The organism is Ramlibacter sp. G4-7 (assembly GCF_057784995.1).
The window spans coordinates 1-110,597 of the sequence record NZ_JBYNTT010000006.1 but is presented as its reverse complement, the minus strand read 5'-3'; the positions used below and the strand labels follow the sequence as shown (position 1 = coordinate 110,597).

The following is a 110,597-nucleotide window of genomic DNA, read 5'->3' as shown; positions in this document are numbered from 1 at the left end:
CGATCGCCACGCCGCCGTTCTGGTAGTGGAGCGTGGGATAGACGAGGAACGGCTCCAGCGCCGGGTCGTGGCCGCACTTGTGGGCCAGGTGGCGCAGCGTCACCAGGCGCTTTTCCAGGATGCCGGGGTTCTCCAGTTCCAGCGTCGGCGTGTCGAGGAAGACGCCGACCTGCCCGCCGCGCTCGATGCCGCGCCCCTCGGCGCACTCGCGCAGGATCGCCGACGCGACGACGTCGCGCGGCTTGAGTTCGTCGACGAAGCGCTCGCCTTCGCCGTTGATCAACTTGGCGCCCGCCGAGCGCGCCGCCTCCGAGACGAGCCCGCCCGACACGTGCGGCGGATGGGCGATGCCGGTCGGGTGGTACTGGAACGAGTCGAGTTCGCGCAGCCGCGCACCGATGCGGTAGGCCAGGACCAGGCCGTCGGCCGTGGCGCCGTAGTGGTTCGAGGTCGGAAAGCCGTTCAGGTGCAGCCGGCCGGCGCCGCCGGTGGCGAGGATCACCGCCCGCGCGCGCACCAGCACGAAGCAGCGCCATTCGAGGTCGTAGACCACCGCCCCGACGCAGCGGCCACGGTCGTCCGAGAGCACCTCCACCACGGGGCAGCGGTTCCAGACGGCGACGTTCGCGTCCAGGTCCACGGCCTCTCGCAGCACCCGCATCATCTCCAGGCCGGTGTAGTCGCGGTAGGACAGGATGCGCGGGGCCGAGGCGCCGCCCGCTTTCTTGCGCAGCAGGTTGCCGCCGATCGGCCGGTCGTCCTCCAGGTCGAACTGCATCCCGAGCTTGATCAGCCAGCGGATCACGTCGGGCCCGTCGGTCACCATCTGCGCGACCAGTTCGGGATCGCCGCACCAGTGGCCGGCGCGCAGCGTGTCCTCGAAATGCATCTGCAGGCTGTCGTCGGCGCCGACCGCGGCCTGGATGCCGCCCTCGGCCATGACGGTGTTGCTGTCTCCCAGGCGCAGCTTCGTCGCGAGGGTCACCTGCGCGCCAGCTTGCGCAGCGGCCAGCGCAGCCGCGCAGCCGGCGCCGCCGCCGCCGACCACCAGCACGTCGGTGGTCGTCATCTGGGCGCCGGCGAGGTCGACGTCGTCGATCAACGCGTTCGCCTGCAGGCGGCGCGCGAGTTCGGGCTGGCAGGGGTCGCCGCGGTTCACCCCGACGGCCAGGGTGGTGCGTCCGTTCGGCCCGTGGTCCGGGTGGTAAGCCTTCAGCAGCGCGTCGATCGTGATGTCGTCCGCACGCAGGGCCGGCGTCGCGCCGCTCCGGTAGCGCGCACGCGCCTCGGTGTACGGAATGCCGGTCGCCATGGCCGCCTCCCTGGGTCAGTGCGGCGGCCGCGCCCCGGGCGCCTGCAGGTCGACGCGCATCTCGCCGCTTTCGATCTGCTGCAGGCGGCGCATCAGGTTCGCCGGCCGCAGCGTGTGCGTCGCCAGCATCCGGCGCACGAACAGCCCGAGGTGGTTCGGGCGGATGTGCTCGGGGCAGGCGAGGGTGCAGAGATTGCACATCACGCACTCGTCGAAGACCTTGCTGGCGGTGGCGAATTCGCCCTCGACGGCCAGGTTGACGCCGCGCTGCACCTCCAGCCCCTTGGGGCAGGCGCTGTCGCAGCCGCCGCAATGGCGGCAGTGCGGCGCTTCAGGGAAAGTCCGCGCGGTCACGCGCAGCGCGTCCCAGCTGTCGCCGAGGTCCTCCATGCGGTACACGTGGCGCACGGAGGGCGTGAAGTACTCGAGGAAGGCCACCTGCATGCCCTCCTCCACGACGGTTTCGCAGGCGAGCGCGGTCGTCACCTCCTGCGCGCCGGCGCGCCGCACCATCACCCGACAGGAGCCGCAAACGCCTTGTCCCATGCACCCGACACCTTCGACCAGCGTCTCGCCGGCGTTCGCGAAGGCCTGGAGGATCGAGCTGCTGGAAGGCGCCTCGATGGCGCGGCCCGCGACGCTCAGACGCACGACGCTCATGGTCCCTCCTGCCCCTGTTGCGGTGTTCCCGTGGGGTGACGAGAATGCGGCAGAGAATAGCACCGAGGAGGTTCGAATGAACGTCACCGCGGACTCCCTCCTGGCAGTGCGGATGAACGTGCCGTGGAAGGCACTCGCACCGGTCGTCGTCACCATCCTCCTGTGCCTCCTGCCTGCTCCAGCCGGCCTGGCGCAGCACGCCTGGTACTACTTCGCCATCTTTGCCGGCGTCGTCGTGGGGCTGATGCTGGAACCGATTCCCGGCGCGGCGATCGGCCTCATCGCGGTGACCCTCGTGACCGTGCTCGCCGAGTGGGTACTGTTCGGCCCGGCGGAACTGGCGAAACCCGGTTTCAAGCCGGCGAACGCCGCGCTCTCGTGGGCGCTCTCGGGGTTTGCCAACAGCACCGTCTGGTTGATCTTCGGCGCCTTCATGTTCGCGCTCGGCTACGAGAAGACGGGCCTGGGCAAGCGCATCGCGCTGCTGCTCGTGCGCTCGATGGGTCGGCGCACCTTGACGCTGGGTTACGCGGTGGCCGTCGCCGACGCGGTGCTGGCGCCCTTCACGCCGTCGAACACGGCGCGCAGCGGCGGCACCGTGTACCCGGTGATCCGCAACCTGCCCCTGCTGTACGACTCCAAGCCGAACGACCCGTCGGCGCGCCGGATCGGCTCGTACCTGATGTGGACGGCGATCGCGACGACCTGCGTCACGAGCTCGATGTTCCTGACCGCCCTGGCGCCCAACCTGCTGGCGCTCGAGTTGATCCGCAAGACGGCCAACGTGGAGCTTGGCTGGATGCAGTGGTTCCTCGCCTTCGCACCCGCGGGCATCGTGCTGCTGATCGCGGTGCCGTTCCTCGCGTACGTGCTCTACCCGCCGGAGGTGAAGGAAGGAATGGAGGTCCCGGCCTGGGCCGCTGCCGAACTGCACAAGATGGGCGGGCTGACCGGTCGCGAGATGCTGCTGGCGGTTCTCGTGCTCCTCGCGCTGGCGCTGTGGATCTTCGGCGACGAGCTGATGAACGCCACCACCGCGGCGCTGGTCGTGATCTCCTTGATGCTGCTCACGCGCGTGATCACCTGGGAGGACATGCTGGCGAACAAGCAGGCGTGGAACACGCTCGCCTGGTTCGCGACGCTGGTGGCGCTGGCCGACGGCCTGAGCCGCACCGGCTTCGTGAAGTGGTTCGCCGACACGATCGCCGCCCACATGGGCGGCTTCCCGCCGACCGCGGCGGCGATCGTGCTCGTGCTCGTCTTCTTCTTCACCCACTACCTGTTCGCCAGCGTCACGGCCCACGTCACCGCGATGCTGCCGGTGATGCTGGCGGTCGGCTCGACGGTCCAGGGCATGCCGATGGAGCCGTTCGCGCTGATGCTCGCCGTCACGCTGGGCATCATGGGCATCCTGACGCCCTACGGAACGGGGCCGAGCCCGGTCTACTTCGGCAGCGGCTACCTGCCGGCGGCGGACTACTGGCGGCTCGGGGCGATCTTCGGCGTCATCTACGTCGCCGTCTTCCTCCTCGTCGCCGTGCTGCCGCGGGTGCTGTGAGGACGAGGCGGACGCGAAAAAACAAAGGCCTTCCGAAGAAGGCCTTTGAGTTCAGCATGGATGCCACGTGTTGGGTGGCTCCCCGACCTGGGCTCGAACCAGGGACCTACGGATTAACAGTCCGGCGCTCTACCGACTGAGCTATCGGGGAACAAGCCTCAGATTATAGCGTCGTTTGGCAGCTGTTCCGGATGCTCGACCATATTCAGCAAGACGTCAGTCGAACACCGGCGTCTCGACGCCCAGCACCTTGTGCAGCTTCGGGCTGGTGGTCGTGTACTGCAGGTTGATCTTGCCCTTCTCGGGGAAGATGATGGGCGCGGCGCCGAAGGCGGCCAGCGCGCACTCGTGGAAGCCGGACAGGATCAGCTTCTTCTTGCCCGGATAGGTGTTGATGTCGCCCACCGCGAAGATGCCCGGCACGTTGGTCGAGAACTTCTCGGTGTCCACCTTGAGCTGCTTGCGCTCGATGTCCAGGCCCCAGTCGGCGATCGGCCCCAGCTTGGGCGACAGGCCGAAGAACACCAGCAGCGTGTCGGTCGGGACCACGCGCGTCACGCCGTCGGCCCCGGTCACCTTCGCGCCGGTGAGCTGGCCGTCTTTTTCTTCGTAGCCGGTGACCTGGCCGACGAGGAACTGCATCTCCAGCTGCTCGCACAGCTCGTGCATGCGGGCCACGGACGCAGGCGCCGCACGGAAGCCGTCGCGGCGGTGGACCAGGATGACGCTCTCGGCCTTGTGCGCGTTGCCGTCGGCATTGCCGGCGCAGAAGTTCAGCGACCAGTCCAGGGCGGAGTCGCCGCCGCCGACCACCAGCAGGTTCTTGCCCGCGAAGTCGGCCGGGTTCTTCACGCGGTAGTGCAGCTGCGTGCCGTTGAACTTGTCCAGGCCGTCGACCTTGAGCAGGCGCGGCTCGAAGGCGCCCACGCCGGCGGCGATGAAGATGGTCTTGGTCAGGAAGCGGGTGCCCTTGGACGTTTCCACGAAGAAACGCCCGTCGTCCTGCTTCTGCACCACGGACACGGTCTGGCCCAGGTGGAAGGTGGCGCCGAAGGGCTCGATCTGCTTGAGGAGCGCGTCCGTCAGTTCCTTGCCCGTGCACACGGGGATGGCCGGGATGTCGTAGATCGGCTTGTCCGGGTAGAGCTCGATGGGCTGCCCGCCCGGATAAGCGAGCGAGTCGATCACGTGGGCCTTGATCTCCAGCAGGCCCAGCTCGAACACCTGGAACAGGCCCACCGGTCCCGCGCCGATGATCACGGCGTCGGTTTCGATCGGGCCGTCATGCGCGGCTGCGGTCTTGATCACTTCTTGATTGGTTTGAGGTTCCATCGGGATACTAGCTTGCTCCGTTCTCACCCTCTCGCCGTGGGAGAAGGCCGGGACGAGGGCCCCTTACTTGACCAGCTCGGACAGCTTGTCCGGCTTGTCTTTCCAGTCTTCGGCATCGGACAGCGCCGGCTTGCGCTTGGTGATGCTCTTCCAGCCGGGCGCGTGCGACAGCTCCACGTTCAGCTTGATGAAGGACACCTGGTCGGCGGGCACGTCCTCCTCCGCGAAGATCGCGTTGACCGGGCACTCCGGGATGCAGACCGCGCAGTCGATGCACTCGTCGGGGTCGATCACCAGCATGTTGGGACCTTCCCGGAAGCAGTCCACCGGGCAGACGTCAACGCAGTCTGTGTACTTGCAGCGGATACATTGTTCGGTGACGACGTGGGTCATTGCGGTGGCGGGCGTGGGGGGGAAACCCTCGATTTTATTTGGTTTTGGATCAACGCATTCCTGCGAGGCCTGTGGAGCGCTGCCGATTTCGCTCCCGCTCAGCGAACGAGCACGGCTCCGGCGGTCTTGTGGCTGGCGGTGTCGACGAGCACCAGGGCCCCCAGGGCGCGCGAACGCGCATGGGGCAGGGTGGCCAGCGGCTCCTGCAGGACCAGTTCGACGTGGCCGATGCTGTTCGGCTCCAGGTGGTCGGCGTCCTCTTCGGCGAGGGTGTTCACGTCGAGCTTGTGCACGATGCGCTTGACCTTCGCCTTGACCCAGCGGTGGCCGTGCAGCGCCCAGTAGGTGCGGCCGGCCACCAGCGGCTCGTCGTCGAGCCAGGCGATGGTGGCGGAGATCTCGCGCGAGGGCGTGAAGGTGCCGGGCGCCAGCAGCCAGTCGCCGCGGGAGACGTCCACTTCGCGGTCCAGGATGATGCCGGCGCTGTGGTGCGCCGACACCGGCCCCGGCTCGCGCACGTGATCGAGGACCTGGGCGACCCGCGCGGCCTGTCCGCTGGGCAGCACCGTCACTTCGTCGCCGGGCTGCACGCTGCCCGTGGCCACGCGGCCCCAGAAGACGCGCCGGCCCTGCGAAGTGTCGGCGGAGGAGGAGAACTTCTCCACCCATTGCACCGGGAAGGCAAAGGCCTCGTCGGTCTCGGCGGGGGTGACATCGAGCTGTTCCAGCAGGGCCAGCAGGGACGGGCCCTGGTAGCCGGCCCACCCCGGCTTCGCATCGACGACGTTGAAGCCCTTGAGCGCGGAGATCGGAACGACCGCATGGGCGTGGATGCCGCCCGCTTCCGTGAAATCCTCCAGCGCGCTGCGGATGTTGTTGAAAGCGACGGTGGGGTCGTCCACCGCGTCCAGCTTGTTGATCGCGAAGACGATGGCGGGGACGCGCAGCAGCTTGGCCAGCAGCGTGTGCCGGCGCGTCTGCGGCAGCAGTTCGAGGCCGGGCTGCTGCCACTTGAGCTTGGTCGCATCCACCAGCACCACGGCGGCGTCGGCGCTGGAGGCCGCGGTCACCATGTTGCGCGTGTACTGCTCGTGGCCCGGGGCGTCGCCGATGATGAACTTGCGCGCCGGCGTCGCGAAGTAGCGATAAGCCACGTCGATCGTGATGCCTTGTTCGCGCTCGGCCGACAGGCCGTCGGTCAGCAGCGCCAGGTCGGTTTCACCGGAGCGCGAGACCGATGCCAGCTGGTCCTGCAGCACGGCGCGGCTGTCCACCAGCAGGCGCCCGATCAGCGTGCTCTTGCCGTCGTCGACCGAGCCGCAGGTGATGAAGCGCAGGGCGGCGTCGTGTCCGGTGTGGATGGCGGTCGTCATCAGAAATATCCGTCCTTCTTGCGCTTCTCCATGGAAGCGTCCGAGGTCTTGTCGTCCATGCGCGTCGCGCCCCGTTCGCTCACCTCGGCCAGCAGGGTCTCGGCGACCACTTCCGCCGCGTTCGCCGCGGGGCTCGCCACCGGGCAGGTGCAGGTGATGTCGCCGACGGTGCGAAAGCGCACGGTGCGGGTTACGACCTCTTCGCCCGCCTTGGGCGGCGTGATCTCGGTGACGGGAACCAGCAGGCCGCGGCGTTCCACCACGTCGCGCTGGTGCGCGTAGTACAGCGAGGGCAGGGCGATCTGCTCGCGCTCGATGTACTGCCACACGTCCATCTCGGTCCAGTTGGAGATCGGAAAGACGCGGAAATGCTCTCCGGGCGCCAGGCGCGTGTTGAACAGCGTCCAGAGTTCCGGGCGCTGCGCCTTGGGCTGCCACTGGCCGAAGCTGTCGCGGTGGGAAAAGATGCGCTCCTTGGCGCGGGCCTTCTCCTCGTCGCGCCGGGCGCCGGCGATCAGCGCGTCGAAGCGGAATTCCTCGATCGCCTCCAGCAGCGTCACCGACTGGTGCGCGTTGCGGCTCTCGTCCGGTCGCGCCAGGCGCACGGTGCCGCGCTTCATGGAGTCTTCCACGCTGCGCACGATCAGCTCGGCGCCGAGCTCCTTCGCGCGGAAGTCGCGGAAGTCCGTCACTTCCTTGAAGTTGTGGCCGGTGTCGATCATCAGCAGCGGATAGGGGATGCGGCCGCTGCCGAAGGCCTTCTCGGCGCACTTGAGCAGCACCAGCGAGTCCTTGCCGCCGGAAAACAGCAGGGTGGGGCGCTCGAAGGCGCCGGCCACTTCGCGCAGGATGAAGATCGCTTCTTCTTCCAGCGCGTCGAGGTGGCGGTTGCTGATGCGACCGAGCAGCTGCGGTTCGGCACGTGCGTTCATGCGGCGACCTTCTCTTCCTTCTTCACGTGAAGCCCGCATTCCTTGGCGGCTTCGTCCTCCCACCACCACCGCCCGGAGCGGAAGTCCTCGCCCAGGCTGATGGCGCGCGTGCAGGGTGCGCAGCCGATGCTGGGGAAGAACTGGTCATGCAGCGGGTTGTAGTCGACCTGGTTGGCGCTGATGTAGTGCCAGACGTCGCCCCAGGTCCAGTCGGCCAGGGGGTTGATCTTGGCTCGCGCTTCCGTCGTGTCGATCGCGGGCACGTCGGCGCGGGCGGCGGACTGCTCCTTGCGCAGGCCCGTGATCCAGGCCTTCTGGCCTTCCAGCGCGCGCGCCAGGGGCTCCAGTTTGCGGATGGAGCAGCATTCCTTGCGCAGCGCGATGCTGCGGTACATCGCATCCTTGCCTTCGCGGCCGACGAAATGCACCACCGACTCCTGCACGGGCTGGTAGACCTCCACCGGCGCGCGCGAGGCAGCCTGCGTGCGCTCCAGCAGGTCCAGCGTCTCCCGGTGCAGCGCGCCCGTCTCGAGCACGAACACCGGGATGTCCAGCTCCAGGCTGTTGATCAGGTGCGTGATCACCACGTCTTCGGCGCCCAGGCTGGACGCCTGCTTCAGCGGCGCGTACTCCGACGCGGCCTGGATCAGCAGCTTCTGCGTGGCAGCCAGCTTGGCCTCGAAGTCCTTCGAGGGCCGCGCGTGCAGGTCGATCGCGCCCATCTCAGCCCCGCACGAAATGCGGCTGGCGCACCACGGCGTCGGCCTGGTAGAAGTCGGCGAAGCGCTCGAACTGGCGCTGGACGTCGGCCGGGTCCTTGCCTTCCTTGAGCACCGCGCTGGAGAAGCCCGCACGCTGCATCTGCACCAGCTGGTCGACCAGCACGTCGCCGGTGGCGCGGATGTCGCCCTGGAACTTGCGGCGGCGGCGCAGCAGGTAGGCCTGGGTATACGCACGGCCATCGGTGAACTTGGGGAAGTTCAGCTCCACGCGGTCCACGCCGTCGAGGGACGCTTCCTGCACGTCGGCGTCGTTGGCGAGCACGAGGACGTTGAGGTTCTCGTCGGGCTGGACGTCGCCGGCCTGCAGGATCCTGATCACGGTGTCGGTCACGCGGTTTCCTTTTCCACGAAGCGGGCCGCGTTGGCGGCGGCCTTGAACGGGTCGTGGCCGACCCGGCGCAGCGTGGCGATGAAGGGCTCGTACTTGCCGTCGGCGGCCGGCTGGCGCAGCTGGCGGTAGGTGTCGACGAGGGCCTCGATCACGCCCGGCACTTCCTCCTTGGCGAAGGAGGGACCGACGATCTTGCCCGGGCCCGCGGGGCCCGACAGGTCGGAGCCGTTGGAGCCGCCCAGGGTGATCTGGTACCACTCCTTGCCGTCCTTGTCGACGCCGAGGATGCCGATGTGGCCGGCGTGGTGGTGGCCGCAGGAGTTGATGCAACCGGAGAAATTCAGGTCGATCTCGCCGATGTCGTATTCCTCGTCGAGGTCCTGGAAGCGCTCGGTGATCGCCTCGGCGATCGGCAGGGAGCGCGCATTCGCCAGCGAGCAGAAGTCGCCGCCGGGGCAGGCGATCATGTCGGTGATGAGGCCGATGTTGGGACGGGCCAGGCCCAGCTTGCGGGCGGCGGCCCACAGCTCCGGCAGATCGTCGCGGTGCACCCAGGGCAGCAGCAGGTTCTGTTCGTGCGTCACGCGCGCTTCCCCCGCGGAGAAGCGGTCGGCCAGGTCGGCGCAGGCGTCGAACTGGTCGGCCGTGCAGTCCCCGGGGTTCTGGCCCAGGCGCTTGAAGGACAGGACCACGGCGCGCAGTTCCGGGTTGCGGTGCGGCAGCACGTTGCGCTGCAGCCAGCGGTCGTACAGCGGGTCGGCCTCGGCGTCCGCGCGGATGATCTCGTGCACCCGCTCGCCGGCGGCGTCGCGCGGCTGGCGCTTGAGTTCCGGCGCGACGAACTGCGCCGCGACGCGGTCGTACTCGGCCTGCGTGATGGTGTGCGGGGCGCCGTCGATCTCCAGGATCTGGCGGAATTCCTCTTCCACCTTGTCGATGTAGCGCTGGCCCTCGGACTTCACGAGGATCTTGATGCGCGCCTTCCACACGTTGTCGCGGCGGCCGTACTGGTTGTAGACGCGGATGCAGGCCTCGAGATAGCTCAGGACGTGCTGCCACTCGATGAACTGGCGCACCACGGTGCCGATCACCGGCGTGCGGCCCATGCCACCGCCCACCAGCACCTTGAAGCCCAGGTCGCCCGCCTCGTTCCTGGCGACCTGCAGGCTGATGTCGTACCAGCCCAACGCCGCCCGGTCTTCCTTGGCACCATTGAGCGCAATCTTGAACTTGCGCGGCAGGAAGGCGAACTCGGGGTGGAGCGCGGCCCACTGGCGGATGATTTCCGCGAAGGGGCGCGGGTCGGCGATCTCGTCGACGGCGATGCCCGAGAGCGCCTCGGTGGTGATGTTGCGGATCGCGTTGCCGCTGGTCTGGATGCCGTGCATGTTCACGTCCGCGAGCAGCTCCATGACGTCGGCCGCGCGCGTGATGGGGATCCAGTTGAACTGCACGTTGGTGCGGGTCGAGAAGTGCCCGTAGCCATAGGTCAGCTTCGTGACCACCTGGCGGTCGGTGCCGGGCACGGGCACGGGGCCCAGCGCCAGCTGCTTTTCCTGCGCATCCTTCAGCAGCTCGGCGTCCGGACGGTCGTATTCGCGGGCGACCTTGCCCAGCGCGCGCAGCTGCGTGCTGGAGAGCTCGCCGTAGGGCACGGAGATGCGGGCCATGGGCGCATAACGCTGGATGTACCAGCCGTTCTGCAGGCGCAGCGGCCGCAGTTCCTCGTCGCTGAGCTTGCCCGCCTGCCAGCGCTCGAGCTGGTCGCGAAACTGGGCTGCGCGTGCGCGGACGAACTGCCTGTCGAATTCTGTGTATTGGTACATGGAACGTGGAAAGCGCCTCCCGGAACGAGGCGAAGCGGGGACTTTAGGGACCTTCCATATGGGGCCAAACTATTTTTTTATTCGAGCCTTATGCGGATAAGCTTATGCAGCAGGGTTCATGCGGGTCGGCGGGGCGTTTTTCGCGGGGTCCGGATATGGCCGCGACGGGGCGTGGGCGAAGCCGTCCAGCTCAGGCATAGTTGGGAGTCCATGGCGCAAAGGGTCTACATCAAGGTGGTCGGCTTCTCCGATGAGGAGCGCCACATGCTCAACACGGTGTTCCGGCTGTCGGAGCAGTGCCGCACCATGTACCAGTTGTGGACGCCCCAGGCGGCCGAGCCGGCCCGCGGCGCGCTGCTGGACGGGCAAAGCTGGGAGGCGCGCGTGGAAGCGGAGTCGCCGCTGCATACCGGCATCCGCCTGTTGTGGGTAGGAGCCAATCCGCCTGCCACCGTCTGGCGCAGCTTCCCGCGGCCCATCGTCTGGCCCGACGTGATCGAGGGGCTGGACGCCGTGTTCAACCCGGATGTCGCGGCCGCGGCGCCGCCGCTGGCCGAACCGGAATCCGCCATGGCGCACAAGCACGCCCTGATCGTCGGTGCCGACCGCGGCGAACGCCTCTACCTGCGGGCGCGCCTGGCCCTCGCGCGGCTGACGCAGGCGGACGAGGCCGAGACCGGGGCGCATGCCATGGAACTGGCCCGCGGCAAGCAATATGACGTGGCCCTGGTGGACGCCGGCCTGGGCGACATGGACGCCTGGGCGCTGCTGGCCCAGCTGCGGAGTGGCCGCCGGCCCATCCCCCACCTGGCACTCACCAAGGCGGCGCGCTCGATGGGCGAGCGCCTGAAGGCCTGGCAGGGCAGCACCGCGCTGCTGGAGGACCCGCCCGATCCCGAACGCCTCGATGCCTGGCTCAGCCGGATCGAGGTGGGGCCTGCCGGCTGAAGTCCAGCGCCAGGGCCAGCCGGTTTTCCAGGGGCAAGGGTTCGCCGTGCAGGCGGGCCGCCGTCAATTCGCCGCACAGCGCGGCAAACGTCAGGCCACGGGAACCCATCGCCGTGCTGATCCACAACCCCGGCGCCACCTCGCCCACGAGCGGACGGCGGTCCACGGAGGTGCACCGGACGCCGCTCCAGCTGCGAACTTCGCCGCGTTCGGCGGCCGCCTGCATCGCTGCGGCAGCCTGCGGGAGGATCTCGGCCACGCGGCGCAGGTTCTCGGCGTCATCGGCGCTGCGCAAATCCGTGTCCGTGTCACCGCGGCCGTAGGTGGAACCGGTGATCCAGGCGCCGCGTTCCACCAGCGGCACGCGCGGCAGGAAGTGGCCGTTCCCATGGACGGGAAAGGGCGGCAGCGCGTCCGCATCCTGCGCGTGCGGTGCCCAGCTCACCTGGCCCCGTACGGCGTTGAGGGTGACGGGCACCGGCAGCATGGCGGCACTGCCCAGTGCCGCGGCAACCACGACCAACGTCGCATCGCCCACGCGCGTGCCCGCCGCATCCTGCAGGGTCCAGCGACCGTCGCCCGCTACCAGGCGTGCGACCCGGCGGCCGCCTTCGAAGCGAACGCCAGGCTCGCGCAGCCAGCTGCGCACCAGCGCCGCCGGCTCGATCCAGGCCGCGTTGGCGTGCCACCAGGCCGCGGCGGATGCATCCATGCCCGCGGTGCGCTTCTGGGCGGGGGACGCTTCGCGTGTCCAGGGGGCGAGGGCTTCGCCCAGATCGGGCAGCGCGCGCAGGTCATCGCCGCGCCACTCGAGCACCCCGGTGGGCTCCCACTCCAGCCCGCGCGCGAGGCGCTGCTGCGCCTGCTGCAGCGTGATGCGCACGCCCGCCCGCGACACGCGCGAGAGCAGGTTGTCGTCGGGCGACTGGTGCGGCGCGAGCAGTCCCGCGGGCAATGCGGAGGCGCCGCTCGCCGGAACATCCGCGGCATCGAGCACGTGCACCGACCAGCCCCGGCGCGCCAGGCTCGCGGCAATGGCGGCGCCTGAGAGTCCCGCACCCACCACGATGGCGTCCGCCGCGGCCCGGGGCGCGTCCTCCTGCAGTCCCTTGACCGCCCAGGCGGGCTCGTAGCGTCCGGAAAGGCACTCGCGCTTGGGCGGCAGGCCCGCGCGCTTGTCGACCTGCCAGCCGCAGGATTGCAGGTCGCGCCGCACCTGCCCCACCACCGTCCAGGTGGCCAGGCGCGTGCCGCGGAGGCACAGGCGCGTGAGCGCCTTGAGCGTGCCCAGGCTCCACATCTGCGCATTGCGCGCGGGGTCGAAGCCGTCCAGGAACACCGCATCGGCGCGGAAGTCCTGCTCGCGCAGCATGGCCGCCACGTCACCCACGCACAGCGTGAGCAGCACGCGTCCGCCTTCGAAGGCGAGCCGGTGGAAGCCGGCGACCAGGCCCTGCCACTGCGCGGCGAGCTCCTCGGCCAGGGGTTGCAGCGCGGGATAGGTGGCGACCGCGCGCAGGAGGTCGTCGAGCGCCACGGGCCAGGCCTCGACCGAGGCGAAATGCAGCAGCCGCGGCCGTTGCGGGTCGCTGCGCCACGCATGCCAGGTCGCGAGGAAGTTCAGGCCCAGCCCGAAGCCCGTCTCCAGCACGCGCCACTGCGCGCGGCCCGCCCACGCGCCGGGCAGGCCCGTGCCTTGCAGGAAGACGTGTTGCGCCTGTTCCAGTCCGCCCGTGGCCGAGCGGTAGATGTCGTCGAAGCGCGCGCTGCGCGGTGTACCGTCGTCGCGCCAGTCGACGGCCTCGCTCATGGGCGCGCTACGCCGTCGGCGGGACGTATCCCGCAGCGGTGTCCGCGCCACCGCCGAAGAAATGGCTTTCCATCTGCCGCTTCAGGTACTCGCGGGCGCGCTGGTCGGCCAGGTTCAGGCGGTTCTCGTTGACCAGCATCGTCTGCTGCTTGAGCCACTGTTGCCAGGCTTCCTTGCTGACGGTGTCGTAGATGCGCTTGCCGAGTTCGCCGGGGTAGGGCGGGAAGTCGAGACCCTCGGCTTCGCGACCGAGCTTGATGCAGTTGACCGTGCGTGGCATTCACGCGCTCCTGTGGGAATGGGTGGGATTAGCTTATGCGGATATGGAACTGAAAACTCTGTCCTTCGTTTTCACTCCGCCGGCTTCCAGAATGCGCCCCATCACAACGGGACCTTCCATGAGCCTTCGCCGCGACTTTATCAAGATTCCCCTGACCCTCGCCGCTGCGGCCGCGCTGGGCCTCACGGGGCTGCCCTCGATCGCCCAGCCGCTGCAGCTGCTCAACGTCTCGTACGACCCGACGCGCGAGCTGTACGTCGAGTTCAACCAGGCCTTCGCGAAGTACTGGAAGGCCAAGACCGGACAGGACATAGCCATCAAGCAGTCGCACGGCGGCTCGGGCAAGCAGGCGCGCTCCATCATCGACGGCCTGGACGCCGACGTCGCCACGCTGGCGCTGGCCGGCGACACCGACGCGCTGGTCAAGCACGGCGGCTGGCTCGCCGCCGACTGGCAGAAGCGCCTGCCGCACAATGCCTCGCCCTACACCTCCACCATCGTGCTGGTGGTGCGCGAGGGCAATCCCAAGGGCATCAAGGACTGGGACGACCTGGTCAAGCCCGGCATCAGCGTCATCACGCCCAACCCCAAGACCTCGGGTGGCGCGCGCTGGAACTACCTGGCGGCCTGGGAGTTCGGCAAGCGCAAGTTCGGCAGCGAGGCCAAGGCGAAGGAGTTCGTGGCCAGGCTGTTCGGAAACGTCCCGGTGCTGGACACCGGCGCGCGCGGCTCGACGATCACCTTCGCGCAGCGCAACCAGGGCGACGTGCTGATCGCCTGGGAGAACGAGGCCTACCTGCTGGAAAAGGAGTTCGGCGCCAAGTTCGACGTGGTGGTCCCGTCGATCAGCATCCTGGCCGAGCCAGCCGTGGCGGTGGTGGACAAGAACGTGGACCGCAAGGGCACGCGCGCGGTCGCCGAGGAGTACCTCAAGTACCTGTACACAGAGGAAGGCCAGGACATCATCGGCCGGAACTTCTACCGTCCCGCCGTTTCGCAGAAGGCGCAGGCGAAGTACGCCAAGCAGTTTCCCAAGCTGAACCTGTTCACCATCGACCAGGCCTTCGGCGGCTGGACCAGGGCGGACAAGGAGCACTTCGCCGACGGCGGCAGCTTCGACCAGATCTACACGCGCAAGTAAGCCGTTCCGGACTCCCACGCGAAAAGGCCCGCGCAGCGCTGCGCGGGCCTTTTTCCTTGGTGTGGCCGATCAGGCGCGGATTGCGGCCTTCGCCTCGTTCGCCGCTTCCGCGGTGTGCGCCTGGATCTCGGCGTCCGCGGCAGCGAGCGCCTTGGCCTTGGCGGCATCGCCCATCGCCACGCCCTCGGCACGCACGAAGCGTACGTCGGTGATGCCCAGGAAGCCGAACACGGCGCTCAGGTAGCTTTCCTGGTGGTCCAGGAAGGCCAGGGCCGGATTGCCGGCATAGGCGCCGCCGCGCGTCGACGCGACGATCACGGTCTTGCCGCCGGCCAGGCCGACGGGACCCTGCTCGGTGTACTTGAAGGTGCGGCCGGCCTGCGCGATGCGGTCGATCCAGGCCTTCAGCTGGCTGGGGACCGAGAAGTTGTACATGGGCGCGCCCACGACGATCACGTCCGCCGCCAGGAACTGGTTCAGCAGCCGTTCGGTGATGGCGTTCTCGCGCTTCTGCGCGTCGGTCAGGCTGTCCGTGGCGAGTCCCAGCCGGGAGCCCAGCGAGTCGATGTCCAGGTGGCTGGGCGCGTCGGCGGCCAGGTCCAGGTGTTCGACGATCGTGCCCGGGTGGCTGTCCTGCCACTGGGCGACGGTGCGGCGGGTGAGCTCGCGGGAAACGGACTGGCCGGCCAGCGGGCTGGAATCGATGTGCAGCAGCTTCATTCTCTTCTCCGGTGTGGGCCCCTGTGGGGCCGATGGATGTATTGTGGAATTGCATCGATCTCTTGATAAGCCGCCAAATCCGGGATAGATTGTTCCATCCATAGGACGATCCATGCAGGACCTCAACGACATGCTCTTCTTTGCCGAGGTGGTGGATCGCGGCGGGTTCGCGGCTGCGGGCCGGGCGCTGAACCTGCCCAAGTCCAGGCTTTCCCGCCGGGTGGCCGACCTCGAGGCCCGCCTGGGCGTGCGCCTGCTGCAGCGGACCACGCGGCGGCTGTCCCTGACGCAGGCCGGCGAGGTCTACCACCGGCATTGCGTTGCGATGCGCGAGCAGGCCGAAGCGGCCGACGAGGCGGTGGCACGCGTGCACAACGAGCCGCGCGGCACGGTGCGCGTGACCTGTCCGGTGACCCTGGCGCAGACCACCATCGGCCCGCTGCTGCCGCGCTTCCTCGCCGCGCATCCGCAGGTGCGCGTGGACATGCAGGTGAGCAACCGGGTCGTGGACCTCGTGCAGGAAGGCGTGGACGTGGCCCTTCGCGTGCGCGGCAGCCTCGACGACAGCGGCACCCTGGTGGTCAAGAACCTGGGGCCCACGCACGGCGTGCTGGTCGCCAGCCCGCAGTTGCTGCAGCGCTTCGGCGCGCCGCAGGACGCCGAAGGATTGCGCAGCCTGCCGACGGTGGCGATGTCCGCCGCGGATGGCCGCGCGACCTGGCACCTGCACGGCCCGCGCGGCGCGCAGCACGAGCTGCAGCACCACCCCGTCTTCACCGCCGACGACCTGCTCACGCTGAAGTACGCCGTGCTGCAAGGCACGGGCATGTGCGTGCTGCCGGATTACCTGTGCGCGGACGAACTGCGCCGTGGCGAGCTGGTGCCGGTGCTGCCAGGGTGGGAGCCGCCCGAAGCCAGGGTGCTGGCGGTGTTCCCGTCCCGGCGCGGCATGGTCCCCGCCGTGCGGCGCCTGCTCGATTTCCTGGGCGAGAACATCGCCGGGACGCGCATCGTCGGCCCGGCGGCCGCGGCCTTACCGTGAGGGACCGGGAGGGACCGGGTCGGCAACGGCCGGCCCGCGCGCGTCCAGAATCGCGCGTGCGTAGACTTCCACGTACTGCTTCGCGCTGTCTTCCCAGCCGAAGTGCCGCTCCATGCCGTTGGCCTGGATGCGGCGCCAGCGGGGCGGATCGCCCCACAGGCGCGTCGCCCGCGCGATCGCGTCGTCCAGGCCGGCCGCGTCGACGCCGGTCATGATGAAGCCGGTGCCGTTCTGCGCATCGGCATTCGCATCGGTCACGGAGTCCAGCAGGCCGCCCACGGCCCCCACGATGGGGGGCGTGCCGTAGGCCTGGCTGTACATCTGGTTCAGCCCGCAGGGCTCGAAGCGGGAAGGCATGAGGAACACGTCCGCGCCGGCTTCGATCAGGTGCGCCAGGCCCTCGTCGAAGCCCAGTTGCACCGCGACCTGTTTCGGGTGCTTCTGCGCGGCATCCTTCAATGCCTGCTGCAAGCCCGGTTCTCCCTGGCCCAGCACCACGAGCTGTGCGCCGGAGGCGAGCAGGCGGGGGAGCGCGCCCAGCACGAGGTCGATGCCTTTTTGCGGCGTGAGCCGGCTCACCACCGCGAACAGCATGGCCTTGGCGTCCGCGGGCAGGCCCATGCGCGCCTGCAGCGCCGCCTTGCACTTCGCCTTGCCCTGCAGGTCGCCGGGTCCGTAGTGGAAGGGCAGGAGCGGGTCCGACCTGGGGTTCCAGACCTGCGTGTCGATGCCGTTGAGGATGCCGTGCAGGCGCGACGCGCGGGCGCGCAGGGCGCCGTCGAAGCCGACGCCGTTGGCCGGCGTCTGGATCTCGCGTGCATAGGTCGGGCTGACCGTCGTGATCGCATCGGCGAACTGCACACCGGCCTTGAGCATCGACAGCTGGCCCCAGAACTCCACGCCGTCCATGCCGCGCCAGTGGTGCGGCACGCCCAGCACGTCGGCGCTGCCCATGGGGAAGACGCCCTGGAACGCGAGGTTGTGGATGGTGATCACGCCGGCGGCCGTGGCCTCGTGCGGCGACACCATGCGTTGCTGGGCGAGGTACAGCATCGCCATGCCGCAGGGCCAGTCGTTGGCGTGCACCACGTCGGCCGTCCAGCCCCGCAAGGGGGAGTGCACGGTTCCGATCTGCGCGGCCACCCAGGACAGCAGCCCGAAACGGATGGCGTTGTCGTGGTAGTCGCGCCCGCTGGCATCGACGTACGGCCCACCGGAGCGCTGGTACAGGCCGGGACAGGCAAGCAGCAGCATCGTGACCCCGTTGGGCAGCTTGACCGGCACGAGCTGCGCCGCCGGCCACGGGCCCCAGGGCGGCAGGTCCACGCCGTCTCCGATCTCGCCGCTCACCTTCATGCCCTTGTACGCCGGCATCAGGATGTGCACGTCGTGGCCCAGGGATGCGAGCGTCGCGGGCAGGGCGGCGCTGACGTCCCCCAGCCCGCCGGTCTTCACGTAGGGCGCGCACTCCGGGGTCGCGAACAGGATCTTCATGCGGTCTCCGCCTCCGCCACCAGCACCACGAAGGGTAGCCCACCGGCGCCCGCGAAGAGCGCCTGCAGGTCGATCGCGGCATCGTCGTCGTTGCCCAGGACGGTCGTCGCGCCGGTGAGCCAGTTGCGCCAGCGGCGGAAGCGCCGCACGCCGGCCCCTTCCGCGCCGCAGCCCACCGAGGTGCCTTGCCACAGGGCAGGGCCCCAGTCCGCGTCCTCGCCGCGGCACAGCGTCCAGGTCAGCCGCGCCGTGACCACGAGGACGGCTTCGCGCTCGTGGATGCGCGCGAACGCGACGGCGTGTTCCTCGGCCGGCCCGTCCACCGACAGCGCGACGTAGTTCGCGTTGCGGAACAAGGTGCTGCGCTCGCGCCGCAGGCGCAGCAGGCGCCAGGTGACGAGCTGCTTGATGCGGCCGTCGGCCGCGGCTGCGTGCAGCGCGGCCCACTCCTGCGCAGCGGGCCAGCGCTGCCGGTACAGGGACTCCACGACTTCCAGCTCGCGCGCGAGCGCCGGGTAGTCGACGGGCCGGCGGTTGTCGGGATCGACCAGGCTGAAGTTCCACTGCTCGCAGCCCTGGTACACGTCGGGCACGCCCGGCGCGGTGAGCTTGAGCGCCAGCTGCGCCAGGCTGTTGCGGAAGCCGAACGGCGCCACCCGCGCGGTCATCTTCTGCAGTTCGTCCGCGAACGGGTTGGCGCCGGCGCGCAGCACGCCATCGACATAGCGTTCGACCGCCTCTTCGTACGCGCTGTCCGGGCAGACCCAGGTGGTATTGAGCTTGGCCTCGCGCACCGCCTTGCGCATGTAGGCCTGCATGCGCTGGCGCAGGTCCTCGCGCTGGTCTTCGTCCGGCGCCTGCGCCGGCCAGATGCCCACGAGCGTCTGGAACAGCAGCCAGATGTCGTTGTTGCTCGGCCAGGTCTGGTCCCCCGCGTTCGTGAGGTACAGGTGCGCCCAGCCCGAGAGGCGCAGCAGGCAGTCCTCCCACTGCGCCGGCAGTTCGGACAGCACGTTGAGGCGCGCGCGCAGGTCCTCGCCGCGCTTGCTGTCGTGCGTCGACGTGCCCAGCAGGCAGTGCGGCCGGTGCCGTTGCCGCGTCTGGTTGGCGAAGTGGAAAGCGGCGACCGACACGCCGAAGTTGCGCGGATCGCCCCCGACCTCGTTGAGCGAGAGCAGCGGCAGGTAGCGGTAGAAGGCCGTGTCTTCCATGGCCTTGGCGGTCACCGGCGCGGTGAACTGCTGCCAGCGCGCCAGGAAGCGCTGCCGCACGTCCTGCGGCATCCCGGCGGCCTCGCCTTCGCCGAGCAGCACTTCCTTGAGGTGCTGCAGCACCGTCTCTTCCGACTTGCCGAGCCGGCGCTCCGCCGCGGCGATGGCCCAGTCGATGTGGCGCCGGTCCATGGCGCTGGCCGGCTCGTCCACGCGCAGGTAGGTGCGGTACACCGGGAAGGCCGCGGCGACTTCCGCCATCGCCCAGCGCAGGCGGTTGCGCGTGAAGTCGCAGCGCCGCCGGTTGCCGCGCGTGAGGCGGTGCAAGGTGTGCGCCAGCCAGTTCAGCTCGGAGTACAGCGAGGTCTCGATGATCAGCTTCTTGCACTGGTACAGGACCTCGTCGAAGCTGGTGGTCGTGCCGGTGAAGGCCTGGTAGGCGGCGACCAGCGCCTCCTCGGTGCCCGGCTCGACGAACAGGCCGTTGACCAGCGTGCCGAAGCGGTAGCCGGTGTCGCCGTGCACGGGCCAGTCCTCGGGCAGCGATTCGTGTTCGGCGAGGATCTTCTCCACCACGAGGTACAGGGCGCGCGGCGGGTGCCCGCCGACCTCCGCCTGGCCCGCGTAGTGCGACTGCAGCTGCTCGAAGTAGGCCTGCGGATCGCTCAGGCCGTCGGGGTGGTCGATGCGCAGGCCCGACAGCAGCCCGTCCTGCAGCCAGTGCAGCACCTTGCGGTGCGTGGCCTCGAACACCTCGGGCCGCTCCATGCGCAGGCCGGCCAGCGTGTTCACGTCGAAGAAGCGCCGGTAGTTGACGTCGTCGCTCGCCACGCGCCAGTCGGCCAGGCGGTAGGCCTGCGCGGCGATGAGGCGCTCCAGCGCGTCGAAGCTCTCCGGCTCGCCGGCCTGGCCGTTGAGGCGCTGCACGCAGGCCTCGATCCAGCGTGCCAGCCACTCGTGGTGCGAAGCGAGCCGGGCGAGCTGCCGCTTGTAGACCGCGCTGTCGCGTACGCGCGCCCGGCGCTCGTCCTCGTCGGGGTCGTCGCGCGCGGGCAGCCGGCCGAAGGCATCCAGCAGGGAGGCCACCACGGCGTGGCTGTCGCCTTCGCTGTCATCGCGCGCGGGCGGCGCCGGCAGGGCCGAGAGGATCCCGGGGTAGCTGCTCGGATCGATGGGAAAACGGTGGTCCCAGTAGCGCAGCACGAACTCTCCGGCCTCCGCGACGTACTGCAGCTGGATCTCGCCGGCTTCGAGCACCTTGCCGAAGTGGTCGCCGAGTACAGGCAGCAGCACCCGGCCGGCCATTTCGGGCTGGGCCGGATTCCATTCGATGTCGAAGGTCTGCGCATGGCTGGAAGCACGCCCGTGTTCCAGCACGTCCAGCCACCAGTGGTTGTCGGCCTCCAGCACGCCCATGTGGTTCGGCACGATGTCCAGAATCTGGCCCATGCCGTTGCGGCGCAGCGCCTGGCACATGCGGGCATGGGCCAGCGCGTCGCCCACCTCGGGGTTGAGCTGGGTGTGGTCGATGATGTCGTAGCCGTGCGTGCTGCCCGGGCGCGCGCGCAGGTAGGGCGAGCTGTACAGATGGCTCACGCCCAGCGCCTTCAGGTAGGGCAGTGCCTGGGTGACGTGCTCGAAGGTGCAGCCCTTGTGGAACTGCACCCGGTAGGTCCCGCAAGGCACGTTGGCCGTGTCCAGCGCCGGCAGGTCCTGGGGCGAGGTCGCCATCGCCGAGGGGCCGCTGCGTTCCGCCCGCAGCACGGTGGCCAGCGAGGCCCAGCGTGGATCGCTTCCCAGACCTTCGACGGTGACCGACAGCTTGCGCCGCCAGTTGGGGAAGCGGTCCTCGGTGGTGCCGGGCACGTTCACCTGCAGCAGCTGCCCGGTGATGTCCTCGAGCTGCACGCCCACCAGCCAGCAAGGCGTGCGCGCCAGGAAGGCATAGACGGCGTCCACGAAGGCCGGCGTGGCGTCGGCCACCGACGTCGGCTGCACGCTGGCGCCCTCGGGCAGCAGGTCTTCGCGCTGCAGCGCCAGCAGCAGGCGGGCACGGTCCTGCGCGCGGCTGAGGACCTGGTTCTCGTGCGCGGCGGCATCGGGGTACAGGTTCAGGCGGGCGGACAGCTCGATGTCCTCGCCGAGCCAGAAGCCGCGCAGCGTCGGCAGGTCGTGCGTGCTGACCACGGCAAGCGCCTTGGGCTGCCAATGCGAGGGACGCTTGAAGCCTCCGTCGTCCTCGCGCTCGAACAGCAGCGGACGGTAGGACAGCAGGTTGCGCGCCTGCATGGCTTCGCGCATGCGCGGTGCCACGTTGCCCAGGTCCTCGCCGATCACCATGCACTGGTGGCGCTGGCTTTCCAGCGCCAGCACGGCCAGCAGGTCGTCCAGTGGGTACTCGACGTAGGTGCCGCCGTCCGGCCCGGTCCAGAACAGGCGCATGAGCGCCATGACGTGGTCCAGGCGCAGCGCGCCGTTGTGGCGCATGTTGGCCCGCAGCGTCGCGATGAAAGGCTGGTAGCGCGCCTGCTTCAGGCGCTGCGGGCTCCACGGCGGCAGCCCCCAGTCCTGGCCCTTGGGGGCGAGCGGGTCGGGCGGGGCGCCGGCGTGCATGCCCAGCGCGAAGAGCTCGTGCTCGACCCAGGTCTCCGCGCCGCCGCCGTTCACGCCGACGGCCAGGTCGCAGTACAGGCCGATGCCCATGCCGCGGGTGCGCGCGTAGCGCTGGCAGGACTCCAGCTGCACCTCGGCCAGCCACTGCAGCCAGAAGCGGAAGCGCACGTCCGACGCGTGCTGCTGTGCGAACGCGCGGACCGCCGCGCCGGCCGGGTCCCGGTACTCCTCGGGCCACGCGGGCCAGCCCCACACGTCCGGATCCTGCGCATGCAGGTGTTCCTGCAGCGCCTCGAACAGCGCGTGCCGTCCGATCGTGGCCTCGCGCTCGCGCATGTAGGCCAGGAAGTGCGCGCCGCGGGAGCGATCCTTGTCCAGCTCGTGGCGCTCGAAATGCCGCCACAGGACGCGCAGCACTTCCTCCTTGGCGAGCGCCACGCCCACGTAGTCGACCATCTCCGCTTCGCGCAGTGCATGCAGGCGCTCCTGGAACGGCTCGGACTGCACCTTCTGCTGCGCCTCGTCGCAGCCGCTCAGGTCCACCAGCGCCTGGACGTCCAGGTAGATCGGGTTCAGCGCCTTGCGGCTCGAGGGGCTGTAGGGACTGGCCACCGCGGGGTTGTGCGGAAAGAGCGCGTGCAGCGGGTTCAGGCCGATGAAGGACGCGCCCTGGTGCGCGGCCGCATCGCACATGCGCCGCAGGTCGCCGAAATCGCCGATGCCCCAGTTGCGCGAGGAGCGCAGCGCATAGAGCTGGATGGTGCAGCCCCACCAGCGTTCGCCCTGCTGCAGGCCGGCCGGCACGTACGACTGCAGCGGCGCGACGATCAGGCGGCAGTGTTCGCCGGCGGGGGCGCCTTCCAGCTGCAGGCGGTAGTAGCCGGCGGCGAGCCCCTCGGGCAGGGCGACGCTGGCCTGCTGGAAGCTGCGCTGCAACTCGCCGGCCGCGATGCCGGCCCCGGTGTCTTCGGCCAGCAGCGTCCAGCGCGCCGGCACGTCCTCGTGGCTGGTCCAGCGCAGTTCGCAGCGCTCGCCTTCGCGCACGACGTGCACGGGCGGCAGGCCCAGGTGCTGCGCGGCCGGTGCCCGGCCGTCGCCCGCCATGGCGGCGACCGCCTGCTGCAGGACGGCTTCGGGAACGAGTTCCTCCTCGCCCCAGAAGCCGTGGTAACGGTCGGCCACGCCGAGCCGGCGCGCGCGCTCCGCAAGCGAGATCGACGTGTGGTCCGCCGGTGAATTCACAACGTGATCTCCTCGCCCAGGGTCCAGCGGGCACTGTACGGCGGCCAGGTGCCGCGCGGCGTGTCCGGCGGGTACCGGTGGCTGAAGACCTGCTGCGCCTCCACCGGGCCCAGGTGCTGCGGCTCCACCTGCAGCGGCTCGGCACCGAAGTTCAGTTCGAGGCAGAGCATCCTGCCGTCCTCGTAGCGCCATTGCACGGACAGCCCGCGCTCGCCGACCCGCTGCGCGCTGTGGCGCCCGGTGAGCAGCTGCGCGTGGCGCGGCGTGATCCACGCGCGGCGCGCGGCGAGGGCGGCCTGGACCTCGGCGTGCCAGATGGCGTGTTCCTTCGCGGTGGCACGCGTCGCATCCGGGCGGCTGGCGGCAAAGGTCTCGTCGCTGCACGGGTCCGGCAGGTCGTGCGCGTCGACGTGGCCGAACTCGCGCTTGCGCCCGGCGCGCACCGCTTCCCGCAGTTCGCCTTGCCAGTCCGCGAAGTACAGGAAAGGCTCGGGCGCGCCCCATTCCTCGCCGAAGAACAGCATGGGGATGGCCGGCGTCAGCAGCGCGAGCAGCGTGGGCAGGCGCGCGGCGTCCGGCGGCACGAGGGCAACCAGCCGCTCGCCGCGGGCGCGGTTGCCGACCTGGTCGTGGTTGTGGGCGAAGTTGACCAGCGCGCCCAGCCGCTGCGCCGGCGCCGGCGCGACGCGCTCGCGGGCGCCGCCCGGCCTGCGTTTCGAGCCCTCGAACACCATGCCGTGGGTCAGGCAGCGTGCCAGCAGGTCCATCGTCGCAACACCGTAGTCGTGGTAGTAGCGCTGCGTCTCCCCGGTCAGGGCGACGTGCACGACGTGGTGGAAATCGTCGTTCCACTGGCCGTCGTAGAAGCCCGGCATGGGCGTGGGGGCGAGGTGCTGGTAGCCGTTGTCCTCGTTCTCCAGCACGAGGTGCACGTGGCGTCCAGGGGCCGCCTGGCGCACGCGCTCGGACAGTTCCTGCAGCAGGTGCACGGGGCTGTCGTCGGCTATGGCGTGGACCGCGTCCAGGCGCAGGCCGTCGAAGCGGTACTCCTGGATCCAGTACACGGCGTTGTGGATGAAGAATTCGCGGACGGGGCCGCTGCCGGCCCCGTCGAAGTTGATCGCCGCCCCCCAGGGGCTGCTCTTGGTCTTGGAGAAGAACTGCGGCGCGTAGGCGTGCAGGTAATTGCCCTCCGGCCCGAAGTGGTTGTAGACCACGTCGAGGAACACCATGAGTCCCAGCCGGTGCGCCTGCTGCACGAAGCGCTTGAGGTCGTCGGGCGTGCCGTAGGCGTGGTGCGGCGCGTACGGCAGCACGCCGTCGTAGCCCCAGCCGAAGCGGCCGGCGAAGTCCGCCACCGGCATGAGTTCCACCGCGGTGACGCCCGTGTCCGCCAGTTCCTGCAGGCGCGCGGCGGCGGCCGCGAAGGTGCCTTCGCGGGTGAAGGTGCCGACGTGCAGCTCGTACAGCACCGCCTCCGGCCAGGGCCGGCCGCTCCAGGCCGGGTCCCACTCGAACTGGCGCGGATCCACCACCGCGCTGGGCCCGTGCGGCCCATGCGGGTTGTGGCGCGACGCGGGGTCCGGCACCAGCTGCCGGCCGTCGATCCGCCAGCGATAGAGCGTGCCGGCGCCAGCGTGGTCCACGACGCACTCCCACATCCCTTGCGCGTCAGCCTGCGCCGGATGCAGTTCGGGCTGGGGTCCTGCCGTCTCGATCGCGAGCTCCACCTGGCGGGCGGCGGGCGCCCACAGGCGGAAGACGGCGCCTTCGCGCTCGCGCAGGCGCGCGCCGAAAGGCATGTCGTGCTGACAGCGCACTTGATTACTCCTCGGGTGCCTGCGTCAGCAGGGCCATCGAATGGGAAAGCAGTTCGAGCTTGGCCGGGGCCGCGTAGCTGGGCCCCTGCGACTCCTCGAAGTAGCCTTCCGGGGTGTAGATGCGCAAGGCCCACTCGCCGGGGTGGCCGGCGACCACGGGCAGCGTGAAGGTGGCAGGTTCGGCGGTCGCGTTGAAGACCAGCAGCACCGAGCGGTTGACGCCTTCGTCGGCATCGGCGGGCGCGAAGCGCGCGTCCAGCACCGCGGCAACACAGCGTACCGCCGGGTTCGTCCATTCCTCGGAAGTCATCTCCAGGCCCCAGACGCTGTACCAGACGATGTCGCGCCGGCTGTCCTCGTCCGGCTGGCCGGTGAGCCAGGCGTTGTGCCGCAGCACGGGGAGCTCCCGCCGCAGCCGGGTCAGGGCCTGCGTGAAGGACAGGAGAGGGTCGTCGCGGCGTTCCTGCGACCAGTCGAACCAGCTGACCTCGTTGTCCTGGCAGTAGGCATTGTTGTTGCCGCCCTGCGTGCGGCCCATCTCGTCGCCTCCCAGCAGCAGCGGCACGCCGCGCGAGCAGAAGAGGGTGGTGAGGAAGTTGCGCTTCTGCCGCTCGCGGAAGGCGAGGATGCGGGCATCGTCCGTGGGCCCTTCGACGCCGCAGTTCCAGCTGCGGTTGTGGCTTTCGCCGTCGCGGTTGTCCTCCGCGTTGGCCTCGTTGTGCTTGTCGTTGTAGCTCACGAGGTCGTGCAGCGTGAAGCCGTCGTGCACGGTCACCAGGTTCACGCTCGCCCGCGGGCCCCGCCGCGAGTGGCCGTAGATGTCCGCCGAGCCGCACAGGGCGGCCGCAAAGTCGCCCAGGCTGCCCTCGATGCCGCGCCAGTAGTCGCGCACGCGGTCGCGGTACTGGCCGTTCCACTCGCTCCAGCCCTGCGGGAAGCCGCCGACCTGGTAGCCGTGGTCACCCAGGTCCCAGGGTTCCGCGATCATCTTGACGCGCTTGAGCACCGGGTCCTGGGCGACGGCGGACAGGAAGGGGCTGCGGTGGTCGAAGGCGCCGTTGCCGTTGCGGGAGATGGCCGGGGCGAGGTCGAAGCGGAAGCCGTCGACATGCATCTCCTCGACCCAGTAGCGCAGGCTGTCCATCACGAGGCGCAGCATGGCCGGGTGGCTGGTGTCCAGCGTGTTGCCGGTGCCGGTGAAATCGACGTAGTGCCGGTGGTCCTCGGTGAGCCGGTAGTAGCTGCGGTTGTCGATGCCCTTGAAGCACAGCGTGGGGCCGAGGTGGTTGCCCTCGCAGCTGTGGTTGTAGACGACGTCGAGGATGACTTCCAGCCCGTGGGCATGGAGCTTCTTCACCATCTGCCGGAACTCGTTGGGGTCGCCGCCGCAGAGGTAGCGCGGGTCCGGAGCGAAGAAGGCGATGGAGTTGTAGCCCCAGTAGTTGGCCAGGCCCAGGTCGATCAGGCGGCGTTCGTCGTTGAAGGCCTGGACCGGCAGCAGTTCGACGGCTGTCACGCCGAGGTTCTTGAGGTGGGCGATCGCCGCATCGCTGGCCAGCCCGGCGAAGGTTCCGCGCTGTGCCTCCGGCACCTCCGGCATCGTGCGGGTGAAGCCGCGCACGTGCACTTCGTAGAGGACGCTGTGCTCCAGCGGGATCGCCGGATGGGCGTCCTCGCCCCAGTCGAACCGCGGGTCGACGACCACGCATTTGGCGGCCTGCGCGCCGTTGTCCTGCGCGTCCATGTGCAGGTCGCGCCGCTCGTGGCCCAGGGGGTAGGCGTACTGCCAGGCCGCGCCGCGCAGCGGCCGGTCCAGGGCGCGGGCATAAGGGTCCAGCAGCAGCTTGTGCGGATTGCAGCGCCAGCCGTGCTGGGGGTCGTAGGGGCCGTGCACGCGCAGGCCATAACGCGTGCCTGCGGCCAGACCCGGCACGAAGCCGTGCCAGACGTCGTCGGTGCGCGCGGGCAGGGCGATGCGGCGCTCCTCGTGCTCGCCGCCGGCGTCGAAGATGCAGACCTCCACCTTCTGCGCGCCGCTGGAGTACACGGCGAAGTTCACGCCCCCCGCCTGGAGGGTGGCTCCGAGAGGCCAGGGCCTGCCGGCGGCGCAGGCCCCGGGGGAACCGGCGGGCGCCGGAGGACTGCTGGGGCGATGCGCGGGGGAGTCGTCGACGGCTTGCGCCGTCATGCAAGCGCCTCCATGCGTGGCGCCGCCTCGCCCAGGCAGGCCTCCTCGTCCATCGGAGCGAGGAAAGGCGAGCTCGCGTTCTTGCGCGCCGGGAAGTAGCCGGCGGGCACCACCACGATGCCGGAGGGCGTGACGTGGAAGCGCCTGCGGTCCTGCTCGAGGTCGAAGCCGATGCGCACGTCCGGCGGGATGTCGTTGTCCTGGTCGATGATGCAGCGGCGCACCTGGGCGCCGCGGCCGATGCGCGAGCGCTCCATGACGATGCAGCGCTCCAGCCGGGCGCCGCGTTCGACCAGCACCGAGCGGCGCAGCATCGCGTGGTCCAGCTCGGCGCCGTCCACGATGCTGCCCGAGCCCACCACGGAGCGGTTGATCACGCCGTTCTCGATCTGCGCCGACTCGGCCTGGTCCGGGCTGGCGTAGATGGGCCACTGCCGGTTGGTCATGCGGAACCGGGGTTGCGCGCCCAGCGTGTCGAAGTGCGCCTGGTAGTACGCGTCGATGGTGCCGACGTCGCGCCAGTACGCATGCTCCTCGTAAGGCTCCGTGCCCGGGATGGTGTTGGTCGCGAAGTCGTAGGCCACGAGCTTGTGGCTCTTCACCATGGACGGCAGGATGTGCTTGCCGAAGTCGGTCTCGCCACTCTCGTGCATGCGCTTGAGCTGCTGCAGCAGCACATCGGCGTTGAAGATGTAGTTGCCCATGGAGGCGAGCGCCTGGGTGCGGCTGCCCGGCATGGGCCGCGTGGCCTTGGGCTTCTCCTTGAAGTCCACGATGCGGTGGTTGGCGTCGACCTCCACGATCCCGAACTGGTCGCAATCGCGCAGTTCCACCGGGATCGTCGCGACGCTCGCGTGAGCGCGGCTCTTGACGTGGAAGTCGATCATCTGCCGCACGTCCATGCGGTAGACGTGATCGCCGCCGAACACCGCGACGATGTCCGGCTGCATGCTCTCGATCAGGTGGATGTTCTGGTACACCGCGTCCGCGGTCCCCTGGAACCACGCCGGGCCGTGCCGCATCTGCGGCGGCACCACCGTGATGAAGTGCTGCGGCATGAAGCGGGCCATCGTCCAGGTCTGGCGCACATGCTCGATCAGCGATTGCGATTTGTACTGCACCAGCAGGTAGGTCGAATAGATCTCCGAATTGACCAGGTTGGAGAGCACGAAATCCACGATGCGGTGCTTGCCGTTGAACGGCACCGCGGGCTTGCAGCGGTTGGCGGTCAGCGGGTGCAGGCGCGAGCCTTCGCCACCGGCCATCACGAAGGCGAGGACGTTCTTATTGCCGGGCATGAGGAGCTCCCTGAGTCGTTGGAATTGGTGTGGTGGACAGGATCACGGTGCCCAGGGGGGGCACGGTGACCAGGGCGCTTGCCGGCCACCCACCCACGCCGTGGGCGGTGGCCTGGACGGCCCCCAGGTTGCCGACGCCGCTGCCACCGTAGTAGGCGGCGTCGCTGTTGAGGATTTCGTGCCAGGTGCCGGTTTCCGGCATCGCCACGCGCAGCCCGGTGCGCGGCTCGGGCGTCATGTTCACGATCGCCACGACCGGCGCGTCGCCCGGCCCGCCGCGGCGCACGAAGCTGAGGATCGTGGGCTCGTGGTGTTCGCAGGGCAGCCAGCCGAAGCCTTCGGCCCGGAAGTCGTTCGCGTGCAGGGCCGGCAGGCGGCGGTAGGCGGCGTTCAGGTCGGCGACCCAGCGGGCCACGCCGGCATGCAAGGGACGGGCCCAGAGGTGCCAGTCCAGCGTGCGCTCGTGGTGCCACTCCTCGATCTGCCCGAATTCGCCGCCCATGAACAGCAGCTTCTTGCCCGGGTGGGTCCACATGTAGCCATACAGGTTGCGCAGGCCCGCGAAGCGCTGCCAGTCGTCCCCGGGCTGGCGCTTGAGCAGGCTGCCCTTGCCGTAGACGACCTCGTCGTGCGACAGCGGCAGGATGAAGTTCTCGTGGAAGGCATACACGGCGGAAAAGCGCACGTCGTCACCGTGCCAGTGCCGGTAGAAGTGCGGCCGCGACGTGTAGCGCAGCGTGTCGTTCATCCAGCCCATGTTCCACTTCATGCCGAACCCCAGGCCGCCCCACTCCACCGGCCGGGAGACGGCCGGCCATGCGGTGGACTCCTCCGCGATCATGTGCACGTCGGGGAAGGCGGCGTACACCGAGGTGTTCAGGTCCCTCAGGAAACCGACGGCCTCGTGGTTCTGGTTGCCGCCCTGCGCATTCGGGATCCACTCGCCCTGCCGCCTTGCGTAATCCAGGTACAGCATCGATGCGACGGCATCCACGCGCAGGCCGTCGAAGTGGTACTTCTCCAGCCAGAAGATGGCGTTGCTGATCAGGAAGTCCCGGACCTCGTAGCGCCCGTAGTTGAAGATCAGGCTGTTCCACTCCGGGTGGAAGCCCAGGCGCGGGTCGTCGTGCTCGTACAGCGCCGTGCCGTCGAACCGGGCGAGGGCGTGCGGGTCGGCCGGGAAGTGCGAGGGCACCCAGTCGAGGAACACGCCGATGCCCTGCTGGTGCAGGGTGTCGACGAAGACCATCAGGTCCTGCGGCGTGCCATAGCGCGAGGTCGGCGCGAAGTAGCCGGTGGTCTGGTAGCCCCAGGATCCGTAGAAGGGGTGTTCGCAGATCGGCATCAGCTCCACGTGCGTGAAGCCCATGTTGTGGCAGTGCGTGGCCAGGCGAAGCGCCATGTCGCGGTAGTTGAGGAAGCGGCCGTCCTCCTCGCGCTGCCAGGACCCCAGGTGCACTTCGTAGATGGAGATCGCCGCTTCGTGTGCCTGCCGCTGCCAGCGCGAACGCATCCACTCGCCGTCGCCCCACTCGTGCGACAGGTCCCAGATCTGCGACGCGGTGCCGGGCGGATGCTCCATGCGGAAGGCATACGGGTCCGCCTTGTCCATCCAGTGTCCGGAGGCGTCCTGGACCCGGTACTTGTAGCACTGGCCGGGGAGGGCGCCCTCGATGAAGCCGGCCCAGCGCCCGCTGCCGTCGTCGATGCGGTACAGCGGCTCGCAGTGCCAGTTGTTGAAGCTGCCGATCACGCCGACGGCGCGCGCGTTCGGCGCCCACACGGTGAACCAGGTGCCGCGCTCGGTGGGATGCGCACCCATGACCTCGAACTGGCGGTGATGGTGGCTCGCGCGGCGCGCGGTGGTCGTCTCCATCCGCGGCGCTGCCGGAGCGCTCTTCTCCTCTGGGGGCAAGTGGGGCTTCATGGCCGTCGTCGTTGTAGCGCGCCATTCTGTTGGCGCGGCGCCGGCGGCGGTGAAGGATGCGCAGATCAAGCTGCGTAGGCGGGAACCTACATCCACACTGGATGCGGGCGCTCAGGCAACCGTCTGGCGTTCCTTACAAGCCAAGGGCGGTTGTCAGACGCCGAGCAAGGCTCAGACGCCGAGGTACTGCTCGAGCAGTTCCGGCTGCTGCCGCAGCTCGGCAGAAGGTGCCTCGTGTACCACTTCCCCCTTCACCAGGATGACGTTGCGGTCCGTGACCTGCGTCACCTGGCGCCACGCCTTGTCGACGATGACGCTGGAAATCCCGCTGGCGCGAACCAGCGCACAGATGCGCCAGATCTCGCGCGCGATCAGGGGCGCCAGGCCTTCCGTGGCCTCGTCGAGGATGAGCACGTCGGGGTTGGTCATCAGCGCCCGGCCGATCGTGAGCATCTGCTGCTCGCCGCCGGAGAGCTGCTGGCCGCCGTGGCCCAGCCGCTCCTTCAGGCGCGGGAAGGTGTCCAGCACGCGCTCGTAGGTCCAGTCGCGCTGCCCACCGGTGCCGGCACGCGCGGCCATCACCAGGTTTTCCTTGACGCTGAGGTTGCCGAAAATGCCGCGGCCTTCCGGCACGTACGCTATGCCCATCTGCGCCGCTTCGTACGCCGGCCGGCCGGTCATGGCGCGGCCCTTGATCTCGACGGTGCCGGCCCGCGGCCGCACGATGCCCATGAGCGACTTGAGCAGGGTGCTCTTGCCCATGCCGTTGCGGCCCATGAGGCCGATGGTCTCGCCGCGGTCCACATGGAAGTCGATGCCGCGCAGGATGTGGCTCGCCCCGTAGTAAGTGTGCAGGCCGCGCGCGGCGAGGAGGCGTTCAGCCATGCGCTTCCTCCCCGAGATACGCCGATTGCACGGCGGCGTCCCCACGCACCGCGGCGGGCGTGCCGCTGGCGATCACCTGGCCGTTGACCATCACCGTGAGGTGGTCCGCCAGCGTGAACACCGCGTCCATGTCGTGTTCCACCAGCATCATCGCGTGCTGCGACTTCAGGCGCAGCAGCAGTTCGACCATGCGCTGCGCTTCGGCGGTGCCCATGCCGGCCAGCGGCTCGTCCAGCAGCAGCACCTGTGGGTCGGTGGCCAGCGTCATGGCGATCTCCAGCTGCCGCTGTTCGCCGTGGCTGGCGGCGCCGGCGGGCTGGTCGCGCCGTGCCTGCAGGCCGGCCAGTTCGAGTGCCCGCTCCGCGCGCTCGTTGGCCGCGCGCACGCTGCCGGCGCGAGCGAGCCAGCGCGCTGCGTGCGGTGTGCGCGATTGCGCGGCGAGCCGCACGTTCTCCCAGACGGTGAACGGCAGGAAGATGTTCGTCTTCTGGTAGCTGCGGCCCAGGCCGGCGCGCGAGATGCGTTCCGGGCTCCAGCCGGTCACGTCGCGCCCGGCGAGCGTCACGGTGCCGGTGGTGGGAACGAGATCGCCCGAGAGCAGGTTGGTCAGCGTCGACTTGCCGGCGCCGTTGGGGCCGATGACGGCGTGGATGCGGTCGCGCCAGAGGTCCAGTGTCACCTCGCTGACCGCGGCCAGGCCGCCGAAGCGCTTGGTGAGGCCGCGGGCGGAGAGCAGCGGCTGCAATGCGGCGGCGCTCATGGCTGCCCCTTCGTGCGCAGGACGCGTGCCAGCAGCCCGAGCAGGCCGCGCGGGGCGAAGGTCACCAGCAGCACGATGAACAGGCCCATCCACAGCTGCCAGTGCTTGCCCGCGTTGAAGGAGCCCACCGCGGGCAGGTCCTTGAACGCGTGCAGCAGCCACTCGAAGGCGAAGGCGCCGACGATGGCGCCGGCGAAATTGCCGGTGCCGCCCAGGATCACCATCATGATGGCGTGCGCGCTCATGTGGAAACCCATGAGTTCCGGGTTGACGTAGCCGGTCTGCGCGCCCCACAGGTAGCCCGCCAGGCCGGCGAGCGCGCCGGCGAGCGTGAAGGCGGCCAGCTTGTAGCCGAAGGTGCCGAAGCCCATGGCGCGCATGCGGTGCTCGTTCACGCGGATGCCGGCGAGGGCGCGCCCGAACGGGCTGAACAGCAGCCGGCGCAGGAACAGGTAGACCAGCACCAGCGTGGCGAGCGTGAAGAAGTAGAAGACGCGCTTGTTTTCCAGGTCGAACAGGCCGGCGGCGGGCTTGAAGTTGATGTAGATGCCGTCGGAGCCGCCCAGCGCCTTGTTGTCGAAGAACAGGTAGAACACCATCTGGGCGAAGGCCATGGTGACCATGATGAAGTAGATGCCCTTGGTGCGCACCACGAAGAAGCCGATCACCAGCGCGGCCAGCCCGGACGCGGCGACGGATGCCGGCAGCGTCCACCACAGGCTCGCGGGACTGTCGGCCGGCGTCAGGAACGCGAGCGCGTAACCGGCCAGGCCGAAGAAGGCCGCGTGCCCCAGCGAAACCAGGCCCGTGACGCCCTGCAGCAGGTCCAGGCTCATGGCGAAGATCGCCAGGATCATCATCCGCGCCACCATCTGGGTGTAGAAGTCCGTCCCGAAGAAGGGAAACGCCAGCAGAGCGGCCAGCGCCAGCAGGAGCGCGAGCTGCAGGCCGCGCGGCAGCGTCTCCAGATGGGCCTGGACCATGCTCATTGCTTGAACAGGCCTTCGGGCCGCCACAGCAGCACGGCCGCCATCAACATGTAGACCAGCATGCCGGCCACCTGCGGCAGCAGCACCTTGCCGAAGGTGTCCACCAGGCCGACCAGGAGGGCGGAGATCAGCGCCCCGCGCACCGAGCCGATGCCGCCGATGACCACCACCACGAAGCACATGATCAGCACCTGCGAGCCCATGTTCGGGTAGACGCTGGAGATCGGCGAGGCGACCATGCCGGCGATGCTTGCCAGGCCCACGCCGAGCGCGAAGACCACGGCGTGGATCAGCTTGACGTTCACGCCCAGCGCCTCGGTCATCTGGTGGTTGAAGGCGCCCGCGCGGATCTTCATGCCCAGGCGCGTCCTGGAGATCAGCAGGTACAGGCCGAGCGCGAGCAGCACGCACACGCCGGACATGAAGAGGCGGTACACGGGATAGGACAAGGTGTCCGTCAAGGGCAGCGAAGAGGAGAGCGCCTCGGGAATGGTCACGCCGTGCACGTCGTCGCCCCACAGGATGGAGCGCATCTCCTCGAAGATGTAGATCAGCCCGAAGGTCAGCAGCACCTGGTCCAGGTGGTCGCGGTGGTAGAAGTGCCGGAACAGGATGCGCTCCAGCACCAGGCCGAAGGCCACGGAGAGCACGGTGCCGAGCACGATCGCGAGGACCAGGCTGCCCGTCTTCGCGGCGAGCGACCAGGCGAGATAGGCACCCAGCATGTAGAAGCTGCCGTGGGCCAGGTTGACCACGCCCATGATCCCGAAGATCAGCGTCAGGCCGGCAGCCAGCATGAACAGCAGCAGGCCGTACTGGACGCTGTTGAGGAGCTGGATCAGGAAGTTGGCGAAATCCATCGGGAAGGGGCGCGTGGCGCGTGCAAGGCAGGCGTCATGACGGGCCTGGCCCGGCATCCATGGGGCGGTTCATCCGGCGCCGCATGGATTGCGGATCCAGCCCGCAATGACACCCTCGGGAGCCGCAGGCTCAGGCCAGCTTGCAGCCCGCGCCGGAATCCGACAGCGCCTTGGCGGCGACGCCGATCACCTTGTTGTCGCCCTTTTCGACGCGGCGCAGGTAGATGTCCTGCACCGGGTTGTGGGCCTTGCTCATCGTCCACTTGCCGCGCGGGCTGTCGATGGTCTGGGTCTCGAGCGACCGGTACAGGGCGGCCTTGTTGCCGATGTCGCCCTTGACCACGGCAAGGCCCTGCGCCAGCAGCAGGCCCGTGTCGTAGCCTTGCACGGCGTACACGTCCGGCTGCATCCTGAATTCCTTGGCGTACGCCAGGCGGAACTGGTTGTTGCGCGGCGTGTCGAGCGAGTCCGCGTAGTGCATCGTGGTCATGATGCCTTCGGCGGCAGGGCCCGCGGCCTGCAGCACGCCCTCGGTCAGGAAGCCCGAGCCCCACAGCGGGATCTTGTCCTTCAGGCCGGCCGCGGCATAGTCGCGGATGAACTTGGCCGCGCCGCCGCCCGCGAAGAAGCAGGCCACCGCATCGGGACGCAGCGACGCGATCTCCGTCAGCAGCGCCTGGAACTCCACGTTGGGGAAGGGCAGGCCGAGCTCCTTGACGATGGTGCCGCCGGCCTTGGTGTAGCTGTCGCGGAAGCCCTCGAAGGCCTCGTCGCCCGCGGCGTACTTCCAGGTGATCCACACGGTGCGCTTGAGGCCCTTGTCCATCATGGGCTTGCCCAGCGCCAGCGTGGGCTGGCTGTTGGTGAAGGAGGTGCGGAACACGTTGGGGGCGCACAGCCCGCGCGTGGCCGCATGCACGCCGGCATTGGGGATCAGGTTCAGCACGCCGGACTCGCGCGCGACGCGCTGTATGCCCATCTGCACACCGGAGTGCACGGTGCCGATCAGCACGTCCACCTTGTCGCGTTGCACGAGGCGGTTGGCGTTCTCGACACCCTTCGCCGGCTCGGACTCGTCGTCCACCTTGAACCACTCGATGTCGCGGCCCCCGAGCTTGCCGCCCTTTTCGGCGATCGCCATGCGCACGCCGTTCTCGATGGCGACACCGAGCTGCGCGAAGGTGCCGGTGTACGGCAGCATGAAGCCCACGCGGATCTTGTTGGACTGGGCACGCACGATCCCGGGCAGCAGCAGGCCGGTGGAGGCCGCTCCGACGAGGGCGGCGCTGCGGGAGAGGACAAGGCGGCGGGTGGTCATGGTCTTCCTTCGTTCTGGTTCGTAGCGGCCGGATTGTCGTTGCACATGGCGCACGCGCGCCACATGGCTTTCCCTCAGGCTGCGGCGGCGCGCAGCTTGAAGCGCTGGATCTTGCCGGTGGCCGTCTTGGGCAGCTCGGGCACGAAGGCGATCCAGCGTGGGTACTTGTAGGGCGCCAGGCGCGTCTTCACGTGGCCTTGCAGGTCCTCAGCGCTCGCCTGTTGCCCCGCCTTGAGCACCACGTAGGCCTTGGGCTTGACCAGGCCGTCCTGGTCGGCGACGCCGATGACGGCGGCCTCCAGCACCGAGGCGTGCGTCATGAGGCAGGCCTCCACCTCGAAAGGCGAGACGTAGATGCCGCCCACCTTGAGCATGTCGTCGCTGCGGCCGCCATAGGTGTAGTAGCCGTCCGCATCGCGCGTGTACTTGTCGCCGCTGCGCGTCCATTCGCCGGCGAAGGTCGCCTTGGTCTTGTTGCGGCTGTTCCAGTACATGAGGGCCGCGCTGGGGCCGCTGATCTGCAATTCGCCGATCTCGCCGTCGGCGCATTCGCGGCCGTCGTCACCGATGATGCGCAGCTCGTAGCCCGGCACCGGCTGGCCCGTGGTGCCGTAGCGCACCTGGCCCGGCCGGTTGGACAGGAAGATGTGCAGCATCTCGGTGGAACCGATGCCGTCGAGGATCTCGCAACCATACTCACGCGTCCAGCGCTCGCCGATCTCCGCCGGCAGCGCTTCGCCGGCGCTGGTGCACACGCGCAGCGCCACCTCGCTTTTCTTCGGCCGGCCGGGGTCCGCCAGCAGCGCCGCGTACAAGGTGGGAACGCCGTAGAAGATCGAGGGCTTGTGGTCCTTGAGGATGCGGAACACGTCGGCGGGCGCCGGCCGCGAAGGCAGCAGGATGGTCGTGGCGCCGACGGCCAGCGGGAAGGTCAGGGCGTTGCCCAGGCCGTAGGCGAAGAACAGCTTGGCGGCGGAATACACGACGTCGTCCTCGCGGATGCCGAGGACCGCGCGGCCATAGAGTTCCGCCGTCTGCACGAGATGGCTGTGCAGGTGCACCGTGCCCTTTGGCGTGCCGGTGGACCCGCTCGAATAGAGCCAGAAGCAGGCGTCGTCGCTGCAGGTCCCCGCGATTTCCCCGGTGGGCTTGCCCGACGCGACGAGGCCGGCGACCGAACGCTCGCCGGTGTCGTCGGCCACGAAGATGTGCTTGAGCGTCCCCACCTGGCCCACCAGCGGCTCGAACGTGGGCAGCAAGGGCCGTGAGACGAACAGGGCCTGCGCGCGCGAGTCGCGCAGCATGAAGTCGAAGTCCTTGCTGGTCAGCAGCGTGTTGGCGGCGATCGGCACCACGCCGGCGAGGATGCAGCCCAGGAAGACGACGGGCCACTCCAGCGTGTCCAGCATCGCCAGCATCACGCGGGTTTCCGGTGTGAAGCCTTGCGTGCGCAACGCGTCGGCGAAGCGGTGAGCCTGCTCTTCCAGTTGCGCGAAGGTGAGGGTGTCGCCGCTGGCCGCATCGATGTAGGCCACCTTGCCCGGACGCGCCGCATTGCGTCGCAGGAGGTCATGCGCTGCGTTGTAGTCGCGCGGGATCTCGACCCGCGGCGGGCGGCTGCCGTGGTCGGCATGGCTCAGGTGCATCTCTTGTCTCCTCGTGCCCCTTGATCGTTGTCGTTGCGGGCGCGACCCGCAATCCTGGGCTCCCGGGTCAAGGCCGGGAGGAAGTCGTCAAGCCGCGGTCCTTTCGCCAACCGATTGCATCGCGGGAAGCGCCTCGCGCTCCAGCCATTCCCGGCACCAGGCCGTGCCCACTTCCTCGGGCATCGTGCCGGCGGTGGCGTCGTGGCACCAGACCTCGCCGATGCGCTGCGCGCCCAGGCCCTGCAGGCGCTCGTCGAACTTCTTGCCGCCGAAGCAGAAGGTCTGGGAGTACGTGCGATCCCCCAGCGCAATCACGCCATACCGGACGTGGCCGAGGAACTTCGGCTGGGTGTCGAGGGAGTCGTACAGTGCCCGGGCGTTGTCCGGGACGTCGCCCGAGCCGTAGGTGGACGAGCAGACGAGATAGAGGGCCTCTTCGTCGAAGGCCGAGATGTCCAGGTTGTCCATCATCACGACCTCGATCTCGTCGACCAGGTCGGCGCAATCCATCTGGATGGCCTGGGCGACGTAGTCGGCCGTGCTGGTCATGGTGCCGACGAGGATCTTGAGCTTCATGGCGTTCCGATCGTATGCAGTAAACTGCTTGACAGGTGGTGTGTCGGAAGTATACTGCAATCTTGATGGAACGCAAGGTTTGCGCGGCAAGCGCCCCCCACATGCAGCCGATCACCGACAACGACAGCCGCACGACGCTGCCCGAACTGGGCGCCAGGGTGCGTGCGTGGCGCGCTCGCCGCGGCATGACGCGCAAGCAGCTGGCAGCCGATTCGGGCCTGTCCGAGCGCTTCCTGGCCGACGTCGAAACCGGCAAGGGCAACGTGTCCATCAACTCGCTGGAAGCCGCCGCCCGCGCCCTGAACATCACCCTCCTCGACCTGCTGCAGGATGCCCCCCGTCCCGCCCTGGCGCGCGTGCACGGCCTGCTGGCACGCCTGGACGATGCGCAGCTGGACCAGGCCCATTCCCTGCTGGGCACCACCTTCAACCTGGCCGATGCGCAGGGGCGCGAGCAGCGCATCGCGCTGGTGGGCCTGCGCGGTGCCGGCAAGACCACCCTGGGTGCGCAGCTGGCCGCCCAGCGCGGCGTGCCCTTCATCGAGCTGGACCGCGAGATCGAACGCGAGGCCGGCACCAGCATGAACGAGATCCTGCTGCTGCACGGGCAGGCCGGCTACCGCCGCTTCGAGCGCCGCGCCCTGTTGCGCATCGCCGAGGAACATGGCGAGGGCGTGGTGATGACCACCGGGGGCAGCATCGTCAGCGAGCGCGAGACCTTTGACCTGCTGCAAAGCCACTTCTATTGTGTGTGGGTGAAAGCCAGCCCCGAGGAGCACGTGAGCCGCGTGGTCGCCCAGGGCGACATGCGGCCCTTCAACGCCGGCGACGGCGCCGAAGCTCCACGCGGCGCGATGACGGAGGCGCTGGAAGACATCCGCCGCATCCTGGCCAGCCGCGAGCCCCTGTATGCGCGCGCCGACGCGGTGGTCGACACCGCCGCGCGCAGCGTCAAGCAGTCCCTGAAAGACCTGGAGCGGGCCGTGCCCGCGCCGCAAGCCACGACCCTGGAGACCCGATGAACGCCATGACCGAACCCCTGCTGTTCAAGCAGGTGCTGGGCGGGGAGGAACGCGAGCTGGTGAGCTTCGCGACCGACCCTTCGCGCTACCGCCACTGGGCGCTCGCCGTCGAGGGCGACGTCGCCCGCCTGAAGCTCGACATCGACGAGGACGGCGGCATCAAGCCCGGCTACAAGCTGAAGCTGAACTCCTACGACCTGGGCGTCGACATCGAACTGCACGACGCACTGAACCGCATCCGCTTCGAGCACCCCGGCGTCAAGGTGGTCGTGTTCGAAAGCGGCAAGGAGCGCATCTGGTGCTCCGGCGCCAACATCTACATGCTGGGCCTGTCCACGCACGCGTGGAAGGTGAACTTCTGCAAGTTCACCAACGAGACGCGCAACGGGCTGGAAGACTCGTCGCGCCATGAAGGCCTGAAGTCCATCGCCGCGGTGACCGGCGCCTGCGCCGGCGGCGGCTACGAGCTGGCCCTGGCCTGCGACCGCATCGTCATGGTGGACGACCGCTCCTCCACCGTCAGCCTGCCCGAGGTGCCGCTGCTGGGGGTGCTGCCCGGCACCGGCGGCCTCACGCGCGTGACCGACAAGCGCAAGGTGCGCCGCGACCTCGCCGACATCTTCTGCACCACCAGCGAAGGCGTGCGCGCGGACCGCGCCAAGGACTGGAAGCTGATCGACGAACACGCCAAGCCGCAGGCCTTCGGTGCGCTGCTGGAAAAGGAAGTCTCCGTGCTGCGCGGCCAGTCCACGCGCAAGGGCCCGGACAGCGGCATTGCCTGGACGCCCCTGCAGCTGAAGATCGACGAGCAGGGCTACCACTACGGGCTGGTGGACGCGCAGGTCGATCGCAGCGCGCGCATCGCGACCCTCACCGTGCAGGCGCCCACCGCCGCGATCGCATCGACGCCCGAGACCATCGTCGCCGCCGGCGCGAACTGGTGGCCCTTGCAGCTCGCCCGCGAACTGGACGACGCCATCCTGAACCTGCGCGCCAACGAACTGGAGATCGGCACCTGGGTGCTCAAGACCCGGGGCGACGCGAACCTGGTGATGCTGGCCGACGCGGTGCTCGACAAGCACAAGGAACACTGGCTGGTGCGCGAGACGGTCGCCGCGCTGCGCCGCGCGCTGGCCCGCCTGGACGTGACCAGCCGCTCGCTGATCGCGCTGGTGGACGAAGGCTCCGCTTTCGCCGGCACGCTGTACGAGCTGGCGCTTGCCTGCGACCGCATCTACATGCTGGACCTGCCCGATGCACCGGACGCGGCGCCGGCACTGCGCCTGAACGCCGCCAACTTCGGCCGCTACCCTGAAGTGAACGGGCTGACGCGGCTGCAGACGCGGTTCAACGAGGACGCGACGACCATCGCGCAGCTGCAGGGCCTGCAGGACAGCCCGCTGCGCGCCGACCAGGCGCTGGAGCTGGGCCTGGTGACGCTCACGCCGGACGACATCGACTGGGATGACGAGATCCGCCTGATGCTGGAAGAGCGCGCATCCCTCTCGCCCGATGCGCTCACCGGCATGGAAGCGTCGCTGCGCTTCCCCGGCAGGGAGACGATGGAGACCCGCGTGTTCGGGCGCCTGTCGGCCTGGCAGAACTGGATCTTCATCCGGCCGAATGCGGTGGGCGAAGACGGCGCGCTGAAGCTGTTCGGCACCGGCAAGAAGGCGAAATTCGACTGGAAACGCGTCTGACGCGAACCCCCGAGGACAAGACATGAGCACGATCGACCTGCAGGCCAAGATCCCCAACAACGTGAACCTGGCGGACAACCGCCAGCTGCAGCGCGCGCTGGAGCACTGGCAGCCCGCCTTCCTGCGCTGGTGGGACGAGATGGGCCCGAGCGACTTCAAGGCCAGGGACGTCTACCTGCGCACCGCCGTGGGCGTGGACGCGTCGGGCTGGGCGCAGTACGGCTACACGCCGATGCCGGACTACCGCTGGGGCATCTTCCTCGCCGACCAGCAGCCGGACCGCAAGATCGGCTTCGGTGACTTCATGGGCCAGGACGCCTGGCAGGAGGTGCCGGGCGAGTTCCGTTCCACGTTCCGCCGCCTCATCGTCACGCAGGGCGACACCGAGCCCGCCTCGGTGGAGCAGCAGCGCCTGCTGGGGCACACCGCGCCTTCGCTCTATGACCTGCGCAACCTGTTCCAGGTGAACGTGGAAGAGGGCCGCCACCTCTGGGCGATGGTCTACCTGCTGCACGCCTACTTCGGCCGCGACGGCCGCGAGGAGGCCGAGGAACTGCTGGAGCGCCACTCCGGCGATCCGGACAAGCCGCGCATCCTGGGCACCTTCAACGAGCCCATGGACAACTGGCTGTCCTTCTTCATGTTCACCTACTTCACCGACCGCGACGGCAAGTTCCAGCTGAAGTCCTTCGCCGAGAGCGCCTTCGACCCGCTCGCGCGCACCTGCCAGTTCATGCTGACCGAGGAAGCGCACCACATGTTCGTGGGCGAGACCGGCGTGGGTCGCGTCATCAGGCGCACGCTGGAAGTCATGAAGGAGCTGGACACCGACGACTGGAAGCAGGTGCGCGCCGCCGGCGCGATCGACCTGCCGACGATCCAGCGGTTCATGAATTTCTGGTTCACCAGTTCGCTCGATCTGTTCGGGTCGGAAGCTTCGTCCAACGCGGCGAACTACTTCAGCAACGGCCTCAAGGGCCGGCCCGACGAGGCGAAGTTCGCCGACCACGTCGAGTCCGAAACGGCCATGACCATCCAGGTCCCGGACGGCAAGGGCGGGGTGAAGGACGAGAGCATCTCGGTGCGCAACGGCATCAACGAGATCACGCGCCTGGAATACGCCAAGGACTGCAACGTCGGCGTGACGCGCTGGAACATGGGCGTCAAGCGGGCCGGCGTGCCCTTCGAGTTCAAGCTGCCGTCCACGCGTTTTCGCCGGCAGGTGGGTGCCTGGGCGGGGATGCACACCGACCCGCAGGGCAATCCGATCACCGCTGCAGAGTTCGAGGCGCGCAAGGCCGAATGGCTGCCGACCGAGGAAGACATCGGCTTCGTCAAGAGCCTGATGCAGCGGGTGACCGAGCCGGGCAAGATGGCTGGCTGGATCGCCCCGCCGGACCGCGGCATCAACGCGCAGGCAGTGGATTACGAGTACGTCAAGTTGTAGCCGGCGTTACGTCAGGCGCGTTCCCAGCGCCCGCTCCCTCCAGGGGTGGCGGCACAGCGCGTTGCCTATCTTTACCGTCGGCTACGTACTGTCGGGCTGACTCGGCGCGCCGCGCGTCGCATCCGCAGTACGAACGAGAGGACATCCGTGAAACACCGCACGGAGTTATTCCATCGGTAGGTCGAAAGGTGTATTTGGTTGAAACCAATGTAGGCGCCGTTACGTGACTGCCCTATAAAAGGCAGGCCGGTGGACGTTTCCATCGGTAGCGTCGAATCGGCACCAAAAACACAATTCGAGACCGGGGGAGGTTCGAGGCGCGCGACCCGTCGAGGACCGGGCTGCCGCATTCCGGCGGCCCAAGGGGGTGCCATGGAAGCGGTCTGCTGCACGCGCACGGCCTCAGCGCCTTCCCGCATCGAGGGAGGGCGGCTGTCGCAACTGACGCGCGCCGTCCGGCCATGAGGGCGCCGACACCCGTCCGCAGGGGCGCGGCGCCGAGCGCACCCGTGATGCCGCCCCCGAACGGCTACCACGGCCTGCACATCTCCTACCGCGACTTCCTGGGCGATTCGTGGCATGACAGCCTCGTGGACGCGCACGCGGACGATTCGCGCATCCATGCCATGGTGGTCGAGAGCGCCGGCGTGCACATGGAGAGCACCGTCCTGGACGTCGGTTGTGGCGAAGGCCGGGCGGCCTGCAACGTCGCCCGGATGACCGGCGCGCGGGTGCGCGGCATCACCCCGCACCCCGGCCAGCTGGAAGCGGCGCGGATGTCGGCCGAACGGCAGGGGCTCGCGGGGCGTGTGCGCTTCGACCTGGGCGAGGCGGGTGCCCTGCCATACCCAGACCAGACATTCGATGCCGTGCTGTTTTTCGAGGCCCCTTGCCACTACCCGGACCGGGTGCGCGTCTTCGCCGAGGCCATGCGCGTGCTGCGTCCCGAAGGCCGGCTCGCGGGCTCCGACTGGGTCCTGGCCGACGGCGCCCCCGATGACGTGCGCATGCATTGGGGCACGCGGATTTCCAAGGCCTGGGCGATCCCGCCACTGGGCACCGTGTCGACCTACGCCCGAGAGAAGGCCCAGGCCGGGCTGGTCGTCGAGGTGGCGCGCGACCTGCGCGAGGAATGGCCGGTGCTGCGTGGCTTCGTGACGGACCCGTCCATGCAGGCACAGGTCCGCGCGGAGCTGAAGCAGACGGCCGACCCGATCCGCCGTCTCGTCATGGAAGGCGCGCTCGTCCTTGGCGAAGCCGCTGCCGCCGGGGCTTTTACCATCGGCCGCTTCCTGGCGCGCCGTCCGCCACCCGAATGAGGGGCGCGCTGGCGATGCCCCGGTAGAATGCGCTGCGACGGAGCGTAGCGCAGTCTGGTAGCGCATCTGGTTTGGGACCAGAGGGTCGTAGGTTCGAATCCTATCGCTCCGACCAATTCCCCCCACCGGCATCGAATGCGCCAGCATGGCCGCCGACGCCGGGCAGGTCCCGAAGGGCCGCGTTACGATTGCGCCTCTTCTGCCCGTAGCTCAGTTGGATAGAGCACCTGCCTTCTAAGCAGGTTGTCGGGGGTTCGATTCCCTCCGGGCAGGCCAAATTGCGTTTGTCCGTCCCTGAGAGACGGGTGACGGAACGCGAGGCAACCGGGTCGCGGAGCGGGGAGCTCACGCACCCTGTCCAGGTCGTGCAGGCGATGGCCCCATCACGAAACGCGGCGCCGCTTTCCGTTGATCTCCCTCAAGCCCGCGGCGCGGGCATGCGGCACCATGCTTCATGGACGCGCTTTCCACCCGCCCTTCGCTGCCGCATGCCGATCCGCTGGACGTCCCGCTGAAGACTGCGCTGGCGCGCATGGCCGGCGGCATCTCGCCGGCCTCGGTGGCGATGGCGCAGTTCGACTGGCTGGTGCACCTGGCGGTTTCGCCTTCCAAGCAGGTCGAACTCGCGTCCAGCGCGTTGCGCAAGAGCCTGCAGTGGACGCAGTACGCGACACGTGGCTGGCAAGGCGGGTGCGCGCCCGACCTTGCACCGGTCACGGGCGACAAGCGCTTCAGCCATGCCGAATGGCAGCTGCCGCCCTTCAACGCGCTTGCCCAGGCCTTCCTGCTCACGCAGCGCTGGTGGGAGGAGGCGGGCACCGGCGTGCGCGGCGTATCGGGGCACCACGAAGAGGTCGCGGCGTTCATGATGCGCCAGTGGCTGGACATGCTGTCGCCGTCGAATTCGCCCTTGCTCAACCCCCAGGTCCTCAAGGAAACGGTGGCCACCCGCGGCGCGAACGTCCTCAGCGGCGCCGCGAACTGGTGGCGGGACGCGGTGGCTGTTGCCGCCGGCGGCAAGCCGCGCGGCGTGGAGGCTTTCCGGCCCGGCGTGGGCGTGGCACTCACTCCCGGCAAGGTGGTGTACCGCAACGGGCTGGTGGAATTGATCCAGTATGCGCCGGCGACGGACACCGTCGCGCGCGAGCCGGTGCTGATCGTGCCTTCGTGGATCATGAAGTTCTACATCCTCGACCTGACGCCGGACGACTCGCTCGTGAAGTACCTCGTGGAGCAGGGCCACACCGTGTTCGTCGTGTCCTGGCGCAATCCCGGTGCGGAGGACCGCGACCTGTCCCTCGACGACTACCTGCAGCTGGGAGTGCTCGACACCGTGCGCGCCGTGGGGCAGCTGTGCCCCGAGGCAGGCATCCATGCGGCGGGCTACTGCCTGGGCGGCACGCTGCTGGCCATGGCTGCGGCCATCCTCGGAGCGCGCCACGAACACGTGCTCAAGACGGTGTCCATTCTCGCCGGCCAGGTGGACTTCGAAGACCCGGGCGAGTTGGGCCTGTTCATGGACGAGAGCCAGGTCGCCTTCCTCGAGGACCTCATGGCCGACGCCGGGTGCCTGGACGGCCACCGGATGGCCGCCGCCTTCCAGTTGATCAACTCGAAGGACCTGGTCTGGTCCAAGCTGCTGCACGAGTACCTCATGGGCGCGCAGACGCCGATGACGGCGATGCGCGCCTGGAACGCGGACGCGACGCGACTGCCCGCGCGCATGCACAGCGAATACCTGCGCCGGCTCTACCTGGCGAACGCGCTCGCGCAGGATGCGTATCTGTTCCGCGGCGAACACGTGCGGCTGCGCGCCATCCACCCGCCGCTGTTCGTGGTGGCGACCGAACGCGACCACGTCTCGCCATGGCAATCGGTCTACAAGCTGCTGCGCCTGACGCACACGCGCGCACGCTTCGTGCTCGTCTCGGGGGGCCACAACGTCGGCATCGTCAGCCCGCCGGCGGGACCGGCGGCGCACGCCGAGGCGCAGTACCGTTGGGCGGACTCCGAGCCCCACGACGCGCCGCCGGATCCGCTGGTGTGGCGCGCGCGAGCCGCCACCGTGCAAGGGTCGTGGTGGCCGTGCTGGAACCGCTGGCTGCGCGAGCACGGGACGACCGACATCCCGGCACGCGCGGTGCCGGACGTGCCGCTGGATGGGCAGGTGGTGCCTGCGCCCGGCACCCACGTGTTCCAGGAGTGAAAGGGCGCTTCACCGATCCCGCTCGCGCCCGCCGCTCCAGATCGACAGCAGCAGCCAGGCGCTGCCGGCCATGGCGCCGATGAATCCGAGCAAGCCGAAGAACGGCAAGCCGAGCAGGCTGGGACCGCCCGGCACCGTCATCACGATGGAAGAGCCGATGATCAGGGCGGCCACCACGATGCCGACGGTCAAGCGGCTCACGGCGCGGTCGAGCAGGTGAGCCACGGCCTGCAAGTGCGCCACGTCGACACGGATGTCCAGGCGGCTGCGGCGCAAGGCACGCAGCAACTTCGACAGGTCCTGCGGCAGTCGCCCGGCCAGCGAGAGCAGTTCGCGCACGGAGCGCCAGCCGCGCCGCAGCACCACCTCCGGCGCATAGTGCGCGCGCATGGCGCGCTCCAGCACGGGCCGGGCCTGGCCGGCCATGTCGAAGTCGGGGTCGAGCTCGCGGCCCATGCCTTCGAGGGAGATGAATGCCTTGACGAGCAGGCTGAGGTCGGCCGGCAGCATGAGGCGGTGCCGGCGCAGCATCCCCACCACCTCGTTGAGCATCGCGCCCAGGCGCAGCTCGCGCAGCGGCACGTTGCGGTAATCGGCAACGAAGCCTTCCACGTCGGCCAGGAGAGCGTCCTCGCTTTCCGTGCTGCTTCCCGTCCAGTCCATCAACACGCCTGCGGCGGCCGCCGCGTCCTGCTGCACGAGGCCGTGCAGCAGGTGCAGCAACTGGTCGCGGCGCTGCCCGGTCAGCTGCCCCACCATGCCGAAGTCGATGAAGGCGATGCGGCTGCCGGGCAGGTAGAACACGTTCCCTGGATGCGGGTCTGCGTGAAAGAAGCCGTCCTCGAGAATCATCTTGAGCACGGCGCGCGCGCCGCGGCGTGCCAGCAGTCGCCGGTCCAGGCCGCAGGCGTCGACCTCCTCGAGCCGGCTGCCCCGGATGCCGTCCACCAGTTCCTGCACACACGCACGTTCGCATTCCCAGTACATGCGCGGGATGAGAATCACCGGTGCGCCCCGGTCCTGCGGCCGAGCGTCTTCATCCTGGTACCCGCTGAAGTTCTCCGCCATCCGGCGGGCGTTGCGTGCCTCGGTTGCGAAATCCAGCTCGCGCCGCAGCGATTGCGTGAATTCCGCCACCACCTGTTGCGGTCGCAGCGCCCGCAGCTCCGGCAGCTGCTCCTCGGCGTGCCGGGCCAACCGGGCCAGCAGGCGAAGGTCCGCTTCGATGATCGGACGGATGCCCGGGCGGCGCACCTTGACGACCACGGCTTCGCCGCCGTGCAGCCGGGCGCGGTAGACCTGCGCAAGGGAGGCGGCCGCCATGGGTTGGGGATCGAACTCCGCGAACACCTCCTCCGGGGGGCCCCCCAGGTCTTCCGCAAGCTGGCCGCGGATGGCATCGTAGGGCACGGCCTGCGCCTGGTCCTGCAGCCTGCTGAACTCGGCGATCCACTCGGGTTCGAACAGGTCCACGCGCGTCGCCAGCACCTGTCCCAGTTTCACGAACGCGGGCCCCAGTTCCTCGAGCGCGCGGCGGACCCGCGCGGGGGGCTCCAGGTGCGTGTGCTCGCGGCCGTCATCCCAGTGCAGCACGCGGCCGGCGGTTTCCAGCACGTCGCTCAGCCCCATGCGCCGCACCAGGTCGCCGAAGCCGTACCGCACCAGCACGGAAGCAATCTCGTAGAGCCGGCCGAAGTCCCGCACCGACGCGAGGGCTTGCCAGAGCATGGGCTAGGTCCTTCTGGGGAATGTCCTCGGCCGATTCTGGGGGCCGGCCGGCGGCCCCGCTTGACCTGGCGCAAGTCGAGCCGTGCCTGGCACGGCGACCGCTGCGTGCAACAAGACCCGTCATCGACGCGGCCGAGACCCAGGCGTGTTGCGGGCCCCGGTGGGCGGGCGGCCTCTCAGGCCGCAGCGGTCTCCGCGTCCGGCTGCCGCACTTCCGCTTCCCCGCCCAGCGCCTCCAGCAGGTCCGGCACCAGCTGCGAGAGCTCGCCGGTGAGGATCGCGGCGTTGCCGTCGAAGTTGTCGTCGTCCTTGCCCTTGCCGTCCTCGGCTTCCTTGAGCACCACGTCCAGCATCTTGAGACGGCGCAACTGCCCCGATTCGGTCAGGACGAAGGACACGCGATCGTTCCAGGTCATGGCCAGCTGCGTGGGCACCTTGCCCGCGGCGATGTGCTGCGCGACTTCGTCGATGTCCAGCGTGTGGCGCGCGTAGCGCACCGCGGACTTCTGTTCGTCGGCCGCCTTGAGCTCGCAGTCGCGGTCCACCGTGAAACGCCAGGGGGCTTCGCGCGTGCTGAGCCAGTGCGACATCGAGGCGGCGGGCGAACTCTGCGTGTGCACGATCTGCAGGTCCAGCGCGGGCCCGGCGCCCGGCACCTCGATCAGGGCGGCGAGCAGCGAGGACAGGATGCGGTCCGCGGCGGCCAGGCTGCCGGCGTCGACCACCAGCATGCGGGACTTGGGATCCAGCCAGAGCAGGGTGTTGGTCTTCTTGCTGAACGCGCGCGGCAGCAGGTCGAGCAGCACTTCTTCCTTGAAGTCCTTCTTCACCTTGGCCGGCACGCGCTCGTTGCCGGTCTCGGCCTTGTAGCGCTCGACGCGCTCGTCCACCGCCGACTTGATGGCGGACGAGGGCACGGCGCGCTTTTCGGTGCACAGTTTCAGGATCAGGTGGCCGCCGATGATTTCGGCGAGCACCTTGCTCTTGTTGCCGCGGGGCGGCACCCAGCCGCTGGATTCGGGCTGGGTGGGGCCGCAGGGGACGAAGCGGCCCTTGTGCAGCACGCGTTCCAGCGCGTCGCGGTCGGGCAGTTCGAAATTGTCCGCAATGCGGAAGAAACACGCGCTCTTGAACATGGGGGTACAGCTGGCGCCGCGCACGAACGCGGCGAACACGAAAGGCTGCGATTCTAGTGGCAGCCGCAAGGGCTCCCTCGCGCAGGTAGACTGCCGCCGGTGCAAAAGAGAGTGGAAGCGGGGAGCCCGGTGGCCGCCGACGGCCTGCCGGTGCCCGAGCGCTATTGGGCCATGGCGGCCATCGTGTTCGGGATCGCCTTGTCGGTCCTGGACAGCAGCATCGTCAACCTGGCCCTTCCCGACATCGCGCGTGATTTCGGTGCGTCGCCGGCGGCGGCCGTGTGGGTGGTCAACGCCTACCAGCTTGCCACCCTGGGCGTGCTGCTGCCCTGCGCGCAGCTGGGCGAGCGGTTCGGCTACAAGCGCGTCTACCTGGCGGGCCTGGCGCTCTTCGCGCTCGCTTCCCTGGGCTGCGTGCTTGCCCCCACGCTGTCCCTGCTGGCCGGCGCGCGCGCGCTGCAGGGCCTCGGCGCCGCCGGCATGATGGCGGTGAACGCGGCCCTGGTGCGCCTCACGTATCCCTCGCATGCGCTCGGGCGCGGCATCGCGCTGAATGCCGTGGTGGTGGCCGCCTCGTCCGTCGCCGGCCCCAGCCTCGCGGCGCTGGTGCTGTCCGTCGCTTCCTGGCCCTGGTTGTTCATCGTGCAGTTGCCGCTGGACGTGATCGTGTTCGTGCTCGCGCGCCGTGCGCTGCCACGCAACGCGGTGCCTCTTTCGCGCAGTGGCCTGCAGCCGCTGGACGTCGTCCTGAACGTCGCCATGTTCTCGCTCGTGTTCCTCGGCGCGGATGCCTTCGGCGCGCGGCGAGGGGGCGGCCTCGATGCGCGCGGACTGCTGTTCGCCTGCGGGCTGCTCGCCTCGGGCCTGGCGGTCGGCTGGTTCTACCTGCGCCGCCAGTGGCGCCTGCCCGCACCGCTGTTCCCGGTCGACCTGCTGCGCATCCGGGTGTTCGCACTGTCCATGTGCACTTCGGTCAGCGCCTTCGCCGCCCAGACGCTGGCCTTCATCGCCCTGCCTTTCCTGCTGCTGGAAGGCCAGGGCCGCAGCCACTTCCAGGCCGGCCTGCTGATCACCGCCTGGCCCGCGGCCATCGTGCTGGCCGCGCCGCTCGCCGGCCGCCTGATCCAGCGCATCGGCGGTGGGGCGCTGGGCGGCATCGGGCTGGCCGTGATGGCCAGCGGTCTCGCGGCGCTGGCCCTGCTGCCGGAGGCGCCTGCGAACTGGCGCATCGCGCTGCCCCTGGCGCTGTGCGGCGCGGGCTTCGGACTGTTCCAGACGCCCAACAACCACACGATCGTGACCAGCGCGCCCTTGCGCCGCGCCGGGGCGGCCAGCGGCATGCTGGGCACCGCGCGGCTGACCGGCCAGTCGCTGGGCGCGGTGCTGCTCGGACTGATCTTCAGTGCCAAGGGCGTGCACGAAGGCGGCGCAGCCATCGCGCTGGGTCTCGCCGCTGCGCTCGCCGCGGCTTCGGCTGTCTTCAGCAGCCTGCGGGTGCGGACCGCCTAGGCTAGCGCCGCTGGTACTGCGTCGCGCCGAACAGCACCTCGCGCGCCTTGTCGTCCGTGATCGGCTTGCGCAGGCCGGCCAGCACCTGCACGCCGCGCTGCACCGCCGGGCGTTGCGCGATCGTGTCGAACCAGCGCTTGAGGTGCGGATAGTCCTCCAGCACGATGCCCTGGTTCTGCCAGCTGCGCAGCCAGGGGAAGGTGGCGATGTCGGCGATGGAGTACTCGTCCCCACCGAGCCATTCGCTCGCGGCCAGGCGCTTGTCGATCACGCCGTACAGGCGCCGCGCCTCGTTGGTGTAGCGGTCGATGGCATAGGGGATCTTTTCGGGCGCGTACATGCGGAAGTGGTGCGCCTGTCCGAGCATGGGGCCCACGCCGCCCATCTGGAACATCAGCCATTGCAGCACCTCGAACTTCGCGCGGTCTGAGGCAGGCAGGAAGCGGCCGGTCTTGGACGCCAGGTACACGAGAATGGCTCCGGACTCGAACAGCGAGACGCGCTTGCCGTCCGGCCCCTGCGGGTCCACGATCGCCGGGATCTTGTTGTTCGGGCTGATGGCGAGGAACTCGGGCCTGAACTGCTCGCCGGCGCCTATGTTCACGGGAATCGCGCGGTAGGCCAGGCCGCATTCTTCCAGCATGATGTGCACCTTGTGCCCGTTGGGGGTGGGCCACGAATGGACCTGGATGGTGGACACGCGCGTAACCTCCTGTTTCAATCCATAATGTCCGAACTTTAGGCGAAAGCCACCTCGCATGTTCGACCGCATCAAGAAGGCCTTCCACCGGGACGCCAAGGAGCGCAGCGACGGGACCCACCCGCAGGCCCACGGGCCGGTGTCGGAATGGGCTGCGTCGCGGGGCATGACGTTCTCCGGTGGCGCGCTGAGCAACTCCATGACCATGCAGGGCAAGGTGGGCGGCCGGTCCTGGCGGATGGAGCTCGGGCGGCCCACCCGCGACTACATCGTCGGCGAGGAGTTGCGCGCGCGCGCCGAACTCGGCGTGGAGGACAACGTCGGTGCGATGGTGATCAACCGGCCGCTGAAGGAGGCGCTGGAGCGCCGTGCCTACAGCATGATCACCGACACCTTGCAGACGACCGCGGATCCGCGGCTGCCCGAGGAAATGCGCTGGCTCGCCATGTACGACGAGATCGGCTGGGAAGGGCCCGCCAACGATTTCTGGAGCCGCTATGCCGTGCTGGCCGACACGCGCGAACACGCGCTCGCCTGGGTGGACGACCGCCTGGTGGAGCAGCTGATGTCCTGGCCCGATCCCGCCCCGACCGCCCAGGTCCCTTTCATGATCGTTCTGCTGCGCGGCAAGTGCTACCTGCGCATGCAGTACATGCCGCCCGAGATGCCGACCCTGAACCACGCGACGGACGTGTTCGTGAGCGCGTGCGAGAGCGGGCTGCATGCGTTCCGGAAATGACTTCATCTCCGCGATGGCGGGGACCCGGAACTCCCGATGACAAAGCGGCCGTCCGGCCGCTTTGCTTTTGGATGTCTTGCGTTCCCGCCTGCGCCGGAATCACGGAACGATCAGGACCCGCGCGTGATCGGAACGGCGAAATCCTTCCCGTAGCTGCCGTACTTCCCCAGCTCCCACTTGGCGATCGCGTTGCGGTGCACCTCGTCCGGGCCGTCGGCGAAGCGCAGGGTACGTGCGCCGGCATAGGCGCTCGCGAGCGGGAAGTCGTCGGAGACGCCGCCGCCGCCGTGGGCCTGCATCGCCCAATCGATCACCTGGCAGGCCATCGTGGGCGCGACCACCTTGATCATGGCGATCTCGGTCCTGGCGACCTTGTTGCCCGCCATGTCCATGATCCACGCGGCCTTGAGCGTCAGCAGCCGCGCCATGTCGATCTTGCAGCGCGCCTCGGCGATGCGCTCCTGCGTCACGGTCTGCTGCGCGATGGCCTTGCCGAAGGCGACACGTGACAGCGAACGGCGGCACATCAGCTCCAGCGCGCGCTCCGCCAGGCCGACCAGGCGCATGCAGTGGTGGATGCGCCCGGGCCCCAGGCGGCCCTGCGCGATCTCGAAGCCGCGGCCTTCGCCCAGCAGGATGTTGCCCGCCGGCACCTTCACGTTCTCGAAGTACATCTCGACGTGGCCGTGCGGCGCGTCGTCGTACCCGAAGACACTCAGCGGCCGGACGATGCGGATGCCGGGCGTGTCGGCGGGCACCACGATCATGCTCTGCTGCGAGTGCCGCGGCGCCTCCGGGTCGGTCTTGCCCATGGTGATGAAGACCTTGCAGCGTGGGTCCGCCGCACCGGAGATCCACCACTTGTGGCCGTTGATCACGTACGAGTCGCCCTGGCGCTCGATCCGCGTCTCGATGTTGGTCGCGTCCGAGGAGGCGACTTCCGGCTCGGTCATCGCGAAGGCGGAGCGGATCTCGCCATCGAGCAGCGGCTTGAGCCACCTGGCCTTGATCTCGTCGGACCCGTAGCGGGCGATGGTTTCCATGTTGCCGGTGTCTGGCGCCGAGCAGTTGAACACCTCGCTGGCCCACGGCACGCGTCCCATGATCTCGGCCAGCGGCGCGTACTCCTGGTTGGTCAGGCCGGCCCCGGTGTAGCCGGAGGCCTCCGCCGTGTCCACCGGCAGGAACAGGTTCCACAGGCCCGCAGCCCGTGCCTTGGGCTTGAGCGCCTCGATCACCGGCAGCGGCGTCCAGCGCTTGCCCGCCTCGGTGTTGGCCTGCAACTGCTCCTTGCAGGTCTTCTCGTTCGGGTAGACGTGCTCCTCCATGAACTTCTGCAGGCGGCCCTGGAGTTCCTTGGTCTTGGCGGAGTAGTCGAAGTCCATGCGTCGTTCTCCCGGGGATGGAGAAAGGGATCAGGCCTTCTGCGCGAAGGTCCAGGCGAGTTCGGCCATCGGCCGCGCGCTCTTGCCGGAAGCGACCGCCTGGGTGCTGGAGGCCGTGCCGGCCTCCACGCGCTTGGCGATGCCCTGCAGGATGGCGGCGATGCGGAACATGTTGTAGGCCAGGTAGAAGTTCCAGTCGGCCTTCAGGTCGGCGACGGTGGCCAGGCCGGTGCGGTCGCAGTAGCGGCGCATGTACTCGTCCTCGCCAGGAATGCCCAGGCCCGCGAGGTCCAGGCCGCCGATGCCGCGGAAGGACCCGTGCGGGATGTGGAAGGCCATGCAGTGGTAGCTGAAGTCGGCCAGCGGGTGGCCCAGGGTGGACAGTTCCCAATCCAGGACCGCAATGACGCGCGGCTCGCTCGCATGGAACATCAGGTTGTCCAGGCGGTAGTCGCCGTGCACGATCGACACCTTGCTCTCGTCGCGCGCGGCGGGCGGAATGTGCGCGGGCAGCCACTCGACCAGCTTCTCCATCTCGGGGATGGGCTGGCTCATGGGGCCGGCGCCATCCGCCGAGGCCTTGTACTGCTTGCTCCAGCGGCCGATCTGGCGGTCGAAGTAGTTGCCGGGCTTGCCATAGTTCGCCAGCCCGCGTTCGGCGAAGTTCACCGTGTGCAGCGCCGCGATGACGCGGTTCATCTCGTCGTAGATCTCGCCGCGCTGCGCCTGCGTCATGCCGGGCAGGGCCTGGTCCCACAGCACGCGGCCTTCCATGAACTCCATGACGTAGAAGGCCCGGCCGATCACGGACTCGTCCTCGCACAGCACGAACATGCGCGGGACCGGCACGCCGGTGCCATGCAGGCCACGCATCACGGCGAACTCGCGCTCGATGGCGTGCGCCGAAGGCAGCAGCTTGGCGACCGGCCCTGGCTTGGAGCGCATGACGTAGGTCCGCTGCGGCGTGACCAGCTTGTACGTGGGATTCGACTGCCCGCCCTTGAACATCTCCACGCCCAGCGGGCCGCGGAAGCCGTCGAGATTCTCCTGCAGCCAGGTAGAGAGGGCCTCGGTGTCGAAGGCGTGCTTTCCGGTGACGGGCCGGGTGCCGACGAAATGCTCGAAGTTGTCGCTCATGGGGAGTTCCATTGGATCCCCGCTTGCGCAGGGATGACGCTGCGCGTCAGTTGTCGGCCTCGACGATGCGCAGCAGGGCTTCGCGGTCGCGCACCACCAGCCCGCCGGGCTCGATGCGGATCACTTCCTCGCGCTCCATCTGCTTGAGTTCCTGGTTCACGCGCTGGCGCGACGCGCCCAGCAGGTGCGCGAGTTCCTCCTGCGCCAGCTGCAGGCCGATGCGCACCTCGCCGCCATTGGCCAGCGACGGCACGCCGTAGCTGCGCGCCAGGTGCGCCAGCTGCTTGGCCAGGCGCGCGCGCAGGGGCAGGGTGTTCAGGTCCTCCACCAGGCCGAACAGCTGGCGGATGCGCCGCGCCTGCAGCCGCAGCAGCGCCTCGTACAGCTCCACGTGCTGCGCCAGGATCTTTTGCAGGTCCGCGCGCGACACCATCAGCATCGTGGTGTCGCCATGCGCGTAGGCATCGTGGGTGCGCCGCTCGCCGTCGAACATCGCCACGTCGCCGAACCAGATGCCCGGCTCCACGTACTGCAGCGTCACCTGCTTGCCGGTGATCGAGGTCGAGCTCACCCGCACCGAACCGCGCGCCACGGCGCTCCAGAATTCGGCCGGGTCGCCCCGGGCGCAGATCAGGTCGCCATCCTTGAAGCGTTTGACGAAGGCGCATCGCAGGATGTCGTGGCGCAGCGAGGGGGACAGGGAGGAGAACCAGCGCCCGCTGTTGATCGCGGCGCGTTCCTCAATGGTAAGAATCGGGTCGTCCATGGTCTGTCTTGTGAGCGACTGGCACTGCGCGCCATTGTCGCGCGCGGGACGGCGGCGCTCGCTCAGGGTTGTCACCTGAGCGTCGCCCTGCAATAACCCTCAGGGGTACCGGGGCGGCTGCTTGGCGAGGAAGGCCTGGATACCGATGCCGCCGTTGGCGTGGTGCAGGTTGCGCACGAAGTGCTCGCGCTCGCTGGCGAGTTGCTGCACCAGCGTCGCCTGCGGCGCCTCGTTGAGCAGTTCCTTGATGCTGGCCAGCGCATTGGGTGCGCGCTCGTTGAGCCTGGCCGCCAGCGCGAGTGCTTCTTCCAGCGCGCCGCCGACGGGCGTCACCCGGTTGACCAGCCCGAGCTGTTGCAGGCGCGCGCTGCCCATGCGTTCGCCGCACATGAGCAGCTCGCTCACCACGGGCCGGGGCAGGGCGCGCGCCAGCGACCAGGTGCCGCCGCCGTCGGGCGAGAGGGCAACGTTGCTGTAGGCCATGACGAAGACCGCGTTGTCCGCCGCGACGATGAAGTCGCACGCCAGCGCCAGCGAGAAGCCGGCGCCGGCTGCCGCGCCTTCGACCGCGGCGATGACCGGCTTGGGGAAGGCGCGGATCGCCTCGATCCAGCCATGGAGGCCTTCGATGGACTGCGCCTGCACCTCCGGCGGCCGGGCCCGGTTGTCGAGCAGGCGCTGCAGGTTGCCTCCGGCGCAGAAGGTGCTGCCCGCGCCCGTGATCACCACGCTGCGCACCTCGGGATTGCTGTCGGCGGCGTTGAGCGCCTCCACGCCCGCGGCGTAGATCTCCGGCCCGAGCGCGTTGCGGTGATCGGGGTTGCTGATGGTGAGGACCATGGTGCGGCCCTCGCTGGCGCTTTTCAGTTCGGCAGCCATGTTCAGGACTCTTCCTGCAGCAGCGACAGCCCGATCGCGCCGCGGCGGCGCAGCCAGGGGCTGGGGCGGTAGCGCGGGTCGCCGTAGACGGTCTGCAGGTTGAACAGCACTTCCAGCACGTTGGTGGGGCCCCAGCGGTTGCCCATGGCCAGCGGCCCCATGGGATAGCCCAGGCCCAGCGTGACGGCGGTCTCCAGGTCCTGCGGCGAGCAGATGCGCTGCTGGCAGATGTCGCAGGCGATGTTGACGATGGTGGCGACGACGCGCTGGGTGACGAAGCCGCCGGAATCGCGGATCACGCTTACCGCCTTGCCGTCGCGCGCGAACAGGGCGTGCGCGGCGTCGCGCATGTCCTCGCGCGTCGCGGGGTTGGTGGCGAGCACGCGGCGCTTGGTGGCGGCGTCCTCGATCAGCAGGTCGATGCCCACGGTGCGCGCGGGATCGAGCCGCTCGACGACGGCGACCGTCGTCACGTCGAAGCCCAGCGGAGCGACGATCGTCAGCGCCTGCATCGAGGGCGACTGCCCGGTCTCGATGGTGGCGCCGAGATCCTTGAGCAGCTGCAGGAGCTCGGAGCGGCGCGCCGCGCGCGTCGAAACCCACACGGGCGGCATCTCCTCCACCTTCGGCACGGCCGGCTCCGCCGCGACCTGCGGCTTCCCGTCGACGTAGCGGTAGAAGCCTTCGCCGGTCTTGCGGCCCAGCACGTTGCCGGCCACGCGCTGCGCGGTGATCACGGTGGGCCGGTAGCGGGGCTCGTCGTAGTACTGGCGGTAGACCGACTCCATCACCGGATGCGACACGTCCAGGCCGGTGAGGTCCATCAGCTCGAAGGGGCCGAGCCGGAAGCCCACCTGGTCGCGCAGGATGCGATCGATGGTGGCGAAGTCGGCCACGCCTTCGCTGGCGATGCGCAAGGCCTCCGTGTTGTAGCCGCGGCCGGCGTGGTTGACGATGAAGCCGGGGGTGTCCTGCGCCTGCACAGGCGTGTGTCCCATCTGGCGCGCGTAGGCCGTGAGGCCTTCGCAGACGGCCGGATCGGTCTTGAGGCCGGCGATGACCTCCACCACCTTCATCAGGGGCACCGGATTGAAGAAGTGATAACCGGCGAACCGCTGCGGCCGTTGCAGGCCGGCGGCGATGGCGGTGACGGAAAGGGAGGAGGTGTTGGTGGCGAGCACCGCGTCGGCTGCGACGATGCCTTCGAGCTGGCCGAACAGCGATCGCTTGACGTCCAGCCGCTCGACGATGGCCTCGACCACCATTTCGCAGTCGGCCAGGTCCTGCAGCGAGGTCGCCGGCTGCAGGCGTTCCTTGGCGGCCCGCACCGCGGCATCGTCCATCCGCCCTTTCTCGCGCAGTCGGTCCCACTGGGTGCCGAGTTCCTGGATCGCCCGCTGCACCGCTTCGGGCTGCGTGTCGTACAGCTTGACGGTACTGCCGGCCTGCGCGGCGATCTGTGCGATGCCGCGGCCCATGGCGCCGGCCCCGGCCACGCCTATCGTCTTGTAACGGGTCTGCATCGGGCGATTATCGGTGCCCGCCGCAGGGCTTCATGGTGAAACTTGTTTCGCGAACCCAGCCGTGCCGGATGGCGATGGCGCCGACGCTTCAGACGCCGCGGCGCGTGTAGTGCGTGGCCAGTGCGCTGGCGGCCATGGCGGCCAGCAGTCCGGCGAGGCCCGCCCAGTGCAGCGCGTCCATCCCCGGCCCTTCGATGAGCCAGCCGCCGGTGGAGGCGCCCAGGGCCTGGCCCGCATACATCGCCGAGGAGTTCAGCGCCACCGAGGCGGCGGCGAGCCCGGGCGCGATGCCGACGAGGCGGGCCTGCTGCGCCGAATTCGACGAGAAGCAGCCCAGCGCCCAGGGGATGCTCACGATGGCAGCAAGCCACAGGGTGGTGCCCAGTGGGAACAGCAGCATGCTCGCCGCCATGAGGGCGATGCCGGCCATGATCGCCCGCGGCGCGCCGATGCGGTCGATGTAGCGCGCCATGAGCATGTTGCCCAGCAGGCCGAAGGCACCGAACCACATGAAGAACAGGCTCAGCGCACCCGGCGTGACGCCCAGCTTCTGCCTGAAGTAGGGCGCGAAGTAGGAGAACAGCACGAACTGCCCGCCCGCATAGAGCACGGTGACCAGCACCGTCGTCATGAGGGCGCGCGAGCGGAAGGTCTCGGCCCAGGCGGCGCGCGACAAGGCCGGCGGCGTGACCCCGTCGGGCATCGCCACCCACACCCACAGGGCGCTGGCGAGGCTCAGGGCGGCGACGACGCCGAAGGCGGCCCGCCAACCCACCGTGCCGCCGACATAGGCGGCGATCGGCATCCCCAGCACCGACGCGACCGACCAGCCGACGAAGATGAAGGTGATGGCGCGGCCCCGCTGTTGCGGCGGCACCAGCAGGCCCACGCAGGCGGCCGCCTGCGGCGTGAAGATCGCCGGGGCCAGCAGCGCAAGCACGCGCAGGGCCAGCAGCGCGGCGAAACTGGGCGCGAACGCGCACGCCAGGTGCAGCAGCGCGTACCAGAGCATGGACAAGGCGAGCAGCCGGCGGCGGTCCCAGCCGGCGACGAGCGCCGCGCACAGGGGCGCGCCGACGCACATGAGGACGGCGCCCGCCGAGATCAGCTGGCCGGCGGTCGCCACCGACACGGACAGGTTGGAGCTGATCTCGTTCAGGGTGCCCGGTACCGCCATCACCCCGGTGCCGATCACGAAGTTGCCGAACAGCATCGGCCAGAGCACGGCGGGCAGGGCCTCCGGCCGTGCCGACGGACTGACCTTGCTGCGCGTCGATGACGGAACGACTTCGGGCGTGCTGGCAGTCATTCCCTCATCTTGTCATTTCGTCATCGCCCCTAGCGACGTACCTGCAGCGCGCCCGGGTTCACGATGTTCGTCGGCGTGCCCCGGATGTAGTTGACGACGTTGTCGAAAGCGGCGCCGAAATACAGCTCGTAGCTTTCCTGTTCCACGTAGCCGATGTGCGGCGTGCAGATGCAGTTTTCCAGGCGCAGCAGGGCGTGGCCCTGCAGGATCGGTTCGCTCTCGAACACGTCGATCGCCGCCATGCCGGGGCGGCCGCGGTTCAGCGCGGCGATCAGCGCCTCGGGCTCGACGAGTTCGGCGCGCGAGGTGTTGACGATCAGCGCCGTGGGCTTCATCCGGTTGAGGTCCTCCAGCTTGACGATGCCGAAGGTGTCCTCGTTCAGGCGCAGGTGCAGGCTGAGCACGTCGCTGTCGGTGAACAGGGACTCCCGGCTGGGCGCGGCCGACAGGCCGTCCGCCTCGGCGCGGGCGCGCGACTCGGGGCTGCCCCAGACCTGCACGCGCATGCCGAAGGCCTTGCCGTAGCCGGCCACCAGCTGGCCGATCTTGCCGTAGCCCCAGATGCCCAGGGTCTTGCTACGCAGCACCGTGCCGACGCCGAAGTTGGCCGGCATGGACGCGGATTTCATCCCCGACTGCTGCCAGGCACCGTGCTTGAGGCTGCTGATGTACTGCGGCAGCCGGCGCACCGCCGTCATGATCAGCGCCCAGGTGAGTTCCGCCGGCGCGATGGGAGAGCCCACGCCCTCGGCCACCGCGATGCCGCGCTCGGTGCAGGCCTCGATGTCGATGTGGGCGCCGACGCGCCCGGTCTGGGAGATCAGCTTGAGCCGCGGAAGCTTCTCCACGAGTTGCCGCGTGATGGCGCTGCGCTCCCGGATCAACACGATCACGTCCGCGTCGCGCAGGCGCACCGAGAGTTGGCCGATGCCCTTGACGGTGTTGGTGAAGACCTTGGCGGGGTAGGCTTCCAGCTTGGACGCGCACTGGAGCTTGCGTACCGCGTCCTGGTAGTCATCGAGAATGACGATGTTCATTCCCTCGATTGTGCCTCGGCTGCCGTGCGGTCCGCGGCGCGCCGGCCGCGGCGGCGCTAGCATCCGTGCTTTTCGACCCCAGGAGACCTGTTCCATGCCCTTATCCATGTACTCGGCCAGCGTGCCGGTGTTCCAGCACATGCTGCGCAACCTGAGCCACCTCCTCGACAAGGGCGAGGCGAGCGCCGAGGCCCGCAAGTTCGACCCGTCGGTGCTGGCCGGCGCCCGGCTTGCTCCCGACATGCTGCCGTTCACCCGCCAGATCCTGATCGCCTGCGACGGCCCCAAGCTGGGTGTGGCGCGCATCGCCGGCATCGAGGCGCCGAAGTTCGACGATACCGAGACCACCTTCGCCGAGCTGAAGGCCCGCATCCAGAAGACGCTGGACTTCCTGGCGACCGTCCCCGCGAGCAAGCTGGACGGCACCGAAGACAAGGAAATCACCTTTCCCATCGGGCGCGAGAAGACCCGCACCATGACGGCGCAGGCCTACCTGACGACCTGGGTGCTGCCGAATTTCTTCTTCCATGTGACCACGGCTTACGCCATCCTCCGGCACAACGGCGTGGACATCGGCAAGCAGGATTACCTGGTGGGCGCGCAACGCTGAGCCGTCAACGCCAGCCCACGGCCCGTGGCAGGCCGGCCTCGTTGCCGGCTTCCAGCGCGGCGAGCCGGTCCAGCTCTGCACAGACGTCGGCCAGGCGGCCGGAGATCACCATGCGCCCGGCATCGGCGCGCGCCGCGCTGGGCTCGACCACGCGCACGACGCGCAGCGGCGTGACCTTCGCGGCGACGGGGCGCTGTGCCGGCGGGCGATCGGCAGCGCGTGCGGTGCCTCGGCGTCGCGGTGCAAGGCAGGCCAGCAGCGCCTGCAGCGAGGCGAACAGGTTGGCGAGCGGGACGGTGAATGCATTTGCCATGTGACAGCTCCTTGTAGACGAGGGCACAGGCAGGATTGGTCTGGACATGCGGCGGCCGCAGGGTGATGGCGATGCCTCGCCATACGCCTGCCACCTGCGGACACCGCGGGGGGTTACATGAGCATGGTGTTGCGGATGAGGCCGACGGCCACGCCCTCCACCTCGAAGGGCTCGCCCGGCTCCACGACGATGGTCGGGTAGTCCGGGTTCTCCGCATGGAGTTCGATGAGGTGCTTGTTGCGGCGGAAGCGTTTGACCGTGACATCGTCGCCCAGGCGCGCGACGATGATCTGGCCGTTCTTCGCGTCGCGGGTGGACTGCACCGCGAGCAGGTCGCCGTCCATGATGCCGGCGTCGCGCATGGACATGCCGCGCACCTTCAGCAGGTAGTCGGGCCGGCGCTGGAACAGGCCGCTCTCGACGTAGTAGGTCTGGTCGACGTGTTCCTGCGCCAGGATGGGCGAGCCGGCGGCCACGCGGCCCACCAGCGGCAAGGCGAGTTGCGCGAGGCCTTGCAGCGGCAGCTGGAACTGCTTGATGCGCGACTCGTGGATGGACCGCAGCGCATCGCTCTGGAGCCGGATGCCGCGCGAGGTGCCGCTCACGAGCTCGATGACGCCCTTGCGCGCCAGGGCCTGCAGGTGCTCCTCGGCCGCGTTGGCGGACTTGAACCCGAGTTCGGCAGCGATCTCGGCGCGCGTGGGCGGTGCGCCGGTGCGCGCGATGGCGCTCTGGATCAGGTCCAGAATCTGTTGCTGGCGGGGCGTCAGCTTCGGTGTTTCCATGAACGCGGGCTCCTGGGGCTGCGGCGGGAGGGTTACTGTGTTGATATCCAGTATCTGTATTTTTGAACAGTTTCGCGGGGAATGCAAGTGAGCCAGCGAAGAATCGTGGTACTGGGCACCGGCGGCACCATAGCGGGCCGCGCCCGATCGTCCTCGGACAACGTCGGCTACCAGGCTGGCGAGCTCGCGGTGGCGGACCTGCTCGCGGACGTGCCGGTGCCTGCAGGGTGCACGCTGCAGGCGGAACAAGTCGCGAACGTCGACAGCAAGGACATGGACTTCGCGGTGTGGCGCAGCCTGGCGCAGCGCTGCGCCTACTGGCTGGCGCAACAGGACGTCGCCGGCCTCGTGGTCACGCATGGCACCGATACGATGGAGGAGACCGCGTTCTTCCTGCAGTCGCTGCTCGCCCCGGCCAAGCCGGTGGTGCTGACCGGCGCCATGCGGCCAGCCAGCTCCGCGGCGCCCGACGGGCCGCAGAACCTCACGGACGCGCTCGTGGTCGCGGCCTGGCCCGGGGCGAGCGGCGTGTGCGTGCTCTTCGCCGGCACCGTGCACGGTCACGCGGACGTCCAGAAGGTGCACCCTTACCGCCTCGATGCGTTTTCCTCCGGCGACGGCGGACCGCTGGCCTTCGTCGAAGAAGGGCGGCTGCGCGTGCTCCGTCCGTGGCCTGGCGGAACACCAGCGCGGGCCGTAGCCGCGCTCGCCGCGGCCGAGGGGTGGCCGCGCGTGGAGATCGTGACCAGCCACGCCGGCGCCGGTGGCGCCATGGTGGACGCGCTGGTGCGCGACGGCGTCGCAGGGCTGGTCGTCGCGGCGACCGGCAACGGAACCGTGCACCACGCGTTGGAAGACGCGCTGCTGCGTGCGCAAGCCGCGGGCGTGGCGGTGCGGCGCGCGACGCGCTGTCCCTTCGGGCGCATCGTGCCGCATGCGGGCAGCCGCCTGCCGGCGGCCGAGGGCCTGTCGCCGGTCAAGGCCCGCATCGCCTTGCTGCTGGAGCTGATGGCCTGATGTTCGCGGGCCTGCAGTCGCACGCCTGGGCGTACCCCGTGCTGGAGATGATCCACATCTTCGGTATCGCGCTGCTGCTGGGCAACCTCGTGCTGCTCGAGCTGCGCGCCTTCGGCAGCGGGGTGGCCCTGCCGGTCCAGCCCCTTGCGCGGCTGGCGCTGGGCATTGCGGTCTCCGGTTTCGCCCTGGCCGCCGGCAGCGGTGCGCTGATGTTCGCGAGCCAGCCGACCGAACTGCTCGCCAACCGCGCCTTCACCCTGAAGATGGCGTTGATTCTCGCGGCGGGGTGCAATGCAGCCTGGTTCCACCGCCGCGGCTCGATCGCGCGCTGCGACACCGCCGCGCGCGCCCAGCTCGTGCTCTCCACCCTGATCTGGCTGTCCGTGCTCGCCTGCGGCCGCTGGATCGCCTACCGTTAGGACCGCCTATGACGACCCGCCGTACCTGTCTGCTGGCCGCGCTCGCGTGGCCTCTCGCCGCCCGCGCGCACCATGGCTGGAGCAGCTTCGACCAGGACCGGCCCCTGTTCGTCCAGGGCCGGGTGGTCGCCGTGCGCTGGCACAACCCGCACGTGGAGCTGGAAGTGGAACTGCCGCCCGATTACAAGGTGCCCGGTGACCTGGCCACGCGCGAGATCCCCGCGCAATCGGCTCCGGTCGACGGCAAGGCCTTGCTGGCACGCGCCACCGCGCCCGCGCGCAAGGACCGCCGCTGGACGATCGAGCTGGCGCCGCTGACGCGGATGGAATCGTGGCGCATCACGCCGGTGAAGGTGGGCGCGACGGTCGGCGTGCTCGGCTACACCTTGCAGGGCGACAAGGAGGCCGTGCTGCGCGCGGAGTATCTCTACGTGGACGGCAAGGCCTACGGGCTGCGTTCCAGCCCGGCCTGATCAGGCGCCGCAGTCGGCGAGCGCGGTAAGCGCGCGGGCGGTGATCTCTTCGACGCTGCCGAGCCCATCGATCCGGCGCACCTTCGGCGCATTCTGCGGATCGGACTTGGCCCAGTTGGTGTAATAGTCCACCAGCGGCCGGGTCTGCGCGGCGTAGACCTCGAGCCGCTTGAGCACGGTCTCTTCGCGGTCGTCGTCGCGCTGGATCAGCGGTTCGCCGGTGACGTCGTCCTTGCCCTCCACCTTGGGCGGGTTGAACTTCACGTGGTAGGTGCGGCCGGAGGCGGGATGCGAGCGGCGGCCGCTCATGCGATCCACGATCTGCTGGAAGGGCACGTCGATCTCCAGCACGCAGTCGATCTTCACGCCCGCGTTCTTCATCGCGTCGGCCTGCGGCAGGGTGCGCGGAAAGCCGTCGAACAGGAAGCCGCGCACGCAGTCCGGCTGCGCCAGGCGCTCCTTGACCAGGCCGATGATGATCTCGTCGCTGACCAGCGCCCCGGAATCCATCACCTTCTTCGCCGCGAGCCCCAGCGGCGTACCCGCCTTCACGGCGGCGCGGAGCATGTCACCCGTCGAGATCTGCGGGATGCCGTATTTCTGGCAGAGAAAGGTGGCCTGTGTTCCTTTTCCGGCGCCTGGCGCGCCCAACAGGATCAGTCTCATCGGGGGTCCTCGGAAGTTTTGGATTCGCTCCGGCACTGCTGGCCGGCGCCTCCCGCGCGGCCGTCGCACCTGTTGCTGCAGAGGATAGCACGCACCCCCTGCGTGGAACTTACTGCCGCGAGTGCGCGCGGCTTATCGGCCAGAGGAGAAATGGCGGCGTACGCGCTCCAGGTCCTCGGGCGTGTCGACGCCCGGGCCCGGTGCCACATCGCTCACGTGCACCGCGATGCGGTGGCCATGCCAGAGAGCGCGCATCTGCTCCAGCGCCTCGCAGGTTTCCACCGGCGCTTGCGGCAGGCCGGGGAAAGCACGCAGGAATCCCGCGCGGTAGCCGTAGATGCCGACGTGGCGCAGTGGTGCGGGCTCGGGCAGGGCAGTGATGCCCGCCGCGAATCCGTCGCGCCACCAGGGGATGGGCGCACGGCTGAAGTACATGGCCAGGCCGTCGGCCTGCAGCACCACCTTCACCACGTTGGGGTTGCGGAACTCCTCGACGCTGGCGATCGCATGCGCCGCCGTGCTCATGCTCGCCTGGGGACGCGTTTCCAGCAGTTCGGCGACGGCGTCGATGAGGGCAGGGTCGATCAGCGGCTCGTCGCCCTGGACGTTGACCACCACGTCGTCCTGCTCCAGCCCCAGCAGGTGACAGGCTTCGGCGAGCCGGTCGCTGCCGGAAGGGTGGTCGGCGCGCGTGAGCACGGCACGCACGCCGTGGCGGCTGCAGGCGTCGGCCACGCGCGGGCTGTCGGCCGCGACCACGACCTGTGCAGCGCCGGACTGTTCCGCGCGCTGCGCGACGCGCACGACCATGGGCAGGCCCGCGATGTCGGCGAGCGGCTTGTCGGGCAGGCGGGTGGAGGCCAGCCGCGCCGGGATCAGGACGGTGAAGCGCATCGCGCTAGACGAGCGGGGTGCGCGCGGGCAGGCGCTCCAGTTCGTCGTCGGACAGCGTGCGCGCCTCTTCCTCGAGCAGGACGGGGATGCCGTCGCGGATGGGATAGGCGAGGCGGGCGCTGCGCGACAGCAGCTCCTGGCGCTCGCGGTCGTAGTCGAGCGGCCCCTTGGTCACGGGGCACACCAGCAGCTCGAGGAGGCGCGAATCCATGGCGCGATCATAGCCGCGCGTCCAGCAGCCCATCGAAGGCCTGCCAGAAGGCGGCCGGGATGGTGACCTGCAGAGGCACGGCCCAGGCATCGGGCCGCGTGCGCCAGAGTTTCACCGCATCCTTTTCGGTGCACACCAGGACCGCGTCGGCCGGCAAGAGCGGCCCGTCGGCGAACGCGTGGTGGTCGGGCAGGGGATGGGTCTGCGCGGGCGCCACGCCGGCATCGCGCAGCATGCGGAAGAACACTTCGGGGTTGGCGATGCCTGCGATCGCATGCACCGGGCCGCCGCGAAGCTCTGCGAGCGCCTTGCGCGTGCCGTCGGCACGGATCGCGAAATCCGCCAGCGCGCGCTCCATCGGATAGGCCTCGATGCCTTGCGGGCGCCCGTGCGCGAGCACCAGGTCGACCGGCCGCGGCCAGGACTCGCGCAAGGGCCCGGCGGGCAGCAGCCAGCCGTTGCCGGTGCCGCGCTCGTCGAACACGCACAGCTCCAGGTCGCGGTGCAACGCGTGGTGCTGCAGGCCATCGTCGCTCACGATGACACGCGTCGCGGGATACGCACGCAGCAGCGCGCGTGCCGCGTCGGCGCGCCGGCGCGCCACGAAGACGGGAGCGCCGGAACGCCGGCGAAGCAGCAGCGGCTCGTCCCCCGTGCGCGCGGCCTCGTCGCCGGGCTGCACCTCCAGGCAGGCATCGCCGCTGCGGCCATAGCCGCGCGATACCACGCCCGCGGCGATGCCGCGCTGCGCGAGGTGTTCCAGCACGGCGAGCACCACGGGTGTCTTGCCCGCGCCGCCCGCGACGACGTTGCCCACGACGATCACGGGCACCGGCAGGCGCTCGGGCCGGCGCAGCGCCCGGTCCAGGGCGACCAGCGCGCGGTACAGGAGGGACAGGGGATAGAGCAGCCGTGCGACCGCGCCGCGGCGCAGCCACGCGCGCTGCAGCGCGCTCACTTGGCGCCGGCCGCCGCCGAAGACTGGGTGGCGAAGGTGATCTGCGACAGGCCCACGCGCCGGGCCGCCTCCATCACCGTGATCACGGACTGGTGCGACGCGGTCGCGTCGGCGGTGATGATCACCACCGCGTCCTTGCCGGCCTTGGCCGCATCCGCGATCGAGGGCGCGAGCGTTTCCGCATTGCGGCCATTCACCGGAAGCTTGTTGACCATGTAGCGCCCGTCGGCCGACACGGCGACGACCACTTCGCGGGGGTAGTCGCGCTGCGCATCGGCGTCGGCGACCGGCAGCTTCAGCTGCATCTCCGTGAACTTGCTGTACGTGGTGGTCAGCATCAGGAAGATCAGCACCACCAGCAGCACGTCGATGAACGGGATCAGGTTGATCTCCGGTTCTTCCTTGGCGCGGGGACGGAAGTTCATGCCCTGCGCAGGTGGTTCAGGTGACGCGCGAAGCGTTCGGCGGCCAGTTCCAGCGTGAGCAGGTAGGCGTCGACGCGGCCCCGGAAGTAGCGCCAGAAGATCAGGGCGGGAATCGCGACGATCAGGCCGAAGGCCGTGTTGTAGAGCGCCACCGAGATGCCATGCGCGAGCTGCGCCGGGTTGCCGCCCGTGGCGCCGCCGGCCGGACTCTGCGAACCGAAGATTTCGATCATGCCGATGACCGTGCCCAGCAGGCCCAGCAGCGGCGCGGCGGACGCGATGGTGGCGAGTGCATTCAGGTAGCGCTCCAGCCGATGCGCGACGGCGCGGCCGACGTTTTCCATGTTGGCGCGCAGGTCGGCTTCGGTGCAGCGCGGGTCGGAGTTCAGCGCGCGGAAGCCGCTGGCGAGGACTTCGCCGAGCGCGGAGTTCTGCTCGAGCTGGCGGACCACGTCGGGCGCGGGCACCGAGGTGCGCGACACGGCCAGGGCTTCGTCCAGCAGGCGCGGCGGGGCGATCTTCGCGGCCTTCAGGCTCAGGAAACGTTCGATGATGAGGGCGAGCGCAAGGATGGAGCAGGCAACCAGCGGCCAGATCGGCCAGCCTGCGGCTTGTATGATCGAAAACAAACGGGGGTCCTCCGCCGGGGGCTCTTACTGCTGAAAACGGCGCCGTCGTGCGCTCGCTTGCCGCGGATTATGAGGGACGGCGCCACTGTAGGATTCGCCCTCAGGCGCGTAGGACATGACGCCGTGGCCGTAGGACGACACTCACAAAAGTTGTGGATAACTTTGTTGAGAAAGCCCAGTCCCCAGACCGCCAGCCCGCACCCATGCTGCACCGTGACAGAACGATGACGAAATGAGCAGGAAAATCTCCTTTGGAATCAAGGACTTGCTCCGAGAAATCAGCATCCGCGCGGGCGCGGGGCGGCTTCCCGCTGCTTTCAAGGCGCTGTGGATGGATTTCCACCGGGTTTTCCCTGAGAGGGCGGAGGTTTGCTGACGGACGGAGGGCCGGGCGGCGCCGCGCGCCGTGTCTGGACGGTGGGCGCCCTGTGCCGCGCAGTGGCCGACGCGCTGGAAGCGCGCTTCAATCCGGTGGCCGTGCGCGGCGAGATCACCGGCTTCTCCCGCGCAGCCAGCGGCCATTGCTACTTCGGGCTGAAGGACGCGCAGGGCCAGGTGCGCTGCGCCATGTTCAGGCGCTCCGCCAGCCTGCTGGATTTCGTCCCGCGTGACGGCGAACTCGTCGAGGCCACGGGACGACTCGGCGTGTACGAACAGCGGGGCGACCTGCAGCTGGTCGTCGAGAGCCTGCGGCGTGCCGGGCAGGGCGCGCTGTTCGAGCAGTTCCTGCGCCTCAAGGCCAAGCTGGAGGCGGAGGGCCTCTTCGACGCCGCGCGCAAGCGCGAGCTGCCCCTGCTGCCCAAGGGCATCGGCATCGTCACCTCGCTCGGTGCCGCGGCGCTGCACGACGTGGTGACCTGCCTGCGGCGGCGCGCGCCGCACGTTCCGGTGGTGCTCGCGCCGGCGGCGGTGCAGGGCGCGCAGGCACCGGCGGAACTGGTGGCGGGCCTGCGATCCTTGTACCGCGTCGCCGAGCGCGGCACCATCGACGTGATCCTGCTGGTGCGAGGCGGCGGCTCCATCGAGGACCTGTGGGCCTTCAACGACGAACAGGTGGCGCGCACCATCGTCGCCAGCCCGGTGCCGCTCGTGAGCGGCGTGGGTCACGAGACCGACTTCACCATCGCCGACTTCTGCGCCGACGTGCGCGCGCCGACGCCGACGGCCGCGGCCGAACTCGCCGCGCAGCCGCAGGAGACCTGGCTGGCGGCGCTGGGCATGATGCACGACCGGCTGCGCGAAGCCGCCCTGCGCCGGCTCGACCGCGCCAGCCAGCGCCTCGACCAGGCCGCCGCCCACCTGGGCCGGCCTTCCTCGCGCACCGCCCAGCAACACCTGCGCATCGAGCGGCAGGCGCAGCGGCTGCGCTTCGCGCTGGCGGATCGCGCGCGCCGCGCGCACGACGAGCTGCTCGCGGCGCGCGAGCGCCTGCGCGGCGGCAGCACAGCGCGGCTGGAGCGCGCGGGCCGGCAGTGCGAGCGGCTTGAAATGCGGCTGCAGCTGCTCGACCCGCGACTGGTGCTGCAGCGGGGCTATGCCTTGCTGACCGACGCCGCATCCGGACAACCCGTTACCAGCGCGCAGCATGCGCACGCAGGCCAGCACCTGCGCGCCGCCCTTGCCGATGGCGAGGTTGATCTGCGGGTGCTCGCGCCTGCCGCGCAGAATCGTCCCTAGAATCAGCCGTTCAGACCACAAACCCACCGAGGAAGAAGATGGAACACGTCCTGCCCCCCCTGCCGTACCCGATCGACGCGCTGGCGCCGCACTACTCGCGCGAGACGCTCGAGTACCACCATGGCAAGCACCACCAGGCCTACGTCACCAACCTGAACAACCTGCAGAAGGGCACCGAGTTCGAGAACATGTCCCTGGAGGACATCGTCCGCAAGTCCTCGGGCGCGATCTACAACAACTCCGCCCAGGTCTGGAACCACACCTTCTTCTGGAACTGCATGAAGCCGCAGGGCGGCGGCGAAGCCACCGGCGCCGTGGCGCAGGCGATCAACAACAAGTGGGGCAGCTACCAGGCCTTCCGCGAAGCGTTCGTGAAGTCCGCCGTCGGCAACTTCGGCTCGGGCTGGACCTGGCTGGTGAAGAAGCCGGACGGCTCGGTGGACATCGTCAACACCGGTGCGGCCGGCACGCCGCTCACCACCGCCGACAAGGCGCTGCTGACCGTGGACGTGTGGGAGCACGCGTACTACATCGACTACCGCAACCTGCGCCCCAAGTTCGTCGAGACCTATCTGGACAAGCTGGTGAACTGGGACTTCGCCGCGAAGAACTTCGGCTGAGGCGAAGCGCGCGCAATGCGAAAGGGCCGCTCGCGCGGCCCTTTTTTTCTTCGTATCACTTGAATGGCGGCCCCGCCAGGCGCGTGCCCGCCTTGATCCCGCGCTTGCTGAACCAGCCGGTGTTCATCTCCAGCACGTAGCGCACGGGCTTGCTGGAGCAGTGCGAGTCCAGCGTCTGCGCCTTCATCTCCTCGATGTTGACGATGGTGCCGTCGTCGGCGACGAACGCGATGGCCAGCGGCAGCAGCGTGTTCTTCATCCAGAAGCACTGCTGCGACGGCTGCTCGAAGACGAAGAGCATGCCTTCGTGCTGGGGCATCTCCTGGCGGAACATGAGGCCGGTCATGCGCTGGTCGTTCGTGGTGGCGACCTGAGCGTCGATGACGTGCATGCCGGCGTTGAGCTTCACCCGCGGCAGATTCATCTGCGCTTCCTGGGCAAACGCGTTCAACGCGAGCACGGCGGCGGCGAGGGCAAGAAACTTCTTCATGGCACTATTGTCGGGCGGAACGAGAAATGCCCGCTGGCGCGGGCATCACGAGGCGGGAGCGAGCCCTGGCTCAGCTCTTCTTCTCTTCCTTCTTGTCTTCCTTCTTCTCGCCCTTCGTGGCGGTCTTCTTGGACTTCTTGGTCGACTTCTTGTCGGCCTTGGCGTCCTTCTTTTCCGTCTTGGCTTCGGCCTTGGCTTCGGTCTTGGCGGCCGACGCGCCCGCCATCGGGGCACCGACGTGGGAGGCGGCGAACGCGGTGGAGACCGCGAACAGGGAGGCAACCAGGGCGGCGAGCAGCTTGCTCATGGAAAATCCTTTCGATGTGGTTCCAGGGTGGTGCGCACACCCGGCGCGGGGCGGCCCATCCGTAACGGCAGGTGCCCGGCGCGCGTTGACACGCGAGGGTTTGCCCACCCCCCAAAGACAAGGGCCGCCCGAAGGCGGCCCTTGCATCCACGGAGGGAAGACGCCGGATTACGACTTCTTCTCTTCCTTCTTGGCATCGGCCTTCTTGGTGTCCTTCTTGGCGACCTTGGCCTTCTTCTCGGTCTTGGCGACGGCCTTTTCGGCCTTGTCGGCCTTCGCTTCGGCCTTCTCGGCCTTGGCTTCGGCCTTGACGGCGGTCTTCTCGGCCTTCTCGGCCTTCACTTCGGCCTTGGCAGCCTTGGCTTCCGCCTTGGCGGCGGGAGCGGCCGGCGTCGCGGGCGTGGCGGGCGTGGCTTGGGCGAAGACGGCAGCGGAGAACAGGCCGGCGATCAGGGCAGCGAGGATCTTGGTCATGGTGTTTCCTTCGGGATCGTTTTGGAAATGCCTAACGAAAATGTCAGACACCTCGGCAACGCGGCAGTGCGGGCGCCGGTTGACAGGGCCCTTCGCGCACGGCCCGCGAACGCGATTGCGGCTGCCCGGCGGCTAGAATTTGCCGGCCCGCCCGGGCTGCCCGCCGCACGGGCCGATCTTTCCTTCCCCTCCCGGAGCTTTCGCCATGGCTTACCAGCACATCAAGGTTCCCTCGCAGGGCCAGAAGATCACCGTCAACGCCGACACGTCGCTGAACGTGCCGGACCAGCCGATCATCCCGTACATCGAGGGCGACGGCACCGGGGTCGACATCACGCCGGTGATGCTCAAGGTGGTGGACGCCGCCGTGGAGAAGGCCTACGGCGGCAGCAAGAAGATCCAGTGGATGGAGATGTACGCCGGCGAGAAGGCCACCAAGGTGTACGGACCGGACGTGTGGCTGCCGGACGAAACGCTGGAGGCCGCGCGCGAGTACGTCGTGTCGATCAAGGGCCCGCTGACCACGCCGGTGGGGGGCGGCATCCGCTCGCTGAACGTGGCACTGCGCCAGGAGCTGGACCTGTACGTCTGCCTGCGCCCCATCCAGTACTTCAAGGGCGTGCCGTCGCCGCTGAAGGAACCGGAGAAGACCCGGATGGTGATCTTCCGCGAGAACTCGGAGGACATCTACGCGGGCATCGAGTACGAGGCGCAGGGCGAGAAGGCGAAGAAGCTCATCGCCTTCCTGGTCAAGGAGATGGGGGTCAACAAGATCCGCTTTCCCGAAACCTCGGCGATCGGCATCAAGCCGGTGTCCATCGAGGGCACCGAGCGCCTGGTGCGCAAGGCCTTGCAGTACGCGATCGACAACGACAAGCCTTCGGTCACGCTGGTGCACAAGGGCAACATCATGAAGTTCACCGAAGGGGGCTTTCGCGACTGGGGCTACGCCCTGGCGAAGAAGGAGTTCGGCGCCGTGGAGATCGACGGCGGGCCCTGGTGCAAGTTCAAGAACCCCAGGACCGGCCGCGACATCATCGTCAAGGACGCGATCGCCGACGCCTTCCTGCAGCAGATCCTGCTCAGGCCCGCGGAGTACAGCGTGGTGGCCACGCTGAACCTCAACGGCGACTACATCTCCGACGCGCTCGCCGCGCAGGTCGGCGGCATCGGCATCGCCCCGGGCGCCAACCTCAGCGACTCGGTCGCGATGTTCGAGGCCACCCATGGCACGGCGCCGAAATACGCAGGCAAGGACTATGTCAATCCCGGCTCCGAGATCCTCTCGGCCGAAATGATGTTGCGCCACATGGGCTGGACGAAGGCGGCCGACCTGATCATCAGCTCGCTCGAAAAGGCGATCCAGTCGAAGAAAGTCACCTACGACTTCGCGCGGCTCATGGATGGCGCGACGCAGGTGAGCTGCTCCGGTTTCGGGCAGGTGATGATCGACAACATGTGACCGGGCGGTCCCGCGCAGGCGGGAGCCGGGCCCCGCCACGGGGAGGACATGACAGCCGCCCACGGGCGGCTTTTTCCATCCCGGGGAGGGGCCAGGTTCCACAGCGTAAAATGATCGGTCGCATCGTGGCGCCCGCCGACTTCCCCCAACCTTCCTGAGAGACATCCCCTTGGCTGCCGACCGTTCCAAGATCATCTACACGCTGACCGACGAAGCGCCGTACCTGGCGACGCACTCCTTCCTGCCCATCGTCCGCGCCTTCGCCGCCGCGGCCGGCATCGAGGTGGTGGAGAGCGACATCTCCGTGGCCAACCGGATCCTCGGCGAGTTCCCGGAGTTCCTGAAGGACGACCAGAAGGTGTCCAACTCCCTGGCGGAACTGGGCAAGAAGACGCTGCAGCCCGATGCCAACATCATCAAGCTGCCGAACATCAGCGCCTCGCAGAACCAGCTGGTCGCCGCGATCCGCGAACTGCGCTCGCGTGGCTACATGGTCCCCGAGTATCCGGAAGCGCCGAAGACCGACGAGGAGAAGGCCATCCGCCAGCGCTACGCCAAGGTGCTGGGCTCCGCCGTCAACCCCGTGCTGCGCGAAGGCAACTCCGATCGCCGCGCCCCCAAGGCGGTGAAGGAGTACGCGCGCAAGAACCCGCACAGCATGGCCGAATGGAGCCCCGCGTCGCGCACGCACGTCTCGCACATGGTCGGCGGCGACTTCTACGCCAGCGAGAAGTCCATGACGCTGGACCGCGCGCGCGACGTGAAGATGGAGCTGATCACCAAGTCCGGCAAGACGATGGTGCTCAAGCCCAAGGTTTCGCTGCTCGAAGGCGAGATCATCGATTCGATGTTCATGAGCAAGAAGGCCCTGATCGCCTTCTACGAGAAGCAGATCGAGGACGCCAAGAACACCGGCGTGATGTTCTCGCTGCACGTCAAGGCCACGATGATGAAGGTCTCGCACCCCATCGTGTTCGGCCACTGCGTGCGCGCCTTCTACAAGGAAGCGTTCGAGAAGCACGGCAAGCTGTTCGACGAGCTGGGCGTGAACGTGAACAACGGCATGGCCAACCTGTACGACAAGATCGCGGCGCTGCCGCAGTCGCAGCAGGACGAGATCAAGCGCGACCTGCACGCCTGCCTGGAGAATCGCCCCGCGCTGGCGATGGTGGATTCGGCGAAGGGCATCACCAATTTCCACTCGCCCAACGACGTCATCGTCGACGCTTCGATGCCGGCGATGATCCGCCAGGGCGGCAAGATGTACGGCGCCGACGGCCGCCTGAAGGAAGTCAAGGCGGTCATCCCCGAGTCGACCTTCGCCCGCATCTACCAGGAGATCATCAACTTCTGCAAGTGGCACGGCGCCTTCGATCCCAGGACCATGGGCACGGTGCCCAACGTGGGCCTGATGGCGCAGCAGGCCGAGGAATACGGCTCGCACGACAAGACCTTCGAGATCCCGGAGGACGGCGTGGCCAACATCACCGACCTCGCCACCGGCGAGGTGCTGATGACGCAGAACGTGGAGCAGGGCGACATCTGGCGCATGTGCCAGACCAAGGACGCCGCGATCCGCGACTGGGTCAAGCTGGCCGTCACCCGCGCCCGCAACTCTGGCATGCCGGCGGTGTTCTGGCTGGACAACTACCGCCCGCACGAGGCGGAGATCCGCAAGAAGGTCGCCCTGTACCTGAAGGACCACGACACCACGGGCCTGGACATCCAGGTGATGAGCCAGACCCGCGCCATGCGCTTCACGCTCGAGCGCGTGATCCGCGGCAAGGACACCATCAGCGTCACCGGCAACATCCTGCGTGACTACCTGACCGACCTGTTCCCGATCATGGAGCTGGGCACCAGCGCCAAGATGCTGTCCATCGTGCCCCTGATGGCCGGCGGCGGCATGTACGAGACGGGTGCCGGCGGCTCGGCGCCCAAGCACGTGCAGCAGCTGGTGGAAGAGAACCACCTGCGCTGGGACTCGCTGGGCGAGTTCCTCGCGCTGGCGGTGAGCCTGGAGGACGAGGGCCTCAAGACGGGCAACAAGAAGGCCAAGATCATTGCCGACGCGCTGGATGCGGCCACGGGCAAGCTGCTGGACAACAACAAGGGCCCGTCGCCCAAGACCGGGCAGCTCGATAACCGCGGCAGCCAGTTCTACCTCACGCTGTACTGGGCGCAGGCCCTGGCGGCCCAGACCGACGATGCGGAACTCGCCAAGCGCTTCGCGCCCCTGGCCAGGACGCTCGCCGACAACGAGAAAAAGATCGTCGACGAGCTCAATGCGGTGCAGGGCAAGCCGGCGGACATCGGCGGCTACTACTTCCCGGACCGCAAGAAGGTCACCGCGGTGATGCGTCCCAGCCAGACCTTCAACGCCGCACTGGCGTCCGTGCAGGGCTGACGCCCCCGCGCACGCGAGGAAAAAAGCCGCCCGCGGGCGGCTTTTTTCTTTTGCACGGGCGCAACGTGCGCGTCGCCGCCTGTGCGTTCCTGCACGGCCGTCCGGCGTGCGTTTCGTTGCACCTGCCCGTGCATGCGCCCCGCGCAGCTACCGTTGCGTCGGTATCACTCGAGAAAGTTGGGACGCATGCGTAGCTTGATCCTCCTGGCCGCCGCCGCCGTGCTCGCCGCGCCGGCCGTGCGCGCAGACGACGACCATCATGGCCATGGCCATGGCCATGGCCACGGGCATGGAAAGAAGGAAGAGTACTGGGACGGCAACTGCAAGGTGGAACGCAAGTGGAAGCACGGCGAGTACGAGGAAAAGCGCAAGTGCAGGGCCCCCGAGCGCGTCGTCGTGGTCCCGGCACCGCAGCCGCAGCCGCAGGTCGTGTACGTGTACCCGCCGTGGATGCACCGCGAGCGCAACGAGGTGACCTACGTGCCGCAGTACCAGCCGCCGCAGCGCGTGGTCTCCGGCGCGAGCTACTGCAATAGCGAGACCGTGGGCCAGGTGCTGGGCGGCGTCGTCGGCGGCGCGCTGGGCAGCCAGATCGGCAAGGGCAACGGCCGCACCGCCGCCACCATCGGCGGCGCCATCGCCGGCGTCCTGGTCGGCGGTGACGTGGGCCGCAGGATGGACGCGGGCAACCAGGCCTGCGTCGGCCAGGTGCTCGAAGTGGCCCCCGTGAACCACCGGGTCCAGTGGGTCGAAGGACCTTCGACCTACGTCGTGGTGCCGGCCAAGGCCGTCATGCGCCAGGGCAGCTACTGCCGCCCCTACACCGTGGAAGTGCGCGGGCCCTACGGGACGCAGCGCAGCAACGGCACGGCCTGCCGGCGCGGCGATGGCGTATGGGTCGCCGCCTGAAGCAGCAAAGCCGCCCTCGGGCGGCTTTTTTCTGGCCTGCGTCCCGGCCGGGGGGCGGGATGGACTTCAGCGCACGGGCGCGCTGCCCCGGCTCACTTCTGTGCGTGGTCGCTGCCGTGGCCGCCGGCCGCATGGAACTGCGGCGCTCGCACCTTGGGCTGGCGCGGGGGGCGTTCGCTGGCTGAGGGCTGCGTCTGGATCGGGCCAGGCTGGGCCTGGATGTTCTGCGCAAGTTGGCCCTTGGGCCCCTGCTGGATGTCGAAGCTGACGCGCGAGCCCTGCTTGAGCGTCTTGAAGCCATCCATGGCGATCGCCGAAAAATGGGCGAAGACATCGGAGCCGCCGCCATCCGGTTCGATGAATCCGAACCCCTTGGCGTCGTTGAACCACTTGACTGTGCCGGTCGCCATGATGCGCGCCCCTACTCTTTGTTCCCTCGGAGCGCGCGAGTGTCCTTGAGAACCGCTCAACTGTCAATATTTTCACTTAGTGGCAGCCAGTTTCGCGCCGATTCCGGCGTCCTGCTCGGCAGCGCGCGCCTTCGGTGTAGGAAATGGCTATCGGGTCGGGCTTGTCGCTTGAATGTGACGGGACCGTCACCAATTCACCTAGGGTCGGCGGGTGCTGTTTCCCGTCGATAGAATGAATTTCATGGCCAGTCAGACACCTACTCCTCCTCCGGCCGGTCCCGTCATCCGGCCGTCGGACGATGACGGCGGGTCTGTGGTGGCGGAGCGCAAAACCCAGAAGACCAAACCTCCGCAGATGTACCAGGTCGTCATGCTGAACGACGACTACACGCCCATGGAGTTCGTGGTGGTGGTGATTCAGGAGTTTTTCAACAAGGATCGCGAGACGGCTACCCAGATCATGCTGAAGATCCATCTGGACGGCAAAGGCATCTGCGGGGTGTATTCCCGCGATGTCGCGGCCACGAAGGTCCAGCAAGTCCAGGAGGCCGCCCGCCAGGCGGGCCACCCCCTGCAATGTTTGAGTGAACCGGTGTAAAGGACCGGGCTCAGAGGAAGTAGAAAACGTTTTGAACGACAGGCACAAGGAAATCTCATGATTGCCCAGGAATTGGAAGTCAGCCTCCACATGGCCTTCGTGGAAGCGCGTCAGCAGCGCCACGAGTTCATCACCGTGGAGCACTTGTTGCTGGCCCTGCTGGACAATCCCAGCGCGGCCGAAGTGCTGCGCGCATGCAGCGCGAACATCGACGACCTGCGCAAGTCGCTGGCGAACTTCATCAAGGACAACACGCCCCAGGTCGCGGGCACGGACGACGTCGACACCCAGCCCACGCTGGGGTTCCAGCGCGTCATCCAGCGCGCGATCATGCACGTGCAGTCCACCGGCAACGGCAAGAAGGAAGTCACCGGCGCCAACGTGCTGGTGGCGATCTTCGGCGAGAAGGATTCGCACGCCGTGTACTACCTGCACCAGCAGGGCGTCACGCGCCTGGACGTGGTGAACTACATCGCGCACGGCATCAAGAAGAGCGATCCGCCCGAGCCCGCCAAGGGCGGCGAGAACGCATCGTCCGAAGAGGGCGAGGGCGGCGAGAAGAACGAGAAGGCTTCGCCTCTCGAGCAGTTCACGCTGAACCTCAACCAGTCGGCCAAGGACGGCAAGATCGACCCGCTGATCGGCCGCGAGTACGAGGTCGAGCGCGTGATCCAGATCCTGTGCCGCCGGCGCAAGAACAATCCGCTGCTGGTGGGCGAGGCGGGCGTGGGCAAGACCGCGATCGCCGAAGGCCTCGCATGGCGCATCGTGCAGAAGGAAGTGCCGGAGATCCTCGCGGACTCCAACGTGTACTCCCTGGACATGGGCGCGCTGCTGGCGGGCACCAAGTACCGCGGCGACTTCGAGCAGCGCCTCAAGGGCGTGCTGCGCTCGCTCAAGGACAAGCCCAACGCGATCCTGTTCATCGACGAGATCCACACGCTGATCGGCGCCGGCGCCGCCTCGGGCGGGACGCTGGACGCATCGAACCTGCTCAAGCCGGCGCTCTCGAGCGGCTCGCTCAAGTGCATCGGCGCGACCACGTTCACCGAGTACCGCGGCATCTTCGAGAAGGACGCGGCGCTGTCGCGGCGCTTCCAGAAGGTCGACGTTGTCGAGCCCAGCGTGGAGCAGACGGTGGAGATCCTCAAGGGCCTGAAGTCCCGCTTCGAGGAGCACCACAGCGTCAAGTACGCGGCGGCCGCCCTGCAGGCGGCGGCGGAGCTGTCGGCGAAGTACATCAACGACCGCCACCTGCCGGACAAGGCCATCGACGTGATCGACGAGGCGGGCGCCGCCCAGCGCATCCTGCCGGTGAACAAGCGCAAGAAGACCATCTCCAAGGCGGAAGTCGAGGAGATCGTGGCCAAGATCGCGCGCATACCGCCCGCGTCGGTGTCCAGCGACGACCGCAGCAAGCTGCAGACGCTGGAGCGCGACCTGAAGTCGGTGGTGTTCGGCCAGGACAAGGCGCTGGACGTGCTGGCGGCTTCCGTGAAGATGGCGCGCAGCGGCCTGGGCCGCGGCGACAAGCCGATCGGCGCCTTCCTGTTCTCCGGCCCCACCGGCGTCGGCAAGACGGAAGCGGCCAAGCAGCTGGCCTACATCATGGGCATCGACCTGATCCGCTTCGACATGTCCGAGTACATGGAGCGGCACGCGGTGTCGCGCCTGATCGGCGCGCCTCCCGGCTACGTCGGCTTCGACCAGGGCGGCCTGCTCACCGAAGCCATCACGAAGAAGCCGCACGCGGTGCTGCTGCTCGACGAGATCGAGAAGGCGCACCCGGACATCTTCAACGTGCTGCTGCAGGTCATGGACCATGGCACGCTGACGGACAACAACGGACGCAAGGCCGACTTCCGCAACGTGATCATCATCATGACCACGAACGCGGGCGCCGAGACCATGAACAAGGCGGTGATCGGTTTCACCAACGAGCGCCAGGCGGGCGACGAGATGGCCGACATCAAGCGCCTGTTCACGCCGGAGTTCCGCAACCGCCTGGACGCGATCGTCAGCTTCCGCGCGCTGGACGAGCAGATCATCCTGCGCGTGGTCGACAAGTTCCTGCTGCAACTCGAGCAGCAACTGTCGGAAAAGCGCGTGGAGGTCACCTTCACCGACGGCCTGCGCAAGTACCTGGCCAAGAAGGGCTTCGACCCGCTGATGGGCGCCCGTCCGATGCAGCGCCTGATCCAGGACACGATCCGTCGTGCGCTGGCGGACGAACTGCTGTTCGGCCGGTTGACCGAAGGCGGCCGCCTCACGGTGGACATCGAGATCAAGACCGACGACAAGGGCACCGAGACGCCGGACGTGAAGCTGGACATCCAGCCGTTGCCGAAGAAGGAAGGCAAGGCCAGGCCCGAGCCGGAGGAGATCTCCACCGACGGGCAGTGAGTGCCCCCGGGATGAAAAAAGCCGCCTTCGGGCGGCTTTTTTTCGTCCGAATCGCGGGCGGCGGCTTCGCTGTCGCCGCGAACCCGCCGGCGCGGTTTCTCCACTGCCTCCGTTACGCCGGCAGCAAGCCCTTTTGCCGCAGCAGCGGTTCGATCACCGGATCGCGCCCGCGGAACGCGCGGAAGGCCGCGCCCGGTTCGACGCTGTTCCCGGTCGAATAGATGCATTGCCGCAGCCGCGCGGCCACGTCTGCGGCAAAGGGATTGCCGGCTTCCAGGAACGCTTCCCACGCGTCGGCGTCCAGCACCTCGGCCCAGAGATAGACGTAGTAGCCCGCCGCGTAGCCGTCGCTCGCGAACAGGTGCTGGAAGTGCGCGAGCCGGTGGTTGATGCCCACCGCCGCGGGCAGGCCATGGGCGTGCAGCACGTCGTCCTCGAAGGCCGTCCAGTCCGCCACCGAGGCGGGGTCCGGGTGGCGGTGCACCGCCATGTCGGCGATCGCGCTGCCGCAGTAGCGCAGCGTCTCGTACGCCTCGCCGAAGCGCTGCGCCGCGCGCAGGCGCTCGATCAGCGCGTCGGGAATCGGTTCGCCCGTCTCCACGTGGCGCGCGTGGCGCCGCAGCACCTCGGGCTCGGCCATCCAGTGCTCGAACAACTGCGAAGGCAGTTCCACGAAGTCGCGCAGCACCTGCGTGCCGGCCAGGCCGCCATAGCGCACGTTCGATAGCAGGCCGTGCAGCGCGTGGCCGAACTCGTGGAACAGCGTGCGCACGTCGTCGAAGCTCAGGAGGGTCGGATCGCCCTTGGCGAAGTTGTTGTTGTTCAGGATGACGGGCAGCACCTCGCCGCCATTGCGCGCCTGCACGGCCAGGCTGCTCATCCACGCGCCGCTTCGCTTGCTGGTGCGCGCGAAGTTGTCGTGCACGAAGAGGCCCACCGCGCGACCCTGCGCGTCCTGCACTTCGTAGGCGCGCACGTCGGGGTGGTACAGCGGCAGGTCGGAGCGCGGCGTGAAGCGCAGCCCGAACAGGCGCTGCGCGCAATCGAATGCGGCGCGCACCATCGCGTCCAGCGCGAAGTAGGGCTTGACCTGCGCATCGTCGACCGCGAAATCGCGCCGGCGCACCTTCTCGGCCCAGTAGCGCCAGTCCCAGGCTTCGAGCGTGCCGGCTTCGCCCGCTGCGCGCCGCACGGTGTCCAGGCTCGCGCGCTCCGCTTCCAGCGCGAGCTTGGCGCGTTCCCACACGTCCAGCACCAGGCGGTCGACGGCGTCCGGCGTCCCGGCCATGCGGTCCACCAGGGCGTAGTCCGCGTAGGTGGCGTAGCCGTGCAGGTGTGCCTGTTCCTGCCGAAGCTGCAGGATGCGCGCGATGAGCGGCCGGTTGTCGTGCTCGCCGGCGTGCGTGCCGCGCCCCACCCAGGCGCGCCAGGCCTGTTCGCGCAGGTCGCGGCGCTCGCAGAAGGTCAGGAAGGGCAGGATGGACGAGCGCGAGAGCGTGATCGCGCAGGCATCGCCCAGGCCGCGCTGCTGCGCGGCCTCGCGTGCCGCGGCCAGCACGAAGTCCGGCAGGCCGGCGAGTTCGGCCGGTTTGCGCAGCACCAGCGCCCAGGACGATTCGTCGTGCAGCACGTTCTGGCCGAAGGCGGTGTGGCAGGCAGCCAGCTCGCGCACGACTTGCGCATAGCGCTCCTGCGCGGGTGGCGAGAGCAGGGCGCCCGCGCGCACGAAGTCCAGGTGCGTGCGCTCCAGCAGGCGCAGCTGCTCCGTGTCCAGCCCGATGCGCCCGCGCTGTTCGTGCACGGTGTCCACGCGGCGAAACAGCGCCGCGTCCATGTAGATGGCGCTGCGATGCGCGGCCAGCACCGGCGCCATCCGCCGCTGCACGTCCTGCAGCGCCGGCGAGGTGTGCGAGGCGCAGAGGTTGTGGAACACCATGGCGATGCGCGCCAGGCGCCGGCCGCTGCGGTCGAAGGCGGCCAGCGTGTTCTCGAAGTCGGGCACGCGCGCGTCCTGCGCGATCGCTGTGATCTCGTCGCGGTGCTCCTGCAGCGCCTGCGCGAAGGCGGGCTCGAAGTGCCCGGCCGAGATCTCCGGGAAAGGCGCCAGGCCATAAGGCGCTGTCCAGGAGGCGAGGAGGGGGTTGGGGGACGACGGCGGGGGCATTGCCCATTCTAGGGAGCGGCCCCTGGCGTTGCGGTGCTGCGGCCTTTACATGGCCGAAACGCGGGGGATATGGAGCGGCGGCGCCGCTGCGTGTCCAATGCGGGGCATGACGGCCGCCATCGCACTGAACCGTTTCGGCCTCGGCGCGCGTCCGGACGAGCCACTGCCGGCCGACCCCAGGGACTGGCTGCTCGCGCAGTTCGCGCGCTACCAGCCGCTGCCGCTCGCATGGCAGCCGCTGCCCCGCACGCCGGCGCTGGTGCAGGGCCTGCTCGCGCAGCAGCGGGCCGTGCGCCAGGCGCCCGAAGCGGAGAAGGCAGCCGCGCGGCAGGCCTACCGCCGCGCCGCGCGCGAGGACTACCAGGCGGCCGTGGGCGCGCGCGTGGCCAGCGCGCTCGTCACCGACGCTCCCTTCGTCGAACGCCTGGTGCATTTCTGGGCCAACCATTTCGCCGTCTCCGTCGACAAGGTGGCCGTCGTCGGCCTCGCGGGTGCGCTGGAAGCCGATGCGATCCGGCCGCACGTGCTGGGGCGCTTCGAGGACATGCTGCTGGCCGTCGCGCGTCACCCGGCCATGCTCCTTTACCTGGACCAGGCCGCTTCCATCGGCCCGGACAGCGTGCTCGCGCAGCGTGCGGCGGAGCGCCAGCCGCCCCGGCGGCGCGGCCTCAACGAGAACCTCGCGCGCGAGATCCTGGAACTGCACACCCTGGGCGTGCGCAGCGGCTACACGCAGGCGGACGTCACCGAGTTCGCCCGCGCCTTGACCGGCTGGAGCCTGCCCGGCGTGGATGCCCAGGCGGCGGACACGGCGTTCGCCTACCGTCCCTTGCAGCACGAGCCGGGCGCGCGCACCATGCTCGGGCGCAGCTATCCGCAGGCCGACGAGCAGCAGGCGCGCGCGATCCTGCACGACCTCGCCGTGCACCCGGCAACGGCGCGCCGTGTCGCGACCCGGTTGGCACGCCATTTCGCCGGCGACGAGCCGCCGCCCGCGCTGGTGCAGCGGCTCGCGACGGCCTTCGAGCGCAGCGCCGGAGACCTGCCGGCGGTCTACCGCGCGCTGGTGCAGTCGCCCGAGCCCTGGACAGCCGTGCCCCTGCGCTTCAAGTCGCCATGGGACTGGGCCGTGTCCAGCCTGCGGGCGCTCGGCCGCCGTGAGCTGCCCGCCATGCAAGCCGCCAACCTGCTGAACCAGCTGGCGCAACCGGTGTGGCGCCCCGGCTCCCCCGCGGGCTGGGACGACACGGATGCGGCCTGGGCGGCGCCCGACGCCCTGCTGCGGCGCGTCGAGATGGCACAACGCATCGCCGCGCAGGCCGGGGATGCGATCGATGCGCGCGCGCTGGCGCCGCGCGTCCTGCCTGGCAGCCTGGGCGAGCCGACGGCTCACGCCATCGCGCGCTCCGAAAGCCCGGCCGGTGCGCTGGCGCTGCTGCTGGTGTCCCCCGAGTTCCTGAGGAGATGAGGATGAGGCTTGCCCGCCGCGGTTTTCTCGCCGGTGCCGGCGCGCTGCTGCTCGCACCGCGCATCCTGTTCGCGCAAGCCGCCACCGAGCGCCGCTTCGTGTTCGTCATCCAGCGCGGTGCGGCCGATGGCCTGAACACCGTGGTGCCGTATGCGGACCCGGCCTATGCGTCGCTGCGCGGCGCGCTGGCGGTGGATCCCGCGGCGGCGATCCGCCTGGACGGCAGCTTCGCCCTGCATCCTTCGCTGCAGGAGTTCGGCCGGCTGCACGCGCAGGGGCAGGCGCTGTTCGTGCACGCCGTCGCCTCGCCCTACCGGGATCGCTCGCACTTCGACGGCCAGAACGTGCTGGAAAGCGGCGGCACCGCGCCCTACCAGGTCAAGGACGGCTGGATGAACCGCCTGGTCGGCCTGCTGCCGCGGCGCGGCAAGGACGCCATCGCTTTCGCGCCCAGCGTGCCGCTCGCGCTGCGCGGCGCCGCCGAAGTGGCTTCGTATGCGCCGTCCGCCCTGCCGGGGGCGAGCGACGACCTGCTGCTGCGCGTGCAGCAGCTCTACGAACGCGACCCCCAGCTGCATGCCTTGTGGTCCACGGCCATGGATGCACGCGGCATGGCGGGCACGCCCGGCGGCAATCGCCAGGACCCGGCCACCATGGGCCGCACGGCCGCGAACTTCCTCGCGCAGCCGCAGGGTCCGCGCATCGCGATGATCGAGACGGGCGGCTGGGACACGCACAGTGCGCAGAACGTGCGGCTCGCCGCGCAGCTGCGCGGGCTGGATGCGCTCGTGGCGGCGCTGCGCGAGGGGCTGGGAGAGGCCTGGAAGCAGACGGTGGTGCTGGTTGCCACCGAGTTCGGCCGCACGGCCGCGGCGAATGGCACGGGCGGCACGGACCACGGCACCGGTTCGGTGGCGCTGCTGGCGGGCGGCGCGGTCCAGGGCGGACGGGTGGTGGCGGACTGGCCAGGCCTGGGGCCGTCAGCGCTCTACGAAGGACGCGACTTGCGCCCGACGCTGGGGCTCGATGCGCTGATCGCGGCGACGGCGGCCGATGCGTTCGGGCTGGAGCGCGAGCGGGTGGGCCGGGCGTTGTTTGCGCAGATGCGGGCAGGGCAGGCGGTGCCGCGGATCGCCTGAGCCGGCACGGTGGGTAGGCGCAGTCACCCCCACAACGCCCGTACCGCCGGCGCGATCAAGCCGACGCCGGTCACGACCAGCAAGGCGCAAACGATCTTCAACACCGCGTCTCGCGGCCAGCCCGGCGGATGCCGCTGCAGCCACCACGTGATCGCCATGGCCAGCGGCACGGAAAGCGCGCACAGCAGCAGCGACCGCGGGCTGAACTGCCCCGCCGGCACCACCATCGCGAGCCGCACCAGCGAACCGGCGGCGAGCGTGGCCACCAGCGTGTCGCGCACCGCGTCGAGGTCCAGCGGCTGCCGGTAGAAGTGGTACACCAGCGGCGGCCCTGAAGCGGAGAACAGGCCGCCGAGAACGCCGGACAACAGCCCGTAACCGCGGAACGATGCGCGGGAGGAGCGCTGCGCCAGCGGCTGCGTCCGCACCAGCACGACGACCGCGCAGGCGAGGACGACGACGCCAAGCAGCAGCCGCAGCAGCACCACGACATTGCTGTTCAGCCAGGCCATGAGCGCGACGCCGATCGCATAGCCGAACACGCTGCCGCTGACCGTCGAACGCCAGATCTCGCGGTCCAGGGACTGGCGCGTGCCACGCAGCGCGATCGCGGCGCTCGCCAGCGACAGCACGGTGGCGACGTTCGCCACGTCCGGCAGCGGCGCCAGGTCGAACAGGCTGGTCAGGCCCAGCAGGATCAGCGCCAGCGCGAAGCCGGTGATCCGCTGGGCGAAGGTGGCCAGCGCCACGCAGGCCAGGAAGCCTGCGATCTCCCCGCCGGTCATGCCGCGCGGGCACCCAGCTTCTTGAGGATGTGCCGCCAGTGCTTCGCTTCCACCGGCGTGATCGAGAGCCGGTTGCCCTTGCGCAGCACGACCAGGTCCGCGAGCGCAGGATCGTCGCGCAGTTCCGGCAGCGTGAGGTTGCGGGTCTTCTCCAGCACCTTCACGTCGACCAGCAGCCAGCGCGGCGACTCCTGCTTCGAAGCGGCGTCGTAGTAAGGCGACTTGCGGTCGAACTGCGTCGGGTCGGGGTAGGGCGTGGACGCCACCTGCGCGATGCCGACGACGCCCGGCTCGGCGCAACTGGAGTGGTAGAACAGCACGCCGTCGCCCACGCGCATCTGGTCGCGCATGAAGTTGCGCGCCTGGTAGTTGCGCACGCCGGTCCACGGCACCGTGTGCCCGGGCGCCGCGAACGCGTCGTCGACCGAGACCTCGCTCGGCTCGGACTTCATCAGCCAGTAGTTCATCGCCGGCCGATGATACGCAAGGGCGGCGGCGGCCGCCCCTGCGTCAGTGCGTCAGTGCGTCAGTGCGTCAGCGGCCGTCCTTGTCGGCGTCGCCGGGGATGGCGCGCTCGACGCGGTGCCAGGCGTCGCGCGCCGAGCTCTTGGCCTCTTCCCAGTTCAGGCGCGAGGAGCCGCGGTTGCGCTCGTATTCGGTGCGCAGTCTGGGCTCGTAGCTGTCCCAGGTCTCGCCCGAGGCGCTGGCGCGTTCCCAGCCCGTGTAGCCGGTGCGGTAGGCGGGCGCGTAGTCGTCGTAGGTATAGCCGGGCTTGTACGAGGGCCGCTTGTCGTAGTTGTCGCGCCAGTAGCTGTCTTCGGCGGTGGGGTTCACGCGCTCGGCGGCGCCCTTGCCGGCCAGGCCCCCGGCCACGGCGCCGGCCGCGCCCCCGATCACCGTGCCGATCGGGCCGGCGATCGAACCCACCGCGGCGCCCGCTGCCGCTCCGGCGGCCGCGCCCGCGGCGGTGCCGCCGGGGTGCGCGCCCGGTTCACCGGTGATCGGATCGGCGTTGCTCGGATTCTTTGCAGTCATGGATGGCTCCTTTGGATGGTTGCGAGAGGGGCGCCTCGCAGGGGCGCGCCCGAGGGCAAGCGTGCACGAGCCAGCCGACCCGCAAGGTCATCCGCCATACCTCTGCCGTGTCGGTGCGACGCCGACACGGCGCGACGGCCGGGCTCAGCGTGCGCGCAGGCGCATGTGCAGCGGGGTCGGCGCCAGGGTGAAGGACAGGCGCTCGTCCACCTCGCCGCCGTCGGCGGCAGCGACCGAGAGCAGGTCGAAGCTGCCCAGCAACGTCGCCAGGGCCATCCGGATCTCCAGCATCGCGAGATAGCGCCCCGGGCACACGCGCGGGCCGGCACCGAAAGGCATGGAGACGCGCTTGCCTTGCGGGCCGTCCTCGCGCAGCCAGCGGTCGGGGTCGAAGGCCGCGGGATGCGGGAAGTGCCGCGCATCCATCGCCGGGGCGCGCATGAGGAAGATGCAGGCGGTGCCGGCCGGGATCGCGATGCCGCCCAGGCTGGTATCGCGCGCCGCCTGTTGCGGCAGGATGGGGGCCACGGGCTTGAGCCGCATCGTCTCGTGCGCGCAGGCATCGATGAACGGCAGCTGCTCCAGCTGCTCGAAGCGCGTGGGCACACGGTCGCCGCCCAGCACCCGGCGCACTTCGGCGCGGGCGCGCTCCAGCGCCCAACGGTGGCGCGAGAGCAGGTACAGCACCCAGGCCAGCGTGTTGGCCGTGGTGTCCTCGCCGGCCAGCAGCATGGTGGCCACGTTGGCGGCCACGTCCGCGTCGCGTAGCGTGTTGCCGGGCAGGTCGCGCGCGGCGATCATGGCCTCGATCAGGTTCGTGGGCGCCAGCCGCAGCTCGGGATGCGCCGCCATGCGGGCGCGGGCCGCGGCGATGAACTCCTGCACCGCAGTGAAGAAGGCGGCCAGGTGCCGGTCGAGGCGGCGATCCTTCGGCAGCTTGAACCAGCGCCAGTAGGGGAAGGGGGCCAGCGTGCGGGCGAACAGTGCGGGAAAGATCTTGTCCATGTGCTGCTGGATCACGTCGCCGTCGCCGTCCAGCGTGTGGATGTCGGTGCCCAGGGCCAGGCCGGAGATCACGTCCACGGTGTAGCGCATGAGGTCGCCTTGCAGCGGGATCGGCGCGTCGCCGGCGCGCTGCCACCGCGCCGCGAGCCGCTGCGCCACCTGCACGAGCGCGGGGAAGTAGCGCCGCACGTGGCCGGGGTCGAAGGCGGCCATCACCATGGGGCGCTGGCGGCGCCACTTCTCGCCGTTGGAGGCGAACAGGCCGCCGAAGCCCATCTCGGTGGCCGCCAGGGACACGCGCGCGGTGCGGCCGAAGGTGCCCGGGCGGTCGCGCAAGCCTTCGGCTGCCAGCTGCGGATCCGCGATCACCACGAAGCGGCGCGCCCAGATGCGCATGCGGTAGGCGTCGCCGTACTGCTCGCGCCACTCTTCGAGCTGCTGGTGGAAGTGCGGCAGCCGGATCTGGTGCGCATTGCCCACGAACGGCAAGCCCGGCGGGCCGGGCAGGTCGGCGATGCGCGTGACGGAGCCGGCGACGGCATTCATGGCGGGGTTCCCTCGGAGCCCGCAGCATACGGTCGTCGTGCTTGCGCGGCCAGTGAGCGATGCACTTAAGCGGCCGCCCTTCGTCCGTTCGGCAGAGGGGGGCATTAGCATGCAGGCATGAGCGCTCCCACCCCTTCCTTGCGCGTCGCCGTCATGGGCGCCGGCGCCGTCGGCTGCTACTTCGGCGGCATGCTGGCGCGTGCCGGCCATGCGGTCACGCTGATCACGCGGCCGCAGCACGTGACCGCCATCCGCGCCGACGGCCTGCGCATGGAAACGCGCCAGTTCGACGAGAACGTGCGCCTGCACGCCGACACCGAGGCGGGCGCCGCGCGTGACGCCGACCTCGTCCTGTTTTGCGTCAAGTCCCTGGACACGGAGGCCGCCGGCCGGCAGCTGCGGCCCGTCCTGCGCCCCGGCACCTTGCTGCTTTCCCTGCAGAACGGCGTGGACAACGCCGACCGGCTGCGTGCCGTCCTGCCCGAGCAGGAGGTGGCGGCCGCGGTGGTGTACGTCGCGACCGAGATGGCCGGGCCGGGACACCTGAAACACCACGGCCGGGGCGAACTCGTGATCGAACCGGCGCCGGGCAGCGCAGCGGTCGCGCAGGCACTGATCGCCGCCGGCGTGCCGACGGAGATCTCGGCCAACGTGCGTGGCGCGCTGTGGCTGAAACTGATCCTCAACTCGGCCTACAACGCGATCTCGGCGATCGCGCAGAAGCCCTATGGGGACACGGTGGCAGGCGAGGGCATCCGGGACGTGATGCGCGACGTGATCGACGAATGCCTGGCGGTGGCACGGGCCGAGGGCGTGCAGCTGCCCGTGGATCCGCACGCGGCGGCGCGCAAGCTCGTGGAGAGCATGCCGACGCAGTATTCCTCCACCGCGCAGGACCTCGCACGCGGCAAGCCCACCGAGATCGACTTCCTCAACGGCCACGTCGTGCGGCGCGGCGAGGCGCTGGGCGTGCCCACGCCGGCCAACCGCGTGCTGTGGTCGCTGGTGAAGCTGCTGGAACGGTAGGGCCCCGGGGCCGGGGGGCGCCGAGCGGTTAAGCTTGCGCCCCGCGCCCGCCATGAGTTCCGATCCCGCCCCGGCTTCGCGCCCCTCCCCCTGGCTCACCGCCAACCTGATCGCACAGCTGGCCTTCGGCCTCCTGGCCATGACCATCTGCCTGCCATCGATGCAGGACTGGCCGGCCCTGTTCGGTGCCGGCCAGGCGAGCGTGCAGCTCACGCTGAGCGCCTTCATCGCCGCGTATGGCGGGCTGCAACTGGTGTGGGGCCCGTGGTCGGACCGCATCGGCCGCAAGCCGCTGCTGCTCGCGGGCCTGGCGCTGTCCTGCGCCGGCAGCGTCCTGGCCGCGCTCGCACCGAGTCTGGCGCTGCTGACGCTGGCACGCGTGGTGCAAGGCGCGGGTTGCGCGGCGGGCATGGTGATCGCCCGGGCCATGGTGCAGGACCTGTTTACCGGCAACGAGCGCACGCGCGTGATGGCCTTCGTCGGCATGACCATGGGCGTGTGCCCGCCGCTGGCGACGCTCGTGGGCGGGCAGCTGCATGTGCGCTTCGGCTGGCAGGCCAGCTTCGCGCTGATGGCCGTGCTCGCGGCGCTGCTGATGGTCTCGGCCTGGCGCAGCCTGCCCACCGGGCGCCCCACGCAGCCGCGGCGCGGCGGCGGGCGCGAACTGCTCGCCGGCTACGGCCGCCTGCTGCGCGAGCCGGCCTTCCTGCTGTACGTGATGCTGCTCGCGTCCACGACGGCCACCTTCTACACCTTCCTCGGCGGCGCGCCCATCGTGCTGCGCAACTACGGCGTGACGCCGGAGCGCATCGGCTGGTACATCATGTGCATCCCCTTCGCTTACATCGTCGGCAACCTGTGGACCAGCCGCCTGGTGCGCCGCACGAGCGAACGCCGCATCATGGCGCTGGGGCAGGCGTGGACGCTGGCGGGGCTGGGCATCGTGGTGGTCCTCGGCCTGAACGGCGCCTCCACGCCGCTGGCGCTCGCGCTGCCGCTCCTGCTGCTGGGCATAGGCCATGGGCTGCTGGCGCCGCCGACGCTGTCCGGCACGGTTGGCCTGATCCCCGCGCTGGCGGGCGCGGCGGCGGCGGTGGGCGGCCTCATCCAGCAATTGAGCGGCGCGTTCGGCGCCTTCGTCGTCGGCCTCGTGCCGCACCAGGGGCAGGTGAACCTCGGCGTGCTGATGCTGGCCTGGGCCCTGTGCGGCCTGGCCGCGCAGCTGCTGCTGCACCTGCGCGTGGCGAAGGCCTGAGCGCGGGCTACTGCTTCGGCTGCGGGCTGGCCGTGGCGCCCAGCGCGTCGGCCTCCGGCCGCAGCACCGCCAGCAGGTCCGAGGTGGTGCGCAGGATCAGGTCGGCGCCGGCTTCCTTGAGCTCGCGCTGGGTGCCGAAGCCGCACAGCACGCCCACGGTCTGCGCGCCGGCCGACACGCCGGTGCGGATGTCGACGGTGGTGTCGCCGATCATGAGGCACTCGGCCGGCTCCACGCCCATCTTCTTCGCCCCGTACAACAGCGGCTCCGGATGCGGCTTCATGCGCTGCGTGGTCTGCGCGCCGATTACCTCCGTGAACAGCTCGCGCACGCCGAAGTGGTGCAGGAAGCGCTCCACGCGCGGCGCCATGCCGGTCGTGATGGTGACCATGGGGTAGTGCTCCGCGAGCTTGCGCAGCATCTCCTGCACGCCCGCGATCATCTCGTGCGGCACCTCGTCGATCGCTTCCGGATTGCGCGTGTGCGCCGGGTCGGCCTGCCGCCGCTTGATGGACTTCAGCCGCATGCGCAATCGCGTGAGCGGCACGTCCAGGCCGAAGCGGTCGAGCATCGCGTAGGCGCCGTGCACCGGTGTTTCCAGTCCCATCACGATCTGGCGACCCAGCAGCTCCGCCCGCCGGCCGCTCACCCCCGGGACGACGTCGAGCAGGGCGGCGAGTTGCGCCACGAGATGGTCGTCGGTGTCGGCGATGGTGCCGTCGACGTCGAAGCAGAGAGCGCGGATGCGGGGAAGGTCCAGGGCCATGGCGCGGAGGATAGGAGAAGTCCGGCCGGCCGTGGGGCGATCAGGCCGTGCCCGGGCTCATCCATCCGCTGCCGGCAGCACCAGGCAAGCTGCTGAGGTTGCCTCGGCGCCCTCGAAGAGCGAGCGGTCGGCCCTTCCCGCAAGGGGGCGCTACCGATCGCCCGCGCGCTGGAAGGTGACCTTGGCAGGCCGCCCCGGCAGCTGCATTTCGGCGGCCATTTCCGGCGTGGTCGCCACCACCTTTCCCTGCCTGAACACCTTCAGCCGATTCGCTCTCAGCCGGATGGCTTCGACCACGTCCCGCGCCTGCAGCAGGACAAAGCTCGCATCGCACCCGGCTTCCAATCCATACCGCTCGAGGTGCATCACCTTCGCGGCGTTGCTCGTTACCGCCTGGTAGCAGGAACGGATCCCCTGCTGGCTCGTCATCTGCGCCACATGCAGTCCCATGTGCGCGACCTCCAGCATGTCGCCCGAGCCCATGCCGTACCAGGGGTCCATCACGCAGTCATGCCCGAACGCGACGTTCACGCCCGCCGCCATGAGCTCCGGCACGCGCGTCATGCCGCGGCGCTTCGGATAAGTGTCGTGCCGCCCCTGCAACGTGATGTTGATCAGCGGATTGGCAACCACGCTCACGCCGCTCTCCGCGATCAGCGGGATCAGCTTGGACACGTAGTAGTTGTCCATGCTGTGCATCGAGGTGCAGTGCGAGCCGTTCACGCGGCCCTGCAGGCCCAGGCGCTGCGTCTCGTAGGCCAGCGTCTCGATGTGGCGTGACATCGGGTCGTCCGTTTCGTCGCAGTGCATGTCCACCAGCTTGCCGCGCCGGGCTGCGGCCTCGCACAGCAGCTGCACGCTCGTGGCGCCGTCGGCCATGGTGCGTTCGAAATGCGGGATGCCACCGACCACGTCCACGCCCAGGTCGAGCGCGCGCTTCATGTTGTCGATGCCACCCGGGGTGCGCAGCACGCCGTCCTGCGGGAAGGCCACGAGCTGCAGGTCGAGGTAAGGCGCCACGCGCTTTTTCACCTCCAGCATCGCCTCCACCGGCAGCAGCGACGGGTCGCTGGTGTCCACGTGGCTGCGGATGGCCAGCAAACCGCGCGCGACCGCCCAGTCGCAGTAGGCCAGGGCGCGCGTGATCATGTCCTCCGCCTTCAGCAGCGGCTTGAGCTCACCCCACAGCGCGATGCCTTCCAGCAGCGTGCCGCTCTCGTTGATGCGCGGCAGCCCGTAGCTGAGCGTCGCGTCCATGTGGAAGTGCGGGTCGCAAAAAGGCGGCGACAGGAGATGGCCGCCGGCGTCCACCGTCTCGCGTGCGGGCGCCTGCAGGCCGGGCGTGAGCTCGCGGATGCGGCCGTCCTGCACGGCGACGGACATCCCGCTGCGGCCATCGGGCAGCGTGGCATTGGTGACGAGGAGGTCGAGCATGGAAGGAGGATAGCTGCGTTGGCGGCGCCTGTCGTGCCTTGACCTGCGAGGTCATGGCCAGGTGCGCGCCGGGCGCCCACCATGCGGCCTTCTTCCACCACCACGCAAGGACATCGCCATGGACGCTTCCAGTCTCGAACGCCTCGTCGACGGCCACCTCGCCGCCTATTGCGAACGCGACGCAGCCCGCCGCGGCGCCGCCATCCGCCAGCTCTGGAATGCCCAGGGCAGGCTGGTCGATCCACCGATGGAGGCCGGCGGCCACGAGGGCATTGCCGACCAGGCCGCGACGCTGCTGGCGCAGTTTCCGCAGCACCGGTTCGAGCGCAGCACCCCGGTCGATGCGCACCACGGCTTTCTGCGGTATGGCTGGCGGCTTCTCGATGCGCAGGGCACTGCGGTGCTGCAGGGCGTCGATTTCGCCGAACTGGACGCCGAAGGGCGGCTGATGCAGGTCGTGGGGTTCTTCGGGTGGGGGCAGTAACGGTGGGTTTCGCTGTCGCTCACCTGCCGCGACCGCTGGCCGCGCCACCCTAGGAGCCGATGGGCACCGTCGCTAGCGCTCGCCCTTGCGATAGGGCTTCATCAGCGCCTGGGGATAGGCGGCGCGGCGGGCCACCAGCACCAGCGCCAGGATCGACAGTGCATAGGGCAGCATCAGGTAGACCTGGTAGGGCAGGCCGGCGCCGGACTGCTGCAGGCGCAGCTGCAGTGCGTCGAAGAAGGCGAACAGCAGCGCGCCCAGCAGCGCCTTGCCCGGCCGCCACGACGCGAACACGACCAGGGCCACGCAGATCCAGCCGCGGCCGTTGACCATGTTGAAGAAGAAGGCGTCGAAGGCCGAGAGGGTGAGGAAGGCGCCCGCCACGCCCATGAGCGCGGAGCCGGCGACGACCGCGCCCGTGCGCGCCGCCAGCACGGAGATGCCCTGGCTCTCGGCGGCCTGCGGGTTCTCGCCCACCATGCGCAGTGCCAGGCCCGCCGGCGTGCGGTACAGGAACCAGGCGATCGCCGGCACCAGCAGCAGTGCCAGCAGGGTGAGCGGTGTCTGCGCCGAGAGGATCGGGATGCCCAGGCCGTCCATGGGCGCGAAGGGATGCACGGTCGGCGGCGTGTTGACCTTGGGAAAGCTCACGCGGTAGGCGTAGTAGCTCAGCGAGGTGGCCAGCAACGTGATGCCCAGGCCGGAGACGTGCTGCGACAGGGCCAGCGCCACGGTGAGGAAAGCGTGCAACGCCCCCAGCATCGCCCCCGTGCCGGCCGCCACGGCCACCCCGGCCCACAGCGGCAGGCCGGCGTACACCGCCAGCCAGCCGGTGAACGCGCCCGCCACCATGATCCCTTCGATGCCCAGGTTCAGCACGCCCGCGCGCTCGCACAGCAGCACGCCCAGGGTGCCGAAGACCAGCGGCGTGGCGATGCGCAGCACCGCGATCCACAGGGCCGGGTTGGCCAGCAGCTCGAGGAGCGTGCTCATGCGCGCCGCACCCGGTACTGCGCGAGCAGCGTGGCGACCAGCACCGACACGAGCGAGGCCGCCACGATCACGTCGGCGATGTAGGTGGGCACGCCGATCACGCGGCTCATGCTGTCGGCGCCCACGAGAACCCCCGCGACGAACACCGCCGCCGCGAGCAGGGCCAGCGGATGCAGGCCCGCCAGCATGGCAATGACGATGCCGCTGTAGCCGTAGCCCGGCGACATGTCCAGCGTCACGTAGCTCGTGCGGCCCGCCACCTCGATGGCGCCGCCGAGGCCGGCCAGGCCGCCGGACAGCAGGGCGACCCACACGATGGTGCGCAGCGGCGGCACGCCGGCGAAAGCCGCGGCGCGTGGGTTGGCGCCGAGGGCGCGCACGTCGAAGCCGAACACCGTGTACTTGAACGCGGCCCAGAGCAGCACGGCGAGTGCGGCCGCTCCCAGCAGCCCCGTGTGCACGCGCGTGCCTGGCAGCAGCTTGCCCAGTTCCAGCTCGGACTGCAACGCGACGCTCTGCGGCCAGCCCATGGCGGTGGGGTCCTTCATCGGGCCGTCCAGCAGGGCGGAGACGCCCAGCAGCACGATGAAATTGAGCAGCAGCGTGGTGACCACCTCGTCGACGCCCAGCTTCGCCTTGAGCAGGGCCGGCCCCAGCAGCAGCAGCGCGCCGGCCAGGGCGGCGGCCGCGAACATCAGCGGCAGCAGCACCGCGGGCGGCGCGGCGAAGCCCGAACCTGCGTGCATTCCGCCCACCGCCACGGCCGCGAGCGCGCCCGCGTAGAGCTGTCCCTCGCCGCCGATGTTGTACAGGCGCGCGCGGAAGGCCACGGCAGCGGCCAGGCCCGTGAGGATCAGGGGCGTGGCCCGCGTGAGCGTCTCCGTCCAGGCGAACACCGAGCCGAAGCCGCCGCGCAGCAGGGCGGCCCAGGTGGGCGCCACGGGGGCGCCGGCCCAGAGGACGAGGAGGCTGCTGACGAGGAGCGTGAAGGCGACCGCGCCGATGGGGGCCAGGGAGAGCGCGAGGGGGGAGACGGTGGTGCGGCGTTCCAGTCTCATCGCGTGCCCCCACCCCGACCCTGCCCCGCACGGGGAGGGAGAGGAGCCGGGAGGACACCGGCCATGGCCAGGCCGATGGATTCGCGGGTCCAGGCAGACGGTGGCAGGGCTTCGGTGAGCTTGCCGGCGTGCATCACCGCGATGCGGTCGCCCAGTGCGAGCACCTCGTCCAGGTCATCGGAGACGAGCAGCACCGCCGCGCCCGCATCGCGCGCGGCCAGCAGCTGCTGCTGCACGTAGGCGACGGCGCCCACGTCGAGACCCCAGGTCGGCTGGTGGGCGACGATCAGCCGGGGCGTGCCGCCGTCGGGCGAGAGCAGGGCGCGGCCCAGGATCAGCTTTTGCATGTTGCCCCCGGACAGCGCCCGTGCAGGCGTGTCCAGCCCGCCGCCGCGCACGTCGAAGGCCGTGGTGATCGCCTGCGCATGCGCGCGCGCCGCCTGCCGCCGCACGAACGGGCCGCTGCGGAACGCGGGTGAGCGCAGCCGCTCGGAGACGGCGTTCTCCCAGACCGGCAGGTCGCCGATCACGCCCGTGCCGTGGCGGTCCTCGGGCACGCGCGCGATGCCCGCAGAAGGCAGCCGGACCCGGCCGGCGCGCGCCGCGAGCATGCCGCACAGGAGCTGCGCGAGCGCGAGCTGGCCATTGCCCGACACGCCGGCGATGGCGGTGACCTCGCCGCTGCGCAGTTGCAGCGACACGCCGGCCAGCCGGTCCCGGCCGCTGCCCGCCTGCACGTCCTGCAATTCGCAGACGACCGGCCGCTCGGCCACCGCGCTGGGCCGGCCCTGCGGCAGGGCGACGTCCTGTCCCACCATCCAGCGCGCGAGCGTGGCCGCATCGGTGTCGCGCGTGGCTGCTTCGGCGACGACGCGCCCGGCACGCAGCACGACCACACGGTGCGCCACGCGCAGCACCTCGGCCAGCTTGTGGCTGATGAAGACGATGGACAGCCCTTGCGCCACCATGTCGGCGAGCGTGCGGAACAGCCCTTCGCTTTCCTGCGGCGTGAGCACCGCCGTGGGCTCGTCCAGGATCAGGATGCGGGCGCCGCGGTACAGCGCCTTGAGGATCTCCACGCGCTGCCGCTCGCCCACGGAGAGGCTCGCCACCGGCGCATCGGGCGCGACCGCCAGCCCGAAACGCTGCGCCACCCCCAGCAGGCGCGTGCGGGCCGTGTCGCGCCGGCTGAAAGGCTGCCACAGGGGCTCGGTGCCGAGCACCACGTTCTCCAGCACCGTGAGGTTGTCGGCCAGCGTGAAGTGCTGGTGCACCATGCCGATCCCCGCGGCCAGCGCCGCCCGCGGCTGTCCTGGCGGCAGCTCGCGGCCGAACACCTCGATGCGGCCCGCATCCGGCACGTAGTGGCCGAAGAGGATGGACACCAGCGTGGACTTGCCGGCGCCGTTCTCCCCCAGCAGCCCCAGCACCTCGCCCGGCCCGAGCTGCAGCGACACGTCGTCGTTGGCCACCAGCGCGCCGAAGCGCTTGGCGATGCCCTGCATGCGCAGGACCGGGGCTGCTGCGGGGGCTCTTACTTCCATGCGGCGGGGGGAGCGCAACGCCGCATCGCGTTCACTTGCCCGACTTGGGCTGCGAGTCGTCCACCTTGACGCTGAACTTCGCTTCCTGGATGGCCTTCTCCTTGGCCTTGACCTTGGCCATCACCTCGGCCGGGACCTTCTTCTCGAAGGTGCCCAGCGGCGCCAGCTCGGAGCCCTTGAACTTCATCGTCGAGTAGTGCCCGTAGTCCTCGGCGCTGAACTTGCCCTCCTTGACCTTCTTCAGCGCCGCGTCAATGGTCGGCTCCATGTTCCACAGGGCCGACGCGACCACGGTCTCGGGGTACTTGTCCTGCGTGTTGATCACGTTGCCCACGGCCAGCTTGCCGCGCTCCTTGGCCGCGTCGGACACGCCGAAGCGCTCGGCGTACAGGAGGTCCGCGCCCTGGTCGATCATGGCGAAGGCCGCTTCCTTGGCCTTGGGCGGATCGAACCAGCTGTTGATGAAGGTCACCATGAACTGCACGTTGGGGTTGACCTCGCGCGCGCCGGCCATGAAGGCGTGCATCAGGCGGTTCACTTCCGGGATGGGAAAGCCGCCGACCATGCCGATCTTGTTCGACTTGGTCATGCCGCCGGCGATCATCCCCGAGAGGTAGGCCGGCTCCTGGATGTAGTTGTCGAACACGCTGAAGTTCGGCGCCTGCGGCTTGCCGGAGGATCCCATGAGGAAGGCGGTCTTCGGGAAGTCCTTGGCGACCTTGCGCGCGGCCGCTTCCACGGCGAAGGACTCGCCCACGATCAGCTGGTTGCCGCCGGTGGCGTACTCGCGCATGACCCGCTCGTAGTCCGCGTTGGCCACGTTCTCGCTGGCCTTGTACTCGATCTCGCCGCGCGCCTCGGCCGCCTTGAGCGCCTTGTGGATGCGGCTCACCCACTGCTGCTCGAAGGGGACGGTGTAGATGGCGGCGACCTTGACTTTGCCCTGCGCGAGCGCCAGGGCGGGGCTGGCGGCGGCGAGGGCGGCGGCAAGGGCGAGTAGGCGGCGGCGGCTGCGGGTCATGGAGGCTCCTCGGGCGTTGGGATCGTGGCGAAGTGCAAGCGTCGTGCCAGCCGCCACGGCCGTCAAGAGGGGGCGAGGTCGAAGGCGCGCTGGACGAACCACCAGCCGGCCAGCAGGGCGACGAGCAGCGAGCCGAAGCGCAGCACGCCGACCCGGTAGAAACCCGTGGTGCGCAGCGCATAGGCCAGGGGCAGGAAGGCCGCGACGATGGCCAGTTGCCCCAGCTCCACGCCCACGTTGAAGCCGACCAGGGCCAACGCCAGCGCGCCTTGCGGCAGGCCGAGGTCGGCCAGGACGGAGGCGAAGCCGAAGCCGTGCACCAGCCCGAACACGAAGGCCATCACCCAGCGGCGCCGGTCGATGGTGCCGCGCAGGTTGTTCAGCGCCGCGACGACCACCGAGGCGGCGATCACCGACTCCACCAGCCGCGAGGGCAGGCTGACGACACCGAGCACGGCGAGGCTGAGCGTGATCGAGTGCGCCAGCGTGAAGGCGGTGACGACCTTCAGCACCTCGACGCCGGCCCGCTTCAGGCTGGTGGTGGGCTGCCAGCGGCCGGCGTCGCGCGTGAGCACCGAAGGCAGCAGCAGGGCCAGCAGGAAGAGGATGTGGTCGAAGCCGATCCAGATGTGCCAGATGCCTTCGACGACGTACTGGCGCAGCGTCTCCCAGGCGCCGGTCGCGGCGAGCGGCAGGTCCTGGGGCGCGGAGTCGGCCGCGAACACGCGCGGCTGGGCCTGTGCCGCGCCGGAAGGCGTCCATTGCGCCAGGCCCCGGTGGCTGGGGTCGACATCGAAGAAGAGGCTGTAGTGCGCCTGGAGGCTGCCCGCGAGCTGCGCACAGCGGGCGTGCAGGGCCAGCACCGCGTAGGTGCCGTCGCTGTGCCGCTCCAGCATCATGGGCCCGGCGGCGGCCAGCGGGCAGGCCGCGCCTTGCGAGGACAGCGCCAGCCGCGCCAGCGCCAGCCTGGTGATGTCCGGCTCGCGCTGCCGCACCTCGCCCCAGGTGAGCTCGCCGTTGCCGTCGCGATCGAGCTGCAGCACGTAGTCGAGGTCGCGCAGCGAGATGTCCCAGCGGACGGAGACGCCCTGGGCGTCGCCGCGCAGGGTGAGGTAGCTGTCGCTGGGTTTGTGGGCCCCGGCGGACGGTGCGAGAACGAGGAGCAGGGCCAGGAGCAGCCACCGTCGCAGCCAAACGGAGAACAACCGGGCCGGCCACGCCATCACCGCACCGCCCCCAGTTTCCCGGCCAGCGCCTGCATCGCCGGGTCCTCGTAGCCACTGTCCTTCCACCACGCCAGCGCCGCCTGCGCTGCCTGCGGCTTCTTCGCGGCGAGGGCCGCGCGCATCAGGACCTCGGCATCGCGCGGCTCCTTCTGCCGCGCGTAGTTGCTCTGGGCGAACGCCAGGGCCTGCGCCGGATCGTGCGCCAGCTCCAGTGCCCAGCGCGCCGCTTCCTGTTCGTGCAGGCGATCGCCGCGCCGGGCCGCGTCCTGCATGCGCTCGCGCAGCTGCGACGCCCAGTCGGCAGCACGGCGGTCCTGCGCGGCCCGGCCGGCGAGCGCCAGGCGCAGCAGCAGCACGTCGGAGCGTTCCCAGCCGGACAGCAGGCGCAGCACGTCCGCCGGCCGCTCGCGTTCCAGCAGGAAGTCGGCGTAGGACCCGAGCAGGTACTGGTCGGTCAAGCCCAGGTCCAGCGCGGCCCGGTAGTGGCGCTCGGCGTCGCCGTGGCGCTGCAGCCGCGCCGCCATTTCGGCCAGCCGGGTCTGCGCCCACAGCATCAGGCCGGGCGGCACGTCGACGGAGGCGGCGACCGCCTTGGAGAGCAGGTCGTAGGCGGGCACGAGCTGGCCCGTGGTCGCGCGCACGTACGCCGTGCAGCCCTGCGCCAGCAGCGGCGTTGCGATGCGCGCCAGCCGGTCGCATTCGGCCGCGGCACGCGCATAGTTCGCCTGCACCATGTAGATCGCGGCGCGCCAGGCCACCGGTTCGACCGCGTCGGGTGCCAGGCGGCTCGCCTGCTCCAGGCTGGCGAGCGCCGCCGGAAAGTCGTGCCCGTACTGCTGCAGCTGCCCGCGCACCAGCCAGTAGCGGTTCTCGCCTGCGGCCGTGCCTGCCAGCGGGGTGATCGTCGACAGCGCGTAGCCCACGTAGCGCGGATCGCCCTGTGCCATGGCCAGGGCGAAGTAGCGCTCGGCGATGTCCAGGCGCAGCGCCGCGTCCTGCGGGCGGGACGCGAGCTGGCGGCGCAGCGACTCCACGGCGCGCAGCGCCGGGTCGCGTGCCAGCGGCAGGCGCTCCACGACCTCGTCCTCGCTCGCGGGCGTGAAGGGCGCGGCCGCCGCGGCGAACACGCACAGCAGCGCCGCCGCCGCGGCAGCGCAGGGCAGCAAGCGCATGGGAGCTACTTGGTGCCGAACATCCGGTCGCCGGCGTCGCCCAGGCCCGGCAGGATGTAGCCGTGGTCGTTGAGCTGGCGGTCGATGGCGGCCGTGTAGATCGGCACGTCGGGGTGGGCCTTCTGCAGGGCCGAGATGCCTTCCGGGCAGGTCAGCAGGCACACGAACTTGATGGACTTCGGATTGAGTTCCTTGAGCCGCTCCACCGCGGCGATGGCGGAGTTGCCGGTGGCCAGCATGGGGTCGACGACGATCACGTCGCGCTCCTCCATGTTCTGCGGCATCTTGAAGTAGTACTCCACCGCCATCAGCGTCTTCGGGTCGCGGTACAGCCCGATGTGGCCGACGCGGGCGCCGGGCACCACGCTGAGCATGCCGTCCAGGATGCCGGTGCCGGCGCGCAGGATGGACACGAACACCAGCTTCTTGCCGTCGATGACCTTGGTCTTCATCGTCTCCAGCGGGGTGTGCATTTCCACCTCCTGCATGGGGACGTCGCGCGTGACCTCGTAGGTCATGAGCATCGCGAGCTCGTTGAGGAGGCGCCGGAAGCTGTTGGTGCTGGCTTCCTTGTTCCGCATCAGGGACAGCTTGTGCTGCACCAGGGGGTGGTCGATGACGTGGACGTTGTTGTTGCTGGCCATGGTGCGATTCTCTTAGAAGACGGTGCCGTCGCTGGTGATCTTCAGCGGGGGCAGGCCGCCGCGAAGCCGTTGCGCGAGCTCGCGGCCGGCCGCCCAGGTGCCGCCTTCGAGCACGCAGGCCAGCGGCAGGCGCTCGGCGTCCAGGTGCAGCGACTTGCGGACCTCCACGGCGAGTTCGTCCAGCAGCGCGACCGTCAGCGCGCGCCATTCGACGACGAGTTCGTCGCCCGGCTGCCAGGTCCGGTCGCGCACCGATTCGTCGCGCAGCCGCAGGACGCCCGAGTCCAGCAGCAGGCCGCCGTTGCGGTACTCGGGCAGGGCGGTGAGCTGCTCGACGCCGCGCACCTGCACGCCGGACCAGGCGAAGGGCTCGAGCAGCGAATAGGTGAGCCACTGCGACAGCTTGTGGAACGGCACCCAGCCGTCGGTGAGGCCTTCGCCGCGCACGGCCTCGTGCCGCCAGCAGTCCCCCAGCGGCACCTCGTCGATCGCATTGCCGGAGGGCCAGATGCCGGAACAGGAAAACAGGATCTGCGACAGGATGTCGTGCGCCGCGACGTCCGCGGTGTACGCCACTTCCGGCGCCGGCGCGAGGATCTGCGCGTAGATGCCCGAGGGCCGCGGCACCTGCGGGCCGAAGACCTCCGGCTGCTCCTGCATGGCCTCACCCAGGCGCCGCAGCAGGATGGCGCGGCCTTCCAGGCCGACCAGGACGTTGTTGTCGCGGACCTGGAAGGCGTTGGCCAGGTGGTCGGTGACCAGCGCCCGCAGGCCTTGTGCATCGACTTGCAGCGGATGGTTCTTGTCGCTCGAGAACATGCCGCTGGTGAAGGCGTGGAAGCTTGCCACACCCAGGCCTTCCGAGCGCGTGAAGCGCTGCCCCGTGGCGGGCTCCACGTAGCTCCAGTCGGGGCCCGCGCCCGCATCGAGCAGGACGCTGACGAAGGTGAGGTCGAACATCGCCTCGCCGCGCACGGCCTTGGGCACGTCGCCGAGCAGCCGCTCCAGCTCGGCGCGGCGGTCCACGCCGCCGGCCTGCAGGTGGCGCCAGCGGCTGTGGAACGGGATGTGGCCCTTGGGGTAGCGCTTGCGCGTGATGTCGGCGACTTCGCGCGCGGCCGGACGCAGCGCGTCCTCGTCGACCGTGAACCACTTCGATTCGCCGGCGCGCGCCCGGGCCAGGAGCTGCCCGCAGCGCTCGCGCACGGTGATCGTGGAACGCAGCACGCTGGCGGCGGCTTCCGCCTCGGCGTTGCCGCCGACGAAGTGGGCGTCGCTCACAGCGCGCGTCCCTTGGTTTCCTTCAGCGCCTTGGCGTCCGGCACGGCGTCCGGCGTGAAATAGCCGGCGGCCTTCTTCGCCTCCATCTCCACCTGGGCGTCGGCCGGGATCAGTCCGGCCGGGATGTCCACGCGTTCGCCGACCACGATGCCGGAGCCGGTGATCGCGTCGTACTTCATGTTGCTCATGGAGACGAGGCGATGGATCTTCCTCACCCCCAGCCAGTGCAGCACGTCGGGCATCAGCTCCTGGAAGCGCATGTCCTGCACGCCGGCGACGCACTCGGTGCGGGCGAAGTACTGGGCGGCGGTGTCGCCGCCCACCTGGCGCTTGCGCGCGTTGTAGACCAGGAACTTGGTCACTTCGCCGAGCGCGCGGCCTTCCTTGCGCGAATAGGAAACGAGGCCGACGCCGCCGCGCTGGGCACCCAGGATGCATTCCTCGATGGCGTGCGTGAGGTAAGGGCGGCAGGTGCAGATGTCCGAGCCGAACACGTCCGAGCCGTTGCACTCGTCGTGCACCCGGGCGGTGAGCTCCACGTCGGGATTGGCCAGGTCGCGCGGGTCGCCGAAGATGTAGACCGTCTGCCCGCCGATCGGGGGCAGGAACACTTCCAGGTCGCTGCGCGTGACGAGTTCGGGGTACATGCCGCCGGTTTCCTCGAACAGCACGCGGCGCAGGTCGGACTCGGTGCAGCCGAAGCGCCTGGCCACGCCGGGCAGCCACCACACAGGCTCGATCGCCGCCTTGGTGACGCAGGCCGCGCCGCCTTCCATCAGGATGCGGTTGTCGGCCTTCAGCCGGCCTTTCTGCATGCCTTCGATCACTTCCGGCAGGATCACGTGCGCCTTGGTGACGGCGATGGTGGGACGGATGTCGTAGCCGGCCGCCAGCTCGCTGGCGAACACCTCCGCCACGGTCGCGCCCCAGGGGTCGAGGCTGACGATCTTGCCGGGGTCCGTCCACTGCGGGTACGGCCCGATCACGTCCGTGGGCGCGGTGTTGGTGAGGTCGGCCTTGTGCTCGCGGCTGAGCGCACCCGCCGCGACCGCGAGCGCGCGGTAGACGCTGTAGGAGCCGCTGTGCGTGCCGATCACGTTGCGGTGGCTGCGGCTGGTGGTGGTGCCGACGATGGGACCGCGCTCGCCCGGCGTTGCCGCACCCCACTGGATGGGCAAGGCGCCCTGGCCGCTGGCATGCGAGGTCAGCCGGATGTGGCGGGGAGCGGAAGGATCGGCGGCCATGAAGTCTCGCAAAGCCAAAAGCCCACTCTAGCAAAGCACGCGCCAATGCGCGATGGCTGCGCGACGGCTACTCCCCGAAGTCGCCCTCGATGGCGGCATGGATGCCCCAGTCGGCCGGCAGTTTCCCCTCGCGCACGAAGCGGTGCAGGCTGGAATAGGGCCAGTCTCGGGCACGCAACACCCAGCCGTGCTTGACCGGGTTGAAGTGGATGTAGTTGACGTGGCGGGCGAAATCCTCGTCGTCCTGGACCTGGTGCTCCCAGAAGCGGCGTTGCCAGACCGAGCGCTCGCCGCGGCGGCCGCGGGGCCTGGCGGCCTCATCGGGAAGGACGCCGAGTTCGGTCAATCGCCGCGTGAAGGATTGTTTGAGCAGCATCCAGCGCGTGGCGTAGTCGCCGTCGTCGACGGGGAGGCGCCACAAGGCGTGGATGTGTTCGGGCAGGACCACCATGGCCTCGATGTCGAAGGGATGGCGTTCCTTCACCGCTTTCAGGCACGTGCGCAGTTCCGCCACGTGGTCGACCAGGTAGCGGGCGCCCCGGTCTTCGAGGGTGAGGGTGAAGAAGAAGGTGGCGCCGGGCGAGGCGCGGAGGTCGTTGGGCATGGTGACCCAACAACGGATGGGGCTGGGGTGGGGAAGCGGCAGTCTGTTGCAGGGATGGTGTGGATTGATGCCGGGGTCAGCGAACCCCACCGTTCCATCCCCCCGCCAAAACCCTAGCGCCTCTTTCCCCCCAGGATGCTCCCCAGCACCCCCCGCGCGATCTCGCGTCCCACCGAACTGCCGACGGTGCGGATGGCGGACTTGGCGAAGCTCTCCACCATGCCTTCGTGGCGGCCGCCGCGCGGGCCGGTCGACCCGAACAGGACGTCGGACAGGCCGCCGAACATGCCGCCGCCGGGCGCCGGCGTGCCGGCCGTGCCGCCGGTGCTGCCCGCCGCCCCGGCCTGCGCGGCCTCGGCGGCCCGCCCCTTGAGCTTCTCGTAAGCCGATTCGCGGTCTTCGGTCTTCTCGTAGACGCCCGCCACCACGGAGCCCGCGATCAATGCCTTGCGCTGCTCCGGCGTGATCGGGCCGATCTGGCTGCCGGGCGGCAGCACGTACAGGCGCTCGGTGATGCTGGGGCGCCCCTTGTCGTCCAGGAAGCTCACCAGCGCCTCGCCCACCGCCAGCTCGGTGATGGCCGCGGCGATGTCCAGGCCCGGTTTCTGCCGCATCGTCTCGGCCGTGGCCTTCACCGCCTTCTGGTCGCGCGGGGTGAAGGCACGCAGCGCGTGCTGCACGCGGTTGCCCAGCTGCGCCAGCACCGAGTCCGGGATGTCCAGCGGGTTCTGCGTCACGAAGTACACGCCGACGCCCTTGGACCGCACCAGCCGCACCACGAGTTCGATGCGTTCCACCAGCACCTTGGGCGCCTCGTCGAACAGCAGGTGGGCCTCGTCGAAGAAGAACACCAGCTTGGGCTTGTCCGGATCGCCGATTTCCGGCAGCGTCTCGAACAGCTCCGACAGCATCCACAGCAGGAAGGTCGCGTAAAGCCGCGGCGCGTTCAGCAGCTTGTCCGCGGCCAGGATGTTCACCACCCCGTGGCCGTTGGCATCGGTCTGCAGGAAGTCGGCGATGTTGAGCATCGGCTCGCCGAAGAAGCGGTCGCCGCCCTGCGAATCGATCTGCAGTAGCCCGCGCTGGATGGCGCCGACGCTGGCCGCGCTGATGTTCCCGTACTCGGTGGTGAACTGCTTGGCGTTGTCTCCCACGTGCTGGAGCATCGCGCGCAGGTCCTTCAGGTCCAGCAGCAGCAGGCCGTTGGCGTCCGCGATCTTGAACACGATCTGCAGTACGCCGGCCTGCGTCTCGTTGAGGTTCAGCATGCGCGCCAGCAGCAGGGGGCCGAGGTCGGTGATGGTCGCCCGCACCGGGTGGCCCTGCTCGCCGAACACGTCCCACAGCGTGGTCGGGCAGGCCAGCGGCTCGGGCGCCGGCAGGCCGCGTTCCTTGATCACCGCGGCCAGCTTGCCCTCCAGCTTGCCGGGCTGGCTGATGCCGGTCAGGTCGCCCTTGATGTCGGCCAGGAACACCGGCACCCCGATCCGGCTGAAACTTTCCGCCAGTTTCTGCAGGGTGACGGTCTTGCCGGTACCGGTGGCGCCGGTGACCAGGCCGTGGCGGTTGGCCAGCCCGGGGAGCAGGTGCGCCTGCGTCTTGCCGTTCTGGGCGATCAACATCGGTTCGGCCATGGTGCAAAAAGTAGAATGAGGGTTCAGCAAGGTTAACGCAGAAGAGCAAGGACGAATCCGTGGCCGGTCACAGCAAATGGGCGAACATCCAGCACCGCAAGGGTCGCCAGGACGAGAAGCGGGGCAAGGTCTGGACGCGGGTCATCCGTGAAATCATGGTCGCGGCCCGGCAGGGCGGCGGCGACGTCAAGGACAACCCGCGGCTGCGGCTGGCGGTGGACAAGGCGAAGGCAGCCAACATGCCGGCCGACACCATCAAGCGCAACATCGACAAGGCCACCGGCAACCTCGAGGGCGTGAACTACGAGGAAATCCGTTACGAGGGTTACGGCATCGGCGGCGCGGCCATCATCGTGGACACCATGACGGACAACAAGGTGCGCACCGTGGCCGAGGTGCGGCACGCCTTCAGCAAGTACGGCGGCAGCATGGGCACCGAAGGCTCGGTGGCCTTCCAGTTCCGCCACGTCGGCCAGCTGATCCTGGCGCCCGGCACCAGCGAGGACAAGGTGATGGAAGTGGCCCTGGACGCGGGGGCGGAGGACGTCATCAGCGACGCCGAGGGCGCCATCGAGGTGCTCACCGGTCCGGCCGACCTCGAGAAGGTCCGCAACGCCCTGGAAGCCGCAGGCCTGAAGCCGGAACTGGCCGAGGTGACCATGCGGCCCGAGAACACGATCGAGCTCGCCGGCGACGAGGGCCAGCGCATGCAGAAGCTGCTGGACATCCTGGAAGACCTGGACGACGTGCAGAACGTGTACACCAACGCCGAGATCGCTGAATGAAGGTTCTCGTGATCGGCGGCGGCGGCCGCGAACACGCCCTTGCCTGGAAGCTCGCCCAGTCGCCCAAGGTGCAGGCCGTCTACGTGGCGCCGGGCAATGGCGGCACCGCGCTCGACGGCCGACTGGAGAACGTGCCCATCACGGACCTGCGGCAGCTGCGCGACTGGGCGCTGAAGCAGAAGATCGCCCTGACCGTGGTCGGTCCGGAAGCGCCGCTGGCCGCCGGCGTGGTGGACGACTTCCGCGCCCATGGCCTGCGCATCTTCGGGCCCAGCCAGCGGGCGGCCCAGCTGGAAAGCTCCAAGGCCTTCGCCAAGGCCTTCATGGCGCGCCACAAGATCCCCACGGCGGAGTACGAGGTCTTCACGGACGCGCCCGCCGCCCATGCCTACGTGGATCGCAAGGGCGCCCCCATCGTCGTGAAAGCCGACGGCCTGGCCGCCGGCAAGGGCGTGGTGGTCGCGATGACGCCGGCCGAAGCGCACGAGGCGATCGACTTCATGCTGCTGGACGACAAGCTCGGCGTGGCGCACAACGAAGGCGGCGCGCGCGTGGTGATCGAGGAGTTCCTGCAGGGCGAGGAAGCCAGCTTCATCGTGCTGTGCGACGGCAAGAACGTGGTGGCGCTGGCGACCAGCCAGGACCACAAGCGCCTGCAGGACGGCGACCGCGGGCCCAACACCGGCGGCATGGGCGCCTACTCGCCGGCGCCGGTCGTGACGCCCGCCGTGCACGCCCGTGCCATGCGCGAGATCATCCTGCCGACCATCCGCGGCATGGACAAGGACGGCATTCCGTACACGGGCTTCCTGTACGCGGGCCTCATGATCGGCAAGGACGGCCAGGTGAAGACGCTGGAGTTCAACTGCCGCATGGGCGACCCCGAGACGCAGCCGATCATGATGCGGCTGAAGTCCGACCTCTACGACGTGATGATGGCCGCCACCTCCGGCACGCTGGACCAGGTCGAACTGCAGTGGGACCGGCGCACCGCGCTGGGCGTGGTGATGGCCGCGGCCGGCTACCCCCTGGACCCGCGCAAGGGCGACGTGATCCATGGCCTGCCCAAGGACACCGACGACGCCGTCGTGTTCCATGCCGGCACGATCCCCAAGGACGGCCACACCGTCACCGCCGGCGGGCGCGTCCTGTGCGTCACGGCCCTCGCGGACACGGTGAAGGCCGCGCAGCTGCACGCCTACGAGGTGCTGCACCACATCAGCTTCGATGGCGCGCAGTACCGCCGCGACATCGGCCACCGCGCGGTGAAGGGCTAGCGCGTGGACCAGCACCGGGAGCAGGTCCGCTCCTACCTCTGGGACCTGCAGCAACGCATCACCGACACCTTCGGCGCCATCGACGGCCAGCCATTTCGCGCCGATCGGTGGACGAAGGACCCGGGCGAGCCGCTGCAAGGCGGCGGCCGCACGATGATCCTCGAGGGCGGCAAGGTGTTCGAACGCGCGGGCTGCGCCTTCTCGCAGGTGACCGGGCCCAAGCTTCCGCCCTCGGCGACCCAGCACCGCCCCGAACTGGTCGGGGCGGGCTTCGAGGCCATGGGCGTGTCGCTGGTCTTCCATCCGCGCAACCCGTACGCGCCCACGGTGCACATGAACGTGCGCATGCTCGCCGCGCTGCCCGAGGGCGGCGAGCCGGTGTACTGGTTCGGCGGCGGCATGGACCTCACGCCCTACTACGGCGAGGAGGAGGATGCGGTGCACTTCCACCGGGCGTGCCGCGACAGCCTCGCGCCTTTCGGTGCCGACAAGTACCCGCGCTTCAAGGCCTGGTGCGACGACTACTTCTTCCTGCGGCACCGCGACGAGGCCCGCGGCATCGGCGGCATCTTCTTCGACGACTTCTTCGAAGAGGGCTTCGACAACAGCTTTGCCTTGCAGCGTGCCGTGGGCGATGCCTTCATCGGCGCCTACCGGCCGGTCCTCGAGCGCCGCAAGGACCAGCCCTATGGCCAGACCGAGCGCGACTGGCAGCTGCTGCGGCGCGGGCGCTACGTCGAATTCAACCTCGTGTGGGACCGGGGCACGCACTTCGGCCTGCAGTCGGGCGGCCGCACCGAATCCATCCTGATGTCGATGCCGCCGCACGCGGCCTGGGCCTACCAGCAGCAGCCCGCCCCGGGCTCGCGCGAGGAGGCGCTGCTGCGCCGCTTCCTGCCGCGAAGGGACTGGGTTTGAACGCGCCCCTGCAGCGCGTGGGCATGTTCGGCGGCGCCTTCGACCCCCCGCACCGCGCGCACGTCGCGCTCGCGCGCGCCGCGGTGGAACAGCTGGCCCTCGACCGGCTCTACGTCTTCCCGACCGGCGACGCCTGGCACAAGGACCGGGCCCTCACCCCCGCCGCGCACCGGCTGGCCATGGCCACGCTGGCCTTCGCGGACGTGCCCGCCGTGCAGGTGGACGACCGCGAACTCAGGCGCACCGGCCCGACCTACAGCGTCGACACCTTGCGCGAGTTGCAGGCCGACCATCCGGGCGCGCAACTGGTCCTGCTCATGGGCGAGGACCAGGCCGCGAGCTTCACCCGCTGGCATGCCTGGCAGGACATCGCGCGACTGGCGGTGCTGGCCGTGGCCGGCCGCGGCTCGGGCGAGGGCCTGCAAGCCCTGCAGGCGCTGCCTGGCGTTCGGGTGCAGGCCCTGGACCTGCCCCAGATGCCCGTGAGTGCGACCGATATCCGCGCCCGGCTGACAATGCGGCAGGACATCTCCGCGCTGGTTGAGCCAGCCGTCGCCCGTTATATTGCTTCCCATCCTCTCTACACCACCCACTGATGACGACAGACACCGCCGCGAAGAAGGACACGCAGAAACTCCAGAGGGCCATCGTCGATGGCCTGGAGGACGTGAAAGGCCAGGACATCCAGGTCTTCAACACCGAGCACCTGTCCCCCTTGTTCGAGCGCGTCATCGTCGCATCGGGCACCTCCAACCGGCAGACGAAGGCCCTGGCTTCCAGCGTGATCGATGCGGTGCGCGAGGCGGGCTTCCCGAAGCCGCGCCTGGAGGGCGAGGAGAACGGCGAGTGGATCATCGTGGACTGCGGCGCCGCGGTGGCGCACATCATGCAGCCGGCCATCCGCCAGTACTACCACCTGGAGGAGATCTGGGGCGACAAGCCGGTGCGCGTGCGCGTCGGCCTGCCCAAGCCCGCCGCTCCGGTCAAGGCGCCGGCGGCGCCTGCGAAGAAGGTGCCCAGCCCGTCGCTCAGGCGCAGCAGCGCCGTGAAGACGGCGGAGCGCGAAGCCTCCGCCGCCAGGAAGTCCGCGGCAGGCAAGGCGCCGGCCCGCAAGGGCGCGGCGAAGACGGTTGCCAGGGGTGCCGGCGCGAAGAGCACTGCCCGCAGCGCCGCGGGCAAGGCCGCCCTGAAGGCACCGGCGAAGAAGGCTCCCGCCAAGAAGGCCGCAGCGAAGAAGGCCCCGGCCCGCAAGGCCTGAGCATGCGCCTGCTGGTGGTGGCCGTCGGCCTGCGGGTGCCCGACTGGGCGCAGGCGGCCTGGGACGACTACGCCAAGCGCTTTCCGCCGGAACTGCGCCTGGAGCTCAAGGCCGTCAAGACGGAGCCGCGCGCGTCGAAGACGCTGGCGTCGCTGCTGGCCGCCGAACGCGAGCGCATCGAGGCGGCCATCCCGAAAGGCGCGCGCGTGGTCGCACTCGACGAGCGCGGCACGGCGCTCACCACCGTGGCGCTCGCCGCCAGGCTGAAGGCCTGGCCGCTGGACAACGATGCCATCGCGCTGGTCATCGGCGGCCCCGACGGACTGGACCCCGCGTTCCGCCAGGCGGCACACGAACGCATTCGCCTGTCGGACCTCACCTTGCCGCACGCCATGGTGCGCGTGCTGCTCGCCGAACAGCTCTATCGCGCCTGGTCCATCAACGCCGGCCATCCTTACCACCGTGAGTGACTTCGTCTACCTCGCCTCGCAGAGCCCGCGCAGGCGCCAGCTGCTGGAACAGATCGGCGTGCGCTACGAGCTGCTGCTGCCCGACGCCGGCGAGGACAGCGAGGCGCTCGAAGAGGTTCGTCCGGGCGAGGCCCCGGCGGCCTACGTGCAGCGCGTGACCGGCCTCAAGCTCGATGCAGCCCTCGCGCGCCTGAGGCGGCGCGGCCTGCCGGCGGCGCCGGTGCTGTGTTCGGACACCACCGTGGCGCTGGGCCGCACCATCTACGGCAAGCCCGCGGACGCGCGGGATGCGACGCGCATGCTGCGCGAACTCTCCGCGCACACGCACCGCGTGCTCACCGCGGTGGCCGTGCAGGCCGGCCGGCGGCGTTTCGCGGCGCTGAACGACTCGCGCGTGCGGTTCGCGGCCATGACGCCGGCGCAGATCCGCGCCTATGTGGCCAGCGGCGAGCCCATGGGCAAGGCGGGCGCGTATGCGGTGCAGGGCCGCGCCGCGGTCCACATCGCGCGCATCGCCGGCTCGTACACGGGCATCATGGGCCTGCCCCTGCACGAGACCGCGCAGCTGCTGCGCGCGGCCGGCGTTCGCACTGCCTGAGGGCGGCGGGCAAGTGCGGTGGGACCTAGGTCCCATTGCAGCGCGCCGAGGCCACCGCGATCCTCCACCGGGTTCACATCCCGCAGGAGATTCACGATGCGCATCCGTTCCCGCACGCCGCAAGTGCTGGCCCTGGTCCTTGCCGCCGCGGCCGCCGCCGCGCAGACCCCGCAAGGGGACACGCCCGCCGCGACCCTCAGCGGCTCCACGGCCACCGCCCCCGGCAAGGGCATGGCCGAAGGCACGCTCAAGACCAGCGCCACGGTCGTGGCGATCGACGGCGGCGCCCGCAGCGTCACGCTCAAGCGGCAGGACGGCAAGGTGGTGACCCTTCCGCTGGGTGAAGAGGTGCGCAACTTCGACCAGCTCAAGGTCGGCGACAAGGTGCACGTCGAGTACTCGGCCGCGCTCGCCCTCGAACTGAAGAAGACCAAGGGCAAGGCGACGGCCAGCGAATCGGCGTCCCTCAAGCGCTCCGAGCCGGGGCAGAAGCCCGGCGGGCAGGCGGTGCGCGAAGTGGCGGTGCTGGCCGACGTGGTTGCGGTCGATGCCAGGAAGAAGGTGGTCACGCTCAAGGGGCCGGCCGGCAACATGGTGGATCTCTCCGTTGAAGATCCCGAGCAGCTCAAGAGCATCAAGAAGGGCGACCAGGTGCAGGCGCTCTACCGGGAATCGCTGGCCATCAAGGTGGAGTCGGTGAAGTAGCCGGCTTCGCGCCAAGGCAAATGGCCCCCGCGGGGGCCATTTCTCATGGGCAGGACAGGTTCACGGCGCCGGCGGCACTTCCTTCCAGCCCGCTCCCGGGTCGAAGCTCGTGATCGCCGGCGGCCGCGGCCCGAGGTTGCGTTCGTACAGCTTGCCGTTGTGGCTGATCAGGAAGCTCATGACGCCTGTCTTGCCCCATTCGGCCGGCGTGGCGACCGCGGCGAAGCCGGCGAGCATGCGGCCGTTGATCACGTAGCTGTAGGCGCCGCCGGGCGCGCTCGCGCCCTGCCGCGTGAGGAGGCGGAAGTTGTAGCCGCCATAGGGCTCGCCTTCCTTGTGGCCGGCCAGTTCCGTCGACGCGGCGGCCACCAGCGGCCCCAGCGGGCTCTGCTCCTCGCCGCGTGCGGTGTCGGCCGCCCAGTACAGCCCGTCGTGCTTGCCCGGGGTGCTTCCGAGCTTGCGCGCGTACTGCAGCACGCCGTCGCCCATGCGGTCGGCCTGCGCGTACTCGCGCTGCGCGTCCGCGATGCTGCGCATCACGTAGATCGCGTTGCGCTCGTTGGCGCCGATGCGCCGGTTCTGCAGTTCGCCCAGGCCCTGCTCGGTCGCGAAGCGCCAGCCCACGCCTTCGCGCACGATCGGGATGGCGAAGGGCCAGTCCTGCGCGCCCATGCGCAGGATGCGCCGGTCCGCGCCGAGTTCCTCCAGGCGCTTGCGCGTGGCGAGCGCCGCCGCCGCTTCGGCGCGGCGCGCATTGTCGTGGGCGGCATCGCCGGTGCTCACGATCTGGCGGTACTTCTCGCCGAACAACTGGCCCAGCGCAGCGTCGTCGTTGGCCTGCAGCGCACGCTGCAGCGCATCGACCGCGGCGTCGGGCGTCGGGAAGGTGGTCTGCTGCGCCAGCGCGGCCAGGGGCAGCAGGAGCGCAGCGGCCAGCAGCAGGGGGCGCACCGTCGCGCGCAGCGGGAATCTCTCTTGCATGGCAGGCTTCCGGTTGGTTGGCATGGTGCGGTCTCCTAGCGCCGGCCGCCGCCACCGCCGCCGCGGCCACCGCCGCCGCCACCCCGGGCGCCGCCGCCGCCACCCCCACCG

General features: G+C 69.5%; 100 protein-coding genes, 3 tRNA genes and 1 pseudogene (1 of these 104 running past the window's edge). 37 read left to right on the top strand and 67 right to left on the bottom strand.

Going from position 1 to position 110,597, the window contains the following annotated elements:
* Positions 1–1,312, bottom strand: partial view of an FAD-dependent oxidoreductase gene (locus tag AC3EGR_RS10235; protein WP_488546370.1) — the 5' portion only. It extends 338 nt beyond the left edge of the window; only the first 1,312 of its 1,650 coding nucleotides appear in the window; the start codon lies at positions 1,310–1,312; its stop codon lies off the left edge, out of view.
* A 15-nt stretch (positions 1,313–1,327) separates the two neighbouring features.
* Positions 1,328–1,972, bottom strand: a complete 645-nt coding sequence (locus AC3EGR_RS10230; protein ID WP_488546369.1) for a 4Fe-4S dicluster domain-containing protein — start codon at positions 1,970–1,972, stop codon at positions 1,328–1,330.
* 76 nt (positions 1,973–2,048) lie between these two features.
* On the opposite strand from AC3EGR_RS10230, the gene AC3EGR_RS10225 reads away from it, so the two are divergent.
* Complete coding sequence (locus tag AC3EGR_RS10225) at positions 2,049–3,530, top strand: anion permease (protein ID WP_488546368.1); 1,482 nt, start codon at positions 2,049–2,051, stop codon at positions 3,528–3,530.
* Positions 3,531–3,605: 75 nt separating this feature from the next.
* Here the strand turns inward: AC3EGR_RS10225 and AC3EGR_RS10220 are convergent.
* From AC3EGR_RS10220 to AC3EGR_RS10185, 8 genes are all read right to left on the bottom strand, one after another.
* Positions 3,606–3,681 (bottom strand) — tRNA-Asn (locus AC3EGR_RS10220).
* 65 nt (positions 3,682–3,746) lie between these two features.
* Positions 3,747–4,862, bottom strand: coding sequence for an NAD(P)/FAD-dependent oxidoreductase (locus tag AC3EGR_RS10215; protein ID WP_488546367.1), 1,116 nt, complete (start codon positions 4,860–4,862; stop codon positions 3,747–3,749).
* Positions 4,863–4,925: 63 nt separating this feature from the next.
* On the bottom strand, positions 4,926–5,255 hold the full coding sequence (gene fdxA, locus AC3EGR_RS10210; protein ID WP_488546366.1) for a ferredoxin FdxA: 330 nt from the start codon (positions 5,253–5,255) through the stop codon (positions 4,926–4,928).
* 98 nt (positions 5,256–5,353) lie between these two features.
* Positions 5,354–6,628 carry a sulfate adenylyltransferase subunit 1 gene (locus AC3EGR_RS10205; protein WP_488546365.1) on the bottom strand — a complete coding sequence of 425 codons (1,275 nt, stop codon included), beginning with the start codon at positions 6,626–6,628 and terminating at the stop codon, positions 5,354–5,356.
* The gene (cysD, locus tag AC3EGR_RS10200) at positions 6,628–7,560 is read right to left on the bottom strand and encodes a sulfate adenylyltransferase subunit CysD (RefSeq protein WP_488546364.1); all 933 of its coding nucleotides are present in this window, start codon (positions 7,558–7,560) and stop codon (positions 6,628–6,630) included. Before cysD ends, AC3EGR_RS10205 begins: the two co-directional genes overlap by 1 nt.
* Positions 7,557–8,282, bottom strand: coding sequence for a phosphoadenylyl-sulfate reductase (locus tag AC3EGR_RS10195; protein WP_488546363.1), 726 nt, complete (start codon positions 8,280–8,282; stop codon positions 7,557–7,559). Before AC3EGR_RS10195 ends, cysD begins: the two co-directional genes overlap by 4 nt.
* Before the next feature lies 1 nt (position 8,283).
* Positions 8,284–8,673 (bottom strand): DUF934 domain-containing protein, encoded by a 390-nt coding sequence (locus AC3EGR_RS10190; protein WP_488546362.1) that lies wholly within the window; start codon positions 8,671–8,673, stop codon positions 8,284–8,286.
* A complete protein-coding gene (locus AC3EGR_RS10185) occupies positions 8,670–10,499 on the bottom strand; it encodes a nitrite/sulfite reductase (protein WP_488546361.1) in 1,830 nt (609 codons plus the stop codon). The genes AC3EGR_RS10190 and AC3EGR_RS10185 overlap by 4 nt, the downstream gene beginning before the upstream one ends.
* Before the next feature lie 210 nt (positions 10,500–10,709).
* Here AC3EGR_RS10185 and AC3EGR_RS10180 point away from each other — a divergent pair, with 210 nt between their 5' ends.
* Positions 10,710–11,447: a hypothetical protein gene (locus AC3EGR_RS10180; RefSeq protein WP_488546360.1), complete on the top strand. Its 738-nt coding sequence runs from the start codon at positions 10,710–10,712 to the stop codon at positions 11,445–11,447.
* On the opposite strand, the gene mnmC is transcribed toward AC3EGR_RS10180, so the two are convergent.
* Both mnmC and AC3EGR_RS10170 read right to left on the bottom strand, forming a co-directional pair.
* Positions 11,416–13,257, bottom strand: coding sequence for a bifunctional tRNA (5-methylaminomethyl-2-thiouridine)(34)-methyltransferase MnmC2/FAD-dependent 5-carboxymethylaminomethyl-2-thiouridine(34) oxidoreductase MnmC1 (gene mnmC, locus AC3EGR_RS10175; protein WP_488546359.1), 1,842 nt, complete (start codon positions 13,255–13,257; stop codon positions 11,416–11,418). The genes AC3EGR_RS10180 and mnmC overlap by 32 nt on opposite strands.
* Before the next feature lie 7 nt (positions 13,258–13,264).
* Positions 13,265–13,537: an oxidative damage protection protein gene (locus AC3EGR_RS10170; RefSeq protein WP_488546358.1), complete on the bottom strand. Its 273-nt coding sequence runs from the start codon at positions 13,535–13,537 to the stop codon at positions 13,265–13,267.
* 118 nt (positions 13,538–13,655) lie between these two features.
* Here AC3EGR_RS10170 and AC3EGR_RS10165 point away from each other — a divergent pair, with 118 nt between their 5' ends.
* A complete protein-coding gene (locus AC3EGR_RS10165) occupies positions 13,656–14,678 on the top strand; it encodes a sulfate ABC transporter substrate-binding protein (RefSeq protein ID WP_488546357.1) in 1,023 nt (340 codons plus the stop codon).
* Between the two features lie 69 nt (positions 14,679–14,747).
* Here the strand turns inward: AC3EGR_RS10165 and AC3EGR_RS10160 are convergent, their stop codons facing one another.
* Complete coding sequence (locus AC3EGR_RS10160) at positions 14,748–15,398, bottom strand: FMN-dependent NADH-azoreductase (RefSeq protein WP_488546356.1); 651 nt, start codon at positions 15,396–15,398, stop codon at positions 14,748–14,750.
* A gap of 112 nt (positions 15,399–15,510) precedes the next feature.
* Here AC3EGR_RS10160 and AC3EGR_RS10155 point away from each other — a divergent pair, with 112 nt between their 5' ends.
* The gene (locus tag AC3EGR_RS10155) at positions 15,511–16,440 is read left to right on the top strand and encodes a LysR substrate-binding domain-containing protein (protein WP_488546355.1); all 930 of its coding nucleotides are present in this window, start codon (positions 15,511–15,513) and stop codon (positions 16,438–16,440) included.
* Here the strand turns inward: AC3EGR_RS10155 and glgA are convergent.
* The 13 genes from glgA to AC3EGR_RS10090 all read right to left on the bottom strand — a co-directional run bounded on the left by glgA (position 16,432) and on the right by AC3EGR_RS10090 (position 37,267).
* A complete protein-coding gene (gene glgA / locus AC3EGR_RS10150) occupies positions 16,432–17,934 on the bottom strand; it encodes a glycogen synthase GlgA (protein WP_488546354.1) in 1,503 nt (500 codons plus the stop codon). The two genes, AC3EGR_RS10155 and glgA, sit on opposite strands and share 9 nt — an antisense overlap.
* Positions 17,931–23,000 (bottom strand): malto-oligosyltrehalose synthase, encoded by a 5,070-nt coding sequence (locus tag AC3EGR_RS10145; RefSeq protein WP_488546353.1) that lies wholly within the window; start codon positions 22,998–23,000, stop codon positions 17,931–17,933. Before AC3EGR_RS10145 ends, glgA begins: the two co-directional genes overlap by 4 nt.
* Positions 22,997–24,820, bottom strand: a complete 1,824-nt coding sequence (treZ, locus tag AC3EGR_RS10140; protein ID WP_488546352.1) for a malto-oligosyltrehalose trehalohydrolase — start codon at positions 24,818–24,820, stop codon at positions 22,997–22,999. Before treZ ends, AC3EGR_RS10145 begins: the two co-directional genes overlap by 4 nt.
* Positions 24,821–24,824: 4 nt before the next feature.
* Positions 24,825–26,879 (bottom strand): glycogen debranching protein GlgX, encoded by a 2,055-nt coding sequence (glgX, locus tag AC3EGR_RS10135; protein ID WP_488546351.1) that lies wholly within the window; start codon positions 26,877–26,879, stop codon positions 24,825–24,827.
* Positions 26,880–27,004: 125 nt separating this feature from the next.
* A complete protein-coding gene (gene glgC, locus AC3EGR_RS10130) occupies positions 27,005–28,306 on the bottom strand; it encodes a glucose-1-phosphate adenylyltransferase (protein WP_488546350.1) in 1,302 nt (433 codons plus the stop codon).
* Positions 28,293–30,182: a 1,4-alpha-glucan branching protein GlgB gene (gene glgB / locus AC3EGR_RS10125; RefSeq protein ID WP_488546349.1), complete on the bottom strand. Its 1,890-nt coding sequence runs from the start codon at positions 30,180–30,182 to the stop codon at positions 28,293–28,295. Before glgB ends, glgC begins: the two co-directional genes overlap by 14 nt.
* Before the next feature lie 222 nt (positions 30,183–30,404).
* A complete protein-coding gene (locus tag AC3EGR_RS10120) occupies positions 30,405–31,118 on the bottom strand; it encodes an ABC transporter ATP-binding protein (RefSeq protein WP_488546348.1) in 714 nt (237 codons plus the stop codon).
* Positions 31,111–31,878, bottom strand: coding sequence for an ABC transporter ATP-binding protein (locus tag AC3EGR_RS10115; protein WP_488546347.1), 768 nt, complete (start codon positions 31,876–31,878; stop codon positions 31,111–31,113). The genes AC3EGR_RS10120 and AC3EGR_RS10115 overlap by 8 nt, the downstream gene beginning before the upstream one ends.
* On the bottom strand, positions 31,875–32,867 hold the full coding sequence (locus AC3EGR_RS10110) for a branched-chain amino acid ABC transporter permease (protein ID WP_488546346.1): 993 nt from the start codon (positions 32,865–32,867) through the stop codon (positions 31,875–31,877). Before AC3EGR_RS10110 ends, AC3EGR_RS10115 begins: the two co-directional genes overlap by 4 nt.
* A complete protein-coding gene (locus tag AC3EGR_RS10105) occupies positions 32,864–33,727 on the bottom strand; it encodes a branched-chain amino acid ABC transporter permease (protein ID WP_488546345.1) in 864 nt (287 codons plus the stop codon). The genes AC3EGR_RS10110 and AC3EGR_RS10105 overlap by 4 nt, the downstream gene beginning before the upstream one ends.
* Before the next feature lie 130 nt (positions 33,728–33,857).
* Positions 33,858–35,045 carry an ABC transporter substrate-binding protein gene (locus tag AC3EGR_RS10100; protein ID WP_488546344.1) on the bottom strand — a complete coding sequence of 396 codons (1,188 nt, stop codon included), beginning with the start codon at positions 35,043–35,045 and terminating at the stop codon, positions 33,858–33,860.
* 74 nt (positions 35,046–35,119) lie between these two features.
* Entirely contained in the window at positions 35,120–36,691 is a 1,572-nt protein-coding gene (locus tag AC3EGR_RS10095) for a benzoate-CoA ligase family protein (RefSeq protein ID WP_488546343.1), read from the bottom strand.
* 87 nt (positions 36,692–36,778) lie between these two features.
* Complete coding sequence (locus tag AC3EGR_RS10090) at positions 36,779–37,267, bottom strand: flavodoxin domain-containing protein (protein ID WP_488546342.1); 489 nt, start codon at positions 37,265–37,267, stop codon at positions 36,779–36,781.
* A gap of 101 nt (positions 37,268–37,368) precedes the next feature.
* Between AC3EGR_RS10090 and AC3EGR_RS10085 the strand changes: the two genes are divergently transcribed.
* From AC3EGR_RS10085 to AC3EGR_RS10055, 7 genes are all read left to right on the top strand, one after another.
* A complete protein-coding gene (locus tag AC3EGR_RS10085) occupies positions 37,369–38,289 on the top strand; it encodes a helix-turn-helix transcriptional regulator (RefSeq protein WP_488546341.1) in 921 nt (306 codons plus the stop codon).
* Positions 38,290–38,294: 5 nt separating this feature from the next.
* A complete protein-coding gene (boxC, locus tag AC3EGR_RS10080) occupies positions 38,295–39,989 on the top strand; it encodes a 2,3-epoxybenzoyl-CoA dihydrolase (protein WP_488546340.1) in 1,695 nt (564 codons plus the stop codon).
* Between the two features lie 22 nt (positions 39,990–40,011).
* Positions 40,012–41,436, top strand: a complete 1,425-nt coding sequence (gene boxB, locus AC3EGR_RS10075) for a benzoyl-CoA 2,3-epoxidase subunit BoxB (protein ID WP_488546339.1) — start codon at positions 40,012–40,014, stop codon at positions 41,434–41,436.
* Positions 41,437–41,948: 512 nt separating this feature from the next.
* On the top strand, positions 41,949–42,755 hold the full coding sequence (locus AC3EGR_RS10070) for a class I SAM-dependent methyltransferase (RefSeq protein ID WP_488546504.1): 807 nt from the start codon (positions 41,949–41,951) through the stop codon (positions 42,753–42,755).
* A gap of 38 nt (positions 42,756–42,793) precedes the next feature.
* Positions 42,794–42,870, top strand: a tRNA-Pro gene (locus tag AC3EGR_RS10065).
* 84 nt (positions 42,871–42,954) lie between these two features.
* Positions 42,955–43,031: transfer RNA gene (locus AC3EGR_RS10060), tRNA-Arg, on the top strand.
* Positions 43,032–43,209: 178 nt separating this feature from the next.
* A complete protein-coding gene (locus tag AC3EGR_RS10055) occupies positions 43,210–44,961 on the top strand; it encodes a PHA/PHB synthase family protein (RefSeq protein WP_488546338.1) in 1,752 nt (583 codons plus the stop codon).
* A gap of 9 nt (positions 44,962–44,970) precedes the next feature.
* On the opposite strand, the gene AC3EGR_RS10050 is transcribed toward AC3EGR_RS10055, so the two are convergent.
* A complete protein-coding gene (locus AC3EGR_RS10050; RefSeq protein ID WP_488546337.1) occupies positions 44,971–46,689 on the bottom strand; it encodes an ABC1 kinase family protein in 1,719 nt (572 codons plus the stop codon).
* Positions 46,690–46,865: 176 nt separating this feature from the next.
* Entirely contained in the window at positions 46,866–47,864 is a 999-nt protein-coding gene (locus AC3EGR_RS10045) for a recombination-associated protein RdgC (protein ID WP_488546336.1), read from the bottom strand.
* A gap of 132 nt (positions 47,865–47,996) precedes the next feature.
* Between AC3EGR_RS10045 and AC3EGR_RS10040 the strand changes: the two genes are divergently transcribed.
* Positions 47,997–49,334, top strand: a complete 1,338-nt coding sequence (locus AC3EGR_RS10040; RefSeq protein WP_488546503.1) for an MFS transporter — start codon at positions 47,997–47,999, stop codon at positions 49,332–49,334.
* A 1-nt stretch (position 49,335) separates the two neighbouring features.
* Here AC3EGR_RS10040 and AC3EGR_RS10035 read toward each other — a convergent pair whose 3' ends face one another.
* Positions 49,336–50,034: a glutathione binding-like protein gene (locus AC3EGR_RS10035; RefSeq protein ID WP_488546335.1), complete on the bottom strand. Its 699-nt coding sequence runs from the start codon at positions 50,032–50,034 to the stop codon at positions 49,336–49,338.
* A 58-nt stretch (positions 50,035–50,092) separates the two neighbouring features.
* Here AC3EGR_RS10035 and AC3EGR_RS10030 point away from each other — a divergent pair, with 58 nt between their 5' ends.
* The gene (locus AC3EGR_RS10030; protein ID WP_488546334.1) at positions 50,093–50,773 is read left to right on the top strand and encodes a hypothetical protein; all 681 of its coding nucleotides are present in this window, start codon (positions 50,093–50,095) and stop codon (positions 50,771–50,773) included.
* A gap of 110 nt (positions 50,774–50,883) precedes the next feature.
* On the opposite strand, the gene AC3EGR_RS10025 is transcribed toward AC3EGR_RS10030, so the two are convergent.
* The 7 genes from AC3EGR_RS10025 to AC3EGR_RS09995 all read right to left on the bottom strand — a co-directional run bounded on the left by AC3EGR_RS10025 (position 50,884) and on the right by AC3EGR_RS09995 (position 58,809).
* A complete protein-coding gene (locus tag AC3EGR_RS10025; RefSeq protein WP_488546333.1) occupies positions 50,884–52,158 on the bottom strand; it encodes an acyl-CoA dehydrogenase family protein in 1,275 nt (424 codons plus the stop codon).
* A gap of 30 nt (positions 52,159–52,188) precedes the next feature.
* A complete protein-coding gene (locus AC3EGR_RS10020; RefSeq protein ID WP_488546332.1) occupies positions 52,189–53,295 on the bottom strand; it encodes a phosphotransferase in 1,107 nt (368 codons plus the stop codon).
* 46 nt (positions 53,296–53,341) lie between these two features.
* Positions 53,342–54,061, bottom strand: coding sequence for a Crp/Fnr family transcriptional regulator (locus AC3EGR_RS10015; protein WP_488546331.1), 720 nt, complete (start codon positions 54,059–54,061; stop codon positions 53,342–53,344).
* 99 nt (positions 54,062–54,160) lie between these two features.
* Entirely contained in the window at positions 54,161–54,940 is a 780-nt protein-coding gene (locus tag AC3EGR_RS10010; protein WP_488546330.1) for an oxepin-CoA hydrolase, alternative type, read from the bottom strand.
* Positions 54,941–54,942: 2 nt separating this feature from the next.
* The gene (locus AC3EGR_RS10005) at positions 54,943–56,463 is read right to left on the bottom strand and encodes a 3-hydroxyacyl-CoA dehydrogenase (protein ID WP_488546329.1); all 1,521 of its coding nucleotides are present in this window, start codon (positions 56,461–56,463) and stop codon (positions 54,943–54,945) included.
* 88 nt (positions 56,464–56,551) lie between these two features.
* On the bottom strand, positions 56,552–57,772 hold the full coding sequence (locus AC3EGR_RS10000; RefSeq protein WP_488546328.1) for an MFS transporter: 1,221 nt from the start codon (positions 57,770–57,772) through the stop codon (positions 56,552–56,554).
* Between the two features lie 29 nt (positions 57,773–57,801).
* Positions 57,802–58,809 (bottom strand): D-2-hydroxyacid dehydrogenase family protein, encoded by a 1,008-nt coding sequence (locus AC3EGR_RS09995; RefSeq protein WP_488546327.1) that lies wholly within the window; start codon positions 58,807–58,809, stop codon positions 57,802–57,804.
* Between the two features lie 94 nt (positions 58,810–58,903).
* On the opposite strand from AC3EGR_RS09995, the gene AC3EGR_RS09990 reads away from it, so the two are divergent.
* On the top strand, positions 58,904–59,419 hold the full coding sequence (locus AC3EGR_RS09990; protein ID WP_488546326.1) for a DUF1993 domain-containing protein: 516 nt from the start codon (positions 58,904–58,906) through the stop codon (positions 59,417–59,419).
* A 4-nt stretch (positions 59,420–59,423) separates the two neighbouring features.
* Here the strand turns inward: AC3EGR_RS09990 and AC3EGR_RS09985 are convergent, their stop codons facing one another.
* Both AC3EGR_RS09985 and lexA read right to left on the bottom strand, forming a co-directional pair.
* The gene (locus AC3EGR_RS09985; RefSeq protein WP_488546325.1) at positions 59,424–59,732 is read right to left on the bottom strand and encodes a hypothetical protein; all 309 of its coding nucleotides are present in this window, start codon (positions 59,730–59,732) and stop codon (positions 59,424–59,426) included.
* A gap of 113 nt (positions 59,733–59,845) precedes the next feature.
* Positions 59,846–60,517 (bottom strand): transcriptional repressor LexA, encoded by a 672-nt coding sequence (gene lexA, locus AC3EGR_RS09980; protein WP_488546324.1) that lies wholly within the window; start codon positions 60,515–60,517, stop codon positions 59,846–59,848.
* Positions 60,518–60,598: 81 nt separating this feature from the next.
* Between lexA and AC3EGR_RS09975 the strand changes: the two genes are divergently transcribed.
* Genes AC3EGR_RS09975 through AC3EGR_RS09965 form a run of 3 tightly spaced genes read left to right on the top strand, consistent with a single transcriptional unit; the run spans position 60,599 to position 62,426 of the window.
* Positions 60,599–61,534, top strand: a complete 936-nt coding sequence (locus tag AC3EGR_RS09975) for an asparaginase (protein WP_488546323.1) — start codon at positions 60,599–60,601, stop codon at positions 61,532–61,534.
* Entirely contained in the window at positions 61,534–61,953 is a 420-nt protein-coding gene (locus AC3EGR_RS09970; RefSeq protein WP_488546322.1) for a hypothetical protein, read from the top strand. Before AC3EGR_RS09975 ends, AC3EGR_RS09970 begins: the two co-directional genes overlap by 1 nt.
* Before the next feature lie 8 nt (positions 61,954–61,961).
* A complete protein-coding gene (locus AC3EGR_RS09965; protein ID WP_488546321.1) occupies positions 61,962–62,426 on the top strand; it encodes a DUF6152 family protein in 465 nt (154 codons plus the stop codon).
* Here the strand turns inward: AC3EGR_RS09965 and adk are convergent, their stop codons facing one another.
* The 6 genes from adk to AC3EGR_RS09935 all read right to left on the bottom strand — a co-directional run bounded on the left by adk (position 62,427) and on the right by AC3EGR_RS09935 (position 66,209).
* Positions 62,427–63,092, bottom strand: a complete 666-nt coding sequence (gene adk, locus AC3EGR_RS09960; RefSeq protein WP_488546320.1) for an adenylate kinase — start codon at positions 63,090–63,092, stop codon at positions 62,427–62,429.
* Between the two features lie 132 nt (positions 63,093–63,224).
* Entirely contained in the window at positions 63,225–63,986 is a 762-nt protein-coding gene (gene kdsB / locus AC3EGR_RS09955; protein ID WP_488546319.1) for a 3-deoxy-manno-octulosonate cytidylyltransferase, read from the bottom strand.
* A 4-nt stretch (positions 63,987–63,990) separates the two neighbouring features.
* Positions 63,991–64,197, bottom strand: a complete 207-nt coding sequence (locus AC3EGR_RS09950; RefSeq protein WP_488546318.1) for a Trm112 family protein — start codon at positions 64,195–64,197, stop codon at positions 63,991–63,993.
* A 7-nt stretch (positions 64,198–64,204) separates the two neighbouring features.
* The gene (gene lpxK / locus AC3EGR_RS09945; protein ID WP_488546317.1) at positions 64,205–65,155 is read right to left on the bottom strand and encodes a tetraacyldisaccharide 4'-kinase; all 951 of its coding nucleotides are present in this window, start codon (positions 65,153–65,155) and stop codon (positions 64,205–64,207) included.
* Complete coding sequence (locus AC3EGR_RS09940) at positions 65,152–65,580, bottom strand: ExbD/TolR family protein (RefSeq protein WP_488546316.1); 429 nt, start codon at positions 65,578–65,580, stop codon at positions 65,152–65,154. Before AC3EGR_RS09940 ends, lpxK begins: the two co-directional genes overlap by 4 nt.
* The gene (locus tag AC3EGR_RS09935; protein WP_488546315.1) at positions 65,577–66,209 is read right to left on the bottom strand and encodes a MotA/TolQ/ExbB proton channel family protein; all 633 of its coding nucleotides are present in this window, start codon (positions 66,207–66,209) and stop codon (positions 65,577–65,579) included. Before AC3EGR_RS09935 ends, AC3EGR_RS09940 begins: the two co-directional genes overlap by 4 nt.
* Positions 66,210–66,578: 369 nt before the next feature.
* On the opposite strand from AC3EGR_RS09935, the gene xseA reads away from it, so the two are divergent.
* Positions 66,579–67,886, top strand: coding sequence for an exodeoxyribonuclease VII large subunit (gene xseA / locus AC3EGR_RS09930; protein ID WP_488546314.1), 1,308 nt, complete (start codon positions 66,579–66,581; stop codon positions 67,884–67,886).
* A 38-nt stretch (positions 67,887–67,924) separates the two neighbouring features.
* A complete protein-coding gene (locus tag AC3EGR_RS09925) occupies positions 67,925–68,506 on the top strand; it encodes a superoxide dismutase (protein ID WP_488546313.1) in 582 nt (193 codons plus the stop codon).
* A gap of 55 nt (positions 68,507–68,561) precedes the next feature.
* Here the strand turns inward: AC3EGR_RS09925 and AC3EGR_RS09920 are convergent, their stop codons facing one another.
* From AC3EGR_RS09920 to AC3EGR_RS09910, 3 genes are all read right to left on the bottom strand, one after another.
* On the bottom strand, positions 68,562–68,996 hold the full coding sequence (locus AC3EGR_RS09920; protein ID WP_488546312.1) for a DUF192 domain-containing protein: 435 nt from the start codon (positions 68,994–68,996) through the stop codon (positions 68,562–68,564).
* 70 nt (positions 68,997–69,066) lie between these two features.
* Positions 69,067–69,303 carry a hypothetical protein gene (locus AC3EGR_RS09915; RefSeq protein ID WP_488546311.1) on the bottom strand — a complete coding sequence of 79 codons (237 nt, stop codon included), beginning with the start codon at positions 69,301–69,303 and terminating at the stop codon, positions 69,067–69,069.
* A 168-nt stretch (positions 69,304–69,471) separates the two neighbouring features.
* Positions 69,472–69,777 carry a hypothetical protein gene (locus tag AC3EGR_RS09910; RefSeq protein WP_488546310.1) on the bottom strand — a complete coding sequence of 102 codons (306 nt, stop codon included), beginning with the start codon at positions 69,775–69,777 and terminating at the stop codon, positions 69,472–69,474.
* A 205-nt stretch (positions 69,778–69,982) separates the two neighbouring features.
* On the opposite strand from AC3EGR_RS09910, the gene icd reads away from it, so the two are divergent.
* The 3 genes from icd (at position 69,983) to AC3EGR_RS09895 (ending at position 74,555) form a co-directional block, all read left to right on the top strand.
* The gene (gene icd / locus AC3EGR_RS09905) at positions 69,983–71,239 is read left to right on the top strand and encodes an NADP-dependent isocitrate dehydrogenase (protein ID WP_488546309.1); all 1,257 of its coding nucleotides are present in this window, start codon (positions 69,983–69,985) and stop codon (positions 71,237–71,239) included.
* Positions 71,240–71,408: 169 nt separating this feature from the next.
* Positions 71,409–73,646 (top strand): NADP-dependent isocitrate dehydrogenase, encoded by a 2,238-nt coding sequence (locus tag AC3EGR_RS09900; RefSeq protein WP_488546308.1) that lies wholly within the window; start codon positions 71,409–71,411, stop codon positions 73,644–73,646.
* Positions 73,647–73,832: 186 nt separating this feature from the next.
* Positions 73,833–74,555, top strand: a complete 723-nt coding sequence (locus AC3EGR_RS09895) for an RT0821/Lpp0805 family surface protein (RefSeq protein ID WP_488546307.1) — start codon at positions 73,833–73,835, stop codon at positions 74,553–74,555.
* A 212-nt stretch (positions 74,556–74,767) separates the two neighbouring features.
* On the opposite strand, the pseudogene AC3EGR_RS09890 reads toward AC3EGR_RS09895, so the two are convergent.
* Positions 74,768–74,965 (bottom strand): annotated as a pseudogene (locus AC3EGR_RS09890) (cold-shock protein); the annotation flags it as partial.
* A gap of 232 nt (positions 74,966–75,197) precedes the next feature.
* Here AC3EGR_RS09890 and clpS point away from each other — a divergent pair.
* On the top strand, positions 75,198–75,563 hold the full coding sequence (clpS, locus tag AC3EGR_RS09885) for an ATP-dependent Clp protease adapter ClpS (RefSeq protein WP_488546502.1): 366 nt from the start codon (positions 75,198–75,200) through the stop codon (positions 75,561–75,563).
* Positions 75,564–75,620: 57 nt separating this feature from the next.
* Positions 75,621–77,966, top strand: coding sequence for an ATP-dependent Clp protease ATP-binding subunit ClpA (gene clpA, locus AC3EGR_RS09880; RefSeq protein ID WP_488546306.1), 2,346 nt, complete (start codon positions 75,621–75,623; stop codon positions 77,964–77,966).
* Between the two features lie 112 nt (positions 77,967–78,078).
* On the opposite strand, the gene AC3EGR_RS09875 is transcribed toward clpA, so the two are convergent.
* Complete coding sequence (locus AC3EGR_RS09875) at positions 78,079–80,130, bottom strand: M3 family metallopeptidase (RefSeq protein WP_488546305.1); 2,052 nt, start codon at positions 80,128–80,130, stop codon at positions 78,079–78,081.
* 106 nt (positions 80,131–80,236) lie between these two features.
* Here AC3EGR_RS09875 and AC3EGR_RS09870 point away from each other — a divergent pair, with 106 nt between their 5' ends.
* Positions 80,237–81,598 (top strand): DUF1800 domain-containing protein, encoded by a 1,362-nt coding sequence (locus AC3EGR_RS09870; RefSeq protein WP_488546304.1) that lies wholly within the window; start codon positions 80,237–80,239, stop codon positions 81,596–81,598.
* A gap of 2 nt (positions 81,599–81,600) precedes the next feature.
* Positions 81,601–82,737, top strand: a complete 1,137-nt coding sequence (locus AC3EGR_RS09865; RefSeq protein WP_488546303.1) for a DUF1501 domain-containing protein — start codon at positions 81,601–81,603, stop codon at positions 82,735–82,737.
* 23 nt (positions 82,738–82,760) lie between these two features.
* Here the strand turns inward: AC3EGR_RS09865 and AC3EGR_RS09860 are convergent, their stop codons facing one another.
* From AC3EGR_RS09860 to AC3EGR_RS09845, 4 genes are all read right to left on the bottom strand, one after another.
* The gene (locus tag AC3EGR_RS09860) at positions 82,761–83,522 is read right to left on the bottom strand and encodes a TSUP family transporter (protein WP_488546302.1); all 762 of its coding nucleotides are present in this window, start codon (positions 83,520–83,522) and stop codon (positions 82,761–82,763) included.
* Entirely contained in the window at positions 83,519–83,989 is a 471-nt protein-coding gene (locus tag AC3EGR_RS09855; protein ID WP_488546301.1) for an EVE domain-containing protein, read from the bottom strand. The genes AC3EGR_RS09860 and AC3EGR_RS09855 overlap by 4 nt, the downstream gene beginning before the upstream one ends.
* Before the next feature lie 67 nt (positions 83,990–84,056).
* The gene (locus AC3EGR_RS09850; protein WP_488546300.1) at positions 84,057–84,557 is read right to left on the bottom strand and encodes a hypothetical protein; all 501 of its coding nucleotides are present in this window, start codon (positions 84,555–84,557) and stop codon (positions 84,057–84,059) included.
* Positions 84,558–84,701: 144 nt separating this feature from the next.
* Complete coding sequence (locus tag AC3EGR_RS09845) at positions 84,702–86,108, bottom strand: cytochrome P450 (protein WP_488546299.1); 1,407 nt, start codon at positions 86,106–86,108, stop codon at positions 84,702–84,704.
* Between the two features lie 138 nt (positions 86,109–86,246).
* On the opposite strand from AC3EGR_RS09845, the gene AC3EGR_RS09840 reads away from it, so the two are divergent.
* A complete protein-coding gene (locus tag AC3EGR_RS09840) occupies positions 86,247–87,134 on the top strand; it encodes a ketopantoate reductase family protein (protein WP_488546501.1) in 888 nt (295 codons plus the stop codon).
* A gap of 52 nt (positions 87,135–87,186) precedes the next feature.
* Entirely contained in the window at positions 87,187–88,389 is a 1,203-nt protein-coding gene (locus AC3EGR_RS09835) for a Bcr/CflA family efflux MFS transporter (RefSeq protein WP_488546298.1), read from the top strand.
* A 7-nt stretch (positions 88,390–88,396) separates the two neighbouring features.
* Here the strand turns inward: AC3EGR_RS09835 and AC3EGR_RS09830 are convergent, their stop codons facing one another.
* Together AC3EGR_RS09830 and AC3EGR_RS09825 are read right to left on the bottom strand one after the other, a co-directional pair.
* Positions 88,397–89,155: an HAD family hydrolase gene (locus tag AC3EGR_RS09830; RefSeq protein WP_488546297.1), complete on the bottom strand. Its 759-nt coding sequence runs from the start codon at positions 89,153–89,155 to the stop codon at positions 88,397–88,399.
* 150 nt (positions 89,156–89,305) lie between these two features.
* A complete protein-coding gene (locus AC3EGR_RS09825) occupies positions 89,306–90,589 on the bottom strand; it encodes an amidohydrolase family protein (RefSeq protein ID WP_488546296.1) in 1,284 nt (427 codons plus the stop codon).
* A 118-nt stretch (positions 90,590–90,707) separates the two neighbouring features.
* Between AC3EGR_RS09825 and AC3EGR_RS09820 the strand changes: the two genes are divergently transcribed.
* Positions 90,708–91,073, top strand: coding sequence for a nuclear transport factor 2 family protein (locus AC3EGR_RS09820; RefSeq protein WP_488546295.1), 366 nt, complete (start codon positions 90,708–90,710; stop codon positions 91,071–91,073).
* A 72-nt stretch (positions 91,074–91,145) separates the two neighbouring features.
* Here the strand turns inward: AC3EGR_RS09820 and AC3EGR_RS09815 are convergent, their stop codons facing one another.
* The 11 genes from AC3EGR_RS09815 to AC3EGR_RS09765 all read right to left on the bottom strand — a co-directional run bounded on the left by AC3EGR_RS09815 (position 91,146) and on the right by AC3EGR_RS09765 (position 103,494).
* Positions 91,146–92,066 (bottom strand): ABC transporter permease, encoded by a 921-nt coding sequence (locus AC3EGR_RS09815; RefSeq protein ID WP_488546294.1) that lies wholly within the window; start codon positions 92,064–92,066, stop codon positions 91,146–91,148.
* Complete coding sequence (locus AC3EGR_RS09810) at positions 92,063–93,124, bottom strand: ABC transporter permease (RefSeq protein ID WP_488546293.1); 1,062 nt, start codon at positions 93,122–93,124, stop codon at positions 92,063–92,065. Before AC3EGR_RS09810 ends, AC3EGR_RS09815 begins: the two co-directional genes overlap by 4 nt.
* Positions 93,121–94,668 carry an ABC transporter ATP-binding protein gene (locus AC3EGR_RS09805; RefSeq protein ID WP_488546292.1) on the bottom strand — a complete coding sequence of 516 codons (1,548 nt, stop codon included), beginning with the start codon at positions 94,666–94,668 and terminating at the stop codon, positions 93,121–93,123. Before AC3EGR_RS09805 ends, AC3EGR_RS09810 begins: the two co-directional genes overlap by 4 nt.
* Positions 94,669–94,699: 31 nt before the next feature.
* Positions 94,700–95,689 carry a BMP family protein gene (locus AC3EGR_RS09800; protein WP_488546291.1) on the bottom strand — a complete coding sequence of 330 codons (990 nt, stop codon included), beginning with the start codon at positions 95,687–95,689 and terminating at the stop codon, positions 94,700–94,702.
* A 62-nt stretch (positions 95,690–95,751) separates the two neighbouring features.
* Complete coding sequence (locus AC3EGR_RS09795) at positions 95,752–96,912, bottom strand: HupE/UreJ family protein (RefSeq protein WP_488546290.1); 1,161 nt, start codon at positions 96,910–96,912, stop codon at positions 95,752–95,754.
* A complete protein-coding gene (locus tag AC3EGR_RS09790; RefSeq protein ID WP_488546289.1) occupies positions 96,912–98,087 on the bottom strand; it encodes a hypothetical protein in 1,176 nt (391 codons plus the stop codon). The genes AC3EGR_RS09795 and AC3EGR_RS09790 overlap by 1 nt, the downstream gene beginning before the upstream one ends.
* A 5-nt stretch (positions 98,088–98,092) precedes the next feature.
* Entirely contained in the window at positions 98,093–98,731 is a 639-nt protein-coding gene (upp, locus tag AC3EGR_RS09785) for a uracil phosphoribosyltransferase (protein WP_488546288.1), read from the bottom strand.
* A 12-nt stretch (positions 98,732–98,743) separates the two neighbouring features.
* Positions 98,744–100,012 carry a URC4/urg3 family protein gene (locus AC3EGR_RS09780; RefSeq protein ID WP_488546287.1) on the bottom strand — a complete coding sequence of 423 codons (1,269 nt, stop codon included), beginning with the start codon at positions 100,010–100,012 and terminating at the stop codon, positions 98,744–98,746.
* Positions 100,009–101,256, bottom strand: coding sequence for a GTP cyclohydrolase II (locus AC3EGR_RS09775; RefSeq protein WP_488546286.1), 1,248 nt, complete (start codon positions 101,254–101,256; stop codon positions 100,009–100,011). Before AC3EGR_RS09775 ends, AC3EGR_RS09780 begins: the two co-directional genes overlap by 4 nt.
* Positions 101,257–101,323: 67 nt before the next feature.
* A complete protein-coding gene (locus AC3EGR_RS09770) occupies positions 101,324–101,860 on the bottom strand; it encodes an REP-associated tyrosine transposase (RefSeq protein WP_488546285.1) in 537 nt (178 codons plus the stop codon).
* Positions 101,861–101,973: 113 nt separating this feature from the next.
* Complete coding sequence (locus tag AC3EGR_RS09765; protein WP_488546284.1) at positions 101,974–103,494, bottom strand: helicase HerA-like domain-containing protein; 1,521 nt, start codon at positions 103,492–103,494, stop codon at positions 101,974–101,976.
* Between the two features lie 59 nt (positions 103,495–103,553).
* On the opposite strand from AC3EGR_RS09765, the gene AC3EGR_RS09760 reads away from it, so the two are divergent.
* The 8 genes from AC3EGR_RS09760 to AC3EGR_RS09725 all read left to right on the top strand — a co-directional run bounded on the left by AC3EGR_RS09760 (position 103,554) and on the right by AC3EGR_RS09725 (position 109,505).
* Complete coding sequence (locus tag AC3EGR_RS09760; RefSeq protein WP_488546283.1) at positions 103,554–104,279, top strand: YebC/PmpR family DNA-binding transcriptional regulator; 726 nt, start codon at positions 103,554–103,556, stop codon at positions 104,277–104,279.
* The gene (gene purD, locus AC3EGR_RS09755) at positions 104,276–105,556 is read left to right on the top strand and encodes a phosphoribosylamine--glycine ligase (RefSeq protein ID WP_488546282.1); all 1,281 of its coding nucleotides are present in this window, start codon (positions 104,276–104,278) and stop codon (positions 105,554–105,556) included. The genes AC3EGR_RS09760 and purD overlap by 4 nt, the downstream gene beginning before the upstream one ends.
* A gap of 3 nt (positions 105,557–105,559) precedes the next feature.
* Positions 105,560–106,474 carry an oxygen-dependent coproporphyrinogen oxidase gene (hemF, locus tag AC3EGR_RS09750; protein ID WP_488546281.1) on the top strand — a complete coding sequence of 305 codons (915 nt, stop codon included), beginning with the start codon at positions 105,560–105,562 and terminating at the stop codon, positions 106,472–106,474.
* A complete protein-coding gene (gene nadD, locus AC3EGR_RS09745) occupies positions 106,471–107,070 on the top strand; it encodes a nicotinate (nicotinamide) nucleotide adenylyltransferase (RefSeq protein WP_488546280.1) in 600 nt (199 codons plus the stop codon). The genes hemF and nadD overlap by 4 nt, the downstream gene beginning before the upstream one ends.
* Complete coding sequence (rsfS, locus tag AC3EGR_RS09740) at positions 107,070–107,732, top strand: ribosome silencing factor (RefSeq protein WP_488546279.1); 663 nt, start codon at positions 107,070–107,072, stop codon at positions 107,730–107,732. The genes nadD and rsfS overlap by 1 nt, the downstream gene beginning before the upstream one ends.
* A gap of 2 nt (positions 107,733–107,734) precedes the next feature.
* Positions 107,735–108,202: a 23S rRNA (pseudouridine(1915)-N(3))-methyltransferase RlmH gene (gene rlmH, locus AC3EGR_RS09735; protein WP_488546278.1), complete on the top strand. Its 468-nt coding sequence runs from the start codon at positions 107,735–107,737 to the stop codon at positions 108,200–108,202.
* Positions 108,195–108,800: a Maf family protein gene (locus tag AC3EGR_RS09730; RefSeq protein WP_488546277.1), complete on the top strand. Its 606-nt coding sequence runs from the start codon at positions 108,195–108,197 to the stop codon at positions 108,798–108,800. The genes rlmH and AC3EGR_RS09730 overlap by 8 nt, the downstream gene beginning before the upstream one ends.
* 96 nt (positions 108,801–108,896) lie before the next feature.
* A complete protein-coding gene (locus AC3EGR_RS09725) occupies positions 108,897–109,505 on the top strand; it encodes a hypothetical protein (RefSeq protein ID WP_488546276.1) in 609 nt (202 codons plus the stop codon).
* 60 nt (positions 109,506–109,565) lie between these two features.
* On the opposite strand, the gene AC3EGR_RS09720 is transcribed toward AC3EGR_RS09725, so the two are convergent.
* Positions 109,566–110,486 carry a DUF2950 domain-containing protein gene (locus tag AC3EGR_RS09720; protein ID WP_488546275.1) on the bottom strand — a complete coding sequence of 307 codons (921 nt, stop codon included), beginning with the start codon at positions 110,484–110,486 and terminating at the stop codon, positions 109,566–109,568.
* Positions 110,487–110,597 lie beyond the last annotated feature (111 nt).

What these genes read in the sequence shown, in the direction of transcription:
- AC3EGR_RS10230 (WP_488546369.1), bottom strand. Translation starts at nt 1,972, where the DNA reads ATGAGCGTCGTGCGTCTGAGCGTCGCGGGCCGCGCCATCGAGGCGCCT.
- AC3EGR_RS10225 (WP_488546368.1), top strand. Translation starts at nt 2,049, where the DNA reads ATGAACGTCACCGCGGACTCCCTCCTGGCAGTGCGGATGAACGTGCCG.
- AC3EGR_RS10215 (WP_488546367.1), bottom strand. Translation starts at nt 4,862, where the DNA reads ATGGAACCTCAAACCAATCAAGAAGTGATCAAGACCGCAGCCGCGCAT.
- fdxA (WP_488546366.1), bottom strand. Translation starts at nt 5,255, where the DNA reads ATGACCCACGTCGTCACCGAACAATGTATCCGCTGCAAGTACACAGAC.
- AC3EGR_RS10205 (WP_488546365.1), bottom strand. Translation starts at nt 6,628, where the DNA reads ATGACGACCGCCATCCACACCGGACACGACGCCGCCCTGCGCTTCATC.
- cysD (WP_488546364.1), bottom strand. Translation starts at nt 7,560, where the DNA reads ATGAACGCACGTGCCGAACCGCAGCTGCTCGGTCGCATCAGCAACCGC.
- AC3EGR_RS10195 (WP_488546363.1), bottom strand. Translation starts at nt 8,282, where the DNA reads ATGGGCGCGATCGACCTGCACGCGCGGCCCTCGAAGGACTTCGAGGCC.
- AC3EGR_RS10185 (WP_488546361.1), bottom strand. Translation starts at nt 10,499, where the DNA reads ATGTACCAATACACAGAATTCGACAGGCAGTTCGTCCGCGCACGCGCA.
- AC3EGR_RS10180 (WP_488546360.1), top strand. Translation starts at nt 10,710, where the DNA reads ATGGCGCAAAGGGTCTACATCAAGGTGGTCGGCTTCTCCGATGAGGAG.
- mnmC (WP_488546359.1), bottom strand. Translation starts at nt 13,257, where the DNA reads ATGAGCGAGGCCGTCGACTGGCGCGACGACGGTACACCGCGCAGCGCG.
- AC3EGR_RS10170 (WP_488546358.1), bottom strand. Translation starts at nt 13,537, where the DNA reads ATGCCACGCACGGTCAACTGCATCAAGCTCGGTCGCGAAGCCGAGGGT.
- AC3EGR_RS10165 (WP_488546357.1), top strand. Translation starts at nt 13,656, where the DNA reads ATGAGCCTTCGCCGCGACTTTATCAAGATTCCCCTGACCCTCGCCGCT.
- AC3EGR_RS10160 (WP_488546356.1), bottom strand. Translation starts at nt 15,398, where the DNA reads ATGAAGCTGCTGCACATCGATTCCAGCCCGCTGGCCGGCCAGTCCGTT.
- AC3EGR_RS10155 (WP_488546355.1), top strand. Translation starts at nt 15,511, where the DNA reads ATGCAGGACCTCAACGACATGCTCTTCTTTGCCGAGGTGGTGGATCGC.
- glgA (WP_488546354.1), bottom strand. Translation starts at nt 17,934, where the DNA reads ATGAAGATCCTGTTCGCGACCCCGGAGTGCGCGCCCTACGTGAAGACC.
- glgC (WP_488546350.1), bottom strand. Translation starts at nt 28,306, where the DNA reads ATGCCCGGCAATAAGAACGTCCTCGCCTTCGTGATGGCCGGTGGCGAA.
- glgB (WP_488546349.1), bottom strand. Translation starts at nt 30,182, where the DNA reads ATGGAGACGACCACCGCGCGCCGCGCGAGCCACCATCACCGCCAGTTC.
- AC3EGR_RS10120 (WP_488546348.1), bottom strand. Translation starts at nt 31,118, where the DNA reads ATGGCTGAACGCCTCCTCGCCGCGCGCGGCCTGCACACTTACTACGGG.
- AC3EGR_RS10115 (WP_488546347.1), bottom strand. Translation starts at nt 31,878, where the DNA reads ATGAGCGCCGCCGCATTGCAGCCGCTGCTCTCCGCCCGCGGCCTCACC.
- AC3EGR_RS10110 (WP_488546346.1), bottom strand. Translation starts at nt 32,867, where the DNA reads ATGAGCATGGTCCAGGCCCATCTGGAGACGCTGCCGCGCGGCCTGCAG.
- AC3EGR_RS10105 (WP_488546345.1), bottom strand. Translation starts at nt 33,727, where the DNA reads ATGGATTTCGCCAACTTCCTGATCCAGCTCCTCAACAGCGTCCAGTAC.
- AC3EGR_RS10100 (WP_488546344.1), bottom strand. Translation starts at nt 35,045, where the DNA reads ATGACCACCCGCCGCCTTGTCCTCTCCCGCAGCGCCGCCCTCGTCGGA.
- AC3EGR_RS10095 (WP_488546343.1), bottom strand. Translation starts at nt 36,691, where the DNA reads ATGCACCTGAGCCATGCCGACCACGGCAGCCGCCCGCCGCGGGTCGAG.
- AC3EGR_RS10090 (WP_488546342.1), bottom strand. Translation starts at nt 37,267, where the DNA reads ATGAAGCTCAAGATCCTCGTCGGCACCATGACCAGCACGGCCGACTAC.
- AC3EGR_RS10085 (WP_488546341.1), top strand. Translation starts at nt 37,369, where the DNA reads ATGCAGCCGATCACCGACAACGACAGCCGCACGACGCTGCCCGAACTG.
- boxC (WP_488546340.1), top strand. Translation starts at nt 38,295, where the DNA reads ATGACCGAACCCCTGCTGTTCAAGCAGGTGCTGGGCGGGGAGGAACGC.
- boxB (WP_488546339.1), top strand. Translation starts at nt 40,012, where the DNA reads ATGAGCACGATCGACCTGCAGGCCAAGATCCCCAACAACGTGAACCTG.
- AC3EGR_RS10070 (WP_488546504.1), top strand. Translation starts at nt 41,949, where the DNA reads ATGCCGCCCCCGAACGGCTACCACGGCCTGCACATCTCCTACCGCGAC.
- AC3EGR_RS10055 (WP_488546338.1), top strand. Translation starts at nt 43,210, where the DNA reads ATGGACGCGCTTTCCACCCGCCCTTCGCTGCCGCATGCCGATCCGCTG.
- AC3EGR_RS10050 (WP_488546337.1), bottom strand. Translation starts at nt 46,689, where the DNA reads ATGCTCTGGCAAGCCCTCGCGTCGGTGCGGGACTTCGGCCGGCTCTAC.
- AC3EGR_RS10040 (WP_488546503.1), top strand. Translation starts at nt 47,997, where the DNA reads ATGGCGGCCATCGTGTTCGGGATCGCCTTGTCGGTCCTGGACAGCAGC.
- AC3EGR_RS10030 (WP_488546334.1), top strand. Translation starts at nt 50,093, where the DNA reads ATGTTCGACCGCATCAAGAAGGCCTTCCACCGGGACGCCAAGGAGCGC.
- AC3EGR_RS10025 (WP_488546333.1), bottom strand. Translation starts at nt 52,158, where the DNA reads ATGGACTTCGACTACTCCGCCAAGACCAAGGAACTCCAGGGCCGCCTG.
- AC3EGR_RS10020 (WP_488546332.1), bottom strand. Translation starts at nt 53,295, where the DNA reads ATGAGCGACAACTTCGAGCATTTCGTCGGCACCCGGCCCGTCACCGGA.
- AC3EGR_RS10015 (WP_488546331.1), bottom strand. Translation starts at nt 54,061, where the DNA reads ATGGACGACCCGATTCTTACCATTGAGGAACGCGCCGCGATCAACAGC.
- AC3EGR_RS10010 (WP_488546330.1), bottom strand. Translation starts at nt 54,940, where the DNA reads ATGGCTGCCGAACTGAAAAGCGCCAGCGAGGGCCGCACCATGGTCCTC.
- AC3EGR_RS10005 (WP_488546329.1), bottom strand. Translation starts at nt 56,463, where the DNA reads ATGCAGACCCGTTACAAGACGATAGGCGTGGCCGGGGCCGGCGCCATG.
- AC3EGR_RS10000 (WP_488546328.1), bottom strand. Translation starts at nt 57,772, where the DNA reads ATGACTGCCAGCACGCCCGAAGTCGTTCCGTCATCGACGCGCAGCAAG.
- AC3EGR_RS09995 (WP_488546327.1), bottom strand. Translation starts at nt 58,809, where the DNA reads ATGAACATCGTCATTCTCGATGACTACCAGGACGCGGTACGCAAGCTC.
- AC3EGR_RS09990 (WP_488546326.1), top strand. Translation starts at nt 58,904, where the DNA reads ATGCCCTTATCCATGTACTCGGCCAGCGTGCCGGTGTTCCAGCACATG.
- AC3EGR_RS09985 (WP_488546325.1), bottom strand. Translation starts at nt 59,732, where the DNA reads ATGGCAAATGCATTCACCGTCCCGCTCGCCAACCTGTTCGCCTCGCTG.
- lexA (WP_488546324.1), bottom strand. Translation starts at nt 60,517, where the DNA reads ATGGAAACACCGAAGCTGACGCCCCGCCAGCAACAGATTCTGGACCTG.
- AC3EGR_RS09975 (WP_488546323.1), top strand. Translation starts at nt 60,599, where the DNA reads ATGCAAGTGAGCCAGCGAAGAATCGTGGTACTGGGCACCGGCGGCACC.
- AC3EGR_RS09970 (WP_488546322.1), top strand. Translation starts at nt 61,534, where the DNA reads ATGTTCGCGGGCCTGCAGTCGCACGCCTGGGCGTACCCCGTGCTGGAG.
- AC3EGR_RS09965 (WP_488546321.1), top strand. Translation starts at nt 61,962, where the DNA reads ATGACGACCCGCCGTACCTGTCTGCTGGCCGCGCTCGCGTGGCCTCTC.
- adk (WP_488546320.1), bottom strand. Translation starts at nt 63,092, where the DNA reads ATGAGACTGATCCTGTTGGGCGCGCCAGGCGCCGGAAAAGGAACACAG.
- kdsB (WP_488546319.1), bottom strand. Translation starts at nt 63,986, where the DNA reads ATGCGCTTCACCGTCCTGATCCCGGCGCGGCTGGCCTCCACCCGCCTG.
- AC3EGR_RS09950 (WP_488546318.1), bottom strand. Translation starts at nt 64,197, where the DNA reads ATGGATTCGCGCCTCCTCGAGCTGCTGGTGTGCCCCGTGACCAAGGGG.
- AC3EGR_RS09940 (WP_488546316.1), bottom strand. Translation starts at nt 65,580, where the DNA reads ATGAACTTCCGTCCCCGCGCCAAGGAAGAACCGGAGATCAACCTGATC.
- AC3EGR_RS09925 (WP_488546313.1), top strand. Translation starts at nt 67,925, where the DNA reads ATGGAACACGTCCTGCCCCCCCTGCCGTACCCGATCGACGCGCTGGCG.
- AC3EGR_RS09920 (WP_488546312.1), bottom strand. Translation starts at nt 68,996, where the DNA reads ATGAAGAAGTTTCTTGCCCTCGCCGCCGCCGTGCTCGCGTTGAACGCG.
- AC3EGR_RS09915 (WP_488546311.1), bottom strand. Translation starts at nt 69,303, where the DNA reads ATGAGCAAGCTGCTCGCCGCCCTGGTTGCCTCCCTGTTCGCGGTCTCC.
- AC3EGR_RS09910 (WP_488546310.1), bottom strand. Translation starts at nt 69,777, where the DNA reads ATGACCAAGATCCTCGCTGCCCTGATCGCCGGCCTGTTCTCCGCTGCC.
- icd (WP_488546309.1), top strand. Translation starts at nt 69,983, where the DNA reads ATGGCTTACCAGCACATCAAGGTTCCCTCGCAGGGCCAGAAGATCACC.
- AC3EGR_RS09895 (WP_488546307.1), top strand. Translation starts at nt 73,833, where the DNA reads ATGCGTAGCTTGATCCTCCTGGCCGCCGCCGCCGTGCTCGCCGCGCCG.
- clpS (WP_488546502.1), top strand. Translation starts at nt 75,198, where the DNA reads ATGAATTTCATGGCCAGTCAGACACCTACTCCTCCTCCGGCCGGTCCC.
- clpA (WP_488546306.1), top strand. Translation starts at nt 75,621, where the DNA reads ATGATTGCCCAGGAATTGGAAGTCAGCCTCCACATGGCCTTCGTGGAA.
- AC3EGR_RS09875 (WP_488546305.1), bottom strand. Translation starts at nt 80,130, where the DNA reads ATGCCCCCGCCGTCGTCCCCCAACCCCCTCCTCGCCTCCTGGACAGCG.
- AC3EGR_RS09870 (WP_488546304.1), top strand. Translation starts at nt 80,237, where the DNA reads ATGACGGCCGCCATCGCACTGAACCGTTTCGGCCTCGGCGCGCGTCCG.
- AC3EGR_RS09865 (WP_488546303.1), top strand. Translation starts at nt 81,601, where the DNA reads ATGAGGCTTGCCCGCCGCGGTTTTCTCGCCGGTGCCGGCGCGCTGCTG.
- AC3EGR_RS09860 (WP_488546302.1), bottom strand. Translation starts at nt 83,522, where the DNA reads ATGACCGGCGGGGAGATCGCAGGCTTCCTGGCCTGCGTGGCGCTGGCC.
- AC3EGR_RS09855 (WP_488546301.1), bottom strand. Translation starts at nt 83,989, where the DNA reads ATGAACTACTGGCTGATGAAGTCCGAGCCGAGCGAGGTCTCGGTCGAC.
- AC3EGR_RS09850 (WP_488546300.1), bottom strand. Translation starts at nt 84,557, where the DNA reads ATGACTGCAAAGAATCCGAGCAACGCCGATCCGATCACCGGTGAACCG.
- AC3EGR_RS09845 (WP_488546299.1), bottom strand. Translation starts at nt 86,108, where the DNA reads ATGAATGCCGTCGCCGGCTCCGTCACGCGCATCGCCGACCTGCCCGGC.
- AC3EGR_RS09835 (WP_488546298.1), top strand. Translation starts at nt 87,187, where the DNA reads ATGAGTTCCGATCCCGCCCCGGCTTCGCGCCCCTCCCCCTGGCTCACC.
- AC3EGR_RS09830 (WP_488546297.1), bottom strand. Translation starts at nt 89,155, where the DNA reads ATGGCCCTGGACCTTCCCCGCATCCGCGCTCTCTGCTTCGACGTCGAC.
- AC3EGR_RS09825 (WP_488546296.1), bottom strand. Translation starts at nt 90,589, where the DNA reads ATGCTCGACCTCCTCGTCACCAATGCCACGCTGCCCGATGGCCGCAGC.
- AC3EGR_RS09820 (WP_488546295.1), top strand. Translation starts at nt 90,708, where the DNA reads ATGGACGCTTCCAGTCTCGAACGCCTCGTCGACGGCCACCTCGCCGCC.
- AC3EGR_RS09815 (WP_488546294.1), bottom strand. Translation starts at nt 92,066, where the DNA reads ATGAGCACGCTCCTCGAGCTGCTGGCCAACCCGGCCCTGTGGATCGCG.
- AC3EGR_RS09810 (WP_488546293.1), bottom strand. Translation starts at nt 93,124, where the DNA reads ATGAGACTGGAACGCCGCACCACCGTCTCCCCCCTCGCGCTCTCCCTG.
- AC3EGR_RS09805 (WP_488546292.1), bottom strand. Translation starts at nt 94,668, where the DNA reads ATGGAAGTAAGAGCCCCCGCAGCAGCCCCGGTCCTGCGCATGCAGGGC.
- AC3EGR_RS09800 (WP_488546291.1), bottom strand. Translation starts at nt 95,689, where the DNA reads ATGACCCGCAGCCGCCGCCGCCTACTCGCCCTTGCCGCCGCCCTCGCC.
- AC3EGR_RS09795 (WP_488546290.1), bottom strand. Translation starts at nt 96,912, where the DNA reads ATGGCGTGGCCGGCCCGGTTGTTCTCCGTTTGGCTGCGACGGTGGCTG.
- AC3EGR_RS09790 (WP_488546289.1), bottom strand. Translation starts at nt 98,087, where the DNA reads ATGCGCTTGCTGCCCTGCGCTGCCGCGGCGGCGGCGCTGCTGTGCGTG.
- upp (WP_488546288.1), bottom strand. Translation starts at nt 98,731, where the DNA reads ATGGCCAGCAACAACAACGTCCACGTCATCGACCACCCCCTGGTGCAG.
- AC3EGR_RS09775 (WP_488546286.1), bottom strand. Translation starts at nt 101,256, where the DNA reads ATGGCCGCCGATCCTTCCGCTCCCCGCCACATCCGGCTGACCTCGCAT.
- AC3EGR_RS09770 (WP_488546285.1), bottom strand. Translation starts at nt 101,860, where the DNA reads ATGCCCAACGACCTCCGCGCCTCGCCCGGCGCCACCTTCTTCTTCACC.
- AC3EGR_RS09765 (WP_488546284.1), bottom strand. Translation starts at nt 103,494, where the DNA reads ATGGCCGAACCGATGTTGATCGCCCAGAACGGCAAGACGCAGGCGCAC.
- purD (WP_488546282.1), top strand. Translation starts at nt 104,276, where the DNA reads ATGAAGGTTCTCGTGATCGGCGGCGGCGGCCGCGAACACGCCCTTGCC.
- rsfS (WP_488546279.1), top strand. Translation starts at nt 107,070, where the DNA reads ATGACGACAGACACCGCCGCGAAGAAGGACACGCAGAAACTCCAGAGG.
- rlmH (WP_488546278.1), top strand. Translation starts at nt 107,735, where the DNA reads ATGCGCCTGCTGGTGGTGGCCGTCGGCCTGCGGGTGCCCGACTGGGCG.
- AC3EGR_RS09725 (WP_488546276.1), top strand. Translation starts at nt 108,897, where the DNA reads ATGCGCATCCGTTCCCGCACGCCGCAAGTGCTGGCCCTGGTCCTTGCC.
- AC3EGR_RS09720 (WP_488546275.1), bottom strand. Translation starts at nt 110,486, where the DNA reads ATGCAAGAGAGATTCCCGCTGCGCGCGACGGTGCGCCCCCTGCTGCTG.